100 protein-coding genes, 8 pseudogenes and 1 riboswitch (2 of these 109 running past the window's edge) are annotated in these 115343 nt (G+C 69.6%); of the genes and pseudogenes, 67 read left to right on the top strand and 41 right to left on the bottom strand.

What is annotated here, in order from left to right:
- The 3 genes from dprA to QFZ67_RS10555 form a co-directional block, all read left to right on the top strand.
- Positions 1–149, top strand: partial view of a DNA-processing protein DprA gene (gene dprA / locus QFZ67_RS10565; RefSeq protein ID WP_307660840.1) — the final stretch only. It extends 1027 nt beyond the left edge of the window; only the last 149 of its 1176 coding nucleotides appear in the window; its start codon lies off the left edge, out of view; it ends in the stop codon at positions 147–149.
- 236 nt (positions 150–385) lie between these two features.
- Positions 386–1222 (top strand): RNA polymerase sigma factor WhiG, encoded by an 837-nt coding sequence (gene whiG, locus QFZ67_RS10560; RefSeq protein ID WP_307660839.1) that lies wholly within the window; start codon positions 386–388, stop codon positions 1220–1222.
- A 61-nt stretch (positions 1223–1283) separates the two neighbouring features.
- Entirely contained in the window at positions 1284–1841 is a 558-nt protein-coding gene (locus QFZ67_RS10555; RefSeq protein WP_307665793.1) for a TetR/AcrR family transcriptional regulator, read from the top strand.
- 313 nt (positions 1842–2154) lie between these two features.
- Here QFZ67_RS10555 and QFZ67_RS10550 read toward each other — a convergent pair.
- A pseudogene (locus tag QFZ67_RS10550) lies at positions 2155–2586 on the bottom strand (peptidoglycan DD-metalloendopeptidase family protein); the annotation flags it as partial.
- A 258-nt stretch (positions 2587–2844) separates the two neighbouring features.
- Here QFZ67_RS10550 and rpsB point away from each other — a divergent pair.
- From rpsB to QFZ67_RS10505, 9 genes are all read left to right on the top strand, one after another.
- Entirely contained in the window at positions 2845–3786 is a 942-nt protein-coding gene (gene rpsB / locus QFZ67_RS10545; protein WP_307660838.1) for a 30S ribosomal protein S2, read from the top strand.
- A 106-nt stretch (positions 3787–3892) separates the two neighbouring features.
- Positions 3893–4729, top strand: a complete 837-nt coding sequence (gene tsf / locus QFZ67_RS10540; RefSeq protein WP_307660837.1) for a translation elongation factor Ts — start codon at positions 3893–3895, stop codon at positions 4727–4729.
- Positions 4730–4889: 160 nt separating this feature from the next.
- Complete coding sequence (gene pyrH / locus QFZ67_RS10535) at positions 4890–5672, top strand: UMP kinase (protein WP_307660836.1); 783 nt, start codon at positions 4890–4892, stop codon at positions 5670–5672.
- Positions 5673–5815: 143 nt separating this feature from the next.
- Positions 5816–6373 (top strand): ribosome recycling factor, encoded by a 558-nt coding sequence (gene frr / locus QFZ67_RS10530; RefSeq protein WP_307660835.1) that lies wholly within the window; start codon positions 5816–5818, stop codon positions 6371–6373.
- Positions 6373–7491, top strand: a complete 1119-nt coding sequence (locus QFZ67_RS10525) for a phosphatidate cytidylyltransferase (RefSeq protein ID WP_307660834.1) — start codon at positions 6373–6375, stop codon at positions 7489–7491. The genes frr and QFZ67_RS10525 overlap by 1 nt, the downstream gene beginning before the upstream one ends.
- Positions 7492–7578: 87 nt before the next feature.
- Positions 7579–8685: a 23S rRNA (adenine(2503)-C(2))-methyltransferase RlmN gene (gene rlmN / locus QFZ67_RS10520; protein ID WP_307660833.1), complete on the top strand. Its 1107-nt coding sequence runs from the start codon at positions 7579–7581 to the stop codon at positions 8683–8685.
- A 19-nt stretch (positions 8686–8704) separates the two neighbouring features.
- Positions 8705–8829: riboswitch (TPP riboswitch) on the top strand.
- A gap of 67 nt (positions 8830–8896) precedes the next feature.
- Complete coding sequence (locus QFZ67_RS10515) at positions 8897–9988, top strand: thiamine ABC transporter substrate binding subunit (RefSeq protein ID WP_307660832.1); 1092 nt, start codon at positions 8897–8899, stop codon at positions 9986–9988.
- A 38-nt stretch (positions 9989–10026) separates the two neighbouring features.
- Positions 10027–11643 (top strand): iron ABC transporter permease, encoded by a 1617-nt coding sequence (locus tag QFZ67_RS10510; RefSeq protein WP_307660831.1) that lies wholly within the window; start codon positions 10027–10029, stop codon positions 11641–11643.
- Positions 11643–12674 (top strand): ABC transporter ATP-binding protein, encoded by a 1032-nt coding sequence (locus QFZ67_RS10505; RefSeq protein ID WP_307660830.1) that lies wholly within the window; start codon positions 11643–11645, stop codon positions 12672–12674. Before QFZ67_RS10510 ends, QFZ67_RS10505 begins: the two co-directional genes overlap by 1 nt.
- A gap of 57 nt (positions 12675–12731) precedes the next feature.
- Here the strand turns inward: QFZ67_RS10505 and QFZ67_RS10500 are convergent, their stop codons facing one another.
- The 6 genes from QFZ67_RS10500 to QFZ67_RS10475 all read right to left on the bottom strand — a co-directional run bounded on the left by QFZ67_RS10500 (position 12732) and on the right by QFZ67_RS10475 (position 18859).
- A complete protein-coding gene (locus tag QFZ67_RS10500; RefSeq protein ID WP_307660829.1) occupies positions 12732–13652 on the bottom strand; it encodes a hypothetical protein in 921 nt (306 codons plus the stop codon).
- Between the two features lie 83 nt (positions 13653–13735).
- Positions 13736–14863 carry an LOG family protein gene (locus QFZ67_RS10495; RefSeq protein WP_307660828.1) on the bottom strand — a complete coding sequence of 376 codons (1128 nt, stop codon included), beginning with the start codon at positions 14861–14863 and terminating at the stop codon, positions 13736–13738.
- An 88-nt stretch (positions 14864–14951) separates the two neighbouring features.
- Positions 14952–16097, bottom strand: coding sequence for a hypothetical protein (locus QFZ67_RS10490; RefSeq protein WP_307660827.1), 1146 nt, complete (start codon positions 16095–16097; stop codon positions 14952–14954).
- The gene (locus QFZ67_RS10485; protein WP_307660826.1) at positions 16079–16807 is read right to left on the bottom strand and encodes an ABC transporter ATP-binding protein; all 729 of its coding nucleotides are present in this window, start codon (positions 16805–16807) and stop codon (positions 16079–16081) included. The genes QFZ67_RS10490 and QFZ67_RS10485 overlap by 19 nt, the downstream gene beginning before the upstream one ends.
- A 196-nt stretch (positions 16808–17003) precedes the next feature.
- The gene (locus QFZ67_RS10480; RefSeq protein WP_307660825.1) at positions 17004–18383 is read right to left on the bottom strand and encodes an aspartate aminotransferase family protein; all 1380 of its coding nucleotides are present in this window, start codon (positions 18381–18383) and stop codon (positions 17004–17006) included.
- On the bottom strand, positions 18368–18859 hold the full coding sequence (locus QFZ67_RS10475) for an Lrp/AsnC family transcriptional regulator (protein ID WP_307660824.1): 492 nt from the start codon (positions 18857–18859) through the stop codon (positions 18368–18370). The genes QFZ67_RS10480 and QFZ67_RS10475 overlap by 16 nt, the downstream gene beginning before the upstream one ends.
- A 180-nt stretch (positions 18860–19039) precedes the next feature.
- Between QFZ67_RS10475 and QFZ67_RS10470 the strand changes: the two genes are divergently transcribed.
- A complete protein-coding gene (locus QFZ67_RS10470; RefSeq protein ID WP_307665792.1) occupies positions 19040–20479 on the top strand; it encodes a gamma-aminobutyraldehyde dehydrogenase in 1440 nt (479 codons plus the stop codon).
- Positions 20480–20599: 120 nt separating this feature from the next.
- Here the strand turns inward: QFZ67_RS10470 and QFZ67_RS10465 are convergent, their stop codons facing one another.
- Together QFZ67_RS10465 and QFZ67_RS10460 are read right to left on the bottom strand one after the other, a co-directional pair.
- The gene (locus QFZ67_RS10465; protein WP_307660823.1) at positions 20600–21169 is read right to left on the bottom strand and encodes a TetR/AcrR family transcriptional regulator; all 570 of its coding nucleotides are present in this window, start codon (positions 21167–21169) and stop codon (positions 20600–20602) included.
- Positions 21166–21528 (bottom strand): DUF1304 domain-containing protein, encoded by a 363-nt coding sequence (locus QFZ67_RS10460; protein WP_307660822.1) that lies wholly within the window; start codon positions 21526–21528, stop codon positions 21166–21168. The genes QFZ67_RS10465 and QFZ67_RS10460 overlap by 4 nt, the downstream gene beginning before the upstream one ends.
- A 162-nt stretch (positions 21529–21690) precedes the next feature.
- Here QFZ67_RS10460 and QFZ67_RS10455 point away from each other — a divergent pair, with 162 nt between their 5' ends.
- The gene (locus QFZ67_RS10455) at positions 21691–22845 is read left to right on the top strand and encodes a PotD/PotF family extracellular solute-binding protein (protein WP_307660821.1); all 1155 of its coding nucleotides are present in this window, start codon (positions 21691–21693) and stop codon (positions 22843–22845) included.
- 160 nt (positions 22846–23005) lie between these two features.
- On the opposite strand, the pseudogene QFZ67_RS10450 reads toward QFZ67_RS10455, so the two are convergent.
- The 3 genes and pseudogenes from QFZ67_RS10450 to QFZ67_RS10440 all read right to left on the bottom strand — a co-directional run.
- A pseudogene (locus QFZ67_RS10450) lies at positions 23006–23785 on the bottom strand (SAM-dependent methyltransferase); the annotation flags it as partial.
- Positions 23786–23839: 54 nt separating this feature from the next.
- Positions 23840–24544 carry a glycerophosphodiester phosphodiesterase gene (locus QFZ67_RS10445; protein ID WP_307660820.1) on the bottom strand — a complete coding sequence of 235 codons (705 nt, stop codon included), beginning with the start codon at positions 24542–24544 and terminating at the stop codon, positions 23840–23842.
- A gap of 20 nt (positions 24545–24564) precedes the next feature.
- Complete coding sequence (locus QFZ67_RS10440) at positions 24565–25590, bottom strand: adenosine deaminase (RefSeq protein WP_307660819.1); 1026 nt, start codon at positions 25588–25590, stop codon at positions 24565–24567.
- Between the two features lie 186 nt (positions 25591–25776).
- Here QFZ67_RS10440 and QFZ67_RS10435 point away from each other — a divergent pair, with 186 nt between their 5' ends.
- The gene (locus QFZ67_RS10435) at positions 25777–26493 is read left to right on the top strand and encodes a DUF4190 domain-containing protein (RefSeq protein WP_307660818.1); all 717 of its coding nucleotides are present in this window, start codon (positions 25777–25779) and stop codon (positions 26491–26493) included.
- On the opposite strand, the pseudogene QFZ67_RS10430 reads toward QFZ67_RS10435, so the two are convergent.
- Positions 26483–27039, bottom strand: a pseudogene (locus QFZ67_RS10430) (NADAR family protein). The gene QFZ67_RS10435 and the pseudogene QFZ67_RS10430 overlap by 11 nt on opposite strands.
- A gap of 175 nt (positions 27040–27214) precedes the next feature.
- Here QFZ67_RS10430 and QFZ67_RS10425 point away from each other — a divergent pair.
- The 8 genes from QFZ67_RS10425 (at position 27215) to QFZ67_RS10390 (ending at position 36875) form a co-directional block, all read left to right on the top strand.
- Positions 27215–28729, top strand: a complete 1515-nt coding sequence (locus QFZ67_RS10425; RefSeq protein ID WP_307660817.1) for a gamma-aminobutyraldehyde dehydrogenase — start codon at positions 27215–27217, stop codon at positions 28727–28729.
- Between the two features lie 72 nt (positions 28730–28801).
- On the top strand, positions 28802–30049 hold the full coding sequence (locus tag QFZ67_RS10420; protein WP_307660816.1) for a PotD/PotF family extracellular solute-binding protein: 1248 nt from the start codon (positions 28802–28804) through the stop codon (positions 30047–30049).
- A gap of 38 nt (positions 30050–30087) precedes the next feature.
- Positions 30088–31239 carry an ABC transporter ATP-binding protein gene (locus tag QFZ67_RS10415; protein WP_307660815.1) on the top strand — a complete coding sequence of 384 codons (1152 nt, stop codon included), beginning with the start codon at positions 30088–30090 and terminating at the stop codon, positions 31237–31239.
- A complete protein-coding gene (locus QFZ67_RS10410; protein ID WP_307660814.1) occupies positions 31236–32171 on the top strand; it encodes an ABC transporter permease in 936 nt (311 codons plus the stop codon). The genes QFZ67_RS10415 and QFZ67_RS10410 overlap by 4 nt, the downstream gene beginning before the upstream one ends.
- On the top strand, positions 32171–32968 hold the full coding sequence (locus tag QFZ67_RS10405) for an ABC transporter permease (protein WP_307660813.1): 798 nt from the start codon (positions 32171–32173) through the stop codon (positions 32966–32968). The genes QFZ67_RS10410 and QFZ67_RS10405 overlap by 1 nt, the downstream gene beginning before the upstream one ends.
- 20 nt (positions 32969–32988) lie before the next feature.
- Complete coding sequence (locus QFZ67_RS10400; RefSeq protein ID WP_307660812.1) at positions 32989–34401, top strand: FAD-binding oxidoreductase; 1413 nt, start codon at positions 32989–32991, stop codon at positions 34399–34401.
- A gap of 115 nt (positions 34402–34516) precedes the next feature.
- The gene (locus QFZ67_RS10395; RefSeq protein WP_307660811.1) at positions 34517–34975 is read left to right on the top strand and encodes a hypothetical protein; all 459 of its coding nucleotides are present in this window, start codon (positions 34517–34519) and stop codon (positions 34973–34975) included.
- 97 nt (positions 34976–35072) lie between these two features.
- Entirely contained in the window at positions 35073–36875 is a 1803-nt protein-coding gene (locus QFZ67_RS10390) for a chitinase (protein WP_307660810.1), read from the top strand.
- On the opposite strand, the gene QFZ67_RS10385 is transcribed toward QFZ67_RS10390, so the two are convergent.
- Both QFZ67_RS10385 and gabT read right to left on the bottom strand, forming a co-directional pair.
- Positions 36826–37635 carry a phosphatase PAP2 family protein gene (locus QFZ67_RS10385; protein ID WP_307660809.1) on the bottom strand — a complete coding sequence of 270 codons (810 nt, stop codon included), beginning with the start codon at positions 37633–37635 and terminating at the stop codon, positions 36826–36828. The two genes, QFZ67_RS10390 and QFZ67_RS10385, sit on opposite strands and share 50 nt — an antisense overlap.
- Positions 37636–37760: 125 nt before the next feature.
- Positions 37761–39095: a 4-aminobutyrate--2-oxoglutarate transaminase gene (gabT, locus tag QFZ67_RS10380; RefSeq protein ID WP_307660808.1), complete on the bottom strand. Its 1335-nt coding sequence runs from the start codon at positions 39093–39095 to the stop codon at positions 37761–37763.
- A gap of 294 nt (positions 39096–39389) precedes the next feature.
- Between gabT and QFZ67_RS10375 the strand changes: the two genes are divergently transcribed.
- The 11 genes from QFZ67_RS10375 to QFZ67_RS10325 all read left to right on the top strand — a co-directional run bounded on the left by QFZ67_RS10375 (position 39390) and on the right by QFZ67_RS10325 (position 55304).
- Entirely contained in the window at positions 39390–41495 is a 2106-nt protein-coding gene (locus QFZ67_RS10375) for an ATP-binding protein (protein ID WP_307660807.1), read from the top strand.
- Positions 41496–41602: 107 nt separating this feature from the next.
- Entirely contained in the window at positions 41603–43177 is a 1575-nt protein-coding gene (locus QFZ67_RS10370) for a PucR family transcriptional regulator (protein WP_307660806.1), read from the top strand.
- 340 nt (positions 43178–43517) lie between these two features.
- Positions 43518–44963 (top strand): aldehyde dehydrogenase family protein, encoded by a 1446-nt coding sequence (locus tag QFZ67_RS10365; protein ID WP_307660805.1) that lies wholly within the window; start codon positions 43518–43520, stop codon positions 44961–44963.
- Between the two features lie 210 nt (positions 44964–45173).
- Complete coding sequence (locus tag QFZ67_RS10360) at positions 45174–47120, top strand: acyl-CoA dehydrogenase family protein (protein WP_307660804.1); 1947 nt, start codon at positions 45174–45176, stop codon at positions 47118–47120.
- Between the two features lie 72 nt (positions 47121–47192).
- Positions 47193–47942: a hypothetical protein gene (locus QFZ67_RS10355; protein WP_307660803.1), complete on the top strand. Its 750-nt coding sequence runs from the start codon at positions 47193–47195 to the stop codon at positions 47940–47942.
- An 81-nt stretch (positions 47943–48023) separates the two neighbouring features.
- A complete protein-coding gene (gene dxr, locus QFZ67_RS10350; protein ID WP_307660802.1) occupies positions 48024–49274 on the top strand; it encodes a 1-deoxy-D-xylulose-5-phosphate reductoisomerase in 1251 nt (416 codons plus the stop codon).
- On the top strand, positions 49271–50572 hold the full coding sequence (locus tag QFZ67_RS10345; RefSeq protein ID WP_307660801.1) for an RIP metalloprotease: 1302 nt from the start codon (positions 49271–49273) through the stop codon (positions 50570–50572). Before dxr ends, QFZ67_RS10345 begins: the two co-directional genes overlap by 4 nt.
- Before the next feature lie 199 nt (positions 50573–50771).
- Positions 50772–51929: a flavodoxin-dependent (E)-4-hydroxy-3-methylbut-2-enyl-diphosphate synthase gene (gene ispG, locus QFZ67_RS10340; protein ID WP_307660800.1), complete on the top strand. Its 1158-nt coding sequence runs from the start codon at positions 50772–50774 to the stop codon at positions 51927–51929.
- Between the two features lie 168 nt (positions 51930–52097).
- Complete coding sequence (locus QFZ67_RS10335) at positions 52098–52940, top strand: GNAT family N-acetyltransferase (RefSeq protein ID WP_307665791.1); 843 nt, start codon at positions 52098–52100, stop codon at positions 52938–52940.
- Positions 52941–52970: 30 nt separating this feature from the next.
- A complete protein-coding gene (locus QFZ67_RS10330) occupies positions 52971–53540 on the top strand; it encodes a GNAT family N-acetyltransferase (protein ID WP_307660799.1) in 570 nt (189 codons plus the stop codon).
- A gap of 69 nt (positions 53541–53609) precedes the next feature.
- Complete coding sequence (locus QFZ67_RS10325) at positions 53610–55304, top strand: proline--tRNA ligase (RefSeq protein WP_307660798.1); 1695 nt, start codon at positions 53610–53612, stop codon at positions 55302–55304.
- Between the two features lie 201 nt (positions 55305–55505).
- Here QFZ67_RS10325 and QFZ67_RS10320 read toward each other — a convergent pair whose 3' ends face one another.
- Genes QFZ67_RS10320 through QFZ67_RS10310 form a run of 3 tightly spaced genes read right to left on the bottom strand, consistent with a single transcriptional unit; the run spans position 55506 to position 57333 of the window.
- Positions 55506–56381, bottom strand: a complete 876-nt coding sequence (locus tag QFZ67_RS10320) for an aminoglycoside phosphotransferase family protein (RefSeq protein WP_307660797.1) — start codon at positions 56379–56381, stop codon at positions 55506–55508.
- Positions 56382–56404: 23 nt separating this feature from the next.
- Positions 56405–56836 (bottom strand): DUF4439 domain-containing protein, encoded by a 432-nt coding sequence (locus QFZ67_RS10315; protein ID WP_307660796.1) that lies wholly within the window; start codon positions 56834–56836, stop codon positions 56405–56407.
- Positions 56836–57333, bottom strand: a complete 498-nt coding sequence (locus QFZ67_RS10310) for a hypothetical protein (protein ID WP_307660795.1) — start codon at positions 57331–57333, stop codon at positions 56836–56838. Before QFZ67_RS10310 ends, QFZ67_RS10315 begins: the two co-directional genes overlap by 1 nt.
- A gap of 154 nt (positions 57334–57487) precedes the next feature.
- Between QFZ67_RS10310 and rimP the strand changes: the two genes are divergently transcribed.
- The 9 genes from rimP (at position 57488) to QFZ67_RS10265 (ending at position 69257) form a co-directional block, all read left to right on the top strand.
- On the top strand, positions 57488–57985 hold the full coding sequence (rimP, locus tag QFZ67_RS10305; protein WP_307660794.1) for a ribosome maturation factor RimP: 498 nt from the start codon (positions 57488–57490) through the stop codon (positions 57983–57985).
- A 2-nt stretch (positions 57986–57987) separates the two neighbouring features.
- Positions 57988–59019, top strand: coding sequence for a transcription termination factor NusA (gene nusA, locus QFZ67_RS10300; protein ID WP_307660793.1), 1032 nt, complete (start codon positions 57988–57990; stop codon positions 59017–59019).
- A 91-nt stretch (positions 59020–59110) separates the two neighbouring features.
- Positions 59111–59389 carry a YlxR family protein gene (locus tag QFZ67_RS10295; RefSeq protein ID WP_307660792.1) on the top strand — a complete coding sequence of 93 codons (279 nt, stop codon included), beginning with the start codon at positions 59111–59113 and terminating at the stop codon, positions 59387–59389.
- A 147-nt stretch (positions 59390–59536) separates the two neighbouring features.
- Positions 59537–62653, top strand: coding sequence for a translation initiation factor IF-2 (gene infB, locus QFZ67_RS10290; RefSeq protein WP_307660791.1), 3117 nt, complete (start codon positions 59537–59539; stop codon positions 62651–62653).
- A gap of 163 nt (positions 62654–62816) precedes the next feature.
- Positions 62817–63110 (top strand): DUF503 domain-containing protein, encoded by a 294-nt coding sequence (locus QFZ67_RS10285; RefSeq protein ID WP_307660790.1) that lies wholly within the window; start codon positions 62817–62819, stop codon positions 63108–63110.
- A gap of 29 nt (positions 63111–63139) precedes the next feature.
- Positions 63140–63583: a 30S ribosome-binding factor RbfA gene (rbfA, locus tag QFZ67_RS10280; protein ID WP_307660789.1), complete on the top strand. Its 444-nt coding sequence runs from the start codon at positions 63140–63142 to the stop codon at positions 63581–63583.
- Positions 63580–64506, top strand: a complete 927-nt coding sequence (gene truB, locus QFZ67_RS10275) for a tRNA pseudouridine(55) synthase TruB (protein WP_307660788.1) — start codon at positions 63580–63582, stop codon at positions 64504–64506. Before rbfA ends, truB begins: the two co-directional genes overlap by 4 nt.
- A 204-nt stretch (positions 64507–64710) precedes the next feature.
- Positions 64711–68265: a trypsin-like peptidase domain-containing protein gene (locus QFZ67_RS10270; protein ID WP_307660787.1), complete on the top strand. Its 3555-nt coding sequence runs from the start codon at positions 64711–64713 to the stop codon at positions 68263–68265.
- A 41-nt stretch (positions 68266–68306) separates the two neighbouring features.
- Positions 68307–69257, top strand: a complete 951-nt coding sequence (locus tag QFZ67_RS10265) for a bifunctional riboflavin kinase/FAD synthetase (protein WP_307660786.1) — start codon at positions 68307–68309, stop codon at positions 69255–69257.
- 64 nt (positions 69258–69321) lie between these two features.
- Here the strand turns inward: QFZ67_RS10265 and QFZ67_RS10260 are convergent, their stop codons facing one another.
- The 10 genes and pseudogenes from QFZ67_RS10260 to eccE all read right to left on the bottom strand — a co-directional run bounded on the left by QFZ67_RS10260 (position 69322) and on the right by eccE (position 81408).
- Positions 69322–70281, bottom strand: a complete 960-nt coding sequence (locus tag QFZ67_RS10260) for an ABC transporter ATP-binding protein (RefSeq protein WP_307660785.1) — start codon at positions 70279–70281, stop codon at positions 69322–69324.
- Between the two features lie 73 nt (positions 70282–70354).
- Positions 70355–71323: an ABC transporter ATP-binding protein gene (locus QFZ67_RS10255; protein WP_307660784.1), complete on the bottom strand. Its 969-nt coding sequence runs from the start codon at positions 71321–71323 to the stop codon at positions 70355–70357.
- Entirely contained in the window at positions 71320–72249 is a 930-nt protein-coding gene (locus tag QFZ67_RS10250) for an ABC transporter permease (protein ID WP_307660783.1), read from the bottom strand. Before QFZ67_RS10250 ends, QFZ67_RS10255 begins: the two co-directional genes overlap by 4 nt.
- Entirely contained in the window at positions 72246–73295 is a 1050-nt protein-coding gene (locus QFZ67_RS10245; RefSeq protein WP_307660782.1) for an ABC transporter permease, read from the bottom strand. Before QFZ67_RS10245 ends, QFZ67_RS10250 begins: the two co-directional genes overlap by 4 nt.
- Positions 73296–73298: 3 nt before the next feature.
- Positions 73299–75122 carry an ABC transporter substrate-binding protein gene (locus QFZ67_RS10240; protein WP_307660781.1) on the bottom strand — a complete coding sequence of 608 codons (1824 nt, stop codon included), beginning with the start codon at positions 75120–75122 and terminating at the stop codon, positions 73299–73301.
- A gap of 196 nt (positions 75123–75318) precedes the next feature.
- The gene (locus QFZ67_RS10235; RefSeq protein WP_307660780.1) at positions 75319–78372 is read right to left on the bottom strand and encodes an SCO5717 family growth-regulating ATPase; all 3054 of its coding nucleotides are present in this window, start codon (positions 78370–78372) and stop codon (positions 75319–75321) included.
- Between the two features lie 294 nt (positions 78373–78666).
- Positions 78667–78876: pseudogene (locus QFZ67_RS10230) on the bottom strand (hypothetical protein); the annotation flags it as partial.
- Between the two features lie 131 nt (positions 78877–79007).
- A complete protein-coding gene (locus QFZ67_RS10225; RefSeq protein ID WP_108152923.1) occupies positions 79008–79241 on the bottom strand; it encodes a DUF397 domain-containing protein in 234 nt (77 codons plus the stop codon).
- A gap of 128 nt (positions 79242–79369) precedes the next feature.
- Positions 79370–80089 (bottom strand): hypothetical protein, encoded by a 720-nt coding sequence (locus QFZ67_RS10220; protein WP_307660779.1) that lies wholly within the window; start codon positions 80087–80089, stop codon positions 79370–79372.
- The gene (gene eccE, locus QFZ67_RS10215) at positions 80089–81408 is read right to left on the bottom strand and encodes a type VII secretion protein EccE (RefSeq protein ID WP_307660778.1); all 1320 of its coding nucleotides are present in this window, start codon (positions 81406–81408) and stop codon (positions 80089–80091) included. Before eccE ends, QFZ67_RS10220 begins: the two co-directional genes overlap by 1 nt.
- Before the next feature lie 181 nt (positions 81409–81589).
- Between eccE and eccB the strand changes: the two genes are divergently transcribed.
- From eccB to QFZ67_RS10200, 3 genes are all read left to right on the top strand, one after another.
- On the top strand, positions 81590–83116 hold the full coding sequence (gene eccB / locus QFZ67_RS10210) for a type VII secretion protein EccB (RefSeq protein ID WP_307660777.1): 1527 nt from the start codon (positions 81590–81592) through the stop codon (positions 83114–83116).
- A gap of 82 nt (positions 83117–83198) precedes the next feature.
- Entirely contained in the window at positions 83199–84422 is a 1224-nt protein-coding gene (gene mycP / locus QFZ67_RS10205) for a type VII secretion-associated serine protease mycosin (RefSeq protein WP_307665790.1), read from the top strand.
- A 217-nt stretch (positions 84423–84639) separates the two neighbouring features.
- Positions 84640–85149 (top strand): hypothetical protein, encoded by a 510-nt coding sequence (locus QFZ67_RS10200; protein WP_307660776.1) that lies wholly within the window; start codon positions 84640–84642, stop codon positions 85147–85149.
- 387 nt (positions 85150–85536) lie between these two features.
- Here QFZ67_RS10200 and QFZ67_RS10195 read toward each other — a convergent pair whose 3' ends face one another.
- Positions 85537–85746 (bottom strand): hypothetical protein, encoded by a 210-nt coding sequence (locus QFZ67_RS10195; RefSeq protein ID WP_307660775.1) that lies wholly within the window; start codon positions 85744–85746, stop codon positions 85537–85539.
- A 1054-nt stretch (positions 85747–86800) separates the two neighbouring features.
- On the opposite strand from QFZ67_RS10195, the gene QFZ67_RS10190 reads away from it, so the two are divergent.
- The 4 genes from QFZ67_RS10190 (at position 86801) to QFZ67_RS10175 (ending at position 89059) form a co-directional block, all read left to right on the top strand.
- Entirely contained in the window at positions 86801–86941 is a 141-nt protein-coding gene (locus QFZ67_RS10190; protein ID WP_307660774.1) for a hypothetical protein, read from the top strand.
- 25 nt (positions 86942–86966) lie between these two features.
- Positions 86967–88232: a S8 family serine peptidase gene (locus QFZ67_RS10185; RefSeq protein WP_307665789.1), complete on the top strand. Its 1266-nt coding sequence runs from the start codon at positions 86967–86969 to the stop codon at positions 88230–88232.
- Between the two features lie 102 nt (positions 88233–88334).
- On the top strand, positions 88335–88697 hold the full coding sequence (locus tag QFZ67_RS10180; RefSeq protein ID WP_307660773.1) for a WXG100 family type VII secretion target: 363 nt from the start codon (positions 88335–88337) through the stop codon (positions 88695–88697).
- 62 nt (positions 88698–88759) lie between these two features.
- Complete coding sequence (locus QFZ67_RS10175; RefSeq protein ID WP_307660772.1) at positions 88760–89059, top strand: WXG100 family type VII secretion target; 300 nt, start codon at positions 88760–88762, stop codon at positions 89057–89059.
- A 143-nt stretch (positions 89060–89202) separates the two neighbouring features.
- On the opposite strand, the gene QFZ67_RS10170 is transcribed toward QFZ67_RS10175, so the two are convergent.
- From QFZ67_RS10170 to QFZ67_RS10145, 6 genes and pseudogenes are all read right to left on the bottom strand, one after another.
- Positions 89203–89436 carry a hypothetical protein gene (locus QFZ67_RS10170; RefSeq protein WP_307660771.1) on the bottom strand — a complete coding sequence of 78 codons (234 nt, stop codon included), beginning with the start codon at positions 89434–89436 and terminating at the stop codon, positions 89203–89205.
- On the bottom strand, positions 89433–89765 hold the full coding sequence (locus tag QFZ67_RS10165) for a hypothetical protein (protein WP_307660770.1): 333 nt from the start codon (positions 89763–89765) through the stop codon (positions 89433–89435). The genes QFZ67_RS10170 and QFZ67_RS10165 overlap by 4 nt, the downstream gene beginning before the upstream one ends.
- On the bottom strand, positions 89762–90082 hold the full coding sequence (locus tag QFZ67_RS10160; RefSeq protein WP_307660769.1) for a hypothetical protein: 321 nt from the start codon (positions 90080–90082) through the stop codon (positions 89762–89764). Before QFZ67_RS10160 ends, QFZ67_RS10165 begins: the two co-directional genes overlap by 4 nt.
- A gap of 155 nt (positions 90083–90237) precedes the next feature.
- Positions 90238–90768, bottom strand: a complete 531-nt coding sequence (locus QFZ67_RS10155; protein ID WP_307660768.1) for a hypothetical protein — start codon at positions 90766–90768, stop codon at positions 90238–90240.
- Positions 90765–91400: a helix-turn-helix domain-containing protein gene (locus QFZ67_RS10150; protein WP_307665788.1), complete on the bottom strand. Its 636-nt coding sequence runs from the start codon at positions 91398–91400 to the stop codon at positions 90765–90767. Before QFZ67_RS10150 ends, QFZ67_RS10155 begins: the two co-directional genes overlap by 4 nt.
- Positions 91401–91535: 135 nt before the next feature.
- Positions 91536–91657 (bottom strand): annotated as a pseudogene (locus tag QFZ67_RS10145) (IS5/IS1182 family transposase); the annotation flags it as partial.
- A 245-nt stretch (positions 91658–91902) separates the two neighbouring features.
- Between QFZ67_RS10145 and QFZ67_RS10140 the strand changes: the two are divergent.
- Complete coding sequence (locus QFZ67_RS10140; protein WP_307660767.1) at positions 91903–92211, top strand: hypothetical protein; 309 nt, start codon at positions 91903–91905, stop codon at positions 92209–92211.
- Between the two features lie 83 nt (positions 92212–92294).
- Here QFZ67_RS10140 and QFZ67_RS10135 read toward each other — a convergent pair whose 3' ends face one another.
- Both QFZ67_RS10135 and QFZ67_RS10130 read right to left on the bottom strand, forming a co-directional pair.
- Positions 92295–92927 (bottom strand): hypothetical protein, encoded by a 633-nt coding sequence (locus tag QFZ67_RS10135; protein WP_307660766.1) that lies wholly within the window; start codon positions 92925–92927, stop codon positions 92295–92297.
- A gap of 284 nt (positions 92928–93211) precedes the next feature.
- Positions 93212–93703: a hypothetical protein gene (locus QFZ67_RS10130; RefSeq protein ID WP_307660765.1), complete on the bottom strand. Its 492-nt coding sequence runs from the start codon at positions 93701–93703 to the stop codon at positions 93212–93214.
- 102 nt (positions 93704–93805) lie between these two features.
- Between QFZ67_RS10130 and QFZ67_RS10125 the strand changes: the two are divergent.
- From QFZ67_RS10125 to QFZ67_RS10095, 7 genes and pseudogenes are all read left to right on the top strand, one after another.
- Positions 93806–94417 (top strand): annotated as a pseudogene (locus QFZ67_RS10125) (helix-turn-helix domain-containing protein); the annotation flags it as partial.
- Positions 94407–94892, top strand: a pseudogene (locus QFZ67_RS10120) (transposase); the annotation flags it as partial. The pseudogenes QFZ67_RS10125 and QFZ67_RS10120, both read left to right, overlap by 11 nt.
- 262 nt (positions 94893–95154) lie before the next feature.
- Positions 95155–95634, top strand: a complete 480-nt coding sequence (locus QFZ67_RS10115; protein WP_307660764.1) for a hypothetical protein — start codon at positions 95155–95157, stop codon at positions 95632–95634.
- A 68-nt stretch (positions 95635–95702) separates the two neighbouring features.
- Complete coding sequence (locus tag QFZ67_RS10110) at positions 95703–97133, top strand: hypothetical protein (RefSeq protein ID WP_307660763.1); 1431 nt, start codon at positions 95703–95705, stop codon at positions 97131–97133.
- A gap of 12 nt (positions 97134–97145) precedes the next feature.
- Positions 97146–97757 carry a hypothetical protein gene (locus tag QFZ67_RS10105; protein ID WP_307660762.1) on the top strand — a complete coding sequence of 204 codons (612 nt, stop codon included), beginning with the start codon at positions 97146–97148 and terminating at the stop codon, positions 97755–97757.
- 21 nt (positions 97758–97778) lie between these two features.
- A complete protein-coding gene (locus QFZ67_RS10100; protein WP_307660761.1) occupies positions 97779–98639 on the top strand; it encodes a histidine kinase in 861 nt (286 codons plus the stop codon).
- A gap of 120 nt (positions 98640–98759) precedes the next feature.
- Positions 98760–100158 (top strand): annotated as a pseudogene (locus QFZ67_RS10095) (IS1380 family transposase); the annotation flags it as partial.
- A gap of 182 nt (positions 100159–100340) precedes the next feature.
- Here QFZ67_RS10095 and QFZ67_RS10090 read toward each other — a convergent pair.
- Positions 100341–100898, bottom strand: coding sequence for a hypothetical protein (locus QFZ67_RS10090; RefSeq protein WP_307660760.1), 558 nt, complete (start codon positions 100896–100898; stop codon positions 100341–100343).
- Complete coding sequence (eccCa, locus tag QFZ67_RS10085; RefSeq protein ID WP_307660759.1) at positions 100898–104869, bottom strand: type VII secretion protein EccCa; 3972 nt, start codon at positions 104867–104869, stop codon at positions 100898–100900. Before eccCa ends, QFZ67_RS10090 begins: the two co-directional genes overlap by 1 nt.
- Positions 104870–105094: 225 nt before the next feature.
- Between eccCa and eccD the strand changes: the two genes are divergently transcribed.
- From eccD to QFZ67_RS10055, 6 genes are all read left to right on the top strand, one after another.
- Positions 105095–106594 carry a type VII secretion integral membrane protein EccD gene (gene eccD / locus QFZ67_RS10080; RefSeq protein ID WP_307665787.1) on the top strand — a complete coding sequence of 500 codons (1500 nt, stop codon included), beginning with the start codon at positions 105095–105097 and terminating at the stop codon, positions 106592–106594.
- Between the two features lie 169 nt (positions 106595–106763).
- Complete coding sequence (gene rpsO, locus QFZ67_RS10075) at positions 106764–107054, top strand: 30S ribosomal protein S15 (RefSeq protein ID WP_215096097.1); 291 nt, start codon at positions 106764–106766, stop codon at positions 107052–107054.
- 281 nt (positions 107055–107335) lie between these two features.
- On the top strand, positions 107336–109552 hold the full coding sequence (locus QFZ67_RS10070; protein ID WP_307660758.1) for a polyribonucleotide nucleotidyltransferase: 2217 nt from the start codon (positions 107336–107338) through the stop codon (positions 109550–109552).
- Entirely contained in the window at positions 109549–110928 is a 1380-nt protein-coding gene (locus tag QFZ67_RS10065; RefSeq protein WP_307660757.1) for a pitrilysin family protein, read from the top strand. Before QFZ67_RS10070 ends, QFZ67_RS10065 begins: the two co-directional genes overlap by 4 nt.
- A 29-nt stretch (positions 110929–110957) precedes the next feature.
- Positions 110958–111710, top strand: a complete 753-nt coding sequence (dapB, locus tag QFZ67_RS10060) for a 4-hydroxy-tetrahydrodipicolinate reductase (protein WP_307660756.1) — start codon at positions 110958–110960, stop codon at positions 111708–111710.
- A 5-nt stretch (positions 111711–111715) separates the two neighbouring features.
- Positions 111716–112168: a hypothetical protein gene (locus QFZ67_RS10055; protein WP_307660755.1), complete on the top strand. Its 453-nt coding sequence runs from the start codon at positions 111716–111718 to the stop codon at positions 112166–112168.
- 2 nt (positions 112169–112170) lie between these two features.
- On the opposite strand, the gene QFZ67_RS10050 is transcribed toward QFZ67_RS10055, so the two are convergent.
- Positions 112171–112719, bottom strand: coding sequence for a hypothetical protein (locus QFZ67_RS10050; protein WP_307660754.1), 549 nt, complete (start codon positions 112717–112719; stop codon positions 112171–112173).
- A 94-nt stretch (positions 112720–112813) separates the two neighbouring features.
- The gene (locus QFZ67_RS10045; protein WP_307660753.1) at positions 112814–113053 is read right to left on the bottom strand and encodes a hypothetical protein; all 240 of its coding nucleotides are present in this window, start codon (positions 113051–113053) and stop codon (positions 112814–112816) included.
- A 184-nt stretch (positions 113054–113237) separates the two neighbouring features.
- Between QFZ67_RS10045 and thyX the strand changes: the two genes are divergently transcribed.
- The 3 genes from thyX to QFZ67_RS10030 all read left to right on the top strand — a co-directional run.
- Positions 113238–113978: an FAD-dependent thymidylate synthase gene (gene thyX / locus QFZ67_RS10040; protein WP_307660752.1), complete on the top strand. Its 741-nt coding sequence runs from the start codon at positions 113238–113240 to the stop codon at positions 113976–113978.
- A gap of 232 nt (positions 113979–114210) precedes the next feature.
- The gene (dapA, locus tag QFZ67_RS10035; protein ID WP_307660751.1) at positions 114211–115110 is read left to right on the top strand and encodes a 4-hydroxy-tetrahydrodipicolinate synthase; all 900 of its coding nucleotides are present in this window, start codon (positions 114211–114213) and stop codon (positions 115108–115110) included.
- Between the two features lie 168 nt (positions 115111–115278).
- Positions 115279–115343 carry the start of a ribonuclease J gene (locus QFZ67_RS10030; RefSeq protein WP_307660750.1) on the top strand. Its footprint extends 1621 nt past the window's final position, so 65 of the gene's 1686 nt are visible here — the first part of the coding sequence; it begins with the start codon at positions 115279–115281; its stop codon lies off the right edge, out of view.

The raw sequence follows: 115343 nt of genomic DNA, 5'->3' as shown, positions 1-115343 counted from the left end.
TGGCCCTCGACGCCGGGACGACGACCGACGAGACGCTCGGCAGGCTGTACGAACTGCACTCGCTGGGCTTCGTGGAACGGCACGGGGACGGCTGGCAGTTGACGCACAGCGCGATCGGCGGTTCGAACGCGCGGCGAGGCGGTCCTTGACCTGGAGCATTCGGGTGAAAAGGTGATGGCGATGACCTTTGCAGGCCTGTCGGCGACACCTGAGGGGCCGGCGACGTCGGCACCGGTTCGAAGGTATGGGCGACGGCAGGTACCCGCACAGGTTCGTTCCCCCGTCCTTCGCCCACCGCAACACCGCAGTCACGCTACGCTCACCTCGATTCCGGCCCAGACGCTCGTCCCCTCCCCCCTCACAGCAGAACGGCTCAAGGCAACGCATGCCCCAGCACACCTCCGGGTCTGACCGCGCGGCAGTGCCACCCGCTGCCCGTGGCACCGTGCGGCCCCCCGCTCCCTCGTCGCTCGACGAGTTGTGGCGGTCGTACAAGGCCACGGGTGACGAGCGGCTGCGGGAGCAGTTGATCCTGCACTACTCACCACTGGTGAAGTACGTCGCGGGTCGGGTGAGCGTCGGGCTGCCGCCCAATGTCGAACAGGCGGACTTCGTCTCCTCCGGAGTCTTCGGACTCATTGACGCCATCGAGAAGTTCGACATCGAACGGTCCATCAAGTTCGAGACATACGCGATCACCCGGATCCGCGGCGCGATGATCGACGAACTCCGCGCGCTGGACTGGATCCCGCGCTCCGTGCGCCAGAAGGCCAGGGCCGTGGAGCGCGCCTACGCCACGCTCGAAGCGCAGCTGAGACGCACGCCTTCGGAGTGCGAGGTTGCCGCCGAGATGGGCATCGCGGTCGAGGAACTGCATGTGGTTTTCAGCCAGTTGTCGCTGGCCAACGTCGTCGCGCTGGAGGAGTTGCTGCACGTCGGCGGCGAGGGCGGCGACCGGCTCAGCCTGATGGACACCCTCGAGGACACCGCCGCCGACAACCCGGTCGAGGTGGCCGAGGACCGGGAATTGCGCCGGCTGCTCGCGCGTGCCATCAACACCCTGCCGGAACGCGAGAAGACCGTCGTCACCCTCTACTACTACGAGGGCCTCACCCTCGCCGAGATCGGCAATGTCCTCGGCGTCACGGAGAGCAGGGTCAGCCAGATCCATACGAAGTCGGTGCTCCAGCTGCGGGCGAAGCTGGCCGACGTCGGACGTTGACGCTGAATCGTCCCTGCCTCATCCGTAGAGTGGAGGCGTGCCCAGGATTCGAGCGGCCTCCGTGGCCGAGCACCGGACCATGCAGCGCGGCGCCCTGCTGGACGCCGCGCGTTCCCTGCTGTCCGAGGGTGGTACGGAGGCGCTGACCTTCCCCGCCCTCGCCGAGCGCACGGGCCTGGCCAGGTCCTCCGTCTACGAGTACTTCCGCTCGCGCGCCGCTGTCGTCGAGGAGCTCTGCGCGGTCGACTTCCCGGTCTGGGCGGCCGAGGTCGAGGCCGCGATGCAAGAGGCCGGCACGGCAGAGGGCAAGGTCGAGGCGTACGTACGCCAGCAGCTGGAGCTCGTCGGCGACCGGCGCCACCGGGCCGTTGTCGCGATCTCCGCGAGTGAGCTGGACGCCGGGGCGCGGGAGAAGATCCGTGCCGCGCACGGCGGGCTGATCGCGATGATCGTGGATGCGCTCGGCGAGCTGGGCCACGACCAGCCCCGGCTGGCGGCGATGCTGCTGCAGGGCGTGGTGGACGCCGCGGTGCGCCGCATCGAGATCGGCGCGGCGGAGGACCCGTCGGCGATCGCCGAGGCGGCAGTGTCGATGGCCCTGCGGGGCGTGCAGGGCTGACCCCGCAAGGCCATCGCGGACCGGGAGGGCCCGGCCGACCGGGCTCCCGGGCCCGGCGTAGGCCCCGGTGCGTCAGGGCGGCCATGATCAGCAGCAATGCCGCGTGCAGCGCCGTCCCGGACGCCCCCGCGAGAACAGGCGCGGCCACCCGTGCGGCGACCGGAGCGACAGTCGCCTCAAGAGGCGGGCCGCCGAACAGCGGCAGCAGCCGGGACGGCGATCGGCGCAGCAGCCAGGGCGGCAGCAGGGACAGCGGATCCAGATACTCTGCGCCGCGCAGCAGCCCCCAGTGCAGACAGCCCGCCGCACAGTGCGAAGGTCCCGGCTCGACGGTCGCCACCACCTGGCCGGCGCTCACCTCCGTGCCCTCGGGGAGCAGCGACCGCACGGGTTCGTACGTCGTGCGCAACGGCGGTTCACCCGTACCGGTGAGGGTGAGGGAGAGGACGCCGCGGCCCGCCACCCGGCCCGCGAAGGAGACCCGGCCGGGCGCCGCCGCCCGCACCGGGGTGCCCGGCGGCGCGGCCAGGTCCACGCCACGGTGCCCCGGCCCGTACGCCGAGTCCGGCGGCTCCCAGCCGCGTACCACCACGGGCCGCGGCGGACCCACCGGCCAGCTCCGGTCGCTATCGAGGGCAGACGCCGGGGACGCGCCCACAATGAGTAGGGCAACGACAAGGGCAACGACAACGGCGACTACAGGTACGAGAAGTCTGCGGATGAATCTGCGGATGAGGCGGTACATGGCACAGACCGTCCCGCGGAACCCCGCAATCGCGTGGATCATGGTCCCGATCTGTGGAGTACTGACCGGTTGTGGACAGCGCCGTCACCCGGCACCGCGCCGGTCCCGTACACTTCTTCTGGCGATCCGGGTCACCGGGTCGACTTCGCACGCCCCGCCACCACACCCTCTTCAGGTCGGTGGCCGCGCTCCTCGGTCCCTTGTGGCACGGCGCGTCGGGGCGTCAGGACATAACCGAGAATCCAAGGAGATACGGCCATGGCCGTCGTCACGATGCGGGAGCTGCTGGAAAGCGGCGTCCACTTCGGTCACCAGACCCGTCGTTGGAACCCGAAGATGAAGCGATTCATCTTCACGGAGCGCAACGGCATCTACATCATCGACCTGCTCCAGTCGCTGTCGTACATCGACCGCGCCTACGAGTTCGTCAAGGAGACCGTCGCACACGGCGGCTCCATCATGTTCGTCGGCACCAAGAAGCAGGCCCAGGAGGCCATCGCCGAGCAGGCGACGCGCGTTGGTATGCCGTACGTCAACCAGCGTTGGCTGGGCGGCATGCTCACCAACTTCTCCACCGTCTACAAGCGCCTTCAGCGTCTGAAGGAGCTTGAGCAGATCGACTTCGAGGATGTGGCCGCGTCCGGCCTCACCAAGAAGGAGCTCCTGGTCCTCTCCCGCGAGAAGGCCAAGCTGGAGAAGACCCTCGGTGGTATCCGCGAGATGCAGAAGGTGCCCAGCGCCGTCTGGATCGTCGACACCAAGAAGGAGCACATCGCCGTCGGTGAGGCGCGCAAGCTCCACATCCCGGTCGTCGCGATCCTGGACACCAACTGCGACCCCGACGAGGTCGACTACAAGATCCCGGGCAACGACGACGCGATCCGCTCCGTCACCCTGCTCACCCGCGTGATCGCCGACGCCGTCGCCGAGGGCCTCATCGCCCGTTCCGGCGTCGCCACCGGTGACTCCAAGCCGGGCGAGAAGGCCGCCGGCGAGCCGCTCGCCGAGTGGGAGCGCGACCTCCTCGAGGGCGAGAAGAAGGCCGACGACGCCGAGGCTCCGGCCGCTGCCGAGGCCGAGAAGCCGGCTGAGGCCGCTGCTGAGGCCCCCGCTGCTGAGGCTCCGGCTGCCGAGGCCCCGGCCGCCGAGGCCCCGGCCGCCGAGGCCGAGAAGCCGGCCGCGGACGCCGAGCAGGCCTGACCGCTCAGGTTCGGTAGTTGACGGCGGGGGACGGTGCCACAAGCACCGGCCCCCGCCGCTCACCCGTAGATCTTCGACTTTCGACTTTCGAGAGAGATTCAAGGACATGGCGAACTACACCGCCGCTGACGTCAAGAAGCTCCGCGAGCTCACCGGCGCCGGCATGATGGACTGTAAGAAGGCGCTGGACGAGGCCGACGGTAACGTCGACAAGGCCGTCGAGGCTCTGCGCATCAAGGGCCAGAAGGGCGTCGCCAAGCGCGAGGGCCGCTCCGCCGAGAACGGCGCCGTCGTCTCCCTCATCTCGGACGTCAACACCTCCGGTGTCCTCGTCGAGCTGAAGTGCGAGACGGACTTCGTCGCCAAGGGCGACAAGTTCCAGGCCGTCGCGGGCGCGCTCGCCGCCCACGTCGCCGCGACCTCCCCGGCCGACATCGAGGCGCTGCTCGCCTCCGAGATCGAGCCCGGCAAGACCGTCCAGGCGTACGTCGACGAGGCCAACGCCAACCTCGGCGAGAAGATCGTCCTGGACCGCTTCGCGCAGTTCACCGGTGGGTACGTAGCCGCGTACATGCACCGCACCATGCCTGACCTCCCGCCGCAGATCGGCGTCCTCGTCGAGCTCGACAAGGAGAACGCCGACGTCGCCAAGGGCATCGCGCAGCACATCGCCGCCTTCGCGCCGAAGTACCTCTCCCGTGAGGACGTCCCGGCCGAGGTCGTCGAGGCCGAGCGCCGCGTCGCCGAGGAGACCACGCGCGCCGAGGGCAAGCCCGAGGCCGCCCTCCCGAAGATCGTCGAGGGTCGCGTCAACGGCTTCTTCAAGGAGGCCACCCTCCTGGGCCAGCCGTACGCGCTCGACAACAAGAAGTCCGTCCAGAAGGTTCTGGACGAGGCGGGTGTCACGCTGAAGCGCTTCGCGCGCATCAAGGTCGGCATCTGACCCGTTAAGCGATCGACACGGGAGCCCGCTAGGGTTCCTTACGCAGTCGCCGGTCGCGCTCGCGCCGGACGACCGCAGATCTGACGAGGAGGCCATTGCCGACAGGGATACCAGTAACCCACGGCAATGGCCTTCTTCGTATGTGCACGAGGAGATCTCCATGAACAAGGGCGCGGACGCCAAACAGGCTGCCGACGACAAGAGCGACCACGACGTCAAGAAGGTCGGGCGCTTCATGCTGAAGCTGTCCGGTGAGGCCTTTGCCGGCGGTGGAGGGCTCGGCGTAGACCCCGACGTCGTACACGCAATGGCGCGCGAGATCGCCGCGGTTGTCCGCGACGGTGCTCAGATCGCGGTCGTCATCGGTGGCGGCAACTTCTTCCGCGGGGCCGAGCTCCAGCAGCGCGGTATGGACCGGGCCCGCTCCGACTACATGGGCATGCTCGGCACGGTGATGAACTGCCTCGCCCTCCAGGACTTCCTGGAGAAGGAGGGCATCGACTCCCGCGTCCAGACCGCCATCACCATGGGGCAGGTCGCGGAGCCGTACATCCCGCTGCGCGCAGTACGCCACCTGGAGAAGGGCCGCGTCGTCATCTTCGGCGCCGGTATGGGCATGCCCTACTTCTCCACCGACACCACCGCGGCGCAGCGCGCCCTGGAGATCGACGCCGAGGCCCTGCTGATGGGCAAGAACGGCGTCGACGGGGTCTACGACTCCGACCCCAAGACCAACCCCGACGCGGTGAAGTTCGACGCGCTGGAGTACGGCGAGGTGCTCTCCCGCAACCTCAAGGTCGCCGACGCCACGGCCATCACGCTCTGCCGCGACAACGCTCTTCCGATCCTCGTCTTCGAACTGCTCGCCGAGGGCAATATCGCTCGGGCCGTCAAGGGTGAGAAGATCGGCACGCTCGTGAGCGACCAGGGCACCCGGGCCTGACACGGGGGACGTCCCTCGGGGGACGCCCCCTCGAGGGATAGACAAAGTCCTGCCGGTCGGACACCGTGCAGGGGAAGACGCGACACAGGGTTCCGCCGGCCCAGTTTGACGCCGGGCCTACTCAAGACACGCAGGAGCAAGTGGTGATCGAAGAGACCCTCCTCGAGGCCGAGGAGAAGATGGAGAAGGCCGTCCTGGTCGCCAAGGATGACTTCGCCGCGATCCGCACCGGACGTGCGCACCCGGCGATGTTCAACAAGATCGTGGCGGACTACTACGGTGCGTTGACCCCGATCAACCAGCTGGCCTCGTTCTCGGTTCCCGAGGCGCGGATGGCCGTGGTGACTCCGTTCGACAAGAGCGCGCTGCGCAACATCGAGCAGGCGATCCGCGACTCCGACCTCGGCGTCAACCCGAGCAACGACGGCAATATCATCCGGGTGGTGTTCCCGGAGCTCACGCAGGACCGCCGCAAGGAGTACATCAAGGTCGCCAAGACCAAGGCCGAGGACTCCAAGATCTCGATCCGCTCCGTGCGCCGCAAGGCCAAGGAGACCATCGACAAGCTGATCAAGGACGGCGAGGTCGGCGAGGACGAGGGCCGCCGCGGGGAGAAGGAGCTCGACGACACCACCGCGAAGTACGTCTCGCAGGTGGACGAGCTGCTCAAGCACAAGGAAGCCGAGCTGCTCGAGGTCTGATGAACGACTCTTCCTGGGGGGCCCCGCCGAGAGCCGGTTTCTGGGGACCGCCCGACCAGGGGCCTGCCCCGGCGGGTCCCGCATACGATGAGCATGACGCACAGCAGACTCGGCCCATGCCCATCGTGCCGGACTTTCCCGACGCAGGTAGAGACGCCGAAGACCGCGACGACCGCGATCACCGCGACGACAGCAACGACCGCGACCGGGGGGCCGCTCGGCTGGGTGGCCCCCTGTTCCGCGACGAGATTCCGCAGGAGCCCATGCCCACCCCGCCGTCGGCACCCGAGCCGCCGCAGAAGAAACGGGCCGGCCGTGATCTGCGCGCGGCCATAGGGGTCGGCGTCGGTCTTGGTGCTGTGATCGTCGCGTCGCTCTTCATCGTCAAGGCCGTGTTCGTCGGCGTGATCGCGGTCGCCGTCGTGGTCGGGCTGTGGGAACTCACTTCGCGGCTGGAGGAGCGGAAGCAGATCAAGGCCCCGCTGGTGCCGCTCGCGGTGGGCGCCGCGGCGATGGTCGTGGCCGGTTATGTGCGCGGCGCCGAGGGCGCCTGGGTCGCCATGGCGCTCACGGCGCTCGCGGTGCTGGTCTGGCGGATGACGGAGCCTCCCGAGGGCTATCTGAAGGACGTCACGGCGGGCGTTTTCGCAGCTTTCTACGTTCCTTTCCTGGCAACTTTCGTCGCGTTGATGCTCGCCGCGGACGACGGCCCGTGGCGGGTGCTCACCTTCCTGGTGCTGACCGTGGTCAGCGACACGGGTGCGTACGCCGTCGGCTGGCGCTTCGGCAAGCACAAGCTCGCGCCGCGCATCAGCCCGGGGAAGACCCGCGAGGGCCTCGGCGGCGCGGTGGCGTTCGCGATGGGCGCGGGTGCGCTGTGCATGCAGTTCCTCATCGACGACGGCACCTGGTGGCAGGGTCTGCTGCTGGGCTTCGCGGTCGCGGTCAGCGCCACGCTCGGCGATCTGGGCGAGTCGATGATCAAGAGGGACCTGGGCATCAAGGACATGGGCACGCTGCTGCCCGGTCATGGCGGCATCATGGACCGGCTGGATTCGCTGTTGCCCACGGCTCCGGTGGTGTGGCTGCTGATGGTGATCTTCGTCGGGTCCGGCTGACCCATTTGACCTGCGCTTTTATACGTGAGGGGCTCGTTGTCCACAGGCGGCGGGCCTTCTTCGTATCTCTGCGACACTGGTACCACCATGCCCAAGCCCGGAGAACTCACTTTCGTCGCGCCCCGCGGAGCCAAGAAGCCCCCGCGGCACCTCGCCGACCTCACGCCCGCCGAGCGCAAGGACGCCGTCGCCGCGATCGGCGAGAAGCCGTTCCGCGCCAAGCAACTCTCGCAGCACTACTTCGCGCGGTACGCTCACGACCCCACCCAGTGGACCGACATCCCCGCCGCCGCGCGAGAGAAGCTCGCGTCCGAGCTGCTGCCCGATCTGATGTCGGTCGTCCGGCACATCTCGTGCGACGACGACACCACCCGCAAGACGCTGTGGCGGCTGCACGACGGCACGCTCGTCGAATCCGTCCTGATGCGCTACCCGGACCGGGTGACGATGTGCATCTCGTCCCAGGCCGGCTGCGGGATGAACTGTCCCTTCTGTGCCACCGGGCAGGCCGGGCTCGACCGCAATCTGTCGACCGCCGAGATCGTGCACCAGATCGTCGACGGCATGCGCGCCCTGCGTGACGGCGAGGTTCCGGGAGGGCCCGCGCGGCTGTCCAACATCGTCTTCATGGGTATGGGCGAGCCGCTCGCCAACTACAAGCGGGTCGTCGGCTCCATCCGCCGCCTCACCGACCCCGAGCCGGACGGGCTCGGGCTCTCGCAGCGCGGCATCACCGTGTCGACCGTCGGCCTGGTTCCCGCGATGCTGCGCTTCGCCGACGAGGGCTTCAAGTGCCGTCTGGCCGTCTCGCTGCACGCGCCGGACGACGAGCTGCGCGACACCCTGGTCCCGGTCAACACCCGCTGGAAGGTACGGGAGGTGCTGGACGCCGCCTGGGAGTACGCGGAGAAGTCCGGCCGCCGCATCTCCATCGAGTACGCACTGATCAGGGACATCAACGACCAGGCATGGCGGGGCGATCTGCTGGGCCGCCTCCTCAAGGGCAAGCGGGTCCATGTGAACCTGATCCCGCTCAACCCGACACCGGGATCGAAGTGGACGGCCTCCCGCCCGGAGGACGAGAAGGCGTTCGTGGAGGCCATCGCGGCCCATGGCGTGCCCGTCACCGTCCGCGACACCCGTGGCCAGGAGATCGACGGAGCGTGCGGACAGCTCGCGGCCTCCGAGCGGTAATCTTGGCTCGGACATTTACATATTCCGACAGGGGAGCGCCACAGCGCTGAGAGTGCGACCACCGCTATGAACAAGCACAGCGGTCGCAGACCCTCTGAACCTTGCCCAGGTCATTCTGGGTAGGAAGTTCGGTCACCACTCAAGCTGTTGCGCCCTGCTCACATTGTGAGCAGGGCCGCGTCTCTTCCTGGTCACTCCAGGAGGAATTTCAGTGAGCACCACCAAGAAGTTGACGGTTACCGCCGTCGCCGCCGCTCTCGGCATCTCGACCCTCGCGGCCTGCGGCGGGGAGTCCGAGGACTCCTCCACCGGCGGCTCGAAGTCCAAGACCGTGACGCTCGTCAGCCATGACTCCTTCGCCGCCTCCCCGGCCGTGCTGAAGGAGTTCACCCAGGAGACCGGCTACACGGTCAAGGTGCTCAAAAGCGGTGACGCGGGCGCGGCCCTCAACAAGGAGATCCTCACCAAGGGCTCCCCGCAGGGCGATGTCTTCTTCGGCGTCGACAACACCCTGCTTTCGCGGGCGCTCGACAACGACCTGTTCACGCCGTACGCCGCCAAGGGCCTCGGCCAGGTGTCCGACGAGGCGCAGCTCGACAAGGACAAGCACCGTGTCACGCCCGTCGACACCGGCGACATCTGCGTCAACTACGACAAGAAGTACTTCGCCGACAAGAAGCTCGCGCCCCCGCAGTCCTTCGACGACCTGATCAAGCCCGAGTACAAGAACCTCCTCGTCACCGAGAATGTCGCGACCTCGTCGCCCGGTCTCGGCTTCCTCCTCGGCAGCGTCGGCAGGTACGGCGACGAAGGCTGGCAGGACTACTGGAAGAAGCTGAAGGCCAACGGCGTCAAGGTCGTCGACGGCTGGGAGCAGGCGTACAACGAGGAGTTCTCCGGTTCGGCCGGTGGTAAGAAGGCCAAGGCGGACCGGCCGCTGGTCGTCTCGTACGCCTCCAGCCCGCCCGCGGAGGTGCTCTTCGCCAAGCCGCAGCCGACCGAGGCGCCCACCGGCGTCGCGACCGGAACCTGCTTCCGTCAGACGGAGTTCGCGGGTCTTCTCGACGGCGCGAAGAACGAGGCGGGCGGCAAGGCCCTGCTGGACTTCCTGGTCTCCAAGAAGTTCCAGGAGGACATGCCGCTCAACATGTTCGTGAACCCGGTGGTCAAGGACGCGAAGCTGCCCGAGCTGTTCACCAAGTTCGGCGCGGTCGTCGACAAGCCGGAGACCGTCGCACCTGACAAGATCGCCAAGAACCGTGAGCAGTGGGTCCAGTCGTGGTCCTCGCTCGTGCTGAAGTAAGCAGGTCCGTCCGCGGGAATGCGGCGCGGCTCGGGCTGATGGCCGGGCCCGTCGCGTTCTTCGCGGTCTTCTTCGCCTATCCCGTCGTCGCGATCGTCGGCCGCGGTCTGGAGATCGACGGGGTATGGCAGTTCGGGCGGATCGGCGAGGTGCTGGGCCGCTCCGACATTCAGCAGGTGCTGTGGTTCACCGTCTGGCAGGCGCTCGCCTCCACAACGCTCACCCTGCTGATCGCGTTGCCCGGTGCGTACGTCTTCGCCCGCCTCGACTTTCCCGGGAAGCGGCTGCTGCGGGCGGTGGTCACCGTTCCGTTCGTGCTGCCGACCGTCGTCGTAGGGACGGCGTTCCTGGCGCTGCTGGGTCGCGGCGGACTGCTCGACGAGCTGTGGGGCGTCAGATTCGACACGACCGTCTGGGCGATCCTGCTCGCCCATGTCTTCTTCAACTACGCGGTGGTCGTACGGACCGTGGGCGGCCTGTGGTCGCAACTCGACCCGCGTCAGGAGGAGGCCGCGCGAGTCCTGGGCGCCGGGCGGTTCGCGGCCTGGCGGCGGGTGACGCTGCCCGCGCTCGCGCCCGCCGTGGCAGCGGCCGCCCTGATGGTCTTTCTGTTCACCTTCACCTCCTTCGGCGTCGTACTGATCCTCGGCGGGCCGGCCTTCTCCACACTTGAGGTGGAGATCTACCGTCAGACGGCTCAACTGCTGGATCTGCCCACGGCGGCGGTGCTCACGCTGCTGCAGTTCGCCGCGGTCGGCGCGATCCTCGCCGTGCACGCGCGGACGGTACGGCGGCGGGAGACCGCGCTGAAGCTGGTGGACCCGGCGCAGACCGCGCGCCGACCGCGTGGCGCGGGACAGTGGGCGCTGCTCGGCGCGGTGCTCGCCACGATCCTGCTGCTGGTCCTGGCCCCGCTCGGCGTCCTGGTCGAGCGCTCCTTCGACGGTCCCGGAGGCTATGGCTTCGGCTACTACCGGGCGCTCGCCTCCAGCGATGCGAGCGGTGGGGCGTTCCTCGTGCCGCCCATCGACGCCGTGTGGAACTCCTTGAGTTACGCATTGGTCGCGACCGCCATCGCGCTCGCCGTCGGCGGTCTCGCCGCGGCCGCGCTCACCCGGAAGGCCGGCCGGCTGGTGCGCGGCTTCGACGCGCTGCTGATGCTGCCGCTCGGCGTCTCCGCGGTGACCGTCGGCTTCGGGTTCCTCATCACCCTCGACAAGCCGCCGCTCGATCTGCGCGGGTCGTGGATTCTGGTGCCCCTCGCCCAAGCGCTGGTCGGCGTGCCCTTCGTCGTACGCATCATGCTGCCGGTACTGCGAGCGGTGGACGAACGACTGCGCGAGGCCGCGGCGGTGCTCGGCGCGTCCCCGCTGCGTGTGTGGCGGGAGGTGGATCTGCCGTTGGTGCGGCGGGCGCTGCTGATCGCCGCGGGGTTCGCATTCGCCGTGTCGCTCGGCGAGTTCGGGGCGACCGTCTTCATCGCCAGGCCCGACAACCCGACGCTGCCGGTGGCCGTGGCGCGCCTTCTCGGCCGGCCCGGTGAGCTCAACTACGGGCAGGCGATGGCGCTGAGCACGATCTTGATGGTGGTGTGCGCGGCGGCGCTACTGCTCCTCGAACGCATCCGTACCGACAAGACCTCCGGAGAGTTCTGATGGCGTTGCTGCGGCTTGAGGGCGTGACCGTGCGGTTCGGGGCGCGGACGGCGCTCGACTCGGTGGATCTGGAGGTCGCCGAGCACGAGATCGTCTGCGTGCTGGGGCCGAGCGGCAGCGGTAAGTCAACGCTGCTGCGGATCGTCGCCGGGCTGCAGACCGCCGACGCCGGGCGGGTGCTGCTGTCCGGCGCGGACCAGGCCGGGGTGCCGGTGCACCGGCGCGGTGTGGGCCTGATGTTCCAGGACCACCAGCTCTTCCCGCAGCGCGACGTTGGCGGCAACGTCGCCTTCGGGCTGCGGATGCACGGCAGCGGCCGGGCCGAACAGGCCCGCCGCGTCGACGAGTTGCTGGAGCTCGTCGGGCTGCCTGCCGCGCAGCGCCGGGCCGTTGCCTCGCTGTCCGGCGGGGAGCAGCAGCGGGTGGCGCTGGCCCGCGCGCTCGCGCCGGAGCCCCGGCTGCTGATGCTGGACGAGCCGCTCGGCCAGCTGGACCGCGGGCTGCGGGAGCGTCTCGTCGTCGAACTGCGCGGGCTTTTCGGGCGGTTGGGCACCACCGTGCTCGCCGTCACCCACGACCAGGGCGAGGCCTTCGCGCTCGCCGATCGCGTCGTCGTCATGCGGGACGGACGGATCGCCCAGGCGGGAACGCCGCTGGAGGTCTGGGAGCGGCCCGCGTCCGAGTTCGTGGCCCGCTTCCTCGGCTTCGACAATGTGGTGGCGGCGACGGTGAGCGGTGCCGCCGCAGACACGGTGTGGGGCAAGATCCCGGTGCCGGGGGGTTCGCCGCAGGGCGAGTGCAAGGTGCTGGTCCGGCCCGCCGGGGTGCGGCTGGCCGACGCCTCGGAGGGGCTGCCCTGCACGGTCGAGGGGCGTACGTTCCGGGGCAACCACGTCGCCGTACAGCTGCGGCCCTGTGACGGGCCGCCGCTGGAGGCGGAGTGCTCGCTGCGGGACGCGCCGGAGGAAGGGGCCGAGGTGGGGGTCGTCTTCGCCGCGGCCGATGTGGTGGTGCTGGACCCGGCAGGGTGAGCTACTTGCTGCTCGCTGCGGGAAGTGTCGATCACCCGCCGGGTGATGGACGGGCGGCTAGGGGACGGAGACCAGCTCATCGGGGTGCGAGTCCGCCGGCTGCGGCTCCGTGCCATGGGCCTCGGGCGCGCCGAACCAGGCCACCGCGACCGCTCCCGCCACCGCCAGTACGAAGCCGAGAATCGCCATCCAGGCGAAGCCGGGGCGGGACGAGTCGCCCAGCCACAGCACGCCGATCATGCCCGGCAGCACGGTCTCGCCCACGACCAGCGCCGCCGTCGCGCCGTTCACCGAGCCGATCTGCAGGGCGACGGTGTGCAGATACATGCCGCCGATCCCGGCCACCAGGATCGCGTACAGCGCCGGGTCTGAGAGCAGGGCGCCCAGGTCGAAGGGGTCGATGCCGTTCAGGACGCGTACGCCGACGCCCAGCGCGCCGAAGCCGAGGCCGGACAGCAGACCCGCCAGGATCGCGGCGCGCGCGCCGAGGAGGCGTACGACGACGGTGCCGCCGACCATCAGCAGCAGCGAGATCGCCAGCAGCCACCAGTGGGTCGCGATCGGGGTGTGGCCGCTGCCCTCCGGGCCCGCGGCCGTGGCCAGCAGCACCAGGGCCGAGCAGACGACGGCGATCGAGGTCCACTCGGCGCGGTTCAGCTTGATGCCCAGCAGCTTCACGCTCAGCACCGCCGTGATCACCAGATTCGCGCTGATCACGGTCTGCGAGAGGAACAGCGGGAGCAGGCGGGCGGCCAGTGCGCCCAGGCCGAAGCCGACGAAGTCCAGGATCGTGCCGACGATGAACTCCCAGGTCATCGCGGCCTGCGCGGTGGAGGACAGGCTCGGCCCGCCGTGCTGGGTGACACCCGACGCGGCCGCCTCGCGGCGGGCGGCCTTGCGGGATCCCACGGCTTGCAGCACCGACCCCGTGCCGTAACAGATCGAGGCCGCGACAGCGGTCAGTAGGCCGATCAGCACCAGAGGCTCCGTTCACGTGGGGTCAGTCCAACTGCCAGACGTGAGTTTGGGGCCGGAAGTTGCTTCTGCTTTCGTGCCGCTCGTTAACCGAGGCCGGTGAGGCGGCGCAGCGCGTCGGGCGCCTCGTCGACCGAGTCGACGAGCGCGATACGGGACTCCATCGAGCGGCCCGCCGCAAGGGACTGGAGCAGCGGCCAGGTGGGGAGCCGCTCCGTCCAGTGCGTGCGGTTGACGAGGACCATGGGGGTCGGCTCGCCGCGGGACTCGTAGTAGTTCGGGGTCGCGCTGTCGAAAATCTCCTGGACCGTGCCGGCGGCGCCGGGCAGGAAGATCACACCGGCGTTGGAGCGGGCGAGGAGGCCGTCCTCGCGGGTGGCGTTGGCGAAATACTTGCCGATGTGGCCCGCGAAGGCGTTCGGCGGCTCGTGGCCGTAGAACCAGGTGGGGATGCCGACGGAGTCACCACCGCCGGGCCAGCGGTCCCGCACCTCGAAGGCGGCGCCCGCCCAGTCGGAGATCGAGGGGATGTAGGAGGGGGCCTTGGAGAGGAGTTCGAGCGCCTCGTCGAGCATCTCGTCGGGGTGCGGGGCGGCGTACGCACCGAGGTTCGCGGCCTCCATCGCACCGGGTCCGCCGCCAGTGGCGACGGTGAACCCGGCCCTCGCGAGGGCCCGGCCGAGGCGGGCGGCGCCGGCGTACGCGTCGGTGCCGCGGGCCATCGCGTGGCCGCCCATCACGCCCACGACGCGGGCGCCGACGAGGAGTTCGTCCAGGGCGTCGGAGATCGCGTCGTCGTGGATCGACCGGAGCATCGAGGCGAAGATGTCGCCGTCGGCCTTGGTCCGCTGGAACCAGTCGTAGGCGAGGGCGTCGGGGGTGGCTTCGTAGCCGCCGGCGGCGAGGCCTTCGAAGAGCTCGTCGGGGGAGTACAGGAGCCCGCGGTACGGGTCAAAGGGCAGATCGGGGACGGGCGGAAAGACGAGCGCGCCGTCGGCCCTGACCTTGGCGGCGGCGTCTGGCTGCATGGGGCAGCCGAGGAAGACCGCGCCGGTGGTGTCGGCGGAGACCAGGGCGAAGGTGCGGTCTGTCAGATCGACGGACTGGACGCGGTGCCCGACGAGTGAGCCGTGGGCGACGACGTGGTCGAACTCCTCGAGGGTCTCGATCTCGCGGTCGTGGCTGTGGGCTTGCGGTCCGTGTCCATGCACCATGCGGCCACGATAGGCCCTGCGGGTGGGGCGGCGCGGGGCGGGTCTTTCCCCCGGGGGCGGCGTAAGCCGGCTGCCGCTCACCCCGCGCTCAGCTTGAGAACGGGACCGCTGCCAGGGCCGTCACCCCCCACGTCAGGGGGGCGAAGACCGCCAGAAGTGTCGCCGCACGCAGGGCGGTTGCGTTGCGCAGGACCGTCGCGGGGATGCCCATGCTGCGGAGGGAGTCCGTGTTCGTGGCGCGGGTCTGCCTTGCCTCCAGGGCCGAGACCAGCAGCGTCGCCGTCGTGCACGTCATCACCAGTGCCGTGCCCAGGCCCGTCAGGAGGCCGATGGGCTGCTCGGCCGTGCCGCCGTACAGCCTGGCGGCCTCGATCGCCGCCGAGGCGACCGCGCAGACCACGCCGAGCGGGCGGCCGATGCGGCGGGATTCCTCCATCAGGATGCGGCCCGCCAGTAGCCGGGTCGCGCCCGGGCGCAGCGACTGGAGGAGCCGGCCGCTGAAGTGGGTGATGCCCGGGCCCGCCAGGGCCAGGCCCAGGGCGGTGAGGGTCCAGCCGACGAGGACGCCGGCCGGGTTGCCGTCGATCTCGCCCGGGACGGGGAGCGGTGAGCCGGCGCCGCCGCGGTTCGCGTATGTCTCGACGGCCATGCCAATGGCCATCAGCGCGACGCCCCACGGCAGCTCGGTCGGCGCGGCGGACGACGCGTCCGGCGGCGGGGGCACCCGGCGCGGGCGCAGGGACAGTGCCGCGGCGACCGAGGCCAGCAGCGGCACCAGCGCGAGAAGCGTCAGCGCTGCCGCCAGCGGCAGCGGCTGGTCCGCGGCCAGCAGCTCGGCCGTCGCCCCGTCGAACGGCAGCCCCGTCAGATCGCCCCGCAGATGAAGGAAGATGAGCAGCGCGAGCATGCTGCCGAGCGTGCCCGAGACGGCAGTGGAGACAGCGGCCAGCGCGGTGAGCCTGGCGGGCCCCAGGCCGACCGCCGAGAGGCCCGGCCTGGGCCGCGTACTCGGATCCGTACGCGCCACCGCCACCGCGAAGTGCACCGTCGCCGCGAGCGGGATCAGGCACCAGAGCAGCCGGAGTCCTGACGTGCCCGAGTCGGTGGGATGGGACAGCGCGTACGTCAGTGTGCACAGCAGCAGGAAGCCCACACCCGCCGACGCCGCCGCCACCATCAGCCGGCGCAGCAGGACGAGAGGGTGCGTACCGCGGGCTAGACGGAGAGCGAGCACTCGGCTCGGCCTTCCGCGTCGGCGGTCCCGAGCGAATTGACGCGCCGGCCGTCCACGAGCGTGACCGAGCGGTCCGCGTGCGTCGCCACCTCCGGGTCGTGCGTGGCGAGCACGACGGTGATCCGGTGCGAGCGGGCCGCGGCCATCAACGTACGCAGCACCCCCGCCCCGTCCGCGCGGTGCAGCGTCGCCGTCGGCTCGTCGGCGAACAGCACCAGCGGCGTGCTGACCAGCGCCCGCGCCGTGGCGACCCGCTGCCGCTGCGCCTGCAGCAGCGCATGCGGCCGCAGCCGGGCGCACGCGCCGATGTCGAGCCGCTCCAGCCACTCCATCGCCGCGGCCTTCGCCTTGCGGTGCGACGCGCCGCGCAGCAGCAGCGGCAGGGCCGCGTTCTCCCACGCCGTCAGCTCGGGGACCAGCGTCGGCTCGGGGTCGATCCAGCCGAACCGGTGGCGCCGGAGCCGCTCGCGCAGCAGCGGGGTCAGCGTGTGCACGGGGGAGCTGTTGAACCACACCTCGCCCTTGTCGGCGACGAGTTGGCCGGACAGGCACCGCAGCAGCGTGGTCTTTCCGCTGCCGCGCGGGCCGTACACGGCGAGGATCTCGCCCTCGCGCACACCCAGCGATACGCCGACGAGCGCGGGCGAGCCGTTGTGGGAGTGGTGCAGGGAACGTGCCCAGAGCACATCGTTGTCCGGCGGGGCCACCATGGCGTACACCTCGGTTCTGATCAGATTTCTCCTCCCCCGTACGGGGGAACGAAGACAGGGCCGATCGGTCACTCGGCACGGTATGGATTCAGAACCGGCGTATCGGGAAGCACGCGGCCCGGGTGCACCCCATCCCACTCGGATGGCCGAATGAGATGGCGGGTGCCCCGGGCCGTTTGCCGTAAGCGACCAAAGGTCAGAGCTTCGTCCAGGCCTCCGTGAGGACCGTACGCAGAATCTGCTCGATCTCGTCGAACGTCGACTGGTCGGCGATCAGCGGCGGCGCCAGCTGCACGACCGGGTCACCGCGGTCGTCGGCCCGGCAGTACAGACCGTTCTCGTACAGCGCCTTGGAGAGGAAGCCGTAGAGCACGCGCTCGGTCTCCTCGTCCGTGAAGGACTCCTTGGTGACCTTGTCCTTCACCAGCTCGATGCCGTAGAAGAAGCCGTTTCCGCGGACGTCGCCGACGATGGGCAGGTCGTGCAGCTTCTGCAGCGTGGACAGGAAGTTGCCCTCGTTGTCCAGGACGTGCTGGTTGAGGCCCTCGCGCTCGAAGATGTCGAGGTTGGCCAGGCCCACCGCGGCGGAGACCGGGTGGCCGCCGAAGGTGTAACCGTGCAGGAAGGTGTTGTCGCCCTTGTAGAACGGCTCGGCGAGGCGGTCGGAGATGATGCACGCGCCGATCGGGGAGTAGCCCGAGGTCATGCCCTTGGCGCAGGTGATCATGTCCGGTACGTAGCCGAACTTGTCGCAGGCGAACGTCGTGCCGAGCCGGCCGAAGGCACAGATGACCTCGTCCGACACGAGCAGCACGTCGTACTGGTCGCAGATCTCACGGACCCGCTGGAAGTACCCGGGCGGCGGCGGGAAGCAGCCACCGGCGTTCTGCACCGGCTCCAGGAAGACCGCCGCGACCGTCTCGGGGCCCTCGAAGAGGATCTGCTGCTCGATCTGGTCGGCGGCCCAGCGGCCGAAGGCCTCCGGGTCGTCGCCGTGGATCGGCGCGCGGTAGATGTTGGTGTTCGGCACCTTGTGAGCGCCGGGGACAAGCGGCTCGAAGGGGGCCTTGAGCGCGGGCAGACCGGTGATGGACAGGGCGCCCTGCGGGGTGCCGTGGTAGGCGACGGCACGTGAGATGACCTTGTACTTGGTGTACTTGCCCTGCAGCTTGAAGTACTGCTTCGCCAGCTTCCAGGCGGTCTCGACGGCCTCGCCGCCGCCGGTGGTGAAGAAGACCTTGTTGAGGTCGCCGGGGGCGTGGTGCGCGAGCCGCTCGGCGAGTTCCACGGCCTTCGGGTGGGCGTAGGACCACACCGGGAAGAAGGCGAGCTCCTGCGCCTGCTTGTACGCGGTCTCGGCGAGCTCTACGCGGCCGTGGCCGGCGTTGACCACGAAGAGGCCGGCGAGGCCGTCGAGGTAGCGCTTGCCCTTGTCGTCGTAGATGTAGGTGCCCTCACCGCGCACTATGGTGGGGACGGGTGCGTTCTCGTACGACGACATGCGGGTGAAGTGCATCCACAGGTGGTCGTAGGCGGTTTTGGAGAGGTCCTTGCTCACGGCTATCGGGTTCCCCACATATAGGTCTGCTTCTTGAGCTTGAGGTAGACGAAGCTCTCGGTGGTGCGCACGCCGGGGAGCGCGCGTATCCGCTTGTTGATCACTTCGAGCAGATGGTCGTCGTCCTCGCAGACGATCTCCACCATGAGGTCGAACGAGCCCGCGGTCATCACCACGTACTCGCACTCGGCCATGGCTGTGAGCGCGTCGGCCACCGGGTCGACGTCGCCCTCGACCGTGATGCCGACCATCGCCTGGCGGCGCAGGCCCACGGTGAGTGGGTCCGTGACGGCGACGATCTGCATCACGCCCTGGTCGAGCAGCTTCTGGACGCGCTGCCGGACGGCCGCTTCGGACAGGCCCACGGCCTTGCCGATGGCGGCGTACGGACGACGCCCGTCCTCCTGGAGCTGTTCGATGATTGCGAGAGAGACGGCATCGATCGTCGGGGACGATCCGGTGCCGTTCCTGGAGTCTGCGTTACGACTGGCCACGAGCTCACTCTGCACTGCGACTCGTCTGTCCCGCAAGCCCTGAGCGATGAAATTCGTTGTTCTGAGGTCGTAATTTCACCGAATCCGAAGATGCGGAGGGTTGGGGCTGTCGAAAGCGTCACGTAGGAGATTAGGGTGGAGGTCTCACCCATCGGACATCTGACAGGAGGGGTGGCAACAGTGACCACCGAGCTGCGTCGTCTGCGCAACTACATCAACGGGGAGTTCCGGGACGCCGCCGACGGGCGGACAATCGAGGTCGTCAACCCGGCCACCGGTGACGTGTACGCCACGTCGCCGCTCTCCGGGCAGGCCGACGTCGACGCCGCCATGGACGCTGCCGCGGCCGCCTTCCCCGGCTGGCGCGACACCACCCCGGCCGAGCGCCAGAAGGCCCTGCTGAAGATCGCGGACGCCTTCGAGGAGCGGGCCGAGGACCTGATCGCGGCCGAATCGGAGAACACCGGCAAGCCGCTCGAACTCACCCGCACCGAAGAGATCCCGCCGATGGTGGACCAGATCCGCTTCTTCGCGGGCGCGGCGCGGATGCTGGAGGGCCGGTCGGCCGGCGAGTACATGGAGGGCTTCACCTCCATCGTCCGGCGTGAGCCGGTCGGCGTCTGCGCGCAGGTCGCGCCGTGGAACTACCCGATGATGATGGCCGTCTGGAAGTTCGCGCCGGCGCTGGCGGCGGGCAACACCGTCGTCATCAAGCCGTCCGACACGACGCCCGCGTCGACGGTCCTGATCGCCGAGATCATCGGCTCGATCGTGCCCAAGGGCGTCTTCAATGTCATCTGCGGTGACCGGGAGACCGGCCGCGCGATGGTCGAGCACCCGACGCCGGCGATGGCGTCCATCACCGGTTCCGTACGGGCGGGCATGCAGGTCGCCGCGTCCGCGGCCAAGGACGTCAAGCGCGTCCACCTGGAGCTCGGCGGCAAGGCGCCGGTCGTCGTCTTCGAGGACACCGACATCGCCAAGGCCGTCGAGGACATCGCGGTGGCGGGCTACTTCAACGCGGGCCAGGACTGTACGGCCGCGGCGCGCGTCCTGGTGCACGAGTCGATCCACGACGAGTTCGTCTCGGCGCTGGCGAAGGCGGCGGCGGACACGAAGACGGGCATGCCGGACGACGCGGACGTGCTGTACGGCCCGCTGAACAACGCGAACCAGCTGGCGCAGGTCTCGGGCTTCATCGACCGGCTGCCGGCGCACGCGAAGGTCGAGGCGGGTGGCCACCGGGTCGGCGAGAAGGGCTACTTCTACGCGGCGACGGTCGTCTCCGGCCTGAAGCAGGACGACGAGATCATCCAGAACGAGGTCTTCGGCCCGGTCATCACGGTCCAGTCCTTCTCGGACGAGGTGCAGGCGCTTGAGTGGGCGAACGGCGTGGAGTTCGCGCTGGCGTCTTCGGTGTGGACGAAGGACCACGCGCGGGCGATGCGGATGTCCAAGTCGCTGGACTTCGGGTGTGTGTGGATCAACACGCACATCCCGCTGGTGGCTGAGATGCCGCACGGCGGCTTCAAGAAGTCTGGGTACGGAAAGGACCTGTCGGCGTACGGGTTCGACGACTACACGCGGATCAAGCACGTGATGACGTCGCTGAACGCGTAGTTTCTCGGGCGGTGGGGTGGAGGGTCTTCCCCCACCCCGCCCCTTCCCGAAAACCGCGGGCGGCGCCCCCGGGGCGTCGGCTTCGCGGCGCGGGGGCTTCGCCCGGACTCGCCGCCGCCCTCAGTTCGTTGGCGTGCGGTGGAGCGTCACCAGCAGGCGCCAGACCTGGGATGCCATGTCTTCCGGGGTCGCGGCGATCGTGCCGTGCAGCCAGTCCGCCAGGACGCCCGCGAACGCCGATGCCACCGCCGAGGCGATCAGGTCCGGGGCCGGTGCGCCCGCCAACTCGCGTTCCTTGCGGCTGCGTTCGCGCAGTTCGCGGTGGAGCAGGTCGCCCAGCGGGCCGCTGCCACCCTCGCGCAGCAGGGTGCGGTAGACCGCGGCATGCGGAGCCAGCCCGGTGAAGAAGGCCGTCAGGGCGGTCGGGGGAGCGCTCGGGTCGGGGGTGCCACGCCAGGCGTGGAGGGCCTCCACCGCGTCTCGTACCACCTCCGCGCAGGCGTCGACCGCCAGCGCCTGCAGGTCCGGGTAGTGCAGATAGAAGGTGGCCCGGCCCAGACCCGCCCTGCGCACCAGGGCCGCGACGCTCACCTCTTCCAGCGAGTGTTCCGCGCACTCCTCCAGCAGCGCCTCGCGCAGCCTGGCCCGGGTGCGCTCCGCGCGCGGGTCGCCGGTGGAGCCCGTGCTCATCCGGCCACCAGAACCGCCGCCAGCGCCAGCGCCCCCGGCAGCGCCTGCGCCACCAGGATGCGCCGGTTCGCGGTGAAGCCGCCGTACAGGCCCGCGATCACCACGCAGCTGAGGAAGAAGACCTGAACGCGGTACCCCGTCGGGTCCGCGGCGATCAGGCCCCAGACCAGGCCCGCCGCCAGAAAGCCGTTGTACAGGCCCTGATTCGCGGCGAGGGGGGCCGTCGCGCGGGCCATCTCCGCGTCGAAGCCGGAGAGGCCGCGGCCCGGCTTGCGCTGCCACAGGAACATCTCCAGAACCAGGATGTACGCGTGGAGCGCGGCCACGAGGCCGACCAGGACATGTGCTGTTGTGTTCATCGTCGACCTCAAGGTATTGGACAGGTGTCCAGTAAATATAGACACATGTCCATGATCGACAGGGTGGTCGCCCGAAGCACGTACCGATCGACGCAGCGTCCATTGCTGCGCGTACCTCCCGCCCGCCATTCTTCGGACGTGCCAGCGATCCGGATGAACCCCATGTCACGGCGGTCCCTGCTGTTCGGCTTCGCCGCCGGCGCCGCGCTCACCGGATGCGGGGTGCCCGCGGCGTACGTGAAGCCCGGAGAGCGCGCACGGCGCGACGACTCCGAGCGCGACCGGAGCGTCGACTTCGCCAACTGGCCGCTGTACGTCGACACCGACGACGAGGACACCTCCGAGCGCCCCACCCTCAGCGCCTTCACCGAACGCACAGGGATCTCCGTCCGATACACCGAGGAGATCAACGACAACGACGAGTTCTTCGGGAAGATCAGCCCCGCGCTGATGAATCATCAGGAGACCGGCCGGGATCTGATCGTGGTCAGCGACTGGATGGCCGCCCGCTTCGTACGGCTCGGCTGGGTGCAGGAGATGGACCGCGCCAAGCAGCCGAACGTCGCCAAGTACCTCGACCCGCAGCTGCGTTCACCCGCCTTCGACGACGGGCGGCTGCACAGCGTTCCCTGGCAGTCCGGGATCACCGGCATCGCGTACAACCGCAGGAAGCTCGGCCGCGAGATCCAGCACACCGATGACCTGTGGGCGGACGACCTGCGCGGCAAGGTCACGTTGCTGTCCGGCCTCGATGAATCCTTCGCGCTGCTCATGCAGGGCAACGGCGTCGACGTCACCCGCTGGACCGCCGACGACTTCCACACCGTGTGCGAGCAGGTGGAGCGGCTGGTGAAGGCGAAGCACATCAGGCGCTTCACCGGCAACGACTACATCAAGGACCTCTCCACCGGCGACGTGCTGGCCTGCCAGGCGTACTCCGGCGATGTCATCCAGCTCCAGGCCGACAACCCGGACATCGAGTTCGTCGTGCCGCAGGAGGGCGCGGAGCTGTGGGCGGAAAGCCTGATGATCCCCAACCTCGCCCGCCACAAGCGCAATGCCGAGGCGCTCGTGGACCACTACTACGAGCCGGAGGTCGCCGCCGAGCTCGCGGCCTGGGTCAACTATGTCTGCCCGGTGCCGGCCGCCCGTGACGTCCTGGCCTCGTCCAAGGACGAGGAGACGGCCGCGCTTGCCGAAGACCCGCTGATCTTCCCCGACGACGAGATGCGCAAGCGCCTCGCGATCGCGAGGGACATCACATCCGAGGAGCGCACGGAGTTCGCCAAGCGGTGGAACTCCATCGTCGGCCTGTAGCAGGCTCGCGATCATGAACTCGCTGTGGCGCGCCGAACGGCTTCGGCCTGCCACGCCGGCGCGTGCGCCGCAAGATCAAGCAGCTGGAGGCGCTGACGGAGCGGACGGACGGGCCGGCAGCGGTCGCCGCGGCGGCGTAGTTGGCGGCGCTGTCGTGGCGCTACGGCTTGCGGGCGACCGCGCCGAACTGCGCCACCTGTACGGGCTCGGCGCCGGTCGCCGGGTCGTGCCGCCAGCGTGCGCAGGACACGATGCCCGGCTCGAGCAGGTCGAGGCCCTCGCAGAACGAGGCGAACTCCGCGCGGCTGCGCGCCGTGATCGGCGGCGTCGCGTTCTCGTTCCAGAACGCCATCGCCTCGGCGTTGCCCTCGCCGCCCAGCTCCAGCGTCGGATGCGTGAGTACGAGATAGCTGCCGGACGGCACCGCCCCCATCAGCCTGCGCACGATCGACCGCGCCTCGTCGGTGTCCATCACGAAGTTCAGGATGCCGAGCATCATCACCGCCACCGGCCGCGTCAGATCCAGAGTCGCCTCGACCGAGCTGACGATCGACTCCGGGTCGTGCGCGTCCGCGTCCAGATACTCGGTCACTCCCTCAGGAGAGCTGGTGAGCAGGGCGCGCGCGTGCGCCAGCACTATCGGGTCGTTGTCGACGTACACGATCCGGGCGTCGGGCGCGATGCGCTGGGCGACTTCATGGGTGTTCTCGACTGTGGGCAGGCCGGTGCCGATGTCCAGGAACTGGCGTACCCCCGACTCACTCGCGAGGTGTGTCACCGCGCGGCCCAGGAACGCCCGGTCCGCGCGCGCCACTTCGCCGATGCTCGGGTACAGCCCGGTGACGTGGTCGCCCACCGCGCGGTCGACCGGATAGTTGTCCTTGCCGCCCAGCCAGTGGTTCCAGACCCTGGCGTTGTGCGCTACGTCGGTGCGGACTTGTCGGACACGTGTCGCTCCTCGGCCGGCTGCGTCAGGGCCATCATGCCGGACGGATCAAGACGGCCTGCCGACAGGGGAGTTCGGCCGGACCGTGGAGTGCAGCGTGTCCACGCGGTTGGTGGTGATCGCGTCGACGCCGTACTTCATCAGCCGGCGCATGGTGCACCGGGTGTCCACCGTCCAGGCCGAGACCAGCAGCCCGTCCCGGTGGATGCGGTCCGTCAGCTCCTGACCGAGCAGCCCGAAACGGTAGTTGAGCCAGCGCGGCCCCACCGCGTCGAGCAGCGCGGGACGCGGCGCCGCGAGCGTCGTCCATGTCATCGCGATCTCCGCCGAGGGGTCGGCGGCCCGCACCGCGAGCATGGTGACCGGACCCGCGCAGTAGTACACCCGCTCGCCCGCGCCGCACTCGCGGACGGTGCCGACCACCGTCCGCACCGACTCCTCCGAGGCCCCGGGCAGATCGATCATCACGCGGTGCGCGCCGACCGCGAGCAGAGCCTCGCGCAGCGTGGGCACTCCGCCCAGGGTCAGCTCGTCGACCTCGGCCCGGGTGAGCTTCGCGAGCGGACGGTCGTGACCCCACAGCCGTTTCAGCGAGTCGTCGTGCAGCAGCACGGGCACGCCGTCACGGGTGAGGCGTACATCGATCTCCACCGCGTCCGCGCCCCGTTCGACCGCCGAGCGGAGCGAGGGCAGGGTGTTCTCACGGACGCGGTACGGATCGCCGCGGTGGCCCACGACACTGACGGTGCGCATGGGCCCATTGTCGGGGCCGGTCAGCGGCCGGGCCATGCGGCGGTGTACACGTCGATCTCCGCCACGATCCGCGCCTTGCCGGCCGGGTCGAGGAAGGACGCCTCCACGGCGTTCTTCGCGAGGTCGGCCAGTCCGCGCTCGTCCAGCTGAAGCAGCCTGGCGGCGACCGCGTACTCGTTGTTGAGGTCACTGCCGAACATCGGCGGGTCGTCGCTGTTGATCGTCACCAGCACTCCGGCCGCCACCATCTCCTTGACCGGATGCTCGTCGAGGTCGCGGACAGCGCGTGTCGCGAGATTCGAGGTGGGGCAGACCTCCAGCGGAATCCGGTGCTCCGCGAGGTGGGCGAGCAGCTTCGGGTCCTGTGTCGCGCTGGTGCCGTGGCCGATGCGCTCGGCGCGCAGGTCGTTCAGCGCGTCCCAGATCGTCTGCGGACCTGTCGTCTCGCCGGCATGCGGCACGGAGTGCAGGCCGGCCGCGATCGCGCGGTCGAAGTACGGCTTGAACTGCGGCCGCGGCACACCGATCTCCGGGCCGCCGAGCCCGAAGGAGACCAGGCCGTCGGGGCGAAGGTCCACCGCGAGCCGCGCGGTCTCCTCCGCGGCCTCGAGACCGGCCTCGCCGGGGATGTCGAAGCACCAGCGCAGTACAACGCCGAACTCGGCCTCGGCAGCCTTGCGGGCGTCCTCGATCGCCGCCATGAAGGCACTTTCGTCGATGCCGCGGCGGGTCGAGCTGAACGGCGTGACGGTCAGCTCGGCGTAGCGGATGTTCTGCCGGGCCATGTCGCGGGCCACCTCGAAGGTGAGCAGCCGTACGTCCTCCGGGGTGCGGATCAGGTCCACGACCGACAGATAGACCTCGATGAAGTGCGCGAAGTCGGTGAAGGAGAAGTAGTCGGCGAGCGCCTCGGGGTCGGTGGGGACCTTGGAGTCCGGGTGGCGGGCGGCCAGCTCGGCGACGATGCGCGGGGAGGCGGAGCCGACGTGGTGCACATGCAGCTCGGCCTTGGGAAGCCCCGCGATGAAGGGGTGCAGATCGGTCATCGAGGTCCTCCATGGGCGATGGTGTAAGCAACTGAGCAACAAGGTGCGCGAGGGCGGGGTCCGAGCGCGGGTGCGACCGGCTGTTCGGGTCGGGGATCCTCGTTCGGGTCGGGGATCATCGTAGGGGGGCCCGGTCGAGCGCGGGCCGCAGCCCGTAGCATGACCGAACCACGATGGGGGAGAACCATGTCTGACAACCAGGCCCAGCCGCCGGGCGGGCCCGAGCCCCGCGACCGCGATCCCTGGGCTCCTCCGGAGAGCAGCGCGGCACAGAACAGGGTGCCGCTGCACAAGCCCGCCGCCCCGACGCCGCCGGTGTCGCCCGTGCACGACCAGCCGACGATGACGGCGATGCCCAGCACCGGGCTCGCTGCCGACGCGGGTGCCGTGCCGCCTCCCCCGATAGCCCCGGGCGGACCGGCACAGCCCGCCGCCGGACCGTACGGCTACCCCGCCGCCCCGAGCGCCCCGCTGCCTGGCCCCGGCGTGGGCCCGGGCGCGGGTGATCCCTACGGCGGCTACCCCGGATATCCGGGTTACCAGAACTACGGCCAGACCGCCTGGCAGTCCGCCCCGGCGAACGGCATGGGCACCACCGCGATGGTGCTCGGCATCCTCTCCGTCTGTCTGTTCTGTCTGTACGGGGTCGTCGGGATCGTCCTGGGCGTGCTCGCCCTGATCTTCGGCATCCTCGGCAGGAAGCGCGCCCAGCGGGGCGAGGCGACCAACAGCGGAATGGCTCTGGCCGGCATCATCCTCGGCTCCATCGGCATCGTCATCGGCCTCATCATCGTCGGCCTGATGGCCTGGGGGATCACCAGGGCGATCAACGAGGAGCGGGACAAGGGCAACGTCTACGACGACTACTCCAACTCCCTCGTGATCGACGGCGTCAGGCGTTAGCCGGACCGGCCCGCAACTCCTCACGCGCCTCCATCAGCGCGAACCCCAGCAGATTGAGCCCGCGCCAGAGCGCGGGATCCTGCGCCCGCTCGTCGTCCGCGGCCAGCCCGATGCCCCACACCCGGTCAAGCGGGCTGGCCTCGACGAGCACCCGGTCCCCCGTGGCCAGCAGAAAATCGCGCAGCTCGGCATTCTGACCGAACTTGTGCACACTGCCCGCGCGCACAATCGCGGACCGCTCGCGCTCCCATATCGCGTCGTCGAAACCGCGCACCAGCCGCCCGGCCGCTTGGCCGCCGCCGGACTGCCCGCATCGAGCGCCTGCCGCTCGGCCTCCGCGTCCCCGAAGAGCCGCGCCTTCCCCGCCATCATCCAGTGCTCGGCCGTGGCGTACCGAACGCTGTCGACCACGAAGGGTGACGGCCACCACTGGCTCAGACAGCTCGCGCCGATTGATCCGTCCCGACGCGGCGCATGCCCCCAAAAGAACAGATACTTGATTCTCCTGTTACTGCTGACCTGCTCGATCAGCTCTTCCATCCCCATGCACGCGAGTCTGGCATCCACCACTGACACTCCGTACGGGTATTGCCGGACCGGCGCGACACATGGTCGACTGATTCCGTCGCGTAACCAAAAGGCAACAACGGAATCACTTGTTGGAGAGCCGGTGCTCTGCCAGGATCGGCACTCAATTCGATCTGGGACTACGGAGAGCGTCATGGGCAACCGCTTCCAGGTGCAGGACCGCTATGCGGACGGTGCACAGTTCATCGGCGGGCGGCTGCGGCCCGGCACCTCAGGACGCAAACAGAACATCGTGAACCCCGCCACCGGCGAGACGGTCCACAGCTACGAACTGGCAGGGGCCGCCGACGTCGACGCGGCCGTCGACGCCGCCCGCAGGGCCCTCCCCGGCTGGGCGGGCGCCACCCCGGGCGAGCGCTCCGACGCCCTGCACAGCTTCGCGTCCGTCCTCGCGGACCAGGCCCCCGACCTCGCGTACGCCGAGTCCCTGCAGTGCGGCAAACCGATCAAGCTCACCACCGAGTTCGACGTCCCGGGCACCGTCGACAACACCGCCTTCTTCGCCGGCGCGGCCCGCCATCTCCAGGGGCAGTCGGCCGGCGAGTACAGCGGCGACCACACCTCGTACGTACGCCGGGAGCCGATCGGCGTCGTCGGCTCCATCGCACCTTGGAACTACCCGCTTCAGATGGCCGCCTGGAAGGTCCTGCCGGCCATCGCCGCGGGCAACACCATCGTGCTGAAACCCGCCGAGATCACCCCGCTCACCTCGCTGATGTTCGCCGAGGCGGCGAAGGAGGCCGGGATCCCCGACGGCGTCGTCAACGTCGTCAACGGCGCGGGCAAGGACGCGGGCGAGCATCTGGTCGGACACCCGGACGTCGCCATGACGTCCTTCACCGGCTCCACCCCCGTCGGCAAGCGCGTCGCCGAGATCGCCACCGCCACCGTCAAGCGCCTCCACCTCGAACTGGGCGGCAAGGCCCCCTTCGTGGTCTTCGACGACGCCGACCTGGAGGCCGCGGTCCACGGCGCGGTCGCGGGCTCGCTCATCAACTCCGGCCAGGACTGCACGGCCGCCACCCGCGCCTATGTCCAGCGGTCCCTGTACGACGCCTTCGTCAGCGGCGTCGCCGACCTGATGGCCACGGTCCGCCTCGGCGACCCCCTCGACCCCGCCACCGACCTCGGCCCGCTCGTCTCGCACCTCCAGCGCGACCGCGTCGCGGGCTTCGTCGACCGGGCTCGCGCGTACGCCACCGTCGTCACCGGCGGCGAAGCGCCCCAGGGAGAGCTTTCGAGCGGCGCGTACTACCGCCCCACCCTCGTCGTCGGCGCCGCCCAGGACAGCGAGATCGTCCAGTCCGAGATCTTCGGCCCGGTCCTCGTCGTCCTCCCCTTCGACTCCGACGACGAAGGCATCGCGCTCGCCAACGACACCCCCTACGGCCTCGCCGCCTCCGCCTGGAGCCGCGACGTGTTCCGCGCGAACCGCGCCACCCGGGAGATCAAGGCCGGGTGCGTCTGGATCAACGACCACATCCCGATCATCAGCGAGATGCCGCACGGCGGATACAAGGCCTCCGGCTTCGGGAAGGACATGTCGGTGTATTCCTTCGAGGAGTACACGCAGGTCAAGCACGTGATGTACGACAACACGGCGGTGGTCAGGAAGGACTGGCACCGCACGATCTTCGGGGACCGATAGCTCAGCATCCGTTTGCGGCCACCGCCGCGCGGCCGCCCGACCAGCGGCCACCATCCCGAAAGGGCACAGCGCATGGAGCACAACGAGCCCGACCGCCTCTCCGCGGCCCAACTGGCCGCCGTGCGACGCAGCTTGGCGAACGGGCGAGGCGCACTCTCCCGCCGTTCGCTTCTGCGCGCGTCGGGCGTCGGCGCGCTTGCGGTCGGCGGCGCCGGCATATTGAGCGGCTGCGGAATCCCGCCCGCCAAGCGGGAGGCCGGAGCGGCCGCCTCGGACGACCACTCGGATCAGGAGAAGCAGATCAACTTCTCCAACTGGACCGAGTACATGGACATCAGCGAGGACGAGAAGAGCCGTCCCACTCTGGTGGAGTTCACCAAGCGCACCGGGATCAAGGTCAAGTACACCGAGGACATCAACGACAACGTCGAGTTCTTCGGGAAGATCCAGCCGCAGCTCGCGGCGGGCCAGGACACCGGCCGCGACCTGATCAATGTGACCGACTGGCTGGCCGCCCGGATGATCCGGCTCGGCTGGGTGCAGAAGCTCGACGCGTCGCTCCTCCCGCACGCGTACGCCAACCTCTCGCCCCAGTTCCGCAGTCCGGACTGGGACCCGGGGCGCGCCTACTCCTACCCCTGGACCGGAATTCCGGCTGTCATCGCCTACAACGTCAAGGCGACCGGCGGCCGCAAGGTCGACTCCGTCACCCAGTTGCTGGACGACCCGACCCTCAAGGGCCGGGTCAGCTTCCTCACCGAGATGCGGGACACGGTCGGCCTGACCCTGCTCGACATGGGCAAGGACCCCGCCAAGGTCAACGACGCCGACTACGACGCCGCTGTCAACCGGCTCCAGAAGGGCGTCGACAAGAAGCAGATCCGCCGCTTCACCGGTAACGACTACACCTCGGACCTCGACAAGGGCGACATCGCCGCCTGCGTCGCCTGGGCCGGTGACCTCATCCAGCTCCAGGTCGACAACCCGGACATCAAGTTCTCGATCCCGGCCGCCGGCTACATGACGGCCACCGACAATCTGCTGGTCCCTGCGCATGCCCGGCACCAGAAGAACGCCACCCGGCTGATCGACTACTACTACGAGCTGCCCGTCGCAGCCCAGCTCGCCGCGTACATCAACTACGTGACCCCGGTCGCCGGAGTCGGCCCGGAGCTCGCGAAGATCGACCCGGAGCTGGCCAAGAACCCGCTGATCATCCCGGACGAGGCCATGGCGGCCAAGTCCCACTCCTTCCGCTCGCTCTCCTCCAAGGAAGAGACGGCGTACGAAGAGAAGTTCGCCAAGCTCATCGGCGCCTGACCTCCCCTGCTCCCTTCGACACACCGGGACTGCGACCCATGACTGAAAAGACAAAAGGCGGCGACGTCCGTCTCTCCGGGATCAGCAAGACCTACGGCTCCTTCACGGCCGTCCACCCGCTGGACCTGACCGTTCCGCAGGGCTCCTTCTTCGCCCTGCTCGGCGCCTCCGGCTGCGGAAAGACCACCACCCTGCGGATGATCGCCGGACTCGAGGACCCGACCGCCGGAACCGTGTTCCTCGGCGACAAGGACGTCACCGGCCTGCCGCCGCACAAACGCCCGGTCAACACGGTCTTCCAGAGCTATGCGCTCTTCCCGCACCTCGACATCTACGAGAACGTCGCGTTCGGGCTGCGCCGGCGCGGCATCACGTCGGTGAAGAAGCAGGTCGGCGACATGCTCGACCTCGTGGAGCTGGGCGACTTCGCCAAGCGCAAGCCGCACCAGCTCTCCGGCGGCCAGCAGCAGCGGGTAGCCGTCGCCCGCGCGCTCATCAACCACCCCCAGGTGCTGCTCCTCGACGAGCCGCTCGGCGCCCTCGACCTCAAGCTGCGCCGCCAGATGCAGCTCGAGCTCAAGCGCATCCAGACCGAGGTAGGCATCACCTTCGTCCATGTCACCCACGACCAGGAAGAGGCCATGACCATGGCCGACACCGTCGCGGTGATGAACGCAGGACGTGTCGAGCAACTGGGCGCGCCCGCCGAGCTCTACGAGAACCCGCAGACCACCTTCGTCGCCAACTTCCTGGGCACCTCCAACCTCATCGAGGCCGAGGTCGTCGAGAACAGCGGCGGCGAGGTCGTAGTCACGGCCGCCGACGCCAAGCTGCGGCTGCCCGCCGAGCGCTGTGCCACCCAGCCGCGCACCGGCGGAAAGCTGCTGGTCGGCGTGCGTCCGGAGAAGATCTCGCTGGCGCACGCGGACGACGCGGGCACGATCGCCGAGGGCCGCAACCGGTTCACCGGCAAGATCGCGGACTCCAGTTTCATCGGCGTCTCCACGCAGTACGTCATCGACAGCCCGGTCTGTCCGGAGCTGGAGGTGTACGTACAGAACATCGAGCGTGACTCGCGGCTCGTCCCCGGGGCCGAGGTCGTCCTGCACTGGAACCCGGAGCACACCTTCGGACTCGACGCGGCTCAGGACATCGACGCCGGTGTGGAGACGGTGGAGGTGACGCCATGACCGTCACCGAGGCACCGCCCGCCTCGCCCGCTCCCCAGCCGGTCGAGCCGGTCGTCCGCAAGCAGTCCGTCCGGCGGAAGCTCGTCCCGTACTGGCTGCTGCTGCCAGGCATCCTGTGGCTGATCGTCTTCTTCGCGCTGCCCCTGGTCTACCAGGCGTCGACCTCCGTGCAGACGGGCTCCCTGGAAGAGGGCTTCAAGGTCACCTGGCACTTCCAGACCTACTGGGACGCGCTGACCCAGTACTACCCGCAGTTCCTGCGCTCGCTGCTGTACGCCGGCACGGCCACGATTCTGTGTCTGCTGCTCGGCTACCCGCTCGCGTATCTGATCGCGTTCAAGGCGGGCCGCTGGCGCAATCTGCTGCTGGTCCTGGTTATCGCGCCGTTCTTCACCAGCTTCCTGATCCGCACGCTCGCCTGGAAGACGATCCTCGCGGACGGCGGCCCGGTGGTGGAGGTGCTGGGCAGCATCGGCTTCCTGGACGTCACCAGCTGGCTAGGGATCACCGAGGGGAACCGGCTGCTTGCCACCCCGCTCGCGGTGGTCTGCGGTCTCACGTACAACTTCCTGCCGTTCATGGTTTTGCCGCTGTACACCTCGCTGGAGCGGATCGACCCGCGACTCCACGAGGCGGCCGGTGACCTGTACGCGAAGCCGTCCACCGTCTTCCGCAAGGTGACCTTCCCGCTGTCCATGCCGGGCGTCGTCTCCGGCACACTGCTGACCTTCATTCCGGCCAGCGGCGACTACGTCAACGCCGAGCTGCTCGGCTCCACGGACACCAAGATGGTCGGCAACGTCATCCAGTCGCAGTTCCTGCGCGTGCTCGACTACCCGACCGCTGCCGCGCTGTCCTTCATTCTCATGGCGGTCGTGCTGATCATGGTCACCGTCTACATCCGCCGAGCCGGGACGGAGGATCTCGTCTGATGCGTTGGATACGGCACCACCTGGTGGTCATCGCGGGCCTGCTCACGCTCGCGTACCTGATCCTTCCGAACATCGTCGTGATGGTGTTCTCGTTCAACAAGCCGGCCGGCCGGTTCAACTACTCCTGGCAGGAGTTCTCCACCGACGCGTGGAAGGACCCGTGCGGCGTCGCCGACATGTGCGGCTCGCTCGCGCTGTCGCTCCAGCTCGCCCTGTGGGCGACGATCGGCGCCACCGTCCTCGGCTCGATGATCGCCTTCGCGCTGGTCCGCTACCGCTTCCGGGCGCGTGGCGCGATCAACTCGCTGATCTTCCTGCCGATGGCGATGCCCGAGGTGGTCATGGCCGCCTCGCTGCTGACCCTCTTCCTCAACCTGGGCGCGGAGCTGGGCTTCTGGACCATCCTCATCGCGCACACGATGTTCTGCCTGAGCTTCGTGGTCGTGGCGGTCAAGGCACGTGTGCTGTCGATGGACCCCCGCCTGGAAGAGGCCGCGCGTGACCTCTACGCCGGTCCTGTGCAGACGTTCCTACGGGTCACGCTGCCGATCGCCGCTCCCGGCATCGCTGCGGGCGCGATGCTCGCGTTCGCGCTCTCGTTCGACGACTTCATCATCACCAACTTCAACTCGGGCAACACCGTCACCTTCCCCATGTTCGTGTGGGGCTCGGCCCAGCGCGGCACTCCCGTCCAGATCAACGTCATCGGCACGGCCATGTTCGTCATCGCCGTACTGATCGTGGTCTCCGCCCAGTTGATCAGCAGCCGGCGGAAGAAGACCGCACTACCCAAGTAGGCCCCGAAGGAGTGGAAACCATGGCCCCAGCTGCCATGACCTTTGCCTCATCACTCTCCGACGCCCAGCCCGTCTCCTATTGGCTGGACGACCCCGCGAAGCCGGGCGCGCTCCCCGCGCTCACCGGTGACGAACACTGTGACCTCCTCGTCGTCGGCGGAGGTTACAGCGGACTGTGGACCGCGCTGCTGGCCAAGGAGCGCGACCCCGGCCGGGACGTCGTACTGATCGAAGGGCGCGAGGTGGGCTGGGCCGCCTCGGGCCGCAACGGCGGCTTCTGCGCCGCCTCCCTCACCCACGGCTTCGGCAACGGACTCGCCCGCTGGCCCGGTGAGCTGGCCAAACTCGAGGAGCTCGGCGACCGCAACCTCGACGCCATCGAGGCTGCGGTCAAGGAGTACTCCATCGACTGCGACTTCGAGCGCACCGGCGAGATCGACGTCGCCACCGAGCCCTACCAGGTCGACGAGCTGCATGAGATGTACGAGGAGGCGACCCGGCTCGGCTTCGACGGCCTCGAACTCCTCGACCAGGACGCGGTACGCGCCGAGGTGAACTCGCCGACCTTCCTCGGCGGTCTGTGGAGCCGGCGCGGGGTCGCCATGCTGCACCCCGCCAGGCTCGCCTGGGGTCTCAAGCAGGCCTGCATGGACCTCGGCGTACGCGTCTACGAGAACACCCAGGGTCTCGGGCTCGGCACCTCCGGCGCAGGAATGGTGGTCCGCACGCCGTACGGCCGGGTCCTCGCCCGCCGTGTCGCGCTCGGCACAAACGTCTTCCCGTCGCTGGTCAGGCGGGTGCGCGCGTACACCGTCCCGGTCTACGACTACGCCCTGATGACCGAACCGCTCAGCGCTCAGCAGCTCGCCGAGATCGGCTGGAAGCGGCGGCAGGGGCTCGGCGACAGCGCCAACCAGTTCCACTACTTCCGGATCACCGCCGACCACCGCATCCTGTGGGGCGGCTACGACGCGATCTATCCGTACGGCGGCAAAGTCAGCGCCGAGATGGACCACCGGCCAGAGACGTATCTGAAGCTCGCAAGCCACTTCTTCCACTGTTTCCCGCAGTTGGAGGGCCTGCGCTTCAGCCACGCCTGGGGCGGCGCGATCGACACCTGCTCGCGCTTCTCCGCCTTCTTCGGCACCGCGCACGGCGGCAAGGTCGCCTATGCCGCCGGATATACGGGTCTGGGCGTCGGCGCCACCCGCTTCGGCGCGGACGTCATGCTCGACCTGCTCTCCGGCGAGCGCACCGAGCGCACCGAGCTGGAGATGGTGCGCAGCAAGCCGCTGCCGTTCCCGCCCGAGCCCGTCGCCTGGGCCGGTATCGGCCTCACCAAATGGGCGCTGGCCAGGGCGGACGCCAACGGCGGCCGCCGCAATGCGTGGCTGCGGGCGATGGACAGGCTCGGCCTCGGCTTCGACAGCTAGAGGTGACGCGGTTCACACCGCCGATCGGTAGCCGAAACCCGCGTAATCCCGCGCGCCCACCCCGCTCTCCCCGTGTGAACGCACCTTCTGCGGACACGGAATGGAGGCCGGGCAATTGACTGGCTCGGGGGCCAAGACTGCGGTGGAGTGGCTGGCATCGGTGGCGCCGGACCCGGACGCCTGCCGGTGGGATTGGGAGCGCAACCCCCTCGGTGTCGCCCTCCTGCCCGCAGGCCGGCGCTGGGACGTGCTGATCCTCAAGGCCGAGCTGGGCTGTCCGACGCTCGACGTACTGACCCGGCTGGTCGACCGGCCGGGGCCGGTCCTCACCGACTTCGACGATGCGCGCATGGGCTTCTTCGTACCGCCGGGCACAGCCGGGTGCTGGGTCGGCACGGGCGTACGCAGCGCGGGCCTGGGGACCTGGATCGTCGTTCCGTATCCGGGTCGGGCCGGCGACGGTGTGCGCTGGCTGATCCCGCCCGACGGCTCCGGCACGCTCACCGATCCCCTGCTGCTGGAGCTCGCGATGCACGAGGCGGCGGCGGGCCTCGCGCGCGGCGGCGGGTATTGAGGCGGCCCGGGTGCTGCCAGAGGTCTTGACAACAGCAATTGGTCTGGACCATGTTGTGCGCGCTCCCACTTGAATTCCCCCACGCCCGGAGGCAGTTGTGGACCGCACCAGACTTTTGGCCGCCCTGTCGGCGGCCGCCCTCGCCATCAGCGGACTTGTCGCCACGGCGACCTCCGCCGGAGCGGCCGACACCGAACTCGCCCGCAATGGCGGCTTCGAGGCGGGCCTGGACGGCTGGAGCTGTACGTCGGGCAGCGGCGTCGTCGTCAACTCGCCGGCCCACGGCGGAAGTTCCGCGCTCAAGGCAACGCCTGCGGGCAGCGACAACGCCAAGTGCAGCCAGACGGTGACGGTCAAGCCCAACTCCGACTACACGCTGAGCGGCTGGGTCCAGGGCAGCTATTTCTACCTGGGCGCATCGGGCACCGGCACCACCGACGTCTCCACCTGGACGGCGTCCGCGCCGAGCTGGCAGCGGCTGAGCACGACCTTCCGCACGGGCGCGGCCACCACCTCGGTAACGATCTACACCCACGGCTGGTACGGCACACCCAGCTACTACGCCGACGACCTCTCCCTGCTCGGCCCCGGCGGCGACCCGGTCCAGATCCCGGCCGCCCCCACCGGCCTCACAGCGGGGTCCCCCGGCTCCACCTCGGTCCCGCTCAGCTGGTCCCCGTCCTCCGGCGCCACCAGCTACCACGTCTACCGGGGCGGCACCAAGGTCCAAACGGTGAGCGGGACTTCGGCCACCGTCACCGGACTGGCCCCCTCCACCTCGTACAGCTTCCAGGTCTCGGCGGCCAACACGGCGGGCGAGTCCGCGAAGTCGGCGGCGGTCACCGCGACCACCACCTCGGGCGGCGGCGGCAGCGGCGGCGAGCTGCCCGCCCACGCCCTCGTCGGCTATCTGCACGCCAGCTTCGCCAACGGCTCCGGCTACACGCGCATGGTCGACGTCCCCGACTCCTGGGACGTCATCAACCTCGCCTTCGGCGAACCGACCTCGGTCACCTCCGGCGACATCCGCTTCAGCCTCTGCCCGGCGTCCGAGTGCCCGAACGTCGAATCGACCGCCGACTTCAAGGCCGCCATCAAGGCCAAGCAGGCGGCCGGCAAGAAGGTCCTGATCTCCATCGGCGGCGCCAACGGCCAGGTCCAGCTCTCCACCACGGCCGCCCGTGACACCTTCGTCTCCTCGGTCTCGAAGATCATCGACGAGTACGGTCTCGACGGCCTGGACATCGATTTCGAGGGCCACTCGCTCTCCCTGAACACCGGCGACACGGACTTCCGCTCCCCGACCTCACCGGTGATCGTCAACCTGATCTCGGCGATCAAGACCCTCAAGGCGAAGTACGGCTCCGACTTCGTGCTCACCATGGCCCCGGAGACGTTCTTCGTGCAGCTCGGCTACCAGTACTACGGCTCGGGCCCCTGGGGCGGCCAGGACCCGCGGGCCGGGGCGTACCTCCCGGTCATCCACGCCCTGCGCGACGACCTCACCCTGCTGCACGTCCAGGACTACAACTCGGGCTCGATCATGGGCCTGGACAACCAGTACCACTCCATGGGTGGCGCGGACTTCCACATCGCCATGACCGACATGCTGCTGACCGGCTTCCCGGTCGCCGGCGACACCACCAAGGTCTTCCCCGCCCTGCGCCCCGGGCAGGTCGCCATCGGCCTGCCCGCATCCACCCAGGCGGGCAACGGCCACACCACGCCGGCGGAGGTGAACAAGGCACTGGACTGCCTGACGAAGAAGGTGAGCTGCGGCTCGTACCAGACCCACGGCACCTGGCCGTCCCTGCGTGGCCTGATGACCTGGTCGATCAACTGGGACCGGTTCAACCAGTGGGAGTTCTCGAAGAACTTCGACGCCTACGGATGGAGTTGACGATCAGCAGCATCCCGCACAGGCACCAGCTGCCGATGACGTCCAGCGGCCAGTGATAACCGTGCAGGACGAGTCCGATGCCCGTCGCCAGGGTCAGCACCACGGCGACGGGCATCGCCCATCTGCGCCTGAGATACGGGGTGATGAGCATCGCCGCGCCGCAGTAGGCCACCATCGCGGTCGCCGCATGGCCGGAGGGGTAGAAGCCGGTCACCTCGGTGAGCGGGCCCTGGCGGTCGATCAGAGCCTTCAGGGGCGCGACGAGCGCGGGAACGGCGGCCATGGCGAGGGCGGCGTACAGCGCCTCGGTCCGATGGCCGCGCCACACCGCGTACGCGATGGCCGCGCCCAGGACAGGAAGCGCGACCTCCATGCTGCCGAGGTCGGCCAGCTGACCGGTCAGCGTCCAGGGGCCGCGGCCGGCGATCCTGAGCTCGACGCGTTCGTCCAGCGACCGCAACGGCCCGTCCGCGGCCACCTGCCAGGTGATCAACGCAAAGACGACGGCGCACAGCGCCACAAGCGACGCGGAAAGAAGAGAAGCCGGCCGCCTCGGAACAGGGGGGGTAGTTCCGAGGGGGCCGGCCGGACCGGTTTGCCGCGCGCCCCGGGGGGTTTGGGGCGGGCGGCCATCCGATCGGTGAGGAGTTCCGGAGCCGGAAGCTCCAGTGGTGTGCGCGAGGGCACAACCAAGACGGGGCTGGGGAGGCTCCGCCGTGGTGTCGCCCGCAGTCCCCTGCGAGCGGGGTGTTTCTCTCATCTGCAGAAACCGTACGGCAGGGGCCGGGGGGACCGACAGGCGGATCTCCATCCCGCCATCGGCCCCCCACAGCTTCTTCACAGGCCCTGACTGTTCCACTTGGTCAGACGTCGGTCAGACGCTGGTCACACGCCGGCGAAGGCCTGCTCGATGATGTCCAGACCCTCGTTGAGCAGGTCCTCGCCGATCACCAGCGGGGGCAGGAAGCGCAGCACATTGCCGTACGTGCCGCAGGTGAGGACCAGCAGACCCTCGGCGTGGCAGGCCTTGGCGAGTGCGGCGGTGGCGGCCGGGTTCGGCTCCTTGGAGTCGCGGTCCTTGACCAGCTCGATCGCGATCATCGCGCCGCGGCCGCGGATGTCGCCGATGATGTCGAACTTCTCGGCCATCGCGGTGAGGCGGCCCTTCATGACCTCCTCGATGCGCTTCGCCTTGCCGTTGAGGTCGAGCTCCTTCATGGTCTCGATGGCGCCGAGCGCGCCGGCGCAGGCCACCGGGTTGCCGCCGTAGGTGCCGCCGAGGCCGCCCGCGTGCGGGGCGTCCATGATCTCGGCGCGGCCGGTCACGGCGGCGAGCGGCAGACCGCCCGCGATTCCCTTGGCGGTGGTGATCAGGTCCGGGACGATGCCCTCGTCCTCGCAGGCGAACCACTGGCCGGTGCGGCAGAAGCCGGACTGGATCTCGTCCGCGACGAACACGATCCCGTTGTCCTTCGCGAACTGCGAGATCGCGGGCAGGAAGCCCTTGGCCGGCTCGATGAAGCCGCCCTCGCCGAGGACCGGCTCGATGATGATCGCGGCGACGTTCTCGGCGCCGATCTGCTTGTTGATCATGTCGATGGCCTGGGCGGACGCCTCGGCGCCGGCGTTCTCGGGGCCGGTCAGCCAGCGGTAGCCGTACGCCACGGGCACCCGGTAGACCTCGGGCGCGAACGGCCCGAAGCCCTGCTTGTACGGCATGTTCTTGGCGGTCAGCGCCATCGTGAGGTTGGTCCGGCCGTGGTAGCCGTGGTCGAAGACCACGACGGCCTGGCGCTTGGTGTAGGCGCGGGCGATCTTCACCGCGTTCTCGACGGCCTCCGCGCCGGAGTTGAACAGCGCGGACTTCTTCGCGTGGTCGCCCGGCGTCAGCTCGGCGAGTGCCTCGGCGACCTCGACGTACCCCTCGTAGGGCGTGACCATGAAACAGGTGTGGGTGAAGTCGGCGAGCTGCGCGGACGCGCGGCGTACGACGGCCTCGGCGGAGGCGCCGACGGAGGTCACTGCGATGCCGGAGCCGAAGTCGATGAGGCGGTTGCCGTCCACGTCCTCGATGACACCGCCGCCGGCGCGGGCGGTGAACACGGGCAGCACGGACCCCACACCGCTGGCGACCGCGGCGGTACGGCGGGCCTGCAGCTCGATCGACTTCGGGCCGGGGATGGCGGTGACGACGCGGCGCTCCTGCGGGATTGCGGTCATGAGGGGCTCCTGGGGGTGTTCCGGACGCTACTTCTCTTTCTCCGCAGGCTAGGCGCGGGAGAGGGGGCCGGGCATGCGCCGTTCGGGAGTGTTGGGGGTGTGTCGTTGTCCGCGCCGGACATAGGCGGGCGGGGGCTGGGCGGGCTGGTCCGTGCCTGGACCCCCGGCCGAGAAGCAGGGCAGCAGGCACGTGCCCGGACCGCCAGGGCGGGGTGCATCAGTGAACTACCCCGGCAGGGGCACTAGATTGACGGGTGCACAGAGCGGGCCTGGCTGGTCAGGGGGCAGCGGTTCATGGATTCCGAAGGCACATTCGACGCACGCGGCACACGGTCAAACCCGGTGCCACGGCAGGCGAGGCCACTAGTCGTCCCCGGGATCCCCGCCGTCCCCGGCCATGCGCCCACCACCCGCCCCGCCGTCGTCGACTGGCTGCGCACCCCGCGCCCGGCCGCCGACCCCGGCATCTGGCGGCTCGGCCACCGCGCCCGTCCCGAGGAAGAGCCCGAGCTCGTCCCGGCCCGCCGCCTCTTCGCCGGTGCCCTCATCGCACTGCTCAGCGGCTGGCTGCTGTGGTCGCTCCTGTGGAACGGCTACCTCGGCCGCTACTGGATCTGGCCGCTCCTCGTCCTGACCCCCGACTCCTGGCGCTCCGACCCGCCCACCTGGGCGACGGCCAGCTACATCTACTACGCGATCGTCGGCGGCGCCCTGCTCGTGTTCTTCGCCCGGATCGGCCACGTACCGGAGATCTGGCACCGCTATGTGCGCCGCGCCGACAAGCCGGTCACCGCCCCGCCTCGGCCTCCGGAGGCCGACCCCGCCGACTGGCCCGAGCTGCGCGCGGCCGGCCTGTCCGACGCGGCGCGGAGCCTCGCCGAAGCCACCCGCTCCGGCGCGCTCGGTGATGTCGACTACGCGCGGATCCGGCGCGCCTGGCAGGGTGTCCACGCCCGGCCCGAACGGCTCGCCGCCTTTACCGACACCGTGCGCAAGCACGGCCCGGCCGCCTGCGCCCACCCTTCCGGCGGACGCGACCTGCCCGTCCGCACCGCAACCCACGACCTGGCCACCGCACAGGTCAAGATCGGCACCGCCGTCGACGACCCCCGAAACCCCTACGCCCGCCGCACCACCGGCGTCGCCCTCGAACCCGCTCTCCTCGGCACCTCGCTGCTCGCCGTCGGGCCCTCCGGGTCCGGCAAGAGTGTGCGTCTTGTGCGGCCCGTCGTCGAGTCGATGTGCCTGCTCGCGCTCGCCAACCGCGCGGCCGTCGTCGCCGTCACCGCGTACGGCACCGGCCTCGCCCCCGACGACGCCTTCGACCTCGTCATCGGCGTCGGCCGCCCCGACTCCACCCACGACCTCGACCTCTACGGCGGCGCCGACGACCCCGACGAGGCCGCCCGGATGCTCGCCGAGGCCCTCGTCGGGGATCTCGCCGCCACCCATCCCGGCGGTGACAGCAGGCGCGCCGCCACCGCGCTGGCCCAGCTGATCGGGCCCTACCAGTGCGTCCACGGCCACTTCCCCGCCGTACCCGAGCTGCGTGAGCTGCTCGGCGGCGCGCCCGCCGCGGTCGGCGCGCTGCGCACCGCCCTGGAGGCCGCCGCCGACCCCGGCGCCGCCGCCCAGCTGCGTGAACTGGACGCCAGGGAACGGCAGTCGGCCCGCGCCGACGACATCGGCGTACTGCTCGCCGAGCGGATTTCCTTCCTTGACCGGCCCGCCTTCGCGCACTTCTTCCGTACCGACGGCGGCGGCCGGCAGTTCTCGCTGCGCGCCATCGAGCACCCGCTGCGGGTCCGCGTCGACCTGCCCGAGCGCGGCCACGCCGAGGCCTCGCGGATCATCGCGCGCCTGGTCCTCGCCCAGTTCACCGAGGCCGCGCTGACCCGCTCCGACCGGTCCCTGTTCGCCGCTCTCGTCCTGGACGACGCGACGTACACCGTGACCGCCGACTCTGTGCGCGCGGTACAGCGGCTGCGCTCCGCCAACGCCGGCGTGGTCTTCGCGCTGCGCACTCTGGAGGACGTGCCTGAGCCGCTGCGCGGCCCGCTGCTCGGCGCGGTCGGCTGCCGGATGGCATTCGCCGGGCTCGCGCCCTGGGACGGCGGCCGGTTCGCCGAGACGTGGGGCACCGAGTGGGTGCAGACCCGGGACGTCACCAACCGGCAGATCATCTCCGACGAGCCCCTCACCAAGGCGCTGCACATGATGCGCCGCCTGGTCACCGGTAAGGCGGCCACCGCCGAGGCGATCACCGTGCGGGAGGTCGAGCGGGCCCGCTGGTCGGCGTCCGACCTCGCGCACGCGGTGCCCGCCGGGCACGCGGTGCTCTCGCTGACGACCGTACGGGGCGAGCACGCGCCGCCCCTTCTGGTGGATCTGAGGACCTGACCCGAGCCACGCACTGCTACGCCCTGGCAGAATCGATGTACGCCGTTCGTACGGGACGGCGAAATCATCTGCACCTCTGCGCGTCTGTTCGAAGGGCTCAAGGTCCCATGCCGCCCACGCTCGCCTCGCTCGTCCAGCACTCGGCGCTCAAACTCACCGTGCGCGCCGGGGAGGACCGGCTCGAGACGCCCGTGCGCTGGGCGCATGTCAGCGAACTCGCCGACCCCGTGCCGTACATGGAGGGCGGCGAGCTGCTGCTCGTCACGGCGATGACCCTGGACGCCGAGGACCGCGAGGCGATGCGCCGCTATGTGCGCAGGCTCGTGGGCGCGGGCGTCGTCGGGCTCGGCTTCGCGGTCGGCGTGTACTACGAGGACATCCCGGACGCGCTCGTCGAGGCGGCGAAGGAGGAGGACCTTCCGCTCCTCGCCGTACCGCGCAAGACCCCCTTCCTCGCCATCAGCAAGGCGGTCTCCGCCGCGATCGCCGCCGACCAGTACCGCGCGGTGACGGCCGGTTTCGAGGCACAGCGAGAGCTGACGCGGGCCGCGCTCGCCGAGGGCCCCGGCGGCGTCGTCGCCCGCCTCGCCGCGCATGTCAACGGCTGGGCCGCGCTGTACGACGCGTCCGGCGCCGTCGTCGCGGCAGCGCCCGAATGGGCCACACGGCGGGCCGCCCGGCTCACCGCCGACGTGGAGCGGCTGCGTGAGCGGTCCGCGCCCGCGAGCGCGGTGGTCGGTGACACCGACGACGACCGGGTCGAACTGCAGTCGCTGGGCAGCGGGCGGCGGGTGCGCGGCGCGCTGGCCGTCGGCACCGGAGCGCCGCTGGGTACCGCCGAGCGGTACGCCGTGCACTCCGCCGTCGCCCTGCTGACCCTCTCCACGGAGCGCTCCCGCTCGCTCCAGGAGGCGGAACAGCGGCTCGGCGCGGCGGTGCTGCGCATGCTGCTTTCCGGCCAGCAGGACCATGCGCGCGCGGTCGCCGGAGACCTCTACGGCGGGCTGCTCGACGCCCCCTTCCGGCTCCTGATCGCCGAGCCCGCGGGTGAGCCGGACCCGGCCGCCGAGCACCCGCTCCAGGCATTCGCCGAATCGCTGGAGTCGGCTGCGGCCAGGGCGGGCGAGCCGCTGCTCGACGTGCCGTACATGGACGACCGGCTGGTGGTGCTGGCCGCGGACGGCGGTGCGGTCGTAGCGGCCTGCACGGCGGCGTACGCGGACAAAGAGGCCGAGGACGCCGAGGTGGTGGTCGGACTCTCCGCGCCGACCGGGCCGATAGCTGCCGCGGGCGCGTACAAACAGGCCGAACAGGCGCTCTCGGTCGCCCGGCGGCGCGGACGCGCGCTCGTCGAGCACGAAGAACTCGCCGCCGGATCGGTCCTCCCGCTGCTCGCCGACGACGCGGTGCGCGCCTTCGCCGACGGCATGCTGCGCGCGCTGTACGAACACGACGCGACCGGCCGCGGCGACCTGGTCGCCTCCCTGCGCGCCTGGCTCTCGCGCCACGGCCAGTGGGACGCGGCAGCCGCCGACTTGGGCGTACACCGCCATACGCTGCGTTACCGGATGCGCCGGGTCGAGGAGATTCTGGGCCGCTCGCTGGACGACCCGGACGTGCGTATGGAGCTGTGGCTGGCCCTGAAGACGACATCGGCGGCGGCGTCGGACCAGGGCACCTGAGCGAGCTGCGGGCCCTCGCTGGTGCGTGCGAAGCAGCTCCCGGCGGACGCCCGCAGCGGGCGGGCCCGACCGGCGGACGCCCGCAGCCCACGGGCGGACTCGTCCCGGCGGACCCCGCAGCCGGCGGGTGAAGCCGCCCCCGGCGGACCGCCGCAGCTCGTGGGCGAGCTCGCTCCCGGCTCCCGGGACACCGGCCCGCCCCGGAAAAAGCACCCCTCCCCGCCAATTCGGCGTGCCCGCAGACCCCCACACTCCACGCCGGACAAACGACCATCCGCCCACACGGTCCTACCGTGGGGCGAAGACAACCCCACTACTTCGGAAGGGCCGGGACCCGAACATGACTTCCACCCACGCCTTCTGGCTCGCCGGCCGCCAGGCCACCGGCGAGGCAACCTTCGACGTCACCTCTCCCTGGGACGGACGTCTCGTCGGTCAGGTCTCCGTCCCGACCGACGCCCAGGTCGAGGCGGCCGTCGCCGCCGCACACGCCGTGCGGGACGAGTTCGCGGCCACCCCGGCCCATGTACGCGCCGCTGCCCTCGACCATGTCTCGCGCCGCCTCGTCGAGCGCACCGAGGAGATCGCCCAGCTGATCTCCGCCGAGAACGGCAAGCCGGTCAAGTGGGCCCGCGGCGAGGTCGGCCGCGCCGTCTCCGTCTTCCGCTTCGCGGCCGAGGAGGCCCGCCGCTTCAACGGCGGCGAGGCCCAGCGCCTGGACACCGACGCCGGCGGAGCCGGCCGGCTCGCGCTGACCCGCCGCTTCCCCAAGGGCGCCGTCCTCGGCATCGCGCCGTTCAACTTCCCGCTGAACCTCTGCGCCCACAAGATCGCCCCGGCGATCGCGGTCGGCGCGCCGATCATCCTCAAGCCCGCCCCGGCGACCCCGCTGTCCGGGCTGATCATCGGCGAGCTGCTGGGCGAGACCGAGCTCCCCGCAGGCTCCTGGTCGGTGCTCCCGGTCCCGAACGACAAGATGCCCGCTCTCGTGCAGGACGAGCGCCTGCCGGTGATCTCCTTCACCGGCTCCGACAAGGTCGGTTACGCGATCATGGACTCGGTGCCGCGCAAGCACTGCACCCTGGAGCTGGGCGGCAACGGCGCGGCCGTAGTCCTCGGCGACTTCGCCAGTGAGCAGGATCTGGACTGGGCGGCGACCCGTATCGCTACCTTCTCCAACTACCAGGGCGGCCAGTCCTGTATCTCGGTGCAGCGTGTGATCGCCGACGCCACGGTCTACGACCGTCTGCTGCCGAAGATCGTCGCGTCCGTCGAGGCCCAGGTCACCGGCGACCCGTCCGACTCCGCCACCGACGTCGGCCCGCTGGTCAGCGAGGACGCCGCCAAGCGCGTCGAGTCCTGGGTCGACGAGGCGGTCCAGGCGGGCGCGAAGCTGCTGGCCGGCGGCAAGCGCGACGGCGCGTCCTACGCGCCCACCGTCCTCGCCGACGTCCCCGCGGACTCCACCATCGCCTGCGAGGAGGTCTTCGGACCGGTCCTCACGGTCAGGAAGGTCGACGGCGAGGCCGAGGCCTTCGCCGCCGTCAACGACTCCAAGTACGGCCTGCAGGCAGGGGTGTTCACGCATGACGTGCAGACCGCCTTCCGCGCCCACCGGGCCCTCGAGGTCGGCGGCGTGATCATCGGCGATGTGCCGTCGTACCGCGCGGACCAGATGCCCTACGGCGGCGCCAAGCAGTCCGGCGTGGGCCGCGAGGGCGTGCGCTTTGCGATGGACGACTACACGTACGAGCGGGTGCTGGTCCTCACCGGTCTGGCGCTGTAACGCCCGTACGCCACGGACGACGGCCGGAGCCCGCTGTGCGGGGGCTCCGGCCGTTGCCGTCGCTCCGGTGCGTAGCTCCAGTGCCGTACGGAGACTGGTGGAGAGGGCAGGAATCGGGTACTACGGACGAGTAGCACCGGTCGGTACGGCGCGCCTCCGTGCCTCCGGCCGAAGCCCCGGAAGTCCCCGACTCGCGGCGAGGTGAGCCTCATGTCCGCTCCACTCCAGAAGACCCAGCCACCGAAGGTCAGTGAGCGCGAAGCACGACAGGTCGCCGAGGCCGCGCGCGAACAGGACTGGCGCAAGCCAAGCTTCGCCAAGGAGCTGTTCCTGGGCCGCTTCCGCCTGGATCTGATCCATCCGCATCCGATGCCCGCCGGTGAGGACACCCGGCGGGGCGAGGAATTCCTCACGAAACTCCGCGTTTTCTGCGAGACGAAGATCGACGGTGCGCTCATCGAGCGCGAGGCGCGGATCCCCGACGAGGTGATCAACGGGCTCAAGGAGCTCGGCGCGCTCGGCATGAAGATCGACATCAAGTACGGCGGCCTCGGCCTCACCCAGGTGTACTACAACAAGGCGCTGGCCCTGGTCGGCTCGGCGAACCCGGCGCTGGGCGCCCTGCTCTCCGCCCATCAGTCGATCGGCGTACCGCAGCCGCTGAAGATCTTCGGCACGCAGGAGCAGAAGGATGCGTTTCTGCCACGCCTCGCCCGTACCGACATCTCCGCCTTCCTGCTCACCGAGCCGGACGTCGGCTCCGACCCCGCCCGCCTCGCCACCACAGCCGTCCCTGACGGCGATTCGTACATCCTCGACGGCGTCAAGCTCTGGACGACCAACGGCGTCGTCGCCGACCTCCTCGTCGTCATGGCCCGCGTCCCCAAGGGGGAGGGCCGCAAGGGCGGTATCACCGCCTTCGTAGTCGAGGCGGCGAGCGAGGGCGTCACCGTCGAGAACCGCAACGCGTTCATGGGTCTGCGAGGCCTCGAGAACGGCGTCACCCGCTTCCACCAGGTGCGTGTCCCCGCCGCGAACCGCATCGGCCCCGAGGGCGCGGGCCTCAAGATCGCCCTCACCACCCTCAACACCGGCCGCCTCTCGCTGCCCGCGATGTGCGTCGGCTCCGGGAAGTGGTGCCTGAAGATCGCCCGCGAGTGGTCGGCTGCCCGGGAGCAGTGGGGCAAGCCGGTCGCGAAGCACGAGGCCGTCGGCGCCAAGATCTCCTTCATCGCCGCGACCACTTTCGCCCTCGAAGCGGTCGTCGACCTCTCCTCGCAAATGGCCGACGAGGACCGCAACGACATCCGCATCGAAGCGGCGCTCGCCAAGCTCTACGGCTCCGAAATGGGCTGGCTGATGGCCGACGAGCTGGTCCAGATCCGTGGCGGCCGCGGCTTCGAGACGGCGGACTCCCTCGCGGCCCGCGGTGAACGGGCCGTTCCCGCCGAGCAGATGCTGCGCGACATGCGCATCAACCGAATCTTCGAGGGCTCGACCGAGATCATGCATCTGCTGATCGCCCGCGAGGCGGTCGACGCCCACCTCGCCGTGGCCGGCGACATCATCGACCCCGACAAGCCCCTGTCCGCCAAGGCGAAGGCGGGCGCGAACGCCGCGGCCTTCTACGCCCGCTGGCTCCCCAAGCTGGTCACGGGACCGGGTCAACTCCCGCGTACGTACGGTGAGTTCCACCCGGCCGGGCTTCCGGACCTCTCCGGGCATCTGCGCTATGTCGAGCGCTCCGCCCGCAAACTCGCCCGCTCCACCTTCTACGCGATGTCCCGCTGGCAGGGCCGGATGGAGACCAAGCAGGGCTTCCTCGGCCGGATCGTCGACATCGGCGCTGAGCTGTTCGCGATGAGCGCGACCTGCGTACGCGCGGAACTGCTGCGCACCACCGGGGAGCACGGCCACGAGGCGTACCAACTGGCCGACGTCTTCTGCCGCCAGTCCCGCATCCGCGTCGAAGAGCTCTTCACCCGACTGTGGTCCAACACCGACGACCTCGACCGCAAGGTCGTGGACGGCGTCCTGGCCGGTACGTACACCTGGCTGGAGCAGGGCATCGTCGACCCGAGCGGCGAGGGCCCCTGGATCGCGGACGCGACCCCGGGCCCGGCCGAACGGGACAACGTGCACCGCCCGATCCGCTGAGAACTCGACCGGACTGGTGTCCCTGCCCCACAATCGACCTTCGATCACGGTCAACACGGAAACGGGGCAGGGATGTTCGGGGCGGGGAATCAGTGCGGTCGGCGGCGGGCGGTCGCCCTGCTTGTGGCGGTCGTCCTCGGCGGTGTCAGCGCCTGCGGCGGCAGTGACGACAAGGGCGGCAAGGGCGGCGAGGCCGACGACAAGCCGTCCGCGTCCGCCCCCAAGGCGCTGACCGAGGCGCAGCTCAAGGCCGTCTCCTTCACCGACGGCGAGAAGGTCGGCCCGTACACCGCGTCGGAGTTCACCCTCGGCGCTCCGCTCGGCGAGGACTACACCGCGGATCCCGCCGTCTGCCAGCCACTCGTCAGCCTCGCCGAGGGCGCCACCGCGCACGACCCCGCCGCCGAGGTCAACCGCGAGGTCGACGTCGCCGACGAGATGGCCGGAATCAGCGTCGCCGTACAGCTGCGCTCGTACGCGAAGGGCGAGGCCGCCGCCGTCATGAAGGCCCTCGCCGCGGCCGGCACACAATGCGCGGGCGGCTTCGTCGAGGAGCGTGCCATCGCGAAGGCGAAATACCTCAAGGTGGAGCCCGCCAAGGCACCCGCCTTCGGGGACGAGGCCAAGGCGTACCGCTTCACCATCCTCGATGTGAAGGGGAAGCTGAAGCTGCACGAGTACCTCACCGTCGTCCGCTCCGGCTCGACCACGCTCTCCTTCCGCGCCGACTTCCTCGGCACCAAGGACATCGGTGCGGTGCCCGCGGAGGTCATGACGGCGCAGTGGGAGAAGTTCGAGGCGGGCCGTAGGTCCGGCGCGTAGGGAAGCGTACGGGGGCGCACAAAGGGGCGTACGCGGGGACGCACTGTCCGGCCGGACAGGACTTGCGGCCACAATGGGGTCATGAGCGACAGCCCATCCCCCCTCGCCGACCCGCATATCGTCTTCGACGCGACCGAAGGCCGCCGGAACATCGTCGTCCTCGGTTCCACCGGGTCCATCGGCACACAGGCCATCGACCTGGTCCTGCGCAACCCCGACCGCTTCCGCGTCACCGCGCTCTCCGCCGCCGGCGGCCGCGTCGGACTCCTGGCCGAGCAGGCACGGCAGTTGCGGGTCGACACGGTCGCGGTGGCCCGCGAGGACGTCGTGCCCGCACTGCGCGAGGCGCTCGCGGAGCAGTTCGGCACCGAGCCCCTGCCCGAGATCCTGGCCGGGCCGGACGCCGCCGCCCAGCTCGCCGCATCCGCCTGCCACACCGTGCTCAACGGCATCACCGGCTCCATCGGCCTCGCCCCCACCCTCGCGGCGCTCGAAGCCGGCCGGACCCTCGCCCTCGCCAACAAGGAGTCGCTCATCGTCGGCGGGCCGCTGGTCAAGGCCCTCGCCAAGCCGGGCCAGATCATCCCGGTCGACTCCGAGCACGCGGCCCTCTTCCAGGCACTCGCGGCCGGGACGAGGGCCGACGTACGCAAACTCGTCGTGACCGCGTCGGGCGGCCCCTTCCGCGGCCGTACGAAGGCGGAGCTGGCGGACGTCACCCCCGAGGCCGCCCTCGCGCACCCGACCTGGGCGATGGGCCCGGTGATCACGATCAACTCCGCGACCCTGGTCAACAAGGGGCTTGAGGTCATCGAGGCGCATCTGCTCTACGACATCCCCTTCGACCGCATCGAGGTCGTCGTCCACCCCCAGTCGTACGTCCACTCCATGGTGGAGTTCACGGACGGCTCGACCATCGCTCAGGCCACCCCGCCGGACATGCGCGGCCCGATCGCCCTCGGTATCGGCTGGCCCGAGCGGGTCCCGGACGCAGCCCCCGCCTTCGACTGGTCCAAGGCCTCGACGTGGGAGTTCTTTCCGCTCGACACCGAGGCTTTCCCTTCGGTGGGACTCGCCCGGCACGTGGGGGAGCTGGGCGGGACGGCCCCGGCGGTGTTCAATGCCGCGAACGAGGAGTGCGTGGACGCGTTTCTCGCCGGGCGGCTGCCGTTCAACGGAATCATGGATACGGTCACCGAAGTCGTCGCCGAGCACGGTGTGCCCGCCAAGGGAACCTCGCTCACGGTGGCGGACGTCCTGGAAGCGGAGACCTGGGCCCGGGCGCGGGCCCGGGAACTGGCAGTGAAGGCAACAGCGGAGGCTCGCGCATGACGATTCTGTTGACGGTCCTCGGCATAGCGCTGTTCGCCGTGGGACTGCTGTTCTCCATCGCCTGGCACGAGCTCGGCCACCTCTCGACGGCCAAACTCTTCGGCATCCGCGTGCCCCAGTACATGGTCGGCTTCGGCCCGACCCTCTGGTCCCGGCACAAGGGCGAGACGGAGTACGGCATCAAGGCCATCCCCATGGGCGGCTACATCCGCATGATCGGGATGTTCCCGCCGGGGGAGGACGGCCGGATCGAGGCACGGTCCACCTCGCCCTGGCGCGGGATGATCGAGGACGCCCGCTCGGCGGCCTTCGAGGAGCTGAAGCCCGGCGACGAGAACCGTCTCTTCTACACGCGCAAGCCGTGGAAGCGCGTGATCGTGATGTTCGCGGGACCGTTCATGAACCTGGTCCTCGCCGTCGCGATCTTCCTCGGTGTGGCGATGTCCTTCGGCTTCCCGACCCAGACCACCGAGGTGGCAGGCGTCCAGAAGTGCGTCATCTCGCAGAACGAGAACCGCGACAAGTGCCAGAAGGGCGACCCCGTCTCGCCCGCCCAGGCCGCCGGCCTGCAGAAGGGCGACAAGATCGTCGCCTTCAACGGCGAGCCCGTCGCCGACTGGTCCGAGCTGTCGAACCACATCCGCGAGACGATCGGCCCGGCCACCATCACCGTGGAGCGCGACGGCAAGGAGCAGGTACTGAAGGCCACCCTCGCCCAGAACATGGTGGTCAAGAAGGACGCGGACGGAGAGGCCGTCCCCGGCGAATTCGTTCCGGCCGGCTATCTCGGCTTCGCCGCGCAGACCGAGATCCTCCCGCTCTCCTTCACCGACTCCATGGACCGCATGGGCGACATGATCCAGAACGGCGCCGAGTCGGTCATCGCGCTGCCGTCCAAGATCCCCGACCTGTGGAACGCGGCCTTCGGCGACGGTGAGCGCAAGGACGACTCCCCGGTCGGCGTGGTCGGTGCGGCCCGAATCAGCGGCGAGTTGATGAACGTGGACGCCCCGACGCAGAACATCGTCGCGTGGTTCCTGATGCTGCTCGCGGGCTTCAACCTCTCGCTGTTCCTGTTCAACATGCTGCCGCTGCTGCCGCTGGACGGCGGGCACATCGCAGGGGCGCTGTGGGAGTCCGTACGCCGCAATGTCGCGAAGCTGTTCCGGCGTCCCGACCCCGGTCCCTTCGATGTGGCCAAGCTGATGCCGGTCGCCTACGTCGTGGCGGGGATCTTCATCTGCTTCACCCTGCTCGTGCTGGTCGCCGACATCGTCAACCCGGTCAAGATCAGCTGAGCAAACCGCTGTGCCGACGGCCGGGCACCCTTTGTGTCCGGCCGTTCACCTCTGCGTTCACCTTTGTATTCACCTTTGTATTCACCTTTGAGTGGATTCGACGGCGCGATGTGCTGGGCCGAACCTCAGTGCCGTAATCTCGATGGCTGGAGCCCGCCGATCTCGGGACCACGATCCACACCTTGGGGTTGCACAGCAGATGACTGCAATTTCTCTCGGAATGCCGTCCGTTCCGACCAAGCTCGCCGACCGGAGGGTCAGCCGCAAGATCCAGGTCGGTTCCGTGGCCGTCGGCGGGGACGCTCCCGTATCGGTGCAGTCGATGACGACCACGCGCACTTCGGACATCGGCGCGACGTTGCAGCAGATTGCGGAACTGACCGCGTCCGGCTGCCAGATCGTACGGGTGGCGTGTCCGACCCAGGACGACGCGGACGCGCTTGCCACCATCGCGCGCAAGTCGCAGATCCCGGTGATCGCGGACATTCACTTCCAGCCGAAGTACGTGTTCGCGGCGATCGACGCCGGGTGTGCGGCGGTGCGGGTGAACCCGGGCAACATCAAGCAGTTCGACGACAAGGTCAAGGAGATCGCCCGCGCCGCCGGCGAGACCGGCACCCCGATCCGTATCGGTGTCAACGCCGGTTCGCTCGATGCCCGGCTCCTCGCCAAGTACGGCAAGGCGACCCCCGAGGCGCTCGTCGAGTCGGCGCTGTGGGAGGCGTCGCTCTTCGAGGAGCACGGCTTCCGCGACATCAAGATCTCGGTCAAGCACAACGACCCGGTCGTGATGGTCAACGCCTACCGGCAGCTCGCCGCCCAGTGCGACTACCCCCTCCACCTCGGCGTCACCGAGGCCGGACCCGCCTTCCAGGGCACCATCAAGTCGGCCGTCGCCTTCGGCGCGCTGCTCAGCGAGGGCATCGGCGACACCATCCGGGTCTCGCTGTCCGCTCCGCCCGCCGAAGAGGTCAAGGTCGGTATCCAGATCCTGGAGTCCCTCAACCTCAAGCAGCGCCGCCTGGAGATCGTCTCCTGCCCCTCCTGCGGCCGTGCCCAGGTCGATGTCTACAAGCTCGCCGACCAGGTCAGCGCCGGTCTCGAAGGCATGGAGGTGCCGCTGCGCGTCGCCGTCATGGGCTGCGTCGTCAACGGCCCGGGCGAGGCCCGCGAGGCCGACCTCGGCGTTGCCTCCGGAAACGGCAAGGGCCAGATCTTCGTCAAGGGCGAGGTCATCAAGACCGTGCCCGAGTCGAAGATCGTCGAGACCCTCATCGAAGAGGCGATGAAGATCGCCGAGCAGATGGAGCGGGACGGCATCCTCTCGGGCGAGCCTGAGGTCTCGGTCAGCTCCTGACGTCCCGGCCGCAGGCCCCGCCCAGAAGTCTCGGGCCGGCCGGCGATTGCGTACGGGCCCCGTGCACGCCCCTGGCGTGTGGCGGGGCCTTGCGCTGGGCTCGGCACCCCGCAGACCTGCCAGGTACAGTGCGGAGATCAGCAGACCGTATGGTGAGGCCCCCTCGTGTTGACGCAGACCACCACCCGGGTCCTCGAACCCAGTGACCTCGGCGCAGCGCTCGCCATCCTCGAGAGCGAGCCCGTAGCGAACGCCTTCGTCACGTCCCGCGTCCAGGTCGCCGGACTCGACCCCTGGCGCCTCGGCGGCGAGATGTGGGGCTGGTACGCGGACGGGCGGCTGCGCTCGCTCTGCTACTCCGGCGCCAATCTCGTCCCCATCTGTGCCACCCCGGAGGCCGTGCGCGCCTTCGCCGACCGGGCGCGCAGGACCGGCCGCCGCTGTTCCTCGATCGTCGGCCCGGTCGAGTCCACCACCCAGCTGTGGCGTCTGCTCGAGCCGGGCTGGGGCCCGGCCAGGGATGTCCGCTCCCACCAGCCGCTCATGGTAACCGAGCAGCTCCCCGACACCATCGAGCCCGACCCGTGCGTCCGGCGCATCCACAAGGAAGAGATGGAGGTGATCATGCCGGCCTGCGTGGCGATGTTCACCGAGGAGGTCGGCATCTCGCCGATGGCCGGCGACGGCGGGCTGCTCTACCAGGCCAGGGTGGCCGAACTCATCGGCGCGGGGCGGTCGTTCGCCCGCATCGACGACGGCCAGGTCGTCTTCAAGGCCGAGATCGGCGCGGCCACCACCCAGGCGTGCCAGATCCAAGGCGTCTGGGTCGCACCGGAGTTCCGCGGCCGTGGACTGTCCGAGACCGGCATGGCGGCCGTTCTGCGCTACGCACTCGAGGACGTCGCGCCGGTCGCCAGTCTCTACGTCAACGACTACAACACCGCAGCCAGGGCGGCCTACCGGCGGGTCGGTTTCCGCGAGGTCGGCGCCTTCATGAGCGTGCTGTTCTGACCGTGCGCGACGGCAAGTAGGGTTTCGCGCATGGCAGCACTCTCAGGCGGCGGACCCGACACTCCCAGCGTCGTGGTCGGGCCCGTCAATCTCGCCGCGCGGATCGACGAAGCCCTAGCCGTGCAGGCCCTCGCCTTCGGGCTCAGCGAGGACGAGATCGAGGTGCGCCGCCATATCGTCTACCGCCATCTCATGTACCCCGGGGCCCGTGCGCTGGGCGCGCTGACGGAGTCGGGGCGCCTCGTCGGCTTTGTCTACGGCATGCCGAACGACCGCACCCACTGGTGGTCCACCGTCGTCGAGCCGTATCTGCGCCGCACCGGCACCGACAGCTGGCTCGACGACTCCTTCGTCATCACCGAACTCCATGTCCACCCCGGCTACCAGGGGCGGGGCATCGGCCGCTCGCTGATCACCACGATCACCGACGACGCCGACCAGCCGCGCTCGATCCTCTCCGCGATCGACGTCGAGAGCCCGGCCCGCGGCCTGTACCGCACGCTCGGCTACCAGGACCTTGCGCGCCAGGTGATGTTCCCCAGCGCGCCCAGTCCGTACGCCGTGATGGGCGCCCCGCTGCCGCTGCTGCGCGAGAAGTGATTTCCGCCCGCCCGGGCCGCCCGGTTAACCTCCTGAGCATCACCCTTTCTTGACGCAGGAGATTTCCCCATGGCCCAGGTCCAGCGCATGTCCCGTCTGATGGTCAAGACACTGCGCGACGACCCGGCGGACGCCGAGACGCTCAATCACAAGCTGCTGGTGCGCGCCGGCTATGTGCGGCGGACCTCCGCCGGCATCTGGAGCTGGCTGCCGCTGGGCAAGAAGGTCCTGGAGAACATCACCAGGGTCGTGCGCGAGGAGATGGACGCGATCGGCGGCCAGGAGGTGCTTCTCCCGGCGCTCCTCCCCAAGGAGTCGTACGACGCGAGCGGGCGGTACGAGGAGTACGGCGACCTGCTGTTCCGGCTCAAGGACCGCAAGGGCGCGGACTACCTCCTGGGCCCCACCCACGAAGAGATCTTCACGCAGATCGTCAAGGACCAGTGCACGTCCTACAAGGACCTGCCGGTGATCCTCTACCAGATCCAGACGAAGTACCGGGACGAGGCGCGTCCGCGGGCGGGTGTGCTGCGCGGCCGCGAGTTCCAGATGAAGGACTCGTACTCCTTCGACACCACGGACGAGGGCCTGGCCGAGTCGTACGCGCTGCACCGCGACGCGTACATCCGGATCTTCGAGCGGCTCGGGCTCGACCACCGCATCGTCTCGGCGGTCTCGGGCGCGATGGGCGGCTCGGCGTCCGAGGAGTTCCTGGCGCCCGCGCCGGCGGGCGAGGACACTTTCGTGGACTGCCCGGCGTGTGAGTACGCGGCGAACACGGAGGCCGTGACCTTCACCGCGGTCGCGGCTGACGCCTCGTCCCACGGCCCGGTCGAGGAACTGGACACCCCCGACACCCCGACGATCGAGACCCTCGCCGCGCACCTGGGCGTGCCGGCGTCGGCGACGCTGAAGAACCTGCTGGTCAAGGTGGACGGCGAGATCACGGCGGTGGGCGTGCCCGGCGACCGTGAGGTGGACCTGGGCAAGCTGGCGGAGCACCTGTCGCCGGCGGAGGTCGAGCTGGTCACGGCGGAGGACTTCGCGGGCCGCCCCGATCTCGTACGCGGCTATGTCGGCCCGCAGGGCCTGGAGAAGGTCCGCTACATCGCCGACCCGCGGGTGGCGCCGGGCACGGCTTGGGTGACCGGTGCGAACAAGCCGGACAAGCACGCTCGCAATGTGGTGTGCGGGCGGGACTTCGAGGTCGACGAGTACCTCGACGTGGTCGTGGTCCAGGAGGGCGACCCCTGCCCGAAGTGCGGCACGGGCCTCAAGCTCGACCGCGCGATCGAGATCGGCCACATCTTCCAGCTGGGCCGCAAGTTCGCGGACGCGTTCCAGCTCGACGTCCTCGGCCAGAACGGCAAACCGGTCCGCGTGACCATGGGCTCGTACGGCATCGGCGTCTCCCGCGCGGTCGCGGCGCTGGCCGAGCAGACGGCGGACGACAAGGGCCTGTGCTGGCCGCGCGAGATCGCCCCGGCGGACGTCCACGTGGTGGCCGCGGGCAAGGCACTCCAGACGGAACTGGCCCTGGAGGTCGCGGACCAGCTGTCCGCGGCGGGCCTGCGGGTGCTGGTCGACGAGCGGGCCGGGGTCTCACCGGGCGTGAAGTTCACGGACGCGGAGCTGATCGGCGTCCCCAAGATCGTGGTGGCGGGCCGCCGCGCGTCGGAGGGCGTGGTGGAACTGAAGGACCGCCGTACGGGCGAGCGCGAGGAGCTGTCTGTGGCGGAGGCGGTGGCGCGGCTGCGGGCGTAACGCCTGCGGCGGGCTAACGCGGCGGAGCCGCAAGTCGATACAGCCCCCGCCCCTTGCCGAACTGGGGGCAAGCCCCCAGACCCCCGTACGCCCTTCTGGGGGTCCCCCCACGCCCTCCGGGCGTAGGGGGAGGGTCTGGGGCGGAGCCCCCCACGCGGCGGAGCCGCAAAATTGATACAGCGGGAAGGGGCGGGGTGGGGGCTACAACCAGCCCGCGAACTCCAGCGCCGGCTCGCCCTCCCGGCGCCGCCCCGTCGTGATCGCTCTCGTGCCCGATTCCACCGCACGGAACATGGTCCACCCCCGCAGCCGCTCCCGGTCCACCTCCAGCGAGTCCGCGAGCTTGTTCACCCGGCGGCGGGCCGCCGATGCGCCCGCCGACGTGGCGATCAGGTCCTCGACGCGGTCGCGGACCAGGCGGGCCAGGTCGTAGGCGCGCTCGCCCACCAGGGGCTCCGGGCCCACCGCGAGCCACGGTGTGCGGTCGGCCGCCAGGACTTTGCCCTGGCGGAAGTTGCCGTGCAGCAGCAGGAGTTCGGGGGGGGACGCGGTGAGCTCGTCCCGGGCGGCCAATGCCGCGGAGACCAGCGAAGCCGTGCCCGGCTCCGCGAACGCCCGCATCGCCTCCGCCTGCCGCGCCGTCCGTTCCGCCACCGTCTCGAAGCCGTGGTCCGTCGGCGGCTCGACCCACAGCCGCCGCACCGTCCCCGCCGCCTCCAGGAGCGCCTTCGCCTCCGGCAGGGACCGCAGCGACACCTCCGGGTGCAGCCGTTCCAGCAGCAGCGCGCCGTCCGAGGAGGCGAGCAGACGGACCGCGCCCCAGCCACCCCAGTGCTCCAGCGCCGTGCGCTCCAGCTCGGGCGAGGCGGACGGGTGGGCGACCTTCAGCGCTGCCGGCGACCCGTCCGGCTGCCGTACGAGCACGACCAGACTGCTCCGGCCGCCCGGCGCCATGACCCGCTCGACGTCCAGCTCCCACCGGTCCGCTGCCTCCTGGACGGCCTTCGGCAGCTGCCCGAGCCAGTCGTCACTCTCGCCCAGCGCCTGGACCAGTCGCTGCGGCGGTTTGAAAGCCATGCGTCCGTTGTTCCCTTTCCGCTTCAGCGCGCTCGACTCCCGGTCCGCTCGGCGAGCCCAGGAAAGGCTACGCCGCTGCCGCGCCACCGCACCGCACGTACGGCCGCCTCGCGGAGCGCGCCCGCGGCCTCCCGCCGCAGCGGCCCTTCCGCGGCCCGTACGAGATCGGAGTAGACGCCCGCGACCCGGTCCTCCAGCACCGCGGCGAGCCGCACGGCAGCCGCCGCGTCCGGCACCGGAAAGGGCAGCGCGTACGCGGCCGCCGCCGCGGCGGGCGTCCCGCCAAGGTCGCGCACCGTGCGCGCCAGCGCGTCCCGCCGGGCCCGGTGCGCGGCGTACGCGGCGGTGGCCTCGCCCTCGCGGTCGTCGCCGACCCGGCCGCCGACGACCCCGTACCCGTACACCGCCGCGTGCTCCGCGGCGAGCGCGGCCTGTACCGCGTCCAGCGTGCTCATCACGAGCCCTTCTTCGTCAGCAGGTACGCATGCGCGGCGCCGGCCGCCGCGACCGACGCGAGCAGCCGGGCCAGCTCAGGCTCCGCGACGACCAGGGAGGCGGAGTGCGCGTCGGAGATCCGCCGCTCCGCCGTGGCCAGCGCCTTCAGCGCGGCCGCCGCATCGGCGGGAACCTCCGGCGGAGCGACCGCGGGCAATGCGGTCACCGCCGGACCCGCGAGCGCCGTGACATGCTCGGCCACCGCCGCCCGCAGAGCCGCCAACTTCCCTGTCAGTGCGGGATGTTGCGCGATGACGGCGTCGTACTGGTCACGCAGCGCCCCGCTCGTCGCCGCCAGCCGACGCCGCAGCGCCGCCTCCGCGCGAGCCGGGTCCGCCGTCGAGCCGGACGTCCGCCGGCGCTCCGGCTCCTCGGTCGAACAGCCCGTCAACACGACGGCCGCAGCCGCTCCCGTCACCATGAGCGCACGCCTGCGTGTCGTCCCCGTGCGCCCCACGCCTGTCTCCTCGGACCTCGCACTGATCATCGCCGCAGGCGAGCGTACCTGCGGGTCCCGCCCAGGTGGACGGCAACACCCCCCGGGACCGGATACCCTTTGATCTGACACGCGACGATCCCACAACAGCACACGCGGCCGAGGAGTCACCCGGATGAGCACCACCCAGAGCGAGAGGCTGCGCGGGCTGCTGGAACCGCTCGTCAGCGCCGCGGACCTGGATCTGGAAGAGATCGAGGTGTCCCGGGCGGGCAGGCGACGCGTGCTGAGGATCGTCGTGGATTCCGACGAGGGCGCCACTCTGGACGCCTGTGCCGAGCTGAGCCGCGCGATCTCGGAGAAGCTGGACGAGACGGACGCGATGGGTGAGGACGAGTACGTCCTCGAAGTGAGCTCGCCCGGCGCCGACCGCCCGCTGACCGAGCACCGCCACTACGTACGCGCCGTCGGACGACTGGCAAGGCTCCATCTGCACGAGGGCGGCGAGCTGGTCGCCCGCATCCTCACCGTGGACGACGAGGGACTCGACCTCGAGGTGCCGGGCGTGAAGGGGCGCAAGCCCACCGCCCGCCGGGTCGCCTTCGCCGAGATCGCCAAGGCCCGCGTGGAGCTCGAGTTCAACCGCAAGGACAAGAAGGAAGAGGAGGCGTAGCCGTGGACATCGACGTAAAGCTCCTGAAGGGCTTGGCACAAGAGAAGGAGATCCCCTTCGACCTGTTGGTCGAGGCGATCGAGTCGGCCCTCCTCATCGCATACCACCGCACCGAGGGCAGCCGTCGCCACGCCCGTGTCGTGCTCAGTCGCGACACCGGCCATGTGACGGTGTGGGCGAAGGAGGACCCGGCCGACCTCGAAGAGGGCCAGGAGCCCAAGGAGTTCGACGACACCCCCTCCGACTTCGGCCGGATCGCCGCCACCACCGCACGCCAGGTCATTCAGCAGCGGCTGCGGGACGCGGAGAACGACGTCACTTTCGGTGAGTACGCACGCCGTGAGGGCGATGTCGTCGCCGGCATGGTGCAGCAGGGCAAGGACCCCAAGAACGTCCTGGTCAGGCTGGACGACAAGCTTGAGGCGATCCTGCCGGTGCAGGAGCAGGTGCCGGGCGAGGAGTACACCCACGGCTTGCGCCTGCGAACGTACGTCGTGCGCGTCGCCAAGGGTGTGCGCGGCCCGTCCGTGACCCTCTCCCGCACCCATCCCAACCTGGTGAAGAAGCTCTTCGCGCTGGAGGTCCCGGAGATCGCGGACGGCAGTGTCGAGATCGCGGCGATCGCCCGCGAGGCCGGCCACCGCACGAAGATCGCCGTCCGCTCGACCCGCTCGGGCCTCAACGCCAAGGGCGCCTGCATCGGCCCGATGGGCGGCCGTGTGCGCAATGTCATGGCCGAGCTGCACGGCGAGAAGATCGACATCGTGGACTGGTCGGACGACCCGGCCGAGATGGTGGCCAACGCCCTCTCGCCGGCCCGCGTCAGCAAGGTCGAGGTCGTGGATCTCGCCGCCCGCTCCGCCCGGGTGACCGTCCCCGACTACCAGCTGTCGCTGGCGATCGGCAAGGAGGGGCAGAACGCCCGGCTGGCCGCCCGCCTCACCGGCTGGCGCATCGACATCCGCCCCGACACGGAGCAGAGCGCCGAGCCGGGCTCCGACCGGGACTCCGACCGGGGCTCCGACCAGGACTGAGGACCGACGGTGGGCCTCACCTAGATCAAGACAACAACCGTTCGATTTTTGCCCCAAAGGGGTGAGGTCGGTACGGGGAGGTAGACTGAACGTGTCTGGCCGGACGCATGCCCGCGTATGCCCTGAGCGAACCTGTGTGGGATGCCGGGAGCGAGCGGCCAAGACCGATCTGCTGCGCATCGTGGTGATCGGTGGCGAGTGCGTCCCCGATGATCGCGGTACGCTGCCCGGCCGGGGTGCGTATGTACACCCCGCCTTGGTCTGTCTCGACCTGGCGGTCCGCCGCCGGGCGTTTCCCCGGGCCTTCAGGGCCAAGGGACCGCTCGATACCGCGGAAGTACGCCGGTATGTCGAGCAGGCAGCACAGTAAGAAGAGAACGGCACGGGACCCCGTGCGGTCAGGTACCTCGCGAGTTGGAAGTAGGTCGAGATTGCGATGAGCACTCGATGAGTACGCGATGAGTACGCCCATGAAGTAGCGACGGTCCGGCGGTAACCCGGACCTAAAAGGAGCGAAGTGGCTAAGGTCCGGGTATACGAACTCGCCAAGGAGTTCGGTGTGGAGAGCAAGGTCGTCATGGCCAAGCTCCAAGAACTCGGTGAATTCGTCCGTTCGGCGTCCTCGACGATCGAGGCGCCGGTTGTACGTAAATTGACTGACGCTTTGCAGGGACCCGGCGGCACCGCCGGCAAGTCCGCTGCCAAGCCCGGCGCGCCCCGCAAGGCCGCGCCCGCCAAGCCTGCCGCGCCCTCACCGGCGTCGTCGGCCCGTCCCGCTGCCCCCAAGCCCGGCGCCCCGGCCCCCAAGCCGGCCGCAGCCGAGGCTCCGGTCAGCAGCACCCCCAGCACCCCGTCCGTGGCCCCGGCTTCCGCCGGCCCGCGTCCGGGTCCCAAGCCCGCACCGGCCAAGCCCGCTCCGGCGGCTCCGGTGCCCGCGGCCGAGTTCTCGGCCCCGGCTCCGGCACAGCCCAGCGCGCCGCAGGCCCCGCGCCCCGCGGGTGCCACTCCTGGACCCCGTCCTGCCGGTGGCTCTGCCCGTCCGGCTCCGGCCGGCGGTCAGCGTGACGGCGGCCGTGACGGCGGCCGTGGTGGCGAGCGTCCGGCGCGTCCCGCCGGTCAGGGCGCCCCGCGCCCCGGCGGTCGTCCGGCCGGTCCCCGTCCGGGCAACAACCCCTTCACCTCGGGTGGCTCCACCGGTATGGCGCGCCCGCAGGCGCCCCGTCCGGGTGGCGCGCCCCGACCCGGTGGCCACGGCGGTGCCGCTCCCGGCGCCCCGCGTCCGCAGGGTGGTCCCGGTGGCGCTCCCCGTCCGCAAGGTCAGGGCGGCGCCCGTCCGAGCCCCGGCGGTATGCCGCGCCCGCAGGCGCCGCGTCCCGGCGGCGGTCCCGCAGGTAACCGCCCGAACCCGGGCATGATGCCGCAGCGTCCCGCTGCCAGCCCCCGTCCTGGTGGCGGTCCCGGCGGCGGCGGTGGCCGTGGCCCCGGTGGCGGCGGCGGTCGTCCCGGCGGCGCCGGTGGCGGTCGTCCCGGTGGTGGCGGCGGCTTCGCCGGTCGTCCCGCCGGTCCCGGTGGCGGTCGTCCCGGTGGCGGCGGCGGTTTCGCCGGTCGTCCCGGTGGCGGTGGCCCCGGTGGTGGCGGCGGCTTCGGCGGCGGCGGTGGCCGTCCCGGCTTCGGCGGACGTCCGGGTGGTCCCGGCGGCCGTGGTGGCACGCAGGGCGCCTTCGGTCGTCCCGGCGGCCCTGCGCGTCGTGGCCGTAAGTCGAAGCGGCAGAGGCGCCAGGAGTACGAGGCCATGCAGGCCCCGTCGGTCGGCGGTGTGATGCTGCCTCGCGGCAACGGCGAGACTGTTCGCCTGTCGCGCGGTGCGTCCCTCACCGACTTCGCGGAGAAGATCAACGCCAACCCGGCGTCGCTCGTCGCCGTGATGATGAACCTCGGCGAGATGGTCACGGCCACGCAGTCGGTCTCCGACGAGACGCTGCAGCTGCTGGCCGACGAGATGAACTACACGGTTCAGATCGTCAGCCCGGAGGAGGAGGACCGCGAGCTTCTCGAGTCCTTCGACATCGAGTTCGGCGAGGACGAGGGCGGCGAGGAAATGCTCGTCTCCCGTCCGCCGGTCGTGACCGTCATGGGTCACGTCGACCACGGTAAGACCCGACTGCTCGACGCCATCCGCAAGACGAACGTCATCGCGGGCGAGGCCGGCGGCATCACGCAGCACATCGGTGCGTACCAGGCCGGTACCGAGGTCAACGGTGAAGAGCGCAAGATCACCTTCATCGACACCCCGGGTCACGAGGCGTTCACCGCCATGCGTGCCCGTGGTGCCAAGTCCACCGACATCGCGATCCTCGTGGTGGCGGCGAACGACGGTGTGATGCCCCAGACGATCGAAGCGCTGAACCACGCCAAGGCGGCCAACGTGCCGATCGTGGTCGCGGTCAACAAGATCGACGTCGAGGGCGCGGACCCGACCAAGGTGCGCGGTCAGCTGACCGAGTTCGGTCTGGTGGCCGAGGAGTACGGCGGCGACACCATGTTCGTCGACATCTCCGCCAAGCAGGGTCTGCACATCGACAGCCTGCTGGAGGCCGTGGTCCTGACCGCGGACGCTTCGCTCGACCTCCGGGCGAACGCCGAGATGGACGCACAGGGTATTGCGATCGAGGCACACCTCGACCGCGGCCGCGGTGCCGTCGCCACCGTGCTCGTCCAGCGCGGAACGCTGCGCGTCGGCGACACGATGGTCGCCGGTGACGCGTACGGCCGTGTCAGGGCGATGCTCGACGACAACGGCAACAACGTCGAGGAAGCGGGTCCGTCGACCCCCGTCCTGGTCCTGGGTCTCACCAACGTCCCCGGCGCCGGCGACAACTTCCTGGTCGTCGACGAGGACCGTACGGCCCGTCAGATCGCCGAGAAGCGCGCCGCGCGTGAGCGCAACGCCGCCTTCGCCAAGCGCACCCGCCGGGTGTCCCTCGAGGACCTCGACAAGGTGCTCAAGGCCGGTCTTGTGCAGGATCTCAACATCATCATCAAGGGCGACGCGTCCGGTTCGGTGGAGGCTCTCGAGTCCTCGCTGCTCCAGCTCGACGTCGGCGAAGAGGTCGAGATCCGCGTTCTCCACCGTGGTGTGGGTGCGGTCACCGAGTCCGACATCGACCTGGCGATGGGCTCCGACGCCATCGTCATCGGCTTCAACGTCCGTGCGGCCGGCCGTGCCGCGCAGATGGCGGAGCGCGAGGGCGTCGACGTCCGGTACTACTCGGTGATCTACCAGGCCATCGAGGAGATCGAGGCGGCCCTCAAGGGCATGCTCAAGCCGGAGTACGAAGAGGTCGAGCTCGGCACGGCGGAGATCCGCGAGGTCTTCCGCTCGTCCAAGCTGGGCAACATCGCGGGTGTTCTCATCCGCTCCGGCGAGGTCAAGCGCAACACCAAGGCCCGGCTCATCCGCGACGGCAAGGTCATCGCGGAGAGCCTCAACATCGAGGGTCTGCGCCGCTTCAAGGACGACGTCACCGAGATCCGCGAAGGCTTCGAGGGCGGTATCAACCTCGGCAACTTCAACGACATCAAGGTCGACGACGTCATCGCGACGTACGAGATGCGCGAGAAGCCGCGAGGCTGATGCGGCCCGGGGGCTTGGTCCCCTAGGCAGCACTGCGGTCCGGGGCCGGTCGGCGGAGAGTATTTCCGTCGATCGGCCCCGGCCGTTGCGTGTACGGTTCTTGTGTCCCTGCCAAGTGACCGAGGGGCCCTCTAACCCGTACCGGCGGGACATCCGGACATACATGTATGTGGGGACACTGTCCTTCGATCTGCTCCTTGGCGACGTACGGTCGTTGAAGGAGAAACGCTCCGTGGTCCGCCCGATCGTGGCCGAGCTCCAGCGCAAATACGCGGTGAGCGCGGCGGAGGTGGGCGGACAGGACCTCCACCGCAGGGCCGAGATCGGCCTGGCAGTGGTGTCCGGGGACACGGGGCACCTCACAGACGTACTCGACCGGTGCGAGCGCCTTGTCGCCGCCCGGCCGGACGTGGAGCTGCTGTCGGTGAGACGCAGGCTCCACAGCGACGAAGACTGAATGAGCAAGGCAGAGAAGGAGAAGGACCAGTGGCCGACAACGCGCGGGCGAAGAAGCTGGCAGACCTCATCCGGGAGGTGGTCGCCGAGAAGCTGCAGCGCGGCATCAAGGACCCTCGCCTGGGAACGCACGTGACCATCACGGACACCCGCGTCACCGGTGACCTGCGGGAGGCCACGGTCTTCTACACGGTTTACGGCGACGACGAGGACCGGGCCAGCGCGGCAGCCGGGCTGGAGAGCGCCAAGGGCATCCTGCGCTCGTCCGTCGGCGCCGCGGCGGGGACGAAGTTCACGCCGACCCTGACGTTCGTGGCGGACGCTCTCCCGGAGACCGCCAAGACGATCGAGGACCTCCTCGACAAGGCGCGGGCCTCCGACGCCAAGGTGCGCGAAGCCTCCTCAGGCGCCATGTACGCCGGCGAGGCCGACCCGTACCGCAAGCCCGAGGACGAGGACGAAACCTCGGAATGACACAGCAGAACAAAACTCCCCCGGCTACCGCTGGGAGGGGCCCCCAGGACGGCCTCGTCATCGTCGACAAGCCGTCCGGCTTCACTTCGCACGACGTCGTCGCCAAGATGCGCGGGATCGCCAGAACCCGCCGCGTCGGGCACGCGGGGACGCTCGACCCCATGGCCACCGGAGTGCTGGTGCTGGGCGTCGAGAAGGCCACCAAAATTCTCGGGCACCTCGCGCTGACCGAGAAGGAGTACCTCGGCACCATCAGGCTGGGGCAGAACACCGTCACCGACGACGCGGAGGGCGAGATCACGTCGTCCGTGGACGCCTCCGGGGTTTCCCGGGAGGCCGTCGACGCGGGCGTGGCCAAGCTGACCGGCAACATCATGCAGGTGCCGTCGAAGGTCAGCGCCATCAAGATCGACGGCAAGCGGTCGTACGCGCGCGTACGCGGCGGCGAGGACTTCGAGATCCCGGCCCGTCCGGTGACCGTCTCCTCGTTCCGGGTGTACGACGTCCGGGAGACGGTGGCCGAGGACAATACGCCGGTCGTCGACCTGGTCGTATCGGTGGTCTGCTCCTCCGGAACCTATATCCGCGCGCTCGCCCGTGACCTCGGCGCCGATCTCGGCGTCGGCGGGCATCTGACCGCGCTGCGCCGCACCAGGGTCGGTCCGTACGGACTGGACGCGGCGAAGACGCTCGAGCAGCTCCAGCAGGAGCTGACCGTGATGCCGATCGCCGAGGCGGCCGCGGCCGCCTTCCCGCGCTGGGACGTGGACGAGAAGCGCGCCAAGCTGCTCACCAACGGCGTACGGCTGGACATGCCGGCGTTCGACACCGCGCCGGTGGCGGCCTTCGGGCCCGACGGGCGGTTCCTGGCGCTGGTGGAGGAGCAGAAGGGCAAGGCCAAGAGCCTCGCCGTCTTCGGCTGAGCGCACTGGCCCGGGGCTGACCCCACCGTGGAACGGGCAGGGCCGCTGCCCGTTCCACGATCCCCCTCGGAAGAAGGTCTATCCGCCGCCGCCCCCGGATTCACCCCTTCGGGCAGGCGCTCGGAGTGACCGCGGGTGCACTGAGGGGGCGCTTTCGGCATGCCTCCTTCTCCCGGTGATCACCGCCGACCTAACGTCGACAACATGGGACGCGGGGACCTGGCGACGCTGGTACACATCTGCGATCTGGCGGGGCGGCCGCGCGGGACCGGGTTCGTCGCCGACGAGCTCGGCACGGTCGTGACCAGCCATGAGGCGGTCGACGGGCTGGTACGGGTGGTGCTGCACGCGCCCGGCGACCGCACCTGCCTCGCCGAGGCCGACGCCATCGTCCCCCTGCCGGAGGCCGGCCTGGCGCTGGTGCGCACCGAGGGGCTCGGGATGCGGCCGCTGCCGATCAGCGCGCGGGCGCGGGTCGAGGCGGGCACGTACGTACGGCTCGCCGCTCGCGGCTGGCGTGAGGCGCGCGTGCTCGGCGCTGCCCAGGTGACGTACACCGCGACCGATCGCTGCCATCTGGTCGGCGACGCCCTGGAGTTGGCGATCGGGACGGACGGCAGCGACGCGCTGCGGCTGGTCGGCGAGGCCGCCGGGGGACCGGTGCTCGACTCCTCGACCGGCGCGGTGCTCGCCGTCCTCGGCACCGCGCTGCAATCCGGGCACCGGGCGGCAGGGTTCGCGCTGCCGCTGCGGGCCACCGGCCGGCCGCCCGACGGGCCGCTCGCCGAGCTGCTGCGGCACAACGCGGCGACCGTCCCCGGTTACGGGCACGACCTCAACCTCGCGGCCGTGCTGAAGCTCACCGCGATCTCCGTGGGGTCGGCCGGATGGCCGGGTGCCTGGCCGGATCCGGTGGAACGACCGGACACGGTAAGGGAGTTCGCCTCCTTCACCGCCCTGGTGATGGGGCTCGTCGGCGATCCGGGAACGGGCCGCACGACCGAACTCGCCGCGCTCGCCGCCCGGCGGGCCCGCGGACCGGAACCCGCACCCACCGTGTGGCTGCGCGGCGCCGATCTGCACGCCGGCGACACCTCGGTCGCCGACGCCGTCGCGCGCACCCTCAAACAGGCCGGCCGCGTCCTCGCCGCTTCGGGCGCGCGCGGCGACATGGACCTCGTCACCCCGGAACTGGTCGCGCGCCGCGCCCGCGAGGCCGGGCGACCGCTGCTCGTGCTGCTCGACGGGCCCGAGGAGATGCCTCCCGTACTGGCCCACCGGCTCCCCGACTGGACGGCGGGGACCGTGAACTGGCTGAGTTCCTGCCGTGTGCGGATGGTCGTCGGCTGCCGGCCCGAGCACTGGGAGCGGGCCGGGGCGCTGTATCCGCCGGATGTATTGCACCGGCCCGCCACGCCCGCGCACCGGCTGCCGCCCGCCCTGCACATCGCCGCACTGTCCGTCGGCGAGGCGGAGCGCGCTCGGGAGCGGTACGGGCTCCCGGCCGGGGCGGTCGCCGCCGCGGACGAACGGCATCCGCTCGCGCTGCGGATGCTCGCGGAGGTACGGGAGGCGCTGCCCGGCGAGGTGCTGGGGCGGCCTTCCCGCGAGGACATCTTCACCGCGCATCTGGACATGCTGTGCCTGCGGATCGCGGTCCGCGTCGCCGCGGCCTCCCGGCCGCCTCTGCGAGGTTCCGCCGTGCGCAGGCTGGCGGCGAAGGTGGCGGGCCAGGTCCACGAGGCGGCGCGGCGCTGTCTGGGGCCCGGGCAGGGGCTGGACCGTGAGTCCTTCGAGGAGATCTTCCCGTGGGGAACCGGGTGGGCATCCGCAGTGCTCACCGAGGGCCTGCTGGTCCCGGCGGGCGCCGGCTACCGCTTCGCGCACGAGGAGTTCGCCGACTGGGTCCAGGGCGCGCACCTGGACCTCGATGCGGCGCTCCACTCCCTGGTCCACCGCTGGCACGCGCGGGAGCTGGTGGGGCTGCCTTCGCGGCCGGGGACGAGCGGGCGGGGGAGCGGCCATGTGCCGTCACCGCCGGGCCCGGGGGAGCCAGAACCGCGCTCGCTGCCGGTTCCGCGGCATCGCATCGGCCCGGTGGTGCAGGCCCTACTGCTTCTCGACCGGGTGCGCGGCCCCGGGCAACTGGCCTGCAGGCTGGAGAAGTTGGTCGAAGCGCTGGACAGGCTGGATGACCCCGGTTGCGAGGCGGGCGCGCGGCTCGACGACGCCCGGTGGTGGGGAGCCCATCTGCTGGGGGAGGCGCTGCTGCGGGTGCCCGATGCCGGGGCGTACCTCCCGGTGCTGCGGCTGCTCGCGGAACGGGTCACCCGGCGCTGCGTACGTGAAGGCGGGCCCCGACACCTGGGCGGGCTCGGCGAGTTCGGGCCGTGGTTCTGGGAGCGGCTGCGGGTGACCGAGGCCCAGCGGCTCGATCTGCTGCGACGGCTCGTGCCCGCGGACCCGGTGCCGGGGCATCGCACGGAGCCGCGCTATCTGGATTCCGTCGTCGCGCGGCTCGCCGCCGAGCCCAGCACCGTACAGCCGATGCTCTGCCGCTGGTTCACCGACGGCACGCCGCTTCCCGTCGGCCCCGACGCCGAGGTCCGGCCCACCGTGGCCGCCGCCGCGCAGGCCCTGCTCTACGCCCGCCGCGGCCTCGCCATCGACGACCTCACCGAGGCCCTCGTCGCGACCGCCCACCCCCGCGCCGACGAGCTGCTGGCCGCGCTCGCCGATGAGGAGCCGTCCGCCCTGTGCCGGGCCGTCGACCGCTGGGCGCTCGACCCGCGGCCCGAGCGGCGGGTCGCGGCCGCCGCCTACGGACTTGCCACCGTCGCCCGGGTCACCACCGACGCCGACCGCGAGCTGCTCAGGTACGCCGCCCTCGCCCTGCTCGCCAAGCCCGCCGACACCGCCCTGCACGGCTCTGCCCTCGCCCTCCTGGTCCACGATCCGGACACCCGGTCCCGCTATCTGGCCAGGGCGCTCGAGGCGTTCGAGGCCAGCGACCCGGGGCTGCCCGCGAGCGCGCTGGCCGCCGCGCTCACCACACACCCCGAGCCCGTCCTGGCCGCCTTCCGGGCGCGGCTGCACCAGCCCGGGGACGGCGCGGGGGAAGTGCTGCGCGCCCTCGCCGAGGTCACCACCCCCGCGTCGGCCCGCCGTGCCGCCGCCCTCGTAGGCGAGTACATCGACCAGCGGCCCGAAGGCGCGGCCCACGCCGCCGCTTACGTCGACCGCCGCCTGGAACACGGCCCGGCCGCCCGCGCCATCCTGTTCCCGCTGGTCACTGGCCTGCTGCGGGGCCGGCCCGGCCGGGTCCGGATGGCGCTCGTGCCCGTCCTCGCGGCACCGGGCAGCCGGGCCTCGCGGCCGCTGCGGGCCGAGCTCCTCGACGTACTGCTGGACTACGAGCAATACGCGACACGTGACCTCGCCGTCCTCGACGCCCTGCTGCGGGCCGCCGCACACGGCTGCGCGACCCGGCCCGAAGCCCGCACCCGCGAGCTCGTCCACCGCACCGGCCTGCTCCTTGTCCGCACCCCCGAGGGCGCGTCCTGCTTCGACCGGCGGCTCGTCGAGCTGGCCCGCGAGGTACCCGGCTTCGCCGCGCTCGTCGCGGGGTGGCTGGACCGGGCCCCGCAGGAGTGGGCAGCGGTGGTCGGCCCGAGCGCGCGCCGGATGGTCGAGACCCTCGGCAGCCCGGTGCCGATGCGAACCGACAGTCGCGGGCATGGCAGTCTTAGACCTGCGTAACCGGCAATGGCGTACACAGGTTCGGGCGAGGAGCGGTCACAGTGCAGCGCTGGCGTGGCTTGGAGGACATCCCCCAGGACTGGGGACGCAGCGTCGTCACGATCGGCTCCTACGACGGGGTCCACCGTGGACACCAGCTGATCATCGGGCGGACGGTGGAGCGGGCGCGCGAGCTCGGGGTGCCGTCGGTCGTCGTGACCTTCGACCCGCACCCGAGCGAGGTCGTCCGCCCCGGCAGCCATCCGCCGCTGCTCGCGCCGCACCACCGGCGCGCCGAGCTGATGGCGGAGCTGGGCGTGGACGCGGTGCTGATCCTTCCCTTCACGAGCGAGTTCTCGAAGCTGTCGCCCGCGGACTTCATCGTGAAGGTCCTGGTCGACAAGTTGCACGCGTGCGCGGTCATCGAGGGCCCGAACTTCCGCTTCGGCCACAAGGCTGCGGGGAATGTCGCGTTCCTGGCCGAGCTGGGCGCGACGTACGACTACGAGGTCGAGGTCGTCGACCTCTTCGTGAGCGGCGCGGCGGGCGGCGGCGAGCCCTTCTCCTCGACCCTGACCCGCCGCCTGATCGCCGCCGGCGACGTCGAGGGCGCGGCGGAGATCCTGGGCCGCCCGCACCGCGTCGAGGGTGTGGTGGTGCGGGGCGCGCAGCGCGGCCGTGAGCTGGGCTACCCGACGGCGAACGTGGAAACGCTGCCGCACACGGCGATCCCGGCGGACGGGGTGTACGCGGGGTGGCTGACGGCGGCGGGCGAGAGGATGCCGGCGGCGATCTCGGTGGGCACGAACCCGCAGTTCGACGGTACGGAGCGGACGGTGGAGGCGTACGCGATCGACCGGGTGGGGCTGGATCTGTACGGGCTGCATGTGGCGGTGGACTTCTTGGCGTATGTGCGGGGGCAGGAGAAGTTCGACTCGATCGAGGCGTTGCTGGACGCGATTGCGGCGGACGTCAAGAAGTGCCGCGAGTTGACGTCGGCGGACCAGGGCTGACCGGGCCGGGACGCGGGTCTTTGCCGGGCGGTTCTGGGAAAAGCAACCGCACCCCGGATCCTCTTCACGCCCAGTGGCACGCCACCCCCGCCCCACCCAGCACCCCCATCTCCTCCGACCGGCACCTGTCCGCCACCCCCGCCCTCTCCGCCTCGCCCGACGCCAGCACCTGGCAGCGCGCGTGGAAGCGGCAGCCCCCCGGGATGCGGGACGGGTCCGGGGGCTCGCCCGTCAGCACCACCGGGGGGATCGCCGAGTCCGGGAGGACGGACAGCAGCGCCTGGGTGTAGGGGTGTTGGGGACTCGTCAGCACGTCCTCGACGGTGCCGGACTCCACGATCCGGCCCAGGTACATCACCGCCACCCGGTCCGCGATGTTCCACGCGAGCCCCAGATCGTGCGTCACCACCAGCGCGGACAGGCCCAGCTCGTCCCGCAGGCGCAGCAGCAGTGCGAGGATCTCGCCGCGTACGGACGCGTCCAGTGAGGCCACCGGCTCGTCCGCGACGATCAGTTCGGGTTCCAGGACCAGCGCCCCGGCGATGACGACGCGCTGGCGCTGGCCGCCCGAGAGCTCGTGCGGGTAGCGCAGGAAGAAGCGCTCCGGCGGCCGCAGCCCGGCCCGCGAGAGCGCCTCGGCCACGGCAGGGCGTTCGTCCCCGGTGTACCCGTGGATCCGCAGGCCCTCGGCCACCGCGTCGTACACCGTGTGCCGCGGGTTCAGCGAGCCGCTCGGGTCCTGGAGGACCAGCTGGACGCGCTTGCGGTACGACTTCAGCGCGCGGGACGTGTACGACAACGGCGCACCGCCGAAGGTGACCGCGCCGGACGTCGGCGGCACCAGGCCCAGCAGTGAGCGCGCCAGCGTCGTCTTTCCGCAGCCGGACTCGCCGACCAGGGCGACGATCTCGCCCGCGCCGATGTCGAAGTCGACACCGTCGACGGCACGGGCGGCCGGCCCGCCGCGCCGCCCGGGGAAGGTGACGTGCAGACCGGTGGCCGAGAGCAGGGGAGTGGTGGTCATGACTGGCTCCTGGGTACGGCCCCGGCGACGCCGTGAACCGGGCTGGGGGACAGCGGAGTTCGGGACGGGCATGTCACAGTGGCACCGCCCCCACGTGGACGCATGCCGCCCGGTGCCCCTCACCGGCCGACGAGAGCACCTGGTCCTCCCGCGCGCACGCGTCCAGCGCGACCGGGCAGCGCGGGTGGAACGTACAGCCGCTCGGCAGCGCCGACGGGTCGGGCGGGTCGCCCGGCAGGCCGCGCGGAGCCCGGCGCGAGGCGATGTCGCCGACGCGTGGGAAGGCCGCGGACAGGGCGCGCCCGTACGGATGCTCCGCCGCGCTGTACACCGCCTGCGCCGGGCCCTCCTCGACGACCCGGCCCGCGTACATCACCGCGAGCCGGTCGCAGGTGTCGGCGAGCACCGCCAGATCGTGGCTGATCATCAGAAGGCTGATGTCCTGCTCGTCCACCAGCTGCTCGATCAGCCGCAGGATCTGTGCCTGGATCATCACATCGAGCGCGGTGGTCGGCTCATCCGCCACGATGAGCCGAGGGTCGCAGGCGAGCGCCATCGCGATCATGACGCGCTGGCGCTGGCCCCCGGACAGCTCGTGCGGATACGCGTCCGCGCGGGACACGGGCAGCCCCACGTGCTGAAGCAGTTCGGCGACCCGCTTCTTCGCCGCCGCCGGCGTGGTCTTGTGGTGCAGCAGGATCGGCTCGGCGATCTGTTCGCCGACCCGGTGCACCGCGTTGAGCGAGTGCATCGCGCCCTGGAAGACGATCGACGCGCCCGCCCACCGCACGGCCCGCAGCCGCCCCCACTTCATGGTGAGGACGTCCTCCCCGTCGAGGAGGATCTCGCCGGAAAGCTTGGCGGAAGAGGGGAGAAGGCGGAGGAGGGCAAGGGCCAGGGTGGACTTGCCGCAGCCCGACTCGCCCGCGATTCCCAGCTTCTGCCCGGCGGCCACGCTCAGGTCCACACCGCGTACGGCCGGGACGGACCGCGCCCCCGAACCGTACGTCACCCGCAGGTTCTTGACTTCGAGCAGGCTCAACGAGCCACCCCCAGCTTCGGGTTGAGCACGGCCTCGATCGCCCGGCCGCACAGCGTGAACGCCAGCGCCACCAGAGCGATGGCGATCCCGGGCGGCGCCAGGTACCACCAGTGGCCGGAGGAGACCGCGCCCGCCTCCCGCGCGTCCTGGAGCATGCCGCCCCAGGAGACGATCGTCGGATCGCCGAGGCCGAGGAACGCGAGCGTCGCCTCCGTCAGGATCGCAGTGGAGATGCCGAGCGTCGTCTGGGCGAGGACCAGCGGCATGACGTTGGGCAGCACATGGCGGGTCATGATGTGGCTGTGGCCGCCGCCGAGCGCCTTGGCGCGCTCGATGTACGGACGCGACTCGACCGCGATCGTCTGCGCCCGCACCAGCCGGGCCGTGGTCGGCCAGCTGGTGACGCCGATCGCCAGGATCACCGTCCAGATGCTCCGGGACATCACGGTCGCGAGCACGATCGCCAGCACCAGCGTCGGCATCACCAGGAACCAGTCCGTGATCCGCATGATGACGGTCGAGAACCAGCCGCCGTAGTGACCGGCGATGATACCGACGAGGGTCCCGATGGCCACCGACAGCGCGGCAGCCAGCAGTCCGACGGTGAGCGAGATCCGCGCGCCCCACACCAGCAGCCCGAGCAGCGAGCGCCCGAACTGGTCGGTGCCGAGCGGGAATTCGCCGCTCGGCGACTCCAACGCCGTGCCCGGTGCGTTCGTCACGCTCTGCACATCGCCGCCGACGAGCAGCGGCGCGGCGAGCGCGATCAGAGCGATGAGCGCGAGCGCGCCGATGCCGAAGAGGCCCGCCCGGTGTGTGCGGTACGAGCGCCAGAAGCGGGCCACGGAATCGCGGCGGCGCGCCCAGGCGAGGGAGCGCGCGGTCTGAGTGGCACGTGCGGTCTTCGGGACCGGCGTGATCGTCATCGGCCCACCCGGGGATCGAGCAGCGGATAAAGGAGGTCGGCGAGGAGATTCATCAGGATCATCGCGCCGGCGAAGACCACGAAGAGCCCCTGCACCAACGGCAGATCGGGCACGCTCAGCGCCTGGTAGAAGAGCCCGCCCAGGCCCGGCCAGGAGAACACCGTCTCGACGAGGATCGAACCGGCCGCCACATGGCCCAGATTGATGAAGACCATCGTCACGGTGGGCAGCAGCGCATTGGGCACGGCATGCCGACGGCGTATGGCATCGTCCCGCAGCCCCTTCGCCCGCGCCGTCGTCAGATAGTCGCTGCCCATCTCGTCCAGCAGCGACGAGCGCATCACCAGCAGCGTCTGGGCATACCCGACCGCGACCAGCGTGATGACCGGAAGCACCATGTGGTGCGCGACATCGCCGACGTACGCGAAGCCGGTCTTGTCGCCCGACTCCATGCCGCCCGTCGGGAACAGACCGGGGATCGGGCCGACGCCCACCGAGAAGGTGATGATCAGCAGCAGGCCGAGCCAGAACGACGGCACGGACCACAGGGTCAGCGCCACACCCGTATTGAGCTTGTCGCCGAGGCTGCCGTGCCGCCAGGCGGAGCGGGTGCCGAGCCAGAGCCCGATCGTCGAGTAGATCACCACGGCGACCCCGGTGAGCAGGAGCGTCGCGGGCAGCTTCTGCGAGATCAGCTCGCCGACGGGCGCGTGGAACTGGTACGACGTACCGAGATCGCCCGTCAGCGCCTTGCCGCAGTAGTCGGTGAACTGCTGCCACATCGGCTGGTCGAGACCGAACTGGCGGCGCAGCGAAGCCAGTTGCTCGGCCGACGTCGGCATGCCGTGCGTCATGGCCTTGACCGGGTCGCCGGGGATGATCCGGAAGAGGAAGAAGCTGGTGACGAGCACGGCGAGCAGCGAGATCGCCGCGCCGCCCAGTTTGCCCGCCACATAGAGGAGATAGGCGCGTGCGCTGCCGCTCGCGGCGCGGGCCTCGGGAGCCCGCACCACGGCGGCGGTGCCGGTCGTGCTTGTGGTGCTCATCGACTATTCACGGTCTTCCGCGGTGGTACGTCGGCGCATCGCGACGAAGAGCCCGATGGCGGCGGCGAGGACGACAACCGCGCCGATGCCGATCACGACACCCGTCGAGGAGCCGCTGTCGGAGCTGCCGTCGCCCGCGGCCGGCTCGGCCGACCACCAGCTCCAGTAGCCGTCCTGGCCCCAGAGATTGCCCGCGGCCTCCGGCATCGTCTTGATGGACTTGATCTGGTCGGTACGGTACGCCTCGACGGCGTTCGGATACGCGATGACATTCATGTATCCGGTGTCGTACAGGCGAGATTGCATCTGCTTGACGAGTCCGCTCCGCTTGGCCGCGTCGTACTCCGCGGTCTGCTGCGTGTACAGCTCGTCGAAGGGCTTGTCACAGATGAAGTTGTCGGTCGCGCCGGTGTCCTTGGGCGTGGCCGGGAGCGCGGCGCAGGTGTGGATGGACAGGACGAAGTCCGGGTCCGGGTTGACCGACCAGCCGTCGAAGGCCAGGTCGTAGTCGCCCTTGACCCAGGGGTCGGAAACATTGTCGAGACAGTCGACCTTGAGCCCGATGCCGAGCTCGCCCCACCACTCCTGCAGATACTTGCCGATCGCCTTGTCATTGGGGTCGGTGGCGTGACAGAGGATGCGCAGATCGAGGGCCTTGCCGTCCTTGCCGACGCGCCTGCCGCTGCCGTTCTTCTTGTAGCCGGCCTGGTCGAGGAGGGCGGCGGCCTTCGCCGGGTCGTACGCGATCTTCTGGCTCGCCCCGGGCTTCCAGAAGTACGAGTCGAAGCGCGGCGGGATGTAGCCCTCGCCCTCGACGGCGTGGCCCTGGAAGACCTTGTCGACGATGGTCTTGCGGTCGGTGGCGTGGAACAGCGCCTTGCGCACGGCCGGGTCGAGCAGGGCCTTGTGGCCGCTGCCGAACGCCTTGCCGTCCTTGGACCTCGCGCCCGGATTGGTGGCGAGAGCGAAGAAGCGGCGGCCCGGAGCGTCGTTGACCTTGATGTTCTCGGCGCTCTTCAGAGCCGTGGCCTGGGCGGGGGTCAGGCCCTGGACGAAGGAGACCTCGCCCTTCTGCAGCGCCGCGACGGCCGCGTCACCGTCCTTGTAGTACTTGAGCACCAGCTCGTCGAACTTGGGCGCGCCGCGCCAGAAGTCCTTGTTGGGCTTGAGCTTGACGAACTGGTCGACCTTGAAGTCGGTGATGACGAACGGTCCGTTGCCGACGATCGGGAACTGCTTGTCGTTGTTGAACTTCGAGAAGTCGCCGACCTTCTCCCAGACGTGCTTGGGCACGATCGGCACATCCAGCGCCGTCATGGTGGCCTGAGGCTTTTTCAGCTCTATGACCAGCGTCTCGGGGTCCGGGGCTGTGACCTTCTTGAAGTTGGCGGTGAAGCTGCCGTTGGCGGTGGCGGCGTTCTCATCCGTCATCATCTTGTTGAAGGTCCAGGCGGCGTCCTCGGCGGTTGCCTGCTTCCCGTCGGACCACTTGGAGTTCTTCCGGATGGTGTATGTCCACGTCAGCTTGTCCGGCGACGTCTTCCACTCGGTGGCCAGGCCCGGGACCGTGTGAGCGTCCTTGACGTCGTAATTCGTCAGGTACTCATAGGCCAGTCGGTGGATGGTGGTGCTGACCAGCTTCTGCGCCAGGAACGGGCTGAGGGAGTCCACGCTCTGTGAGACGGCGACGGTGAGGACCTTCTTGCCGCCGTCGTCCTTGCCTTCGTCGGCGGCCTGGGCCGAGGGGGTTGCTGTTCCGGCCACCAGTGCGGCGGCGGCGCCGGAGGCCAGAAGCAGTCGGATGCGGGCTGGAACCTTTGTGACCATAGGACGGGGACCTCGCGTCATCACTCGCTCGGAGAAGGCAGGTTGAGCTCTGGTTCGCCAATTGGTGAAGCGAGGTTTATCAGCGGCGGTCGATTGCGTCAACGGGCCGTCAAACCCCGTGTGGGCTGCGGGAATACGCTGAGGGCCCGCACCGTGGAGACGGTGCGGGCCCTCATTGGTTCAGACCTCTGTCGCGCTACTGCTGAGGGGCTGGCGGCGCCTGCGGAGGCTGCTGCTGCGGCCATCCGGCAGGTGGTACGGGCCCTTGCAACTCGGGTTGTCCGGGGCCACCCGGCTGGCCCTGCTGACCGGGGTGACCCGGCTGCCCCGGCTGGCCGGGCGGTGGTCCGGCCGGGCTCCCGGGGGACTGGGCCTGGGAGGGCAACGACTGCTGCCAGCCCTGCGGCGGGTACGGCTGGTGGGGCGGCTGGCCTCCGTACGGCTGCTGCGGCTGACCCTGCGGCGGGTAGGGCTGCTGCGGGGGCTGCGGCTGCTGAGGTACGTAGGGCTGACCGGGCATCGGCTGGCCCGGCATCTGCTGCCCTGGCATCTGCTGCTGGCCCGGCATCGGCGGGGGCAGGTGCGGCGGCGGGTTGCCGTCCGCCGTCCACAGCCCCTGCTGCTGCTGAGCCCGTACGAAGTCCTCGGCGATCAGCACGGAGAGATTGAAGTACGCCTCACGGGTCTTCGGCCGCATCATGTCCAGGTCGACCTCGGCGCCCGCCGACAGGTGCTCGTCGAAGGGCACCACGATCACACCGCGGCAGCGCGTCTGGAAGTGCTGCACAATGTCGTCGACCTTGATCATCTTGCCGGTCTCGCGCACCCCGGAGATGACCGTGAGGGAACGCTGCACCAGCTCGGCATACCCGTGCGCGGACAGCCAGTCGAGCGTCGTCGACGCGCTGCTCGCACCGTCCACGGAGGGCGTCGAAATAATGATCAACTGGTCGGCCAGATCCAGCACTCCACGCATCGCGCTGTAGAGCAGCCCCGTGCCGGAGTCGGTGAGGATGATCGGGTACTGCTTGCCCAGTACGTCGATCGCGCGCCGGTAGTCCTCGTCGTTGAAGGTCGTGGAGACCGCCGGGTCCACGTCGTTGGCGATGATCTCCAGACCGGAGGGCGCCTGCGAGGTGAACCGGCGGATGTCCATGTACGAGTTGAGGTACGGGATCGCCTGCACCAGGTCGCGGATGGTGGCCCCGGTCTCACGGCGCACCCGGCGGCCGAGCGTGCCGGCGTCAGGGTTGGCGTCGATCGCCAGGATCTTGTCCTGCCGCTCGGTGGCCAGCGTCGAGCCCAGCGCGGTGGTCGTCGTGGTCTTGCCGACGCCGCCCTTGAGGCTGATGACCGCGATCCGGTAGCAGGACAGCACCGGCGTACGGATCAGGTCCAGCTTGCGCTGCCGCTCGGCCTCCTCCTTCTTGCCCCCGAGCTTGAAGCGGGCGGCGCTGGAGGGGTTGCGGCTGCTCTTGGCCTTCTGCTTGTTGTTGCGCAGGAGGCGGTCGGACGAGAGCTCGACTGCCGCGGTGTATCCGAGCGGGGCACCCGGCACGGAACGCTCGCGCTGGTCGTGCGTCACCGGTGTGGGCCAGCCGGCACCGGTGCGCGGGTCTGTGGGACCGACCGGAGTCTGGGGATGGGGCGGGCCCTGGGGGCCCTGGGGGTGCGCCTGCGGGTGGGACTGCTGCGCGGGCAGATGAGGCGTGGCGGGCGCCGGCAGGTTGGGCGTCTGCGGCGGCAGCGGTACGGGCGCGTTCGCGCCGGGGTGCTGGCCCGGCTGCCCTGGCTGCCCCGGCTGGGGGAAGCCGTAACCGGTCTGTGGTGCCTGGGTGTTGGGGTCCGGTACGGCGGGCGGCAGGGGTGCGGCGGGTGCGGGGTGCCCCGGCTGACCGGGCTGCGGGAAGCCGTAACCGCCCTGCTGGGCGGCGGGGTGCCCCGGCTGCCCCGGCTGGGGGAAGCCGTAACCGGTCTGTGGTGCCTGGGTGTTGGGGTCCGGTACGGCGGGCGGCAGGGGTGCGGCGGGTGCGGGGTGCCCCGGCTGTCCCGGTTGCGGGAAGCCGTAACCGCCCTGCTGGGCGACGGGGTGCCCCGGCTGGCCGGGTTGCGGGAAGCCGTAACCGCCCTGCTGCTGAGGTGTGGGCGTCTGCCAGGCGGGCGCGGTCTGGGGGCCGCCCTGCACCGGCTGCTGCGGCTGCGGTGGGGCGGACTGGTCCGCGGACTGCGGCGACACGGGCCATTGCGGCGCGGACGGCGGCGCGGCGGGCTGGAAGGCGGGCGGCAGCGGCGGCAGTGGGGCGCTCTGCCCATGCCCCTGTCCATGCGTGGGCGGTGTCGGGGACCAGGGCTGAGCAGGTGCGGGCGCGGGCGGAGTGTCCTGGGGCACGGAGTCGGCGGGCTCGTCGGCCGTCACCTCTCCCGCGCCCTGCGGGGCGCTCTCGTCGCGCGGCTCGGCGTCGCCGCCGTCGGAGTCCTGGGCCTCGGAGTCCCGCGCCTCGGAGTCCTGGACCTCCCCGTCCGGTACGTCCGAGGAGTCTTCGGGACCGTCGGTGTCCGCGGGCTCTGCGGCATCGTCGGCGGAGTCCTCGGCCGAGGACTCGGCGACCTCGTCCGGCCCGGCCGCGACCGGGGGCTCGGGATCGCCGGAAGCCTCAGCGGTGCTCTCGTCGGCCTCCTTGGCAGCCGCCCGGTCCTCCATCTCGCGCTTCAGCGCGGCGGGGGAGAAACGCATGGTCGCCCCGCTCTCCACATCGCCGCCCCCGAAGGGCTGCGGCGCGGGCTCGGCGGCCGCCTCGGCAACCGGAGCCGGAGCCTGAACGGGAGCCGCAGGAGGCGTCTGCACAGGAGCAGGAGCAGGAGCAGGAGCAGGAGCAGGAGCAGGAGGCGTCTGCACAGGAGCTGGCGCAGGAGCAGGCGCTGGGACGGGCGAAGGCGCAGGCGTCGGCGCAGGCGCCTGAACCTGTGCCGGAGGAGGCGTCGGCGCAGGCGCCCAGTTGGGCTCGAAACCGCTGCCCGCGGGCAGCCCCGGCACGGCCACCGGCGCCCCGTTCGGCGGAGGCGGAGGCGGCGTGTGCCCCTGCTGGCCCGAGCCCCCGCCCGAGGTGTCGCCCGACGCGTTCTGCGTGTACCAGGCCGGCGGGGTGTAGTCGATGGTGAACTCACCCGTCAGCTCGGCGGGATCCGCGTCGGACTGATCATCGACGGGAATGTTCCAGCCCCCGTGGATCTCGTCCCGATCGCCGTTCACTTTGCCTCCTGGTGTGGTCGAGCACCCGTGTGCCGTGGTGGGTGGGGGCGACCTCTTCGTCCGATCGGCCCGGCTCTCCCCCTAGGGACGCCGTCAACACGCCCGCAGGTTCTTCTGCCGCGCCCTGTCCCACCCTAATCGTCAACAATGCCGGACCGGCAGGGCCGACAGCCCGTCGGCTGCTGTCCCGTACGTCACGCCCCGCCCCCAAGTGATCCGGGTGGGGTGCACTGCAAGGAAGCCGACGGGTCAAAACCGTACAACTGCGTACGTACGGAAGGGCCCCCGGCCCTGTCAGTCCATCCGGCGGGCGCTGCCCAACAATCCGGTCTCGGCATCCGTGGCCTGTGTCATGACGAACTGCCGGTCCCGAGCCGTGCACCAAAGTGTGACACCGTCCGCGAGCGTGGACAGCGCCTCCGTCTCGGGCCGCGGAAGATGCATGATGCGCCCGATCTGCGCGGCCTCGTCGGGCGAGACGCGCTGGATGCCCACCAGACCGGAGGCGGCCACATCCCGCGGCCCCGCTTCAGCCATCAGCTGCCGTCGAGTTGCGCTGCGGCGGACCGCCCCAACTCGTGCAGTGAAATGCGCTGCTGTCCGCCGCCCGGGACCTTCCTAGCCGTTCGGCGCTCTCAGCGCAGATCGAATTCCCCGTCACGCGCACCGAGTACAAACGCCCGCCACTCGGCTTCGGTGTATCGCAGCACGGTCTCCGGATCCAGGGACGATCGCATGGCTACGGCCCCACCCGGCAGATGTGCGATCTCCACCCGCTCCTCGTCCTCACTCGTGCCGGGGGCGCTGAGCCACTCGACGCCAGAGATGTCGAGGGCGTACAGCTCTTCCTTCTCCTGTGCGCTCCCCATCAGTCAAGCTTCCCTTCGGTGCGGCCGAGATGAAATGCTCTACGCGCCAAGAAGCGTCGCGTAGTTGGACGCAACTCAGCGTCACTACGAGCATCCTAAGGCAGCTCTTTCCCGACCAACGGCGGAACTCAGTCCATCCGCCGAGCCACGCCCAGCAAGCCGGACTCCGCGTCTGTGGCACTCGTCATCACCCAGTGGCGCTCACGTCCTGCGCACCAGAGGGTGACACCGTCCGCGAGAGTCGGCAGTGCTTCGATCTCGGCCTGCGACAGTGCCAGGATCCGGCCTATCTGCTCCGCCTCCCGCGGTGAGACCCGCTGGATGCCCACCAGCGTGGAGTCCCGCATCAACCGGGGCGCCACCGGACTCAGATACGGCAGCAGCGTCAGTACCGACTGCCACGGTGACGACACGACGCGCCCTCGCGGTGGCCGCATGCCGCAGTCACGTACCACCACCACCGGACTGCCCACTGTCGCGCCCATCGGCGGAACGCGCCCCACGTCGTGGAGCGTGATGCAGTCAAGGCCTGCACCCGCGGCCTGCGCCAGGAGGGTCCACTCCTGGGCACGTCCGGTTTCGACCGTCACCCGCGCGCCCGTGCCCGCCGCACGCAGAGCCAGCACCTGAGCTGTCCAGAGGCCGCCGATCAGCAGTACGTCGTACGGTGTCGAACGGTGGAACCCCACCATCTGCGGGCGACCCTCAGCGTCCTCACCGATCACCACGCCGTCGTCCCCCACCGGCAGGGACAGCGCGCCCAGATGGTCCGCGGACATGGTGTGCCCTGCGTGGCGCGGACCGAGCAACCCCCGCAGTCCGCGCGCCGATCCGGTCGTCCCGGCCATCACCGCGCACCTCCCAACGGCAGCGTCGCAAGTACGCCCGGCAGTTGTTCACGGTCCAGTCGCACCAGACCAACTTTCGCCGACCGCGCGGCATGCTCCAATGCCCGCCGTACCCCGACCAGTTCGGTGTCGGTGCCGCCGGTGATGCGTACGTGGCCGCCCACGGTCATCGCTCCCTGGTGTGAGCCGCGCCGCATGGTGAGGCTGAAAGTGGTCGCGTACGCCGGGACCGCGGTGAGCAGTGCCACCAGTCTGGGGAGCGGAGACGCCCCGCGTCCCAACTCGGGCCAGCGGCCCACCGCATACGTGGTGTGCCAGCGGTCGTCGCACCGCCACACGCGTGCTGTCTCGGCGGTACGCCGCTGCGGTGCGGCATCCGGCCGGCCCGCGCGGGCCGACAGCCTCGGGCTGGCGCAGGCCGAAGTCGCCATGGTGGAGTTCAACTCTTCCTGATCCAGTACCACGGCCCGGAACCCGGCTCCGGTGATACGGCTCGCCACATGGTCCGCCACACGTACCAGGCAGCGCTGGGCGCCTTCGACACCGCCGCCCCGCGCCTCGACGGCTTCGCGGCACAGCTCCGGATCCAGCTTCACCGCCACCCACGTCAACCTCAGTGCGGGGGCCCCGGTCCGCTCCTGCAGCGGGGCGTACGACAGCCGGGCCACCGACTGCTGGGGCAGATGCGGGGCGGGGGCCGAGCGCACCTGCTGCACCAGCTGCACGGACTCCAGCACGATGTCGTCCACCTCAAGGGCACCGCCGAGGAGGGACATTGGCAGTGCGCGTGCGCCGAAGGCGGGCCGCAGCGCGGCACCGCTCGCCTCCACCCTCACAACCGCGGTCAGAAAGGTGCCGTCGCCGAGCATGCCGACCGTGCGCCGATTGCGGTCGACATAGGTGAACGGCCGGAATCCGGGCATTCCCTCCGCCACCGGGCCCAGTGACGGATCGGTGTCGGGCGTGGCCGGCATGGCATTGCGGCGCCGCGACCGCAGCGCCATGGCGGTCGACAGCCAGTCCTGGATGGCGTGACCCCGGCGCCGTATGAACGCCAGGACTACGAGCGCACCCGCGACCGACAGGGTGGGCACCAGCCACAGATCGCCGAGCGCCACACCGACCAGCGCCAGCGCCAACGCACCCTCCACCAGCACGAGCTGGCGCAGCTGGAAGGGGCCGAAGCGGCTGGTCCGCGACAGAGGGCGCAGCGTGGTCTTCGCAGGGGGAGCCGTCGGGGCGTTGCTGCGTTGCCCCCGGGAAGGGGCTGGGCTCCGTCCGGAAGTCCGCCCAGTTCGCGCGCGCGTCGCAGTACCCATCGCCGCGTTGCCCCCTCGTGTCCGTAATTACCAATTTTCCACGGGCGTTGGCCGGGGCGATCACCCTACCTGAGCAGTTGGTCGTGAACCCCAGCAGGCATAGTAGGGGGCGGCATGGCGGCAGGCCGTCTCCGTGAATATGGGAACCTGGCCGTCCAGCGGGGAGAGGGACAGCGGACAGATGGCATCACGACGGGACGAACTCAACGCCTACACCTTCGCGAAGCGGAGACTGATCGCGCAGTTCGTGCAGCCGAACGCCACCGGCTCGGAGGAGGGGGCGCCGCGGCCGCTGCGCGCGGTGGTCCCTGGAGCCATCGTCGGAGTGGTGGTTCTCGCGGTGTTCGGGGCCTGGGGCATGTTCAAGCCCGTAGCGGCCAAGGGCTGGGACAAGCCCAAGGAGCACGTGATCATTGCCAGCAAGTCCACCACCAGGTATGTGGTGTTGAAGACGAAGGGCAAGGTTCAGCTCCATCCGGTGCTGAACATGTCGTCCGCCAAGCTCTTGCTCGACCCGGACAAGGGCAAGGTCATCAATGTCGACGAGTCGGTGCTCGACAGCGGCAAGATTCCGCACGGCGCGACGCTCGGCATCCCGTATGCCCCTGACCGGCTGCCCGCGGCCAAGGACGCCGGCGCCGCCAAGCGCTGGGCGGTGTGCGAGCGCCCCGGCGAAGGCGGCCGGACCATCGCGAAGGCCGCGTTCGTCTTCGCGGACCGGGAGCACAAGAAGACCGAGGGCGCGAGCCGGCTGCGCGGCGGTGACCTGATCTACGTGCGGAACTCCGACAAGGCCCGCTATGTCGTCGACGCCGGGGGAACCGCGTACGCCGTGGCCGACGACGAACTGCTGCTGCGCCAGCTGGTCGGCCAGGGCCGCGCACCGCAGCGGGTGTCCACAGCCTGGTTGGAAACCCTGCACAAGGGAGACCCCGTCTCGTTCCCCAAGATCCAGGGCATCCCCGGCGACGACGCCAACGTGCCCGGCGACCTCGAGTCCGACGCGAACCGCGTCGGCATGATCCTGAAGGCGACCGACGGAACCAGGAACCAGCAGTACGTCGTCCTGCCGGGCCGGGTGGCTCCGGTGTCGGACTTCACCGCGAAGCTGCTGCTCAGCAGCCGCGACCTGATCGGTCTCGGTCAGGCCGGCCGGGCGAAGTCCGTCAGCGCCGCGACCTTCCAGCCGGGAGCCGCATTCGGCCAGGACAAGAAGTGGCCGGCCAGCGCACCGCGGCCGGTCAACTCGGCGAGTGCCGCGGAAGGCAGCCGTAACACCGTGTGCAACGTCCTGCGCAAGGTCGACGAGGACAACGGCTCCACCACGCTCAGCACCTGGGCGGGCACCGACTTCCCCGCGGTCCTGCCGACCGGGGCCAGCAGCGCGTACGTCACACCGGGCTCGGGACTGCTCTTCCGCCAGTTCAAGGGCGCCACGACCAGCTCGGGCTTCCTGTTCCTGGTCACGGACACCGGCCTGCGCTATGCCATGCAGTCCAACAGCGACAGTGCGACGGACTCCTCCGGCATCGGTGACTCGGGCTCCAAGACGGAGCGCGAGCAACGGCAGCAGGAGGCACAGCAGGCGCAGAACAGGCTCGGATACAAGGACGTCGATCCGGTGCCGGTGCCGGCAGCCTGGTCGACCTTCCTGCCGACCGGCCCGCGTCTGTCGACCGGGGCTGCGAAGCAGCCGCAGGGTTCGTGAGGGCCGGGCAGACATGACGTACACCGATCGAAGGCGTTCCGGAAGCACGGCGTACGCCCGTGGATTCCGTCGACGCCTGTTCATGGTTGCGGGCGCAGCGGCAGTCGCCCTGGTCGGGACGCCGGTGGCACCCGCGGCCCCCGCCGTCGCCGACACGACCCAGTGCACCTTTCCGAACAAGAACTACGAGGGCCGCCCTTGGGCGTTGCAGCGGGTATTGCTCGACGAGTTGTGGAAGCAGTCCACCGGCAAGGGCGTGAAGGTCGCGGTCATCGACACCGGAGTCGACATCCGGCACCCGCAGCTCAAGGCCGCGGTGGACGTCAAGAGCGGCGTGAACCTGATCCCCAAGATTCCGAAGGACGCGAACGGTAACAAGGTCGAGCGCGGCAAGGAGGACGGCACCACGGACACAGTGGGCCACGGCACCAAGGTCGCGGGCATCATCGCCGCACACCCGGCGAAAGGCACTGGTTTCGTAGGCCTCGCCCCTGATGCCACGATCATCCCCATCCAGCAGAACGACGCGGAGGGCCGCGGCACCGCCAAGACGCTCGCCGCGGCCATCCAGCACGCGATCGACAAGGGTGCGGGTGTCATCAACATCTCCCAGGACACCGCCAACGCGGTCGAGCCGGCCCCCCAGTTGAAGGAGGCCGTGGGCCGGGCTCTTGCGAAGGACATCGTGGTCGTGGCCTCGGCGGGCAACGACGGCCTCGGGGGCAACGTCAAGAAGACGTACCCCGCGTCCTACGAGGGCGTTCTCGCGGTCGCGTCGTCGGACCGCAACAACGAACGAGCGGCCTTCTCCCAGTCGGGCGACTTCGTCGGCATCGCGGCCCCTGGAGTGGACATGGTGACGACGGTCCCGGGTGGCGGTCACTGCGCCGACAGCGGCACCAGTTTCTCCGCCCCGTACGTGGCCGGTATCGCCGCCCTGATCAAGAGCAAGCACAAGGACTGGACCCAGCGGCAGATCGTGGCCCAGATCCAGCAGACCGCGGAACGGTCGATCCCTGGCCATGACCGCCTGGTGGGCTGGGGCGTCGTCGACCCGGTGCGCGCTCTGACCGAGGACGACGAGCCGATCGAGAAGCCGGTCGCCCACGAAGGCGTGGCGAAGGCGGAGGCCCCGACCCCGGCCGAACTCCACCTCGGAGAGACGGCGGAGGAGCGCAACGCACGCCTCGCGACCTATGTCGTTGTGGGCGGTGGCGTCCTGGTCGCGGCAATTGCTGGTGGTGCGGTGGCCCTGCGCGATGCCCGGCGGCGGACGAGGCGGATCACGGGGGAGGCGCGTGGCTGAGTGATCGACCGCAATGAAACGGACATGGCGGAGAACGTTGCAACCGCATAGGCCTCTTGGGACGTCACATCTGGAGGCCGAGGGAAGTCGCGTGATGGATAAGGCACTTGGGGCTGTCATAGCCAGTGGCTAGACTGGTATTTGCGCGATCAGTGATGAGCGAGTCACCACGATCGCAACGTGTGACAGCTGGAGCAAACGGGGAGGAACGGGCATCGTGCTCGATGCAGAGGGTGGCGGGGTCGGCGCGACCGGTGGGAGTGACCTCGAGCGCGGCGTTGGCGCGCTGCAGCGATTCCAGACGCGTGTGAACAAGCTGCTGGCAGACCTCGAGGACGGGGCAGCCGGCAAGGCAAAGGTGGCCGCCCAGACGGTTCCCCGGAGTTCTTTCAGCGGCACTGGCATGACTTTCGGCGAGGCGGAGGGGTTCTTCCACCAGTACAACCGGGTCCACGCGGAGCTCGTCAAACTCTCCAAGTCCCTTGGCGATCAGATCGCGATGCTGAGTATCGCCGTGCACGGCGCGGAGGTTGGCTTCGACAACCTCGAGGAGGACCAGCGGCGGCGGTTCCATTCGATCCAGACTCGTGTCCTCCAGGAGCAGCAGGCACAGCAGGAGCGGGCGGCGCAGCAACAACAGCAGGACAAGGCGCCCGGGGAGAAGAGCGGCGAGTCCGAGCAGTCGCGTGACGATCACAAGAAGACGCGTACGAAGGACCTGGGGTGATCGCTGATGGGTGAGAAGAAGAAGGATCTGGCCCCCGAGGAGCAGCAAGCCGCGGACGCAGCACAGATCCGTACTCAGTTCGGCGCAACTGATGCTCTTGAGCGCTTCGCGCAGGTGATGGACGACATCGGCTTCGGCGCCGGCAGCGGTCCAGGCGGGTACTTCGGCACGACAAGCTTCGAAGAGGCCCCAGCTCAACGTGATGCTCGACCTCATCGAGCACTCCAACCCGGCGGACCTGGAGACTGCGGGCAAGGCGCTCACAGATGCGAAGACCGCACTCAACCAGGCTGCGAAGGAGCTTGCCGACTATGTCAGCAAGGTCGAGTGGAAGGGCGAGGCCGCCACCGAGTTCAAGCGGTTTGGAACGGCGCTTGCCGAGCACGCCTATGCGCTGGGCAGATTCGCCAACGCTGCCGGCACGCAGATGACGGTCGCGAGCACGGGCCTGACCTCGGTGATCAACTCCATGCCGCGGGAGCGTGACACTCGGCTGGTCGCGAAGAAACCCGAAGCGTTCGCGCTGACCCCGGGCAAGGAGACCAACCCGGAGTACGCCGAGGCCGTGAAGGTGGAGAAGAACCGCCAGGAGGCCATCAACCAGATGAACCGCCTGGCCTCGTTCTACGCGGTTTCCGAGTCGTCTCTGGCGGGGCAGGAAGCGCCGACGTTTCCCGGGGCGCTGAAGGCGGACGTGCCGCCGCCATCGGATAGTGGCAGTAGGAGGGGGGTCGAGTCAGGCGATACTGCATCACGCGTTGACGCTTCAGACTCCACCAGCCAGCAAACGGCGCCTCGGCGAGCGGAGACCAACGCTGCAACTGACACGTCTCGAGCTGAAGCCATCGGCACGGCTACGACCGTCCCGGACCGGAATACGTCGATGGAGATTGACAGCGTCAAGGCACCGCCGGCTCCCACCACAAGTTCTGGGGTTACTCCGCCCACCCCTGCCACCGGTCCAGTCGGCCCCGCGAGCGGTCCGGTGCCGCCGGTGGCGGGCGGCTTCGCGAACCCCGTGCGAGGCGGTGTGCCGCGGTCCACAGGTACGTCGGGAGTACCGAGGACCGGCGGCCCGAGGGCCGACGCAGTTGGACGGCCCGGCACTTCAGGAGGCAGCTCCGCGCCAACGGGGCGCGCCGGAGCTGTCGGTCGGCCGGGGGCCGCTGGAAGCAGCCAGGCTGGGGCGGGGCGGGCTGGCGCGGTTGGTCGACTGGGAACGGGCGGTGGGTCCGCCGCTACGGGGCGCGCTGGCGGCGCTGCAACTGCTGGCCGTACACCTATGGCCGGTCGGCCAGGTACGGCTGGTCAGCCCATGGCCGGGCGTGAGGGCAAAAGTGGATCTGGAGGTCCTCGGGCTGGTCGTGGAGACGGCATCGTGGGAGGTACGCCGCAGCGTTCCGCCACGGGCTCCGCCGGATCTCGTATCCCGCGGGGAACTGTCATCGGCGGTGAGGGAGCAGCCACGGGCCGTGCCTCCGCTGCGAAGCCCAGCCAGTCCGGAGTCATCGGGGCAAACGCGGCGAACGGTGCACCCAGGGTCACCGGGCGGGGCACACCCAGCGCGAACGGAGTTGTTGGCACCCCGCGCACCGGTGCTACCGGTGCGCGGCCAGAAGCACGAGGCTTCACCGCAGGGGGTGCCGGCTTCGTGGGCGGCCGCTCTGGCCAGCAGCAGTCGGGTGAAGACGAGCAGGAGCGCACCGGATCCACACGTCCGGACTACCTGACGGAAGACGAAGAGACGTGGACGGCCCGCCGACGCGGCGCTGTGCCGCCGGTGATCGACTAGGCATATGGAAGGTTCGGAAGCCGGGATGACAGCAGGAACGAGCCACGAGCGGCGGCGCTCTGCGCTGCTCGCTCTGCGGCGGGGTCTGACTTGCACGCTGACTCTGGTCTGTGCGTGGGCTATCGGTGTCGTCGGCATGGCTCCGGTCGCGGTGGCGGCCGACATGCGGGCGAAGCAGTGGTACCTGGACGCGATGCACGCCGAGGAAGTGTGGAAGAGCGCTACTGGCGAGGGAATCAAGGTCGCTGTCATTGACTCGGGCGTCAACCCTTCGACGCCTTCGCTGAAGGGGCAGGTCCTGAAAGGGTTTGATGCAACGGACGCGCCCGGGGAGGCAACGGACGACTATAACGGGCATGGGACGACCATGGCCGAACTGATTGCCGGTACGGGTGAGGGCGGTGGTCTGCGCGGACTGGCACCCGGCGCCGAGATCATCCCTGTGCGAGTTGCGGATGGTGCATTTGCGGGCAAGCACAAGGTGAATGCCTGGGATGAAGCGGCTGCCATTAGGGCAGCGGCCGATAGTGATGCACGCGTCATCAACATGTCGTGGGGCACTGCGTTCATGACTCCTCGCGAGCAAGAGGCGGTCAAGTATGCAGAAAGCAAAGGCAAGTTGTTCTTCGCCCCCGTCGGTAATAGCGCCAAGAAGGGCAACAAACCAGAGTACCCTGCCAGTTACCGAGAAGTCGTCGGCGTCGGCGCCTCCGACCGTGACGGCCAGGTAGCCGACTACTCTCAGCACGGCGACTTCGTTGACATCACCGCCCCCGGCAACGACATCCCCCGCTGGTGCAACGCAAGCTTCAAGAGCTACTGCGATGGCGACGGCGGAACCAGCGCCGCCACCGCCATCGCTTCCGCCTCCGCCGCCCTGATCTGGTCCGCCCACCCTGATTGGACCGCGAACCAGGTCCTCCGCGTCATGTTCGAAAGCGCAGCTCGGGCGGAGGGCTCGAAGGAGGGCACGCTCAGCAACTACCTCGGCCACGGCATCGTCCGCCCGGGCGCGCACATCAACCGCGGCCTCGGCAAACCCGGCGACCCGAATATCAGCCCCCTGACCAACAAGAAGACGGCCGGCTCGTCCGCCTCGCCCGCCCCTTCTGCACCAGCTTCGTCACAAGCCCCGAATGGCAACGGCAGTGACCAGGCCGCCGTGGCAGGCTCCAGCGAGAAGGTCGAAGACGACAGCCAGTTGGGCCTCATCATCGGCGGAATTGCAGCCGTGATTGTCCTTGCGGGCGGGGCCTTCGCCGTAGTCCGTCGGCGGCGCGCCGCCCAATGACGGCCGGCTCCTGACCGCAAATCCAGCAAACCCCCGCTGCGGACGCGTGAACCGGCACAAACGCAGCTCACTCAGTGAGAAACAGGAAAGGGAGATCGACACATGGCAGTCCAGAAGGTCGGCGATCAGAGTCTCAAGGATTTCCAGGATGAAATCTCGAGGAAGTTCGAAGACGTCAAGGGGCAGCTGAAGAATCTCCAAGGCGTCATCGACGGCCTCGAAGGTCAGTGGAAGGGCATCGGCGCCGGCGCCTTCGACGTGAAGCAGAACGAGATCAACCAGGGAATGGTGCGGATCGCGAAGCTGCTGCTCAACTTCCAGGAAGCGATTCAGGTCACCCGCACGACCGCCGGCAACACCGAAGACGAGGTGGAGGCGGCCCTGCGCGGAGTCGACGTGACCGCTGGCTTCTCGGGTGACGCTGGTGCGACGAGGGCAGCGACCTCGAACATCGCAGGCTACTGACGAGCACCTCGAGCATCCGGTAATCAGCCAACACACTGGCGTAAAAGGCACTTGGAGGAACCGTGGCACAACAGAACGACGGCATCATGCTCGTCACGTACGCTTCGCTGGACCAGGCAGCTGGGACGATCGAGACCCAGGCGAAGCGCCTCGACGAAGCCCTTGAGGCCATCCAGACGAAGATCCGTGGCGTCTCCGCCACCTTCGAGGGTGAGGCAAAGACCGCAGCGGACGGCGCTCACGCCAAGTGGGACCAGGAGACACGGGCCATTCACACGGCTCTGAAGGGCATCGCCAAGGCAGTTCGCGAGGCGGGCCCGGCCTACCAGGCAGGCGACAAGAAGGCCGCAGGCTACTTCTAGGCGGCGAGCGGCACATAGGGCAACAGGGTGGGCATGCGCGGGAGATGCCCACCCTGTCTCATTGCGCCTCAGGGCCCACCGTCAAGGTGTGCGGCGGCAAGACCGGCGGGTCTGGCCTGACAGGCTTTCCACCGCTTCCCCGTCTATTGAGGATGCTCGCGCATCTGCCCGAGCGCGTCGGCTGGACCACCGGGCAGCTGATCACCACGGCAGCGCGGACAGCGGCACGGCGGGTAGGCCATGCTCTGCGGCAGAGGCGTGTCCGGCCCGCAGACCACGACGACCCGGGCGCGCTCTTCGACGGCCGTGCCGTCCTCATCCGCGCGGTACACGCGCAACGTCATCTGATGCCGCTGGTACTCCTCGCGGGCGGTCACCGCTGTGGCCCCTCGGCTGCTCCGGAGGCGATCGGGCCGCCTTCGGAGAGCGGCACCCGCCCGCCCCGGCTTTCTGCCACCCGCAGCGTGTCGCCCAATGACTGGCACAGCCGCAGCGACAAGCACCGCAGTTCCTGCACCGTCGCGTCCGGGTCAACCAGCAGTTCCCGTGCCCGCCCCAGCACCATCGCCCCCGTGTCCAGTTGCGTCGCCTCCAACTCGTTGGCCAGCCGGTTCAGTCGACTATCTGGATCGTCGGAGGACAGATAGCGCCGTTGTCCCTCCGGACCGGGCCACGGCAGCAGCCGCAATTGAGTGGCGGCGTTCACCGGGCCACCCCCGCCCTGTGCACCTGCACCCGTTCCACATCGATGCCACACGAGGCCACCAACATCGCCCGGTGCCGCAATGCCTGCAGCCACTCCTCCCGCAGCTGTTCGTGGGCGACCGGGTAGGGGCGGATGAGCGCGGCGTCCTCACTCCGCAGGGCAGTGGGGCAGGGGCGTCGGCCGAAGGTGGGGGTAGGCGCAGCGGGCGGTGTCGTGGCAGCGTTGACCAGCGGATGCGCGACGGTCCGATGTCGACCGTGGGGCGGCAACAGCAGCCTCAGCAACAGCGTGAGGAGTTGGGCGATACAGTGCGGCACGTCTACCTGCTTTCGTCAGGTGGGCCATGCCCCCGGGCCGGTCGCACGGTCGCGGGGGTCCGTCGTCTTCGACGGCGCTGTAACGCTAGAGCGATCTTTGATAGGCGCACAGTGACGCCCTGTGCCACTGTGCGCGGTGACTAGGACGCGTTGTCCTACCCGTCGATACCGAGTCGGTCGGCGAGATCCGTGAGTGGGGACGTGCGACGTCTTTCCCTCCCACGGAGTTCGGAGACGAGCCGTCGGCTTGTGGAGTGATATCGCATCCATTCGGGAGCTGTTCGCTCGGCTGTGAGCAAGGCGCGCAGTGCAGCTTGGTCCTGGTTGAGGTCCGCACTGACGATTGCGCAATCGACGTGGAATCGGGCGCGCCACGTGGGGGGCAGGGCATGAAGATCAGGGACGGTGCGGGCGGTGCGTAAGGCATCTGCACTCTCTTCCATCTCCACCAGGAAGTTGACCTTCGCCACGCCCATGTTGGTCGGACCGAACGGAGTCGCGTAGTCCAGACGATCAGTTCCGATTCTCGCGGCTGCCGCATTGGCCATGCTGAGCAGTTCCTGTACGACGTCCCGCCGTTCCAGACGCACTGCGGCAGTTGCTGCACGCAGCAGGAGGACGCCCCAGAGAGCGAGTTCTATCGGCTGTGAGCGGAATCCTGGTTCGATCCGCTCGGCGGTTGTCAACGCCAACTGCTCGGCATCAGCCAGCCGCCCCTGCTTGGTGAAGATCCATGCCAGGCTGGAGACTCCAACCGTCTCAAGATGAGGATCATCCCCTTGCGAGCCGCCTTCATAGAGCGCTCAAGGGCGGTGAACGCCGCGTCCTCCTTACCGAGTGCCGCCAGGGTGGTGGCCGCGACCTGGTACGCCTCAGCGAGAACGGACTGAGCGGCGGCCCCCTCAGATCCAGTGAACGTCCGACTGCCGGCTTTGGCATCCCTGATCAACTGAGGCAGCAGCAAACCGATCTCGCCCATGCGCCCCTCTCGCCGGATGTGCTCGGTGGACCTCAGAGACGCCCGCAGTTGTGCGATGGTTGGCGGATCCTCAGGGTCCGATTCCTGTCCCAACAAGTCAGCGACAGGCGAGATGGCCTGGCGCAGTGCAAGGACGGATGGCTGCTCGTCTTCGGTGCGCACCTCGAAGGTGGTGGGCTGCCCGACGAGTGTGGACGGTTCCACGTCCAAGGCTCGGGCCAAGGCGTTCAACGTCGAGAGCCGGGCCGTCTGACGTACGCCCTGTTCGAGCTTACGGATGACGTCGACAGACAAGCCCGCTCGTTCCGCGAGCCTCTCCTGTGTCAGTTTCCGTCGCATACGCAGACGGGCGACCCGGTCTCCGATGCTGGGTTCGTCATGGAGCTGCATGACTACCCCCGCGCGAAGGTCTTGCTGACCAAGCTACGCCGCGTGCAGGGTTGCTGCCCGAGGATCGCAGCCCAGTCACCAGGTCCTCGACCAGTCGAGGCGGCCGGCCGCGTTCAGCTCAGCCAGCAGGATGCGGTGCAGTTGGTTGAAACCCCGGCATGCTGCCACCCCTCCAGGCGTCGCCAGCAGGTCTGCCCGGAGCCGAACCACCAGCGGCGGCGGCCGGCAAGGGGCGTCTGATCCTGTTTCCCGCGGACGGCAATGTGATCGCCGTGGACACGGCCACAGGTCGCACAGCATGGGACCTCCCCGATCAAGGGACCTCAGCCCTGGTGCCGGCTGTAGTGAACGACAAGGTCTACCTCGGCGAAAGGACGCTGACCGCTCGCTCGACGACGGCAAGAAGCTCTGGTCTGTGCCGGCAGAGTACGGAGGTTAGGGACCTCCTGCCGTGCGCGGTGATGAGGTGTACGCCGTCGACGACGAGCTGCACCGCTGCAGAGCGAGCGACGGTAAGAAGCAGCGGAGGTTCTATACCGGGGGAAACGTCGGCACTCGGATGCCACCTGCCGTACAAGGCGGCACCGCGTGGATCGCCGAGCCGAACGACCGCGGGCTCATCGCCGCCAGTACCCGCACCGGCGAAGAGGTTTTCCCGTGCCAGTCCAGCGGCATCGGTGCGTACACGATGTTGGGCGACGGCAATCGCATCTTCGTCGCTCACGCCGGCTCGGTCGTCGCCCTGCCGGTGCGCCCCTGAACAGTTGGGCGACTTCCCGCAAGAGGAAGGCATCGCGAGACAGGGTGGGCACCTGCTGGAGGCCTGCCCTGTCTCGTATCTGCTCAGCTATCGAGCGCAGCCACTGGAGTCTTGCCGTTCGGGGCCTCGTCGGCCCGTGTGGCGAGGACGGCTGCCAGGTCCTTGACCAGCGCAGCATCGATGCCTGTCTGCTGGGAGGCATCGAGACTGACCCACATGATGACGGTGCCGAGTCTCACTTGCGCGACGGCGCGTTTGGCACCCTGGTAATTGCCGGTGCCCAACGCGGCCTGGCGCTGCTCGCCCACTCTGCCGAGGTCCAGGCTCTCGGGCTTGCGCAGGCTTTTCCTGTACCAGTCCCAATGGACGTCGAAGGCGTCCTCGGCGGCCTTTTCATCCCGATAGGTGATGGCCCAGAACCCGATCTCCGCCTTCTTCTCCTTCTTGAAGCGCGAGGTCCCCACGAAGCGGGCGCCCTCGCAGGCATGCTTCTCTTTCTGGGGACACAAGCTGCCCCTGAGGTCGCCCTCCACGGTGTCCGCGGCCGGCCCACTGAGGACCTCCCAGCCCGGCACGGCCTTCGCATCCGGGACCACGGTCGTCATCTGCTGCTCGCTGAGCGCAGAGGTCTTGCCCCCGCTGCCCTCTCCGCAGCCGGCCAGCAGCACCAGCACAGCACCGGCCACCACGATCCGCACGTACCGTCGTTTCCTCATGGAGCCTCCTGTGGACGTTGCGTTGGCGGATGATTCTGCGGTTTGCGACGCGGAATGTCGGTGCCGAGCAGCTCCTGCCAGCGCTGGGTGGCCGACCCCACGCGGCAACCAGCCCACTGACCGCCCGCATGCGACGCCGGTCAAGGTGCTTCTGGCGCCGGGACTTTGGAGGGAGCTGCGCCTCGCCCTGTCGGCATGAAGCCATACTTGGTGAGGCGCTCGTCGTCTCAAGGTGTCGGACGGGTACCTGGTTCCCCCGGCTGACGTGCAGGGGGAACGCACCGTTACGCGTCAGTGCACTCCGCACTCTTTTTCACCGACTCCGTGTAATCGGCGATGAGGCCCTTCATGGATTTCGCGTCGTCAAGGTCCGATGCATGTACCTGGATGGCAGTGAACATGCTCTGCCCCTTGAAAGCGGGATCCGAGCATCCTTCCGTCCTACCGATCGCGCCGTTGCCCGAGTACAGGTAGTTTCCGCTGTTCTCGGACTTGTCCAATTTCATATTCGCGTGGGCGAGCGCAACCTTCGTGATCCTCTCGCCCTGCTTCCACCACTCCCGGCTCGCGACGACAGCCAGTTCATCGTCAACGCTGATGTTGCAGCGCTTCGTTCCTTCGAAGGGTTCGGTGTCTGTGACGGAAATCTTCGAGCCCGGAGGAAGGAAGGGTGAGAGCAGGTCAGCGCTGACCTTCGCGCCGCAAAGGGACCGAGGTACGGCGTACTCCCTCTCCTCGCTGTCCGAGCAAGCGGTAAGTGCGCTCGCAGCGACCATGAAGGTTGCGTGTCGGCGACGGCTGAAAAGTGGACCAGTAGCGACGCTTGAAAGTTGACCCCCTCCAGGGGTCTAGCTCGTTGAGTCAGACCGGGAGGAGTGGTGATCAGCGTGGAGGACTGGGCGGAGATCCGCCGGCTGCACCGGGCCGAGGAGATGCCGGTGAGAGCCATCGCGAGGAAGCTGGGGATCTCGAGGAACACCGTTCGCAGAGCGATCGCGGACGATGCCCCGCCGAAGTACCAGCGGGCTTCAAAGGGCTCGATCGTCGACGTCGTCGAGCCGCAGATCCGCGAACTGCTCGAGCAGTGGCCTGAGATGCCGGCGACAGTGATCGCCGAACGCCTGGGCTGGGACCGGGGCCTGACCGTGCTCAAGGACCGGGTCCGTGAACTGCGGCCCGCCTATCGGCCCGTCGATCCGGCGTCGCGGACGGTCTATGAACCCGGCGAGCTGGCCCAGTGCGACCTGTGGTTCCCGCCGGCCGAGATCCCGCTCGGCTTCGGACAGGTGGGGCATCCGCCGGTGCTGGTGATAGTGGTCGGCTATTCGAGGTGGATCACCGCCCGGATGCTGCCGTCGAGGTCGGCGGCCGACCTGATCGCAGGTCACTGGCGCCTGCTGACCGACCTCGGCGCCGTCCCGAGGGTGCTGGTCTGGGACAACGAGGGAGCCGTCGGCTCCTGGCGGTCCGGCGGACCACGGCTATCCGGCCGGCACCCGCATCATCGTGCGCCGAGAGCGGCCGCACCCCGGAGCCCAGCTATCCCTGTTCGACCAGGACGAGGGCCTGCGGCATCAGGTGTTCCTCACCGACACGCCGTACTCCGGTGGCGGCTCCGCCCAGTTCCTGGAGGTCCGCCACCGCGGGCATGCCACCGTCGGAGACCACATCCGGTGCGGCAAGACCACCGGCTTCGGCCGCTTCCCCTCCCGCGACTTCGCCATCAACGCCGCCTGGCTCGAACTCAGCCTCGCGGCGATCGATCTGCTGGCCTGGATGCGCGTCCTGCTGCTGGACGGCGAACTCGCCACTGCCGAGCCGAAGAAGCTCCGCTACCGGCTGCTGCACGTCGCCGCCCGCCTCACCCGCGGCAGCCGACGCCTGCGCTTGCGGATATCGGCGACCTGGCCCTGGAGACACCAACTGGCCACGGCCTTCCTCCGCCTCGCCGCACTGCCCCGCCCCGCCAGCAGACCGGCAAACCCCCGTCCGCCCACGACCCGAAGGACCCCGGAGAACCCGACCACCGCGCCGGGACTCCACCCTGCCCAAGCAGCGAAAACACCTCGCCCACCCAACAGTTGGTGACCCGCGACGCCGCCTCATCCCAACCGAAACGGCGAGGCTAGCATACGGTCGAGTTATCCCGGCGGGAACCGAAGCCGAGCTCCCTGCGTGATCGATTCTGGTGCCCTACGGTGCCGGATATACATTAGGACGCGAAATCGTGATCACCAGCATCGGGGGTTGGCGCACCATGGGCTTCGACGAGGAATGGGCCGCGCTGCGGGCCGAGGCAGCCGAACGGGGCTCCACGGCCATGCAATTGAACCGGCTCCCCGAGGACGGCCCGGCCCCGGGTCCGGGCCCCGGCGGCACGTCGAAGCTCGCGTCAACGCCGGCCGAGAAGAACGCCGCCGCCAACACCATCGACAACGAGCTGCTGACCAGTACCAACAAGGCGGGCGACCACGCGGACGAGGCCAACGGCAGCGCCGTCAGCGCGTTCAGCGGATGGGCGACCGCAACCGCACTGAAAAAGGTGCAAACCACCTGGGACGGGCAGGTGAAGACGCTCATGGGCCGCCTGAGCAAGGAGCGCGACGGCCTCAGGAGCACCGTCACCACCCTGACGGGAGTCGACACCGGCCGCCGCGACCGCATCAACGGCATCAAGACGCCGTCGGCGTTCAACGGCTACGAGTGAGCCACCGCAGGCCACCACGACTCCGAAGCGCCCCAGGGGAGATGAGCATGCTGACATATCGCGAAGTCATGACGACCGACTTCGGAAAGCTCTCCGCCGCTGCCGACAAGTGGAAGTCGATGGCGGAGGAATTCGCGAAGGTCGAGAAGCGCTACCGGGACAGTGTCCAGAAAGTCACGCTCGGCGACGGCTGGCAGGGCGAGAGCGCGAACGCGGCCTCCATGAACTTCGCCGTGACCCGGTACGAGTACCAGGCCGCCCAGACCCAGGCAAAAGCGACGGCGACACTGCTGCGCAACGCGCACGCCCAGTTCGTCGAATTGAAGAAGCAGCTGGAGACCGCACGCGCCGACGCCATCAAGGCGGGCATGAAGGTCTCCGAGCAGGGCAATGTCGCCTTCGACCACGAGAGGGCCACCGAGGGCGAGCGCAACGCCCTCCGCCACGACCCGGACTACGCCAAGAGCGTCCGGGAGAGCGAGCAGTCCTGGGCCGACTACATCAAGTCCTGCGTGAAGGCCGTCGACGACGCCGACAAGGACTTCCAGAAGGATCTCGACGCCGTTGTCAAGGACAGCGGCGGCGGCAAGAACGACGAGACGGCGGGCGGCTTCAACGGCAACGCCGACAAGGTCGCGAAGACGGACGACCAGCAGAAGCAGGAGCGCATGGAGCTCGCCTCGCTGGCGATGCGGGACGGCGAGACCCTGGACGACTATCTGCAGCGCCTCCAGAAGGAGGGCGTGGAGAAGATAACCGGCAGCAAGAGGCTCGCGGAACTCTTCGCCGCCGTCCAGAAGGGCACGATCACCGCCTCCGCGTTCGCCGCCGCGGTCGGCGGGACCCTGGGCAGCTCCTGGAAACTGTTCAAGTACCTGAAGCAGGGCAAGGACATCACCGCGCCCGGCACCTTCCTCTCCACCTTCATCAACAACCGCATGGCCGGGGCCGCGCCCGGAAGCCTGTTGAGCAAGCTTCCTCCCGGTATGGTCAACGCCATCACCGGGTCCGACGAAGCGGCCATGCTCGGCGGGTACATGCGGAACGGCTCCTTCTTCATGCCGTCGGCGGCGGAGGCCAACCTCGTCAAGGTCGCGCAGAACGGCGGCCTCGCGAACGCCGCAAAGGCCGCCGGATGGATCCGGGGCGCGGGTGTCGTCGGTGGTGTCGCGGCGACCGCCTACGGCGTGGCGAACCTGGCCACGTATGACGCGGACATGATCAAGGCCAATCCCTCGAAGTTCGCCTCCGACCTCAGCGGAACGGCGTTCAGCGCGTCGATGACTGCGCTGACCGTGGCGCCCAACCCGGTCACGGCCGGCCTGGCGATCGGCACAGGCGTGGTGTACGCCGGCTGCCTGATCTGGGACAACCACGAGGCCATCGGCGAGGGAATCGAGAAGGCCGGGGATTGGATCGGCGACAAGGCCTCGGACATCGGGGACGGTATCGCCGACGGGGCGAAGAAGCTGGGCAGCGCCCTCAACCCGTTCGACTAGCGAGGGAAAGACATGCACACGACCATCAGCCCGTTCACGCTCGCGTACTGGAAGGAGAAACAGCCCGCCGGGCGCACGAAGTTCGGCTGGCAGGGCACTTCTCCGGAGCTCGGCGACATCCGAGTGGTGTACCCGGCGGGTCGGGACGTGCCGAACGCGATCGTCACGGAGGTGCGCGGTGGTCTGATCCCCACGGCCACGTTCGAGACGCGTGGCGTGCACACGGACGTCGTGTCGATGCCGACCCTGAACCGCGCGACGCTCCGGGTGGGCGACGGGCTCGTGCGGATGAGCCGGAACCGATGGGCGCCGACGCACCGGGGGCGCTCCCTGCACATGACGTATCTGGGCGACGCGTACAGGCTCACGGCGATCAACCGCCGGGCGTACAAGCTGTCCCGGCAGCCCGACGCCGAGGACCCCGGTGTCGTCATCACGGTGCGGCAGTCCGGCCTCGGAAGCGGCAGGAAAGTAACCGTGCAGGCGGCGGGCCGGGTCCTGCCCGCCGACGTCTCCTTCGCGGCTCTCTTCTCCGGAGTCGACCGGTCCGTGCTCACGCGGCGCGGCGCCGTACGGGCGGGCTTCTCAAGGATCTTCAACTTCTGGGCCGAGTCCCAGTCCTGAGCGACTACCAAGTGAGTGTGTATGCCTTCGTTCGACATTTCCCGGTCCCGCTTCCGGCTGGCCGACGAGCATGTGATCGTGCTCTCCGAGCTGGCGGCAGGGGACGAGGTGCCCGACGAGTTCGCGGCGGCCCGGAAGGAGCTGCTGGACTGCGGTCTGATCGATGAGGACGGGAAGCTGTCCCATCTGCTGCTGCCGCTGATGAAGACGGTCCTCACCCCGGGGGTGATCATCTCGCTAGAGGCCGCCAGCCGGCAGGGCAAGCTGCACCACGGCATGCTCATCGGTGAGGAGCACGTCGTCGCGCACGAGGCGTGGCCGGGCGTGACCGAGGCCGAGTACTCCTGCGTCGAGCCGAAGATGCTGGTCTGGAAGCTCGCCGACATGGTGAACCTCCAGCAGTCTTCGGCCGCCCGGGACACGGCTCTCTCCGTCGTCGAGACGACCACCGGCACCGTCGAGGCGGGTCTCGCGGTCCTGGAAGGCGAGCGCCTCGTCCGGTCTGCCGACGACGAGCGCGAGGCGATCCGCCGGGCCCTCGCGACGGGCGGCAGCCTCGGCGAGCCGGCGCTGACGCTCGTCGCCGACCTGATCTCCGAGCTCCGGTCGAGCTGGCGCCTGACCGCGGCCTGGCAGGCCCACCACGAGGGCCAGGACGGTGTGGAGACGCGCGGCTTCGCCGTCTGGGACTGCAGCCCCCTCGGCTACTGGCTGCGGGAGCTGCCCACCGAGCCTGTGCCCGCGGAGCGGATCACCCCGGCGAGCACCTTCAGGCTCGTCCGCGTGGACGCCAAGACGATCTGGACGCGGATCACCGGCCTCCTGCCCGACGAGGGCGAGCTCCGGCACGCCGCGGCACGCCAGCCGCGCCAGGGCTTTTAGCCTCGCCGTTTCACTTGGGGACGGCTGGCTTTGGGGCGGAAATACGAAAGTGCCTTCCTGACCTGGGACGATGAACCTTGCTGAGGGGTTCTGTCGGTCCAGGCGGAGGGCACTTTCTACGTGCAGGCTATCGGGTTTCGTCCCAAGGTCCAGGTCAGTGCCGATGGTTCGGGGGTGGTCGGTCATGCCGGGGCACAGTTGCTGGCGGATCTCGCTGATGCCACCGGGTTGACCGCCGCGTACTCCGCCGCGCTCGGGCCGCTTCGGCCGCGCGGGACCGGGCATGATCCGGGACGGATCGCCACCGACCTGGCGGTGATGCTCGCCGATGGCGGCGAGGCCATTGCGGATCTGGCCGTACTGCGGGACCAGGCAGGGGTGTTCGGTTCGGTCGCTTCGACGCCGACGGCTTGGCGGCTGCTCGCCGACACCGATGAGAGGGCACTGTCTTCTCTGCGCTCGGCCCGTGCCCAGGCCCGGGAAGTCGCCTGGCTGCAGGCCGCCGAGCACGGCGAGGGCATTCCCGCAGCCCGGGCCGCGGGACGCATTCTGCCCGGTCTGGTCTTGGACATCGACGCCACGCTGGTCACCATGCCACACCGAGAAAGCGCAGGCCGCACCCACCTATAAGGGCGGCTTTGGTTTCCACCCGCTGCTGTGCTTCCTGGCCAACACCGGCGAGGCACTGTCCGGCCGGCTGCGGCCCGGGAACGCCGACGCCAACACCGCCACCGACCACATCACGGTGCTCGACCAGGCGCTCGCGCAGATCCCAGACGCCCACTGGCACGGCACCGACATCCTCGTCCGCACCGACAGTGCCGGATCCGCGAAAGCCGTCCTCGCACACGTCCGCGACGTGCGGAAACGAGGAATCCGTGCATTCTTCTCGGTCGGATACGCCATCACCGAGCCGGTCCGCCGCGCTGTCCGGGCCATGCCCGACCGCCTCTGGCATCCCGCCCTGGACCAGGACGGGACTCTGCGTGATGGCGCTGAGGTTGGCGAGCTGACCGGCATGGTCGATCTGGACGGCTATCCGGCCGGCACCCGCATCATCGTGCGCCGAGAGCGGCCGCACCCCGGAGCCCAGCTATCCCTGTTCGACCAGGACGAGGGCCTGCGGCATCAGGTGTTCCTCACCGACACGCCGTACTCCGGTGGCGGCTCCGCCCAGTTCCTGGAGGTCCGCCACCGCGGGCATGCCACCGTCGGAGACCACATCCGGTGCGGCAAGACCACCGGCTTCGGCCGCTTCCCCTCCCGCGACTTCGCCATCAACGCCGCCTGGCTCGAACTCAGCCTCGCGGCGATCGATCTGCTGGCCTGGATGCGCGTCCTGCTGCTGGACGGCGAACTCGCCACTGCCGAGCCGAAGAAGCTCCGCTACCGGCTGCTGCACGTCGCCGCCCGCCTCACCCGCGGCAGCCGACGCCTGCGCTTGCGGATATCGGCGACCTGGCCCTGGAGACACCAACTGGCCACGGCCTTCCTCCGCCTCGCCGCACTGCCCCGCCCCGCCAGCAGACCGGCAAACCCCCGTCCGCCCACGACCCGAAGGACCCCGGAGAACCCGACCACCGCGCCGGGACTCCACCCTGCCCAAGCAGCGAAAACACCTCGCCCACCCAACAGTTGGTGACCCGCGACGCCGCCTCATCCCAACCGAAACGGCGAGGCTAGCCTATTGATTCGCTTCGGCTACTCGCAAGCGCGGTCCGTGACTTCGGTCTTGAGGCTGTACATCAAGTTGTCCATGGCATATGCCTGTTTGGACTGGCCGGGCAGCGGCTTGGCCGTCACTATCAGGCAGACCCCGTCCACGTCGTAGCGCTCCACGTCTCCAGACTTGGAGGCGAGCATGGCGATCGGGTCTTCACCAGGACCTTGGAGCCGCGGATTGATGAACGGACCCCACGAGCCCTCGTCTTCGAGGCCGGGGAACTTGTACCGCCCGGCCTCACCTGTATCCAGTTCCTCGGCCACCGACTCCACACGCTTCAGGATCTCGTCGTGATCCGGACCGGAGCCGAAAACCCCTGCGAGGCGAAGCATGCCCACGGTCTGCCACGCCAGGAACGCCGCTACGCCCACCAGCGCCAGCCGACGCCACATGAAGGAAGCGGCCGACGGCTCGTGGGCCTCCGGGTTCTCGAAACGGCTGGCCTGGAAGTGCCACCACAGCTTGCGGTGGTCCACGAACGCGAAGGCGAGAAACGCCAGCGCGAACAGGGCGGCGAAGACCGCTGCGCCGATCATCAGTGGAGCTCCGTCGGCATGAGGCCGGTCTGAACCAGCGGGTTGCCGCGCTGCCGTGAGACGAAAATGCCCCGTCCCGCCGGCATCGGGCGCATCCGGGCACCGCCGAGGACGTCGCCCTCCTGTGGGTCGCCGGAGAGCAGCACACCCTGCGCGCCGAGCTCCATCATGCGCTGCATGAACGGCTCGTATGCGGCCCTGCTCGCTCCTGCCGAGTTACGGGCGATGATGAAGCGGACGCCCACGTCCCGTGCGAAGGGCAGCATTTCCGTGAGCTTGCCCAGTGGGTTGCCGCTCGACGTCGACACCAGTTCGTAGTCGTCGACCACGACGAACACCGACGGGCCTCGCCACCAACTGCGGTCCCGTAGCTGCTGGGCCGTCACATCGGCCGACGGCGTACGGCGCTGCATCAGATCCGCCAGAGCGTCCACGTGATGGTCCATGTTGTTGGACATGGGGACGTACTCCGCCAAGTGGGTGGCCGGAGTCGCGTCCAGCAGCGCGCGGCGGTTGTCGATCACGAAGAGCTTGCAGGCATTGCCGTCGTACCGCTCGCTCAACTGCTTGATGAGCAACCGCAGCAGATTGGACTTGCCGGACTCGCTCTCGCCGAACACCAGGAGGAACGGGTCGCGCTCGAAGTTGACGAAGACCGGTTCCAGGTTGTTCTCGTCGATCGCGAAGGAGACACCGCGCTCCGGGTGTGCAAAGCCTGCTGGCAGGTTCTCCACCGGAAGTTCGCGCGGCAGCAGCCGCACTGCCGGGGCTCCCGGCGCGGTCCAGTGCCGGGTGACTTCCTGGGCCATGGCGGCCGTGGCCTCCGACAGGTCGCTGTCGGAGTTGATGCTGTCGATCCGCGGCACGGCCGCCATGAAGTGCAGCTTCTCCGGGGTGAGACCGCGCCCTGGCACGCCCGCCGGGACGTTGACGGCAGCCTTGCGGTCCAGCTCGGAGTCCATGGTGTCGCCGAGCCGCAGCTCCAGCCGGTTCATCAGGTGGTCCTTGAGATTGGCGCGGACCTCCATCGAGCGCGAGGCGGTGAGGACGACATGGATGCCGTAGCCCAGGCCGCGCGCCGCGACGTCCAGGACAGCCTGCTCCAGGCCCTCGTAGTCCGTACGGAAGTTGCCCCAGCCGTCGATGACCAGGAACACGTCGCCCCACGGCTGCTCCATCATCGAAATGTCGCCGCGCGCCCGCAGCCTGCGGAAGGTGGCGATGGAGTCGATGCCTGCACTGCGGAAGTACTCCTCGCGCCGCGCCATGATGCCGTACACCTCGGCGACCGTACGCCGCACGCGCTCCGGATCCAGGCGCGAAGCGACCCCGCCGACATGCGGCAGGCCGGCGATCGAGGACAGGCCGCCGCCACCGAAGTCGAGGCCGTAGAACTGCACTTCCTGGGGCGTATGCGTCAATGCGAAGGCTGCGATGAGCGTCCGCAGCAACGTCGACTTGCCCGACTGCGGGCCACCGACGATCTGCATATGGCCCGCCGCCCCGGAGAAGTCCCGGTAGAGGGGGTCGCGGCGCTGCTCGAACGGCTTGTCGACGACGCCCAGCGGGACGACGAGCTTGCCCGCGCCCTCGAATCCCGGCTGCGTCAGTCCGCGTCCCTCCACTTCGGCGAGACCCGGCAGGATCTCGTCCAGCGGCGGCGGGTTGTCCAGCGGCGGCAGCCACACCTGGTGGGCCTCGGCGCCGCGGCCTTCCAGTCGGCGCACGATGACGTCGAGGACGGAGTCGGCCAGAGCGTCGTCCTCCTGCGTCCGCGCGTCGGGGATGCGCGGCTGCGCGGTCGGTTCGACGTAGCGGACGGGGACCGGGGCCGCGGTGAACGGGACGGGCCGCCGGTCGACGGGGAGCGGGCCTCCGGGCACGGCGGCGTGCTGGTTCGTGCGGTACACGCCCGAGACGTACGCCGCCTTGAAGCGGACCATCTCGTCGGTGCCGTACTTCAGGAAGCCCGAACCGGGGACGTTCGGCAGGGTGTACGCGTCGGGCACACCGATCGCGGCGCGGGACTCGGCCGCGGAGAAGGTACGCAGACCGACGCGGTACGACAGGTACGTCTCCAGACCGCGCAGCCTCCCCTCCTCCAACCGCTGTGAGGCCAGCAGCAGATGGACGCCGAGCGACCGTCCGATACGGCCGATCTGGACGAACATCTCGATGAAGTCCGGCATGGCGGTGAGGAGTTCGCTGAACTCGTCGATGACGATGACGAGCGAGGGGACCGGCTGGAGCGGGGCTCCCGCGGCACGCGCCTTCTCGTAGTCGTGGATGTTGGCGTAGTTGCCCGCGTCGCGCAGCATCTCCTGGCGGCGGTTGAGCTCACCGCGGATGGAGTCGCCCATGCGGTCCACCAGTGTCAGGTCGTCCGCGAGGTTGGTGATCACCGCGGCGACGTGCGGCATTTGCGACATACCGGCGAAGGTCGCGCCACCCTTGAAGTCCGCGAGGACGAAGTTGAGCGTTTCCGACGAGTGGGTGACCGCGAGGCCCAGCACCAGCGTCCGCAGCAGCTCGGACTTTCCGGAACCGGTCGCGCCTACGCACAGGCCGTGCGGACCCATGCCCTCCTGCGCAGCCTCCTTGAGGTCCAGCATCACCGGGGCGCCGTCCTCGCCCACGCCGATCGGGACGCGCAGCCGTTCCGACTGGGACCGGGGCCGCCAGGTGCGCGCGACGTCCACGGACGCCGCGTCACCGAGATTCAGCAGATCCGTGAAGTCGAGGTTGGCCAGCAGCGGTTCGTCGTCGTCACCGCCGGTGGCCACCTGCAGCGGCGCGAGCTGGCGGGCGAGCGCCTCGGCGGCCTCGATGCTGAGCCGGTCGGGAGCCCCGTCGTACACCAGCCCGTGTCCCGACTCCAGTTGCAGGGATTCGGGGTGCACCACGACCGACAGCCCGCCACGCGCCCCGGTCACCTCACCGGGGACGACCTCGATGATCGTCACGCCCTGCAGTCCCTCGGCAGCGGCGAACGCGGACGCGGAAGGTACGGACTGGCCGTCGAGCACGACGACGACATGCGGCTGGTCCAGCAGCGGGTGAGCGCTGCCCTGGAAGCGGGGCCGGCCCTCGAGGCGGCCCGCGAGCATGTCCTCCAGGTCACGGAAGTCCGCGGCGATGAGGCGACGGCTGCCCGCGCCATCGGCGGGGCCGGTGGCCTGGGCGTGCGGCAGCCACTTCGCCCACTCCCAGTGCGGCGCGGCCTGATGGTCGGCGGCGACGGCGATGACCAGGTCCTCGGGCGAATGAAGGGAGGCCAGCGAGCCGATCATCGCGCGGGCGGTGGAGCGTACGGAGTCGGGCTCGCCGCTCACCGTCAGGTGGTAGAAGGCCCGCAGCGACACGGCCATGGGCAGGCCGTCCAGAGTGCTGTGCGCCGACAGGAACTGCCGCATCGCGCCCGCGGTGAGCGGCTCCAGCTCGTCGACGGGTGCAGTGTCAGGTGCGATGAGGGGGGTGGCGAGCTGCTGGCTACCCAGACCGATGCGCACCTGCCCGAAGTCGTCGTCGCCGACGCGCCTCTCCCACACCCGGCTGCCCTCGGCGACGAGCGCCCACAACTGCTCGGGCGACGGGTGCAGGTAGTACTGCGCATCGCGCTGAAGCCGCGCGGTCCGCAGCACCGTGCGCCGCGTCTGCGTCAGGTACTTCAGGTAGTCACGGCGAAGATCGGCAAGCTGCCCCTGTGTACCCCGCCGGTAGCGGACCAGCATCGCGATCGCCATCGCGACCGTCGACGCGATCATCACCATGCCCATGATCCGCATGATCGGATTCGGGGTCATGAAGAAGAAGACGACCGAACCGCCCATGCCCAGCATCGGCAGCAACTGCATCAGCGCGCCCTCCTGCTGCCCTCTGGGCAGTTCGGGCGGGGGTTGCAGCTGCACGTGCTCGCCGGGTACCTCGGAAGGCAGGGCCCGTGGTGGGCGCTTGACGACGATCTGACTCACAAGCTCACCAATTCCCTTGCCGGACGGAAATGTTCCTATCGGCGCCCCCGTGGCGACGGGTTCCGTCCGCGGGGAGGGATCCTACTTGCGCCAGGGCCGACGGGTGGGCGGTAGGGTGGCGCGACGTGTTTGCGCGGCCGTGAACTTCCGCAAAAATGGGGTCATTCGGAGCGCAAGGCCAGGACCACGTTCCAGGAACATCACGAGGGGATGCAGCAGGTGAGTATGACGGCCTCAGCGGTGGCCGCGGGAACCGGTCAGCCCGGTCCTGCGACGCCGTCCAGCAGCGGCACCGGTTTCTGCCGGGTGACGGTCGTCGCCCCCGACGGTCGCGTTGACGTGGCACTGCCCGAGGACATCCCCGTGGCGGACCTCTACCCGGAGGTCCTGCGCCTGTCCGGTCAGAGCCCCGCGCCCGGCGCTCCGGTGGGCTACCACCTCGTGCGACGCGACGGGACCGTGCTCGACGGCGCCCGCTCCCTGGCCGCCCAGCGCATCCTCGACGGTGAGCTGCTGTCGTTGCGGCCCTTCGCCGAGTCGCTGCCCCCGGCGGTCTTCGACGACGTCTCGGACGCCGTGGCGTCCGCCGTTGCCCGCGACCGCACGCTGTGGACCGACGACCTGATGCGCGGCGCCGGGCTCTTCGGTGGGTCGATCCTGCTGGTCCTGCTCGCCTTCGTGCTGTGGACGTCGGACCCGCGGCACGACATGCACGGCCTTCCGGGCATCCTCGCCGCCGTCACGGGCGTACTGCTGCTCGCGCTCGCCGGCGTGCGTGCCCGGGTGTACGCCGACCGGGGCTCGGCCGTCGCCCTCGGCGTGGGTGCAATGGCGAACGCGGCCGTCGCCGGCGCCGGACTGCTGCCCGTGGCGGACGGGCAGGGGGTCGGCAAGCTCCAGGTCCTGCTCGCCTGCGCCGCCGTCCTGGTGTGGTCGGTGATTCTCACGATCGTCGCCCCCGGCGGCGACGGTCCCTTCGTCGCCTTCGTCTTCGCCGCCTCGGTGGGTCTGCTGGTGACCTTCGTGGCCATCCTGACCAAGCTCCAGCCCGCCGAGACCGCCGCGGTCTGCGCCCCGCTGGCGGTGGGCGCCCTGGCCTTCCTGCCCGGCCTCTCCACCCGCTTCGCCCGCCTCCCCATCGGCTTCGAGCCGCCCCGCACCGCCGTCGGCGGCTACGGCGCCGAACCCGAGCACCAGGGGCTCGTCGACGCCGAGCGCATCGCCGCCCAGGCGCGCCGCGGCCACGAGCTGCTCGTCGGTCTGGTCGGCGGCTGCGCACTGGTGGCTGTGGGAGCCTCCGCCGTCCTCGGCTTCTCCGACAATGTGTGGGGCCAGCTGCTGGCGCTCGCCACCGGCGTCGCCATGCTGATGCGCGCCCACCTCTTCCGCTACACGGCCCAGGTGGGCTGCGCCCTCTCGGCCGGACTGGGCGCACTCGTGCTGCTCGGGCTCGGGCTGTGCCTGAACCCGCCCACGGCGCTGATCCGCGACGCCCTGCGGGGCGACGGCACCGGGCTCGACATCCGTACGATCTGGCTCACTGCCGCTGTCGCCGCCGTCGCCGCCCTGATCACCGCGATCGGCCTGATCGTGCCCCGCGCGGGGGTCACCCCCTTCTGGGGCCGCTTCCTGGAGATCGCCGAGACATTCGTGCTGCTCACGCTCGTACCGCTGTGCCTGGCGGTGTTCGACGTCTACCACTCCATCCGGGCGCTGACCTCCTAGCCGGGGCTGGTACGCTGTGTGACGGCCGTTTGTGTACGCGACCTCCGGAGCTCTTTGAGGGCTCTGCGGTCTGCGCTCATCGGACCTTCGCCTCCGAGTCACGGAAGCTCCCCTGAGATCAAGACCAGGGGCACTTGTGGGCGCATCGAACACTAAAGAGGAGTACCGAGTGTCTCTCGACGCCGCTACGAAGAAGCAGATCATGTCCGAGTTCGGCACCAAGGAGGGCGACACCGGCTCCCCCGAGGTCCAGGTCGCGATGCTTTCCCGCCGTATCTCGGACCTGACCGAGCACCTCAAGACCCACAAGCACGACCACCACTCCCGCCGTGGTCTGCTGATCCTGGTGGGCCAGCGCCGCCGCCTGCTGCAGTACCTGGCCAAGAAGGACATCCAGCGCTTCCGTGCGCTGGTCGACCGCCTCGGCATCCGCCGCGGTGCGGCCGGCGGTGCCAAGTAAGACGCCGTGAAGGGAGCGGTTCCCACTCTTAGGGGGCCGCTCCCTTTGCTGTACGTGCGCGACGTACCGGACGGCATTTAGTCTGGTCGCACAACGCAATACCGGAACAACGCAATACCGAACGAACGAGAAGCCGCCTCCCCGCCGCCGGTCCTCGGTAGTGGCCCCCGGAGAACCAAGCCCCGGGTGCTTCGATCGAAGACCGGCCCGCAGAACGAGAGCTTCTCGGCCACCGTCCCCCGCCACACGGGCGAGGGGACGAAGACGAGGAGAAAACGCTAGTGGAGAACGAGACCCACTACGCCGAGGCCGTCATTGACAACGGTTCCTTCGGCACCCGCACCATCCGCTTCGAGACGGGCCGACTGGCTCGTCAGGCCGCCGGCTCCGCCGTCGCCTACCTGGACGACGACACCATGGTGCTGTCGGCCACCACCGCTTCCAAGAAGCCCAAGGACCAGCTCGACTTCTTCCCCCTGACGGTGGACGTCGAGGAGCGGATGTACGCAGCCGGAAAGATCCCCGGCTCCTTCTTCCGTCGTGAGGGTCGGCCCTCCGAGGACGCGATCCTCACCTGCCGCCTGATCGACCGCCCGCTGCGCCCCTCCTTCAAGAAGGGCCTGCGCAACGAGATCCAGATCGTCGAGACGATCATGGCGCTCAACCCCGACCACCTGTACGACGTGGTCGCGATCAACGCCGCCTCCTGCTCCACGCAGCTGGCCGGCCTGCCCTTCTCCGGCCCGATCGGCGGCACCCGTGTCGCCCTGATCAAGGGCCAGTGGGTCGCCTTCCCGACGCACACCGAGCTCGAGGACGCCGTCTTCGACATGGTGGTCGCCGGTCGCGTCCTGGAGGACGGCGACGTCGCGATCATGATGGTCGAGGCCGAGGCCACCGAGAAGACCATCGAGCTCGTCAAGGGCGGCGCCGAGGCGCCGACCGAGGAGCTCGTCGCTGCCGGTCTCGAGGCCGCGAAGCCCTTCATCAAGGCGCTGTGCAAGGCCCAGTCGGACCTCGCCGCCAAGGCCGCCAAGCCCACCGGCGAGTTCCCGGTCTTCCTCGACTACCAGGACGACGTCCTGGAGGCGCTGACCGCGGCCGTCAAGGGCGAGCTCGCGCAGGCGCTCACCATCGCCGGCAAGCAGGAGCGCGAGACCGAGCTGGACCGCATCAAGGAGGTCGCCGCCGAGAAGCTGCTCCCGCAGTTCGAGGGCCGCGAGAAGGAGATCTCCGGTGCCTACCGCGCGCTGACCAAGAAGCTGGTCCGCGAGCGCGTCATCAAGGACAAGGTCCGCATCGACGGCCGTGGCGTCACGGACATCCGTACGCTCGCCGCCGAGGTCGAGGCCATCCCGCGCGTGCACGGCTCGGCGCTGTTCGAGCGTGGCGAGACCCAGATCCTGGGCGTCACCACCCTGAACATGCTCCGTATGGAGCAGCAGCTGGACACCCTTTCCCCGGTGACCCGCAAGCGCTACATGCACAACTACAACTTCCCGCCGTACTCCGTCGGTGAGACCGGCCGCGTCGGTTCGCCGAAGCGCCGCGAGATCGGCCACGGCGCGCTCGCCGAGCGCGCCATCGTGCCGGTGCTGCCGACGCGCGAGGAGTTCCCGTACGCCATCCGCCAGGTCTCCGAGGCGCTCGGCTCCAACGGCTCCACGTCCATGGGCTCGGTCTGCGCCTCCACCATGTCGCTGCTGAACGCCGGTGTGCCGCTCAAGGCCCCCGTCGCCGGTATCGCCATGGGTCTGATCTCCGAGGAGATCGACGGCCAGACGCACTACGTCGCCCTCACCGACATCCTCGGTGCGGAAGACGCCTTCGGTGACATGGACTTCAAGGTCGCCGGTACGAAGACCTTCGTCACCGCGCTCCAGCTCGACACCAAGCTCGACGGCATCCCCGCCTCGGTCCTGGCCGCCGCGCTGAAGCAGGCCCGCGACGCCCGCCTCCACATCCTCGATGTGATGAACGAGGCCATCGACGTCCCGGACGAGATGTCCCCGAACGCCCCGCGGATCATCACCGTCAAGATCCCGGTGGACAAGATCGGTGAGGTCATCGGCCCCAAGGGCAAGATGATCAACCAGATCCAGGAGGACACCGGCGCCGATATCACGATCGAGGACGACGGCACCATCTACATCGGTGCCCAGCAGGGCTCGCAGGCCGAGGCCGCCCGCGCCACGATCAACTCGATCGCCAACCCGACCATGCCGGAGGTCGGCGAGCGCTACCTGGGTACGGTCGTCAAGACCACCACCTTCGGTGCCTTCGTCTCCCTGATGCCCGGCAAGGACGGTCTGCTGCACATCTCGCAGATCCGCAAGCTCGCCGGTGGCAAGCGCGTGGAGAACGTCGAGGACGTGCTCGCGGTCGGCTCCAAGGTCCAGGTCGAGATCGCCGAGATCGACTCCCGCGGCAAGCTCTCCCTCATCCCGGTCATCGAGGGTGAAGAGGGCGACGACCAGAAGGACGACACCGACAAGTGACGTCCCGTAGTTCCAGGACGACGGCCCGCACCTCTTCGGAGGCGCGGGCCGTCGCCCGTACCCAAACGCTTCTCAAGGGCGAGAACGGCATCGGCACGGTCCGCCGCACCGTCCTTCCCGGCGGCCTCCGCGTCGTCACCGAGACCTTGCCGTCCGTACGCTCCGCCACCTTCGGGATCTGGGCGAACGTCGGCTCCCGCGACGAGACGCCGTCCCTGAACGGCGCCACTCACTACCTCGAGCACCTCCTGTTCAAGGGCACGCACAAGCGCTCCGCCCTCGACATCTCCTCCGCCCTCGACGCCGTCGGCGGCGAGATGAACGCCTTCACGGCGAAGGAGTACACCTGCTACTACGCGCGGGTGCTCGACACCGACCTGCCGCTCGCCATCGACGTGGTCTGCGACATGCTCACCGGCTCGCTGATTCTGCAGGAGGACGTCGACGCCGAGCGCGGCGTCATCCTCGAAGAGATCGCGATGACCGAGGACGACCCGGGCGACTGTGTGCACGATCTGTTCGCGCACACCATGCTCGGCGACACCCCTCTCGGCCGCCCGGTCCTCGGCACTGTCGACACCATCAACGCGCTGACCGCCGACCGCATCCGGCGCTTCTACAAGAAGCACTACGACCCGACGCATCTGGTCGTCGCCGCCGCGGGCAACGTCGATCACGCCACGGTCGTACGCCAGGTCCGCAAGGCCTTCGAGAAGGCCGGTGCCCTGACTCGTACGGACGCGGCCCCGACCCCTCCCCGCGACGGTTCGCGGAGCATCCGCACCGCGGGCCGTGTCGAGCTGCTGAACCGCAAGACCGAGCAGGCCCATGTCGTCCTCGGCACGCCGGGACTGGCCCGCACCGACGAGCGCCGCTGGGCGCTGGGCGTGCTCAACACCGCCCTCGGCGGAGGCATGTCCTCGCGCCTGTTCCAGGAGGTGCGGGAGAAGCGGGGCCTCGCCTACAGCGTGTACTCGTACACCTCGGGCTTCGCCGACACCGGCCTCTTCGGCGTCTACGCGGGCTGCCGCCCCAGCCAGGTCCACGACGTCCTGAAGATCTGCCGCGACGAGCTCGACCGGGTCGCCTCGGACGGTCTGTCGGACGAGGAGATCGGCCGCGCCGTGGGCCAGCTCTCCGGCTCCACCGTGCTGGGCCTGGAGGACACCGGCGCGCTGATGAACCGGATCGGCAAGAGCGAACTGTGCTGGGGAGCGCAAATGTCGGTCGACGACATGCTCGCCCGGATAGCCGCCGTCACCCCCGACGAGGTACGCGCGGTGGCCGGCGAGGTGCTGGGACACCGTCCCTCACTGTCGGTGATCGGCCCGCTCAAGGACAAGCAGGCGGACCGCCTCCACGAAGCGGTCTCCTAGAAGCGGTCTCCCAACCTAAGGAAAGAGCAATGAGCAAGCTGCGCGTGGCCGTTCTCGGCGCCAATGGCCGTATCGGCTCGGAAGCGGTACGAGCCGTCGAAACCGCCGACGACATGGAACTGGTCGCGGCCCTCGGCCGGGGCGACAAGCTGGAAGCCCTCGTGGACGCCGGCGCCCAGGTCGTGGTCGAACTGACCACCCCGGCCTCGGTGATGGGCAATCTCGACTTCTGCGTACGCCACGGCATTCACGCGGTTGTCGGCACCACCGGCTGGACCGACGAACGCCTCGCGCAGCTGAACACCTCGCTCGCCGCATCCCCACAGACCGGTGTGCTCATCGCGCCGAACTTCTCCATCGGCGCGGTCCTCACCATGAAGTTCGCGCAGCAGGCGGCGCGTTACTTCGAGTCTGTCGAGGTCGTGGAACTGCACCACCCGAACAAGGCCGACGCGCCCTCCGGTACCGCCACCCGCACCGCCCAACTCATCGCGGCGGCCCGCGCGGAGGCGGGCTGCGCCCCCCAGCCCGACGCCACCGTCACCGCTCTGGACGGCGCCCGCGGCGCCGACGTGGACGGTGTCCCGGTGCACGCCATCCGCCTGCGCGGCCTGCTCGCCCACCAGGAAGTCCTGCTCGGCGGCGAGGGCGAGACGCTCACGATCAGGCACGACTCCCTGCACCACAGCAGCTTCATGCCGGGCATTCTGCTCGGCGTCCGCCGCGTGGTGTCCACCCCAGGCCTCACCTTCGGCCTGGAACACTTCCTCGACCTGGGCTGACGGCCATGGGCGGAAAGATCACGTACTTCTTCCTCGCCACCGTGCTGGTCATCGTCTTCGCCGTGGTGGCGCTGGAGGGTGTGCTCCTCATGCTGACCGGTGAGCCGGCCGCGATGGGGATGGGCGCGGTGGCCTTCCTGCTGCCGTGCGTAGGCGTGTGGTTCCTCTGGCACAACACGCGCTTCGCGCGCAATGCCCATCGGCTGGCCCGCGAGTTGGAGGCCGAAGGCGGCCTGCCGGCGGACGAGTCGAGGCGTACGGCAGGCGGGCGCATCGACCGCGACTCGGCCGACGAGGTCTTCGCCAAGCGTCGCGCGGAGACCGAGTATTCACCGGACGACTGGCGCTGCTGGTTCCGTCTTGCCGTCGCCTACCACGACGCCCGGGACACCCCGCGCGCCCGCAAGGCGATGCAGCGGGCGATCGCACTGCACGACGGCAGGACGGCCCCGACCTAGACCTAGGCGGTCCGGTACTCCGAGCCCCAGGCCTCGACCGTGTCCGCAGCCCTGTCGAAGGCCTCGGGACGCGACAGGAAGTCCGCGTTGTGATCGGTCAGCAGGGGCAGCGGCTCACCGCTCTGCCGTACGACGACGAGCGCCTGCCCCTGCACGGTCCGCGGCAGCCCGAGCCAGCGGACCGGCTGCTGAACGGTACGCAGCGCGGCAGCGTGGTTCCACGGCACCGTGGTGGTCGAGAAGAAGTTCACGCGCCGCACTCCGTGGCGGCTGACCCAGACGCCCGCGCGCAGCAGCCGCAGCGCCGCGAAGATCAGTATGAGACCCAGACCGAGGCACGCGCCCGCGCCCGGCAGCGCACCGGCAAACGCGATGATCATCGCCGCGATGAGTACGAACGACGCGAGCAGCAGCAGCAGCGCCGCCGCGGCGACCCGCCAGGGCCCCGGACGGTACGGACGCCGCCAGTGGTCGTGGTCGTCGAAGGGCAGCGCGACGTCGCCATCGTTCGTGCCAAATGCACGGTCGGCCGTCAGAAAAGGCAGGGGCACGACTGATCCTCACTCACCAGCACACTCGGTTGGGCTGTGCCCGGTGAGGCTACCGAGGAGGCCTCTGGCCGACCACCCCAGGGGGCCGTACGAGTCAGCGCCTCTCGGACGCCTCGGACTGCTGCGAATGCCCCGGAGTCTGGCCGGAATCCAGCGCGGGAAGCCCGAAAAGCAGGGAGCCGACGAGTCCGCAGACGATGGTCAGCCCGACCAGCGTACGGCCCGCGAGGTCAGAGACGCTGAGCCGTTCACGCGGCGGCTGAGTGACGTTACTGCGGAAGCGGTCGGCCTCGGCGACGAAAGCGAACGGGACGGCCTCTCCCCGGCGGAACATCAGGGCACTCTCCTTCTTGGAATCTGGGGTTGGAATCTAGTGACAGGACACTTCTACTGGTACTGACGTCAAAAACTGTCATTTGGTGCCCGAGTTACCGGAAATGTTCAAAGGGGGCCGAGATACTGCCGCGGCGTTCCCTCGTTAAAGTGGGCGCCGAAGCGTTCAACCGGAAGGACCCCTGGTGCCCGACACCCCCATCGAGACAGCCACGCCGAGCTTCCGCGGCGATGTCACCGTCGAACTGGTGAAGCACACCGCCGCCGACTCCGACGTGCTGTGGGCCGCCCGAGTCTCCACGGCAGGCGAGCAGTCTCTGGAGGAGCTCCACAAGGACCCCGAGCGCTCCAAGGGGCTCATCAACTACCTGATGCGCGACCGCCACGGCAGCCCCTTCGAGCACAACTCGATGACTTTCTTCATCAGCGCCCCGATCTTCGTCTTCCGCGAGTTCATGCGGCACCGGGTCGGCTGGTCCTACAACGAGGAGTCCGGCCGCTACCGCGAGCTGCAGCCGGTCTTCTACGTCCCGGGCCAGGACCGCAAGCTGGTCCAGGAGGGCCGCCCCGGCAAGTACGTCTTCATCGACGGCTCCCCGGAGCAGCACAAGGTCGTGTCCGAAGCCATGATCGACTCGTATCGTCGCTCGTACGAGACGTACCAGGAGATGCTGGCCGCGGGCATCGCCCGCGAGGTCGCCCGCGCCGTCCTCCCCGTCGGCCTGTTCTCCTCCATGTACGCGACCTGCAACGCCCGTTCACTGATGCACTTCCTCGGCCTGCGCACCCAGCATGAGCTGGCGAAGATCGAGTCCTTCCCGCAGCGGGAGATCGAAATGGTCGGCGAGAAGATGGAGCAGCACTGGGCGAAGCTCATGCCGCTCACGTACGCCGCCTTCAATGCGAACGGCCGTGTGGCTCCGTAGGCGCCCGCAGAGGACCCGCCGTGCACGCGCCGTACACCCGTAGAGCACAGATGTACGGGCAGCCCGGCGAAGTGTCCGCATTGCGGTGTTTCATGAAGTTCATCTAGGCTGATCAAACGGACCCGGCACTGCTTGAACCCCCGAGCAGGCAGTGCCGGGCTCCTCATGCCACCTTGTACATCACGTCCCCCGAGGGGACACTGCGTACTGAGCAGCGAGTAGCGTGTTACCCATGGCTCCGATCTCCACTCCGCAGACCCCCTTCGGGCGGGTCCTCACCGCCATGGTCACGCCCTTCACGGCGGACGGCGCACTTGACCTCGCCGGTGCCCAGCGACTGGCCGCCCATCTGGTGGACGCAGGCAATGACGGCCTGATCATCAACGGCACCACCGGTGAGTCGCCGACCACCAGCGACGCGGAGAAAGACCAGCTCGTACGGGCTGTACTGGAAGCGGTCGGAGACCGGGCCCATGTCGTCGCAGGCATCGGCACCAACGACACCCGCCACAGCGTCGAGCTCGCCCGCACCGCCGAGCGCGCCGGCGCACACGGCCTGCTCGCCGTGACGCCGTATTACAACAAGCCCCCGCAGGAGGGCCTGTACCGTCACTTCTCGGCCATCGCCGACGCGACGGAACTGCCGGTGATGCTCTACGACATCCCCGGCCGCAGCGGCGTCCCGATCGACACCGAGACGCTCGTACGCCTCGCCGACCACCCGCGCATAGTGGCCAACAAGGACGCCAAGGGCGACCTCGGCCGCGCCAGCTGGGCCATCGCCCGCAGCGGTCTCGCCTGGTACTCCGGCGACGACATGCTCAACCTCCCGCTGCTCTCGGTCGGCGCAGTCGGCTTCGTCTCGGTCGTCGGCCATGTCGTCACCCCCGAGCTCCGCGCCCTCCTCGACGCCCACTTCACCGGTGACGTCCAGAAGGCCACCGAGATCCACCAGCAGCTGCTCCCGGTCTTCACCGGAATGTTCCGCACCCAGGGCGTCATCACCACCAAGGCGGCACTGGCCCTCCAGGGCCTCCCGGCCGGACCGCTCCGGCTCCCCCTGGTGGAGCTCTCCCCGGAGGAAACCGCGCAGCTCAAGATCGACCTCGCGGCCGGTGGGGTACAGCTCTGAACATCCCGAATGGCCCCAACGGCCTGAACGGCTTCAAACCCAGACTTCACAACTGAATATGCGAAGAGATCCGACCGAAACGGCCGGACACAGACAACAGCAAGTGCACGAATGTCATGTACGCCATGTGCCGCAGCGGTACGTGGCGTGCGTGGTGAGGAGAGTCTTTTGAGTCATCCGCATCCTGAACTCGGCGCCCCGCCGAAGCTCCCCAAGGGCGGCCTGCGCATCAC

Origin of the sequence: Streptomyces sp. V1I1 (genome assembly GCF_030817355.1) — a bacterium.
Lineage (GTDB): Bacteria > Actinomycetota > Actinomycetes > Streptomycetales > Streptomycetaceae > Streptomyces.
The sequence above is the reverse complement of the archived record's forward strand: the minus strand, read 5'-3'. Positions and strand labels throughout refer to the sequence as shown.

Coding starts and splice junctions, on each gene's coding strand:
- whiG (WP_307660839.1), top strand. CDS start 386: ATGCCCCAGCACACCTCCGGGTCTGACCGCGCGGCAGTGCCACCCGCT.
- rpsB (WP_307660838.1), top strand. CDS start 2,845: ATGGCCGTCGTCACGATGCGGGAGCTGCTGGAAAGCGGCGTCCACTTC.
- tsf (WP_307660837.1), top strand. CDS start 3,893: ATGGCGAACTACACCGCCGCTGACGTCAAGAAGCTCCGCGAGCTCACC.
- pyrH (WP_307660836.1), top strand. CDS start 4,890: ATGAACAAGGGCGCGGACGCCAAACAGGCTGCCGACGACAAGAGCGAC.
- QFZ67_RS10525 (WP_307660834.1), top strand. CDS start 6,373: ATGAACGACTCTTCCTGGGGGGCCCCGCCGAGAGCCGGTTTCTGGGGA.
- rlmN (WP_307660833.1), top strand. CDS start 7,579: ATGCCCAAGCCCGGAGAACTCACTTTCGTCGCGCCCCGCGGAGCCAAG.
- QFZ67_RS10510 (WP_307660831.1), top strand. CDS start 10,027: ATGGCCGGGCCCGTCGCGTTCTTCGCGGTCTTCTTCGCCTATCCCGTC.
- QFZ67_RS10505 (WP_307660830.1), top strand. CDS start 11,643: ATGGCGTTGCTGCGGCTTGAGGGCGTGACCGTGCGGTTCGGGGCGCGG.
- QFZ67_RS10495 (WP_307660828.1), bottom strand. CDS start 14,863: ATGGTGCATGGACACGGACCGCAAGCCCACAGCCACGACCGCGAGATC.
- QFZ67_RS10485 (WP_307660826.1), bottom strand. CDS start 16,807: ATGGTGGCCCCGCCGGACAACGATGTGCTCTGGGCACGTTCCCTGCAC.
- QFZ67_RS10465 (WP_307660823.1), bottom strand. CDS start 21,169: ATGAGCACGGGCTCCACCGGCGACCCGCGCGCGGAGCGCACCCGGGCC.
- QFZ67_RS10460 (WP_307660822.1), bottom strand. CDS start 21,528: ATGAACACAACAGCACATGTCCTGGTCGGCCTCGTGGCCGCGCTCCAC.
- QFZ67_RS10455 (WP_307660821.1), top strand. CDS start 21,691: ATGTCACGGCGGTCCCTGCTGTTCGGCTTCGCCGCCGGCGCCGCGCTC.
- QFZ67_RS10445 (WP_307660820.1), bottom strand. CDS start 24,544: ATGCGCACCGTCAGTGTCGTGGGCCACCGCGGCGATCCGTACCGCGTC.
- QFZ67_RS10440 (WP_307660819.1), bottom strand. CDS start 25,590: ATGACCGATCTGCACCCCTTCATCGCGGGGCTTCCCAAGGCCGAGCTG.
- QFZ67_RS10435 (WP_307660818.1), top strand. CDS start 25,777: ATGTCTGACAACCAGGCCCAGCCGCCGGGCGGGCCCGAGCCCCGCGAC.
- QFZ67_RS10425 (WP_307660817.1), top strand. CDS start 27,215: ATGGGCAACCGCTTCCAGGTGCAGGACCGCTATGCGGACGGTGCACAG.
- QFZ67_RS10420 (WP_307660816.1), top strand. CDS start 28,802: ATGGAGCACAACGAGCCCGACCGCCTCTCCGCGGCCCAACTGGCCGCC.
- QFZ67_RS10415 (WP_307660815.1), top strand. CDS start 30,088: ATGACTGAAAAGACAAAAGGCGGCGACGTCCGTCTCTCCGGGATCAGC.
- QFZ67_RS10410 (WP_307660814.1), top strand. CDS start 31,236: ATGACCGTCACCGAGGCACCGCCCGCCTCGCCCGCTCCCCAGCCGGTC.
- QFZ67_RS10405 (WP_307660813.1), top strand. CDS start 32,171: ATGCGTTGGATACGGCACCACCTGGTGGTCATCGCGGGCCTGCTCACG.
- QFZ67_RS10400 (WP_307660812.1), top strand. CDS start 32,989: ATGGCCCCAGCTGCCATGACCTTTGCCTCATCACTCTCCGACGCCCAG.
- QFZ67_RS10385 (WP_307660809.1), bottom strand. CDS start 37,635: ATGAGAGAAACACCCCGCTCGCAGGGGACTGCGGGCGACACCACGGCG.
- gabT (WP_307660808.1), bottom strand. CDS start 39,095: ATGACCGCAATCCCGCAGGAGCGCCGCGTCGTCACCGCCATCCCCGGC.
- QFZ67_RS10375 (WP_307660807.1), top strand. CDS start 39,390: ATGGATTCCGAAGGCACATTCGACGCACGCGGCACACGGTCAAACCCG.
- QFZ67_RS10370 (WP_307660806.1), top strand. CDS start 41,603: ATGCCGCCCACGCTCGCCTCGCTCGTCCAGCACTCGGCGCTCAAACTC.
- QFZ67_RS10365 (WP_307660805.1), top strand. CDS start 43,518: ATGACTTCCACCCACGCCTTCTGGCTCGCCGGCCGCCAGGCCACCGGC.
- QFZ67_RS10360 (WP_307660804.1), top strand. CDS start 45,174: ATGTCCGCTCCACTCCAGAAGACCCAGCCACCGAAGGTCAGTGAGCGC.
- QFZ67_RS10355 (WP_307660803.1), top strand. CDS start 47,193: ATGTTCGGGGCGGGGAATCAGTGCGGTCGGCGGCGGGCGGTCGCCCTG.
- dxr (WP_307660802.1), top strand. CDS start 48,024: ATGAGCGACAGCCCATCCCCCCTCGCCGACCCGCATATCGTCTTCGAC.
- QFZ67_RS10345 (WP_307660801.1), top strand. CDS start 49,271: ATGACGATTCTGTTGACGGTCCTCGGCATAGCGCTGTTCGCCGTGGGA.
- ispG (WP_307660800.1), top strand. CDS start 50,772: ATGACTGCAATTTCTCTCGGAATGCCGTCCGTTCCGACCAAGCTCGCC.
- QFZ67_RS10330 (WP_307660799.1), top strand. CDS start 52,971: ATGGCAGCACTCTCAGGCGGCGGACCCGACACTCCCAGCGTCGTGGTC.
- QFZ67_RS10325 (WP_307660798.1), top strand. CDS start 53,610: ATGGCCCAGGTCCAGCGCATGTCCCGTCTGATGGTCAAGACACTGCGC.
- QFZ67_RS10320 (WP_307660797.1), bottom strand. CDS start 56,381: ATGGCTTTCAAACCGCCGCAGCGACTGGTCCAGGCGCTGGGCGAGAGT.
- QFZ67_RS10315 (WP_307660796.1), bottom strand. CDS start 56,836: ATGAGCACGCTGGACGCGGTACAGGCCGCGCTCGCCGCGGAGCACGCG.
- rimP (WP_307660794.1), top strand. CDS start 57,488: ATGAGCACCACCCAGAGCGAGAGGCTGCGCGGGCTGCTGGAACCGCTC.
- QFZ67_RS10285 (WP_307660790.1), top strand. CDS start 62,817: ATGTATGTGGGGACACTGTCCTTCGATCTGCTCCTTGGCGACGTACGG.
- truB (WP_307660788.1), top strand. CDS start 63,580: ATGACACAGCAGAACAAAACTCCCCCGGCTACCGCTGGGAGGGGCCCC.
- QFZ67_RS10270 (WP_307660787.1), top strand. CDS start 64,711: ATGGGACGCGGGGACCTGGCGACGCTGGTACACATCTGCGATCTGGCG.
- QFZ67_RS10260 (WP_307660785.1), bottom strand. CDS start 70,281: ATGACCACCACTCCCCTGCTCTCGGCCACCGGTCTGCACGTCACCTTC.
- QFZ67_RS10250 (WP_307660783.1), bottom strand. CDS start 72,249: ATGACGATCACGCCGGTCCCGAAGACCGCACGTGCCACTCAGACCGCG.
- QFZ67_RS10245 (WP_307660782.1), bottom strand. CDS start 73,295: ATGAGCACCACAAGCACGACCGGCACCGCCGCCGTGGTGCGGGCTCCC.
- QFZ67_RS10240 (WP_307660781.1), bottom strand. CDS start 75,122: ATGGTCACAAAGGTTCCAGCCCGCATCCGACTGCTTCTGGCCTCCGGC.
- QFZ67_RS10225 (WP_108152923.1), bottom strand. CDS start 79,241: ATGGGGAGCGCACAGGAGAAGGAAGAGCTGTACGCCCTCGACATCTCT.
- QFZ67_RS10220 (WP_307660779.1), bottom strand. CDS start 80,089: ATGGCCGGGACGACCGGATCGGCGCGCGGACTGCGGGGGTTGCTCGGT.
- eccE (WP_307660778.1), bottom strand. CDS start 81,408: ATGGGTACTGCGACGCGCGCGCGAACTGGGCGGACTTCCGGACGGAGC.
- eccB (WP_307660777.1), top strand. CDS start 81,590: ATGGCATCACGACGGGACGAACTCAACGCCTACACCTTCGCGAAGCGG.
- mycP (WP_307665790.1), top strand. CDS start 83,199: ATGGTTGCGGGCGCAGCGGCAGTCGCCCTGGTCGGGACGCCGGTGGCA.
- QFZ67_RS10195 (WP_307660775.1), bottom strand. CDS start 85,746: ATGGCCTCCTGGCGGTTCTTCTCCACCTTCACGGCCTCGGCGTACTCC.
- QFZ67_RS10185 (WP_307665789.1), top strand. CDS start 86,967: ATGACAGCAGGAACGAGCCACGAGCGGCGGCGCTCTGCGCTGCTCGCT.
- QFZ67_RS10180 (WP_307660773.1), top strand. CDS start 88,335: ATGGCAGTCCAGAAGGTCGGCGATCAGAGTCTCAAGGATTTCCAGGAT.
- QFZ67_RS10150 (WP_307665788.1), bottom strand. CDS start 91,400: ATGCGACGGAAACTGACACAGGAGAGGCTCGCGGAACGAGCGGGCTTG.
- QFZ67_RS10135 (WP_307660766.1), bottom strand. CDS start 92,927: ATGAGGAAACGACGGTACGTGCGGATCGTGGTGGCCGGTGCTGTGCTG.
- QFZ67_RS10130 (WP_307660765.1), bottom strand. CDS start 93,703: ATGGTCGCTGCGAGCGCACTTACCGCTTGCTCGGACAGCGAGGAGAGG.
- QFZ67_RS10110 (WP_307660763.1), top strand. CDS start 95,703: ATGACGACCGACTTCGGAAAGCTCTCCGCCGCTGCCGACAAGTGGAAG.
- QFZ67_RS10105 (WP_307660762.1), top strand. CDS start 97,146: ATGCACACGACCATCAGCCCGTTCACGCTCGCGTACTGGAAGGAGAAA.
- QFZ67_RS10100 (WP_307660761.1), top strand. CDS start 97,779: ATGCCTTCGTTCGACATTTCCCGGTCCCGCTTCCGGCTGGCCGACGAG.
- QFZ67_RS10090 (WP_307660760.1), bottom strand. CDS start 100,898: ATGATCGGCGCAGCGGTCTTCGCCGCCCTGTTCGCGCTGGCGTTTCTC.
- eccD (WP_307665787.1), top strand. CDS start 105,095: ATGACGGCCTCAGCGGTGGCCGCGGGAACCGGTCAGCCCGGTCCTGCG.
- dapB (WP_307660756.1), top strand. CDS start 110,958: ATGAGCAAGCTGCGCGTGGCCGTTCTCGGCGCCAATGGCCGTATCGGC.
- QFZ67_RS10055 (WP_307660755.1), top strand. CDS start 111,716: ATGGGCGGAAAGATCACGTACTTCTTCCTCGCCACCGTGCTGGTCATC.
- QFZ67_RS10045 (WP_307660753.1), bottom strand. CDS start 113,053: ATGTTCCGCCGGGGAGAGGCCGTCCCGTTCGCTTTCGTCGCCGAGGCC.
- dapA (WP_307660751.1), top strand. CDS start 114,211: ATGGCTCCGATCTCCACTCCGCAGACCCCCTTCGGGCGGGTCCTCACC.